At 56.3% G+C, this 115,343-nt stretch carries 100 protein-coding genes, 1 tRNA gene and 1 pseudogene (2 of these 102 cut by a window edge); 55 read left to right on the top strand and 47 right to left on the bottom strand.

Annotation, left to right across the window (positions count from 1 at the left end; all coding sequences use genetic code 11):
- On the top strand, positions 1-421 hold the 3' portion of the coding sequence (locus H9I52_RS13460; protein WP_187454290.1) for a gliding motility lipoprotein GldH. It extends 62 nt beyond the left edge of the window; the window shows 421 of its 483 coding nt (coding positions 63-483); the start codon falls outside the window, past its left edge; the stop codon is at positions 419-421.
- Between the two features lie 165 nt (positions 422-586).
- Here H9I52_RS13460 and H9I52_RS13455 read toward each other — a convergent pair whose 3' ends face one another.
- A complete protein-coding gene (locus H9I52_RS13455) occupies positions 587-778 on the bottom strand; it encodes a cold-shock protein (protein WP_139516071.1) in 192 nt (63 codons plus the stop codon).
- Positions 779-1,057: 279 nt separating this feature from the next.
- Between H9I52_RS13455 and H9I52_RS13450 the strand changes: the two genes are divergently transcribed.
- Together H9I52_RS13450 and H9I52_RS13445 are read left to right on the top strand one after the other, a co-directional pair.
- A complete protein-coding gene (locus tag H9I52_RS13450; RefSeq protein WP_187454289.1) occupies positions 1,058-1,270 on the top strand; it encodes a hypothetical protein in 213 nt (70 codons plus the stop codon).
- A gap of 129 nt (positions 1,271-1,399) precedes the next feature.
- Positions 1,400-2,602 (top strand): hypothetical protein, encoded by a 1,203-nt coding sequence (locus H9I52_RS13445; protein ID WP_187454288.1) that lies wholly within the window; start codon positions 1,400-1,402, stop codon positions 2,600-2,602.
- A gap of 110 nt (positions 2,603-2,712) precedes the next feature.
- Here H9I52_RS13445 and H9I52_RS13440 read toward each other — a convergent pair whose 3' ends face one another.
- Together H9I52_RS13440 and H9I52_RS13435 are read right to left on the bottom strand one after the other, a co-directional pair.
- Positions 2,713-3,594: an SDR family oxidoreductase gene (locus tag H9I52_RS13440; RefSeq protein WP_187454287.1), complete on the bottom strand. Its 882-nt coding sequence runs from the start codon at positions 3,592-3,594 to the stop codon at positions 2,713-2,715.
- Positions 3,595-3,725: 131 nt separating this feature from the next.
- Positions 3,726-4,592: a hypothetical protein gene (locus tag H9I52_RS13435; protein WP_187454286.1), complete on the bottom strand. Its 867-nt coding sequence runs from the start codon at positions 4,590-4,592 to the stop codon at positions 3,726-3,728.
- Positions 4,593-4,768: 176 nt separating this feature from the next.
- Here H9I52_RS13435 and H9I52_RS13430 point away from each other — a divergent pair, with 176 nt between their 5' ends.
- Positions 4,769-5,551, top strand: coding sequence for a phosphatase PAP2 family protein (locus tag H9I52_RS13430; RefSeq protein WP_187454285.1), 783 nt, complete (start codon positions 4,769-4,771; stop codon positions 5,549-5,551).
- Positions 5,552-5,600: 49 nt separating this feature from the next.
- Here the strand turns inward: H9I52_RS13430 and H9I52_RS13425 are convergent, their stop codons facing one another.
- Positions 5,601-6,614, bottom strand: coding sequence for a ComEA family DNA-binding protein (locus tag H9I52_RS13425; protein WP_187454284.1), 1,014 nt, complete (start codon positions 6,612-6,614; stop codon positions 5,601-5,603).
- A gap of 410 nt (positions 6,615-7,024) precedes the next feature.
- On the opposite strand from H9I52_RS13425, the gene H9I52_RS13420 reads away from it, so the two are divergent.
- A complete protein-coding gene (locus H9I52_RS13420) occupies positions 7,025-7,627 on the top strand; it encodes a DinB family protein (protein WP_187454283.1) in 603 nt (200 codons plus the stop codon).
- Positions 7,628-7,657: 30 nt separating this feature from the next.
- Here the strand turns inward: H9I52_RS13420 and H9I52_RS13415 are convergent, their stop codons facing one another.
- From H9I52_RS13415 to H9I52_RS13400, 4 genes are all read right to left on the bottom strand, one after another.
- Positions 7,658-8,422: a fatty acid desaturase family protein gene (locus H9I52_RS13415; RefSeq protein ID WP_139516079.1), complete on the bottom strand. Its 765-nt coding sequence runs from the start codon at positions 8,420-8,422 to the stop codon at positions 7,658-7,660.
- A 59-nt stretch (positions 8,423-8,481) separates the two neighbouring features.
- Entirely contained in the window at positions 8,482-9,162 is a 681-nt protein-coding gene (locus H9I52_RS13410; protein ID WP_187454282.1) for a DUF4166 domain-containing protein, read from the bottom strand.
- A 17-nt stretch (positions 9,163-9,179) separates the two neighbouring features.
- Positions 9,180-10,106 carry a DoxX-like family protein gene (locus tag H9I52_RS13405; RefSeq protein WP_187454281.1) on the bottom strand — a complete coding sequence of 309 codons (927 nt, stop codon included), beginning with the start codon at positions 10,104-10,106 and terminating at the stop codon, positions 9,180-9,182.
- 356 nt (positions 10,107-10,462) lie between these two features.
- Positions 10,463-11,008, bottom strand: coding sequence for a porin family protein (locus H9I52_RS13400; protein WP_262386073.1), 546 nt, complete (start codon positions 11,006-11,008; stop codon positions 10,463-10,465).
- Positions 11,009-11,235: 227 nt separating this feature from the next.
- On the opposite strand from H9I52_RS13400, the gene H9I52_RS13395 reads away from it, so the two are divergent.
- Both H9I52_RS13395 and H9I52_RS13390 read left to right on the top strand, forming a co-directional pair.
- A complete protein-coding gene (locus tag H9I52_RS13395) occupies positions 11,236-17,463 on the top strand; it encodes an alpha-2-macroglobulin family protein (protein ID WP_187454279.1) in 6,228 nt (2,075 codons plus the stop codon).
- A gap of 134 nt (positions 17,464-17,597) precedes the next feature.
- On the top strand, positions 17,598-18,110 hold the full coding sequence (locus tag H9I52_RS13390) for a hypothetical protein (RefSeq protein ID WP_187454278.1): 513 nt from the start codon (positions 17,598-17,600) through the stop codon (positions 18,108-18,110).
- A gap of 113 nt (positions 18,111-18,223) precedes the next feature.
- Here H9I52_RS13390 and H9I52_RS13385 read toward each other — a convergent pair whose 3' ends face one another.
- Both H9I52_RS13385 and H9I52_RS13380 read right to left on the bottom strand, forming a co-directional pair.
- Complete coding sequence (locus H9I52_RS13385) at positions 18,224-18,559, bottom strand: 2Fe-2S iron-sulfur cluster-binding protein (protein WP_187454277.1); 336 nt, start codon at positions 18,557-18,559, stop codon at positions 18,224-18,226.
- Between the two features lie 121 nt (positions 18,560-18,680).
- A complete protein-coding gene (locus H9I52_RS13380) occupies positions 18,681-19,694 on the bottom strand; it encodes an NAD(P)/FAD-dependent oxidoreductase (RefSeq protein WP_165699487.1) in 1,014 nt (337 codons plus the stop codon).
- Between the two features lie 536 nt (positions 19,695-20,230).
- Between H9I52_RS13380 and H9I52_RS13375 the strand changes: the two genes are divergently transcribed.
- Positions 20,231-21,946, top strand: coding sequence for an SBBP repeat-containing protein (locus H9I52_RS13375; protein WP_222940502.1), 1,716 nt, complete (start codon positions 20,231-20,233; stop codon positions 21,944-21,946).
- A 78-nt stretch (positions 21,947-22,024) separates the two neighbouring features.
- Here H9I52_RS13375 and H9I52_RS13370 read toward each other — a convergent pair.
- Together H9I52_RS13370 and H9I52_RS13365 are read right to left on the bottom strand one after the other, a co-directional pair.
- Positions 22,025-22,098: transfer RNA gene (locus H9I52_RS13370), tRNA-Arg, on the bottom strand.
- Between the two features lie 114 nt (positions 22,099-22,212).
- Entirely contained in the window at positions 22,213-22,932 is a 720-nt protein-coding gene (locus H9I52_RS13365) for a TVP38/TMEM64 family protein (protein WP_139516088.1), read from the bottom strand.
- A 232-nt stretch (positions 22,933-23,164) separates the two neighbouring features.
- On the opposite strand from H9I52_RS13365, the gene H9I52_RS13360 reads away from it, so the two are divergent.
- From H9I52_RS13360 to H9I52_RS13350, 3 genes are all read left to right on the top strand, one after another.
- On the top strand, positions 23,165-24,304 hold the full coding sequence (locus H9I52_RS13360) for a cystathionine gamma-synthase (RefSeq protein ID WP_187454275.1): 1,140 nt from the start codon (positions 23,165-23,167) through the stop codon (positions 24,302-24,304).
- A 306-nt stretch (positions 24,305-24,610) separates the two neighbouring features.
- A complete protein-coding gene (locus H9I52_RS13355; RefSeq protein WP_187454274.1) occupies positions 24,611-25,891 on the top strand; it encodes a hypothetical protein in 1,281 nt (426 codons plus the stop codon).
- Positions 25,892-26,162: 271 nt separating this feature from the next.
- Positions 26,163-29,006 (top strand): TonB-dependent receptor, encoded by a 2,844-nt coding sequence (locus H9I52_RS13350; protein ID WP_187454273.1) that lies wholly within the window; start codon positions 26,163-26,165, stop codon positions 29,004-29,006.
- Between the two features lie 92 nt (positions 29,007-29,098).
- Here H9I52_RS13350 and H9I52_RS13345 read toward each other — a convergent pair whose 3' ends face one another.
- Entirely contained in the window at positions 29,099-30,091 is a 993-nt protein-coding gene (locus H9I52_RS13345) for a flagellar motor protein MotB (protein ID WP_316248039.1), read from the bottom strand.
- Between the two features lie 173 nt (positions 30,092-30,264).
- On the opposite strand from H9I52_RS13345, the gene H9I52_RS13340 reads away from it, so the two are divergent.
- From H9I52_RS13340 to H9I52_RS13310, 7 genes are all read left to right on the top strand, one after another.
- Positions 30,265-31,317 (top strand): class I fructose-bisphosphate aldolase, encoded by a 1,053-nt coding sequence (locus H9I52_RS13340; protein ID WP_187454272.1) that lies wholly within the window; start codon positions 30,265-30,267, stop codon positions 31,315-31,317.
- A 141-nt stretch (positions 31,318-31,458) separates the two neighbouring features.
- The gene (accD, locus tag H9I52_RS13335) at positions 31,459-32,358 is read left to right on the top strand and encodes an acetyl-CoA carboxylase, carboxyltransferase subunit beta (protein WP_187454271.1); all 900 of its coding nucleotides are present in this window, start codon (positions 31,459-31,461) and stop codon (positions 32,356-32,358) included.
- A gap of 215 nt (positions 32,359-32,573) precedes the next feature.
- Positions 32,574-33,329: an OmpA family protein gene (locus tag H9I52_RS13330; protein WP_262386072.1), complete on the top strand. Its 756-nt coding sequence runs from the start codon at positions 32,574-32,576 to the stop codon at positions 33,327-33,329.
- 200 nt (positions 33,330-33,529) lie between these two features.
- Positions 33,530-33,814 (top strand): YMGG-like glycine zipper-containing protein, encoded by a 285-nt coding sequence (locus H9I52_RS13325; RefSeq protein WP_262386071.1) that lies wholly within the window; start codon positions 33,530-33,532, stop codon positions 33,812-33,814.
- A 307-nt stretch (positions 33,815-34,121) separates the two neighbouring features.
- Positions 34,122-34,832, top strand: a complete 711-nt coding sequence (locus H9I52_RS13320; RefSeq protein ID WP_139516094.1) for an OmpA family protein — start codon at positions 34,122-34,124, stop codon at positions 34,830-34,832.
- 188 nt (positions 34,833-35,020) lie between these two features.
- The gene (gene nth / locus H9I52_RS13315; protein WP_187454270.1) at positions 35,021-35,779 is read left to right on the top strand and encodes an endonuclease III domain-containing protein; all 759 of its coding nucleotides are present in this window, start codon (positions 35,021-35,023) and stop codon (positions 35,777-35,779) included.
- A 41-nt stretch (positions 35,780-35,820) separates the two neighbouring features.
- Positions 35,821-36,804, top strand: coding sequence for a radical SAM protein (locus H9I52_RS13310; protein WP_187454269.1), 984 nt, complete (start codon positions 35,821-35,823; stop codon positions 36,802-36,804).
- A 111-nt stretch (positions 36,805-36,915) separates the two neighbouring features.
- Here H9I52_RS13310 and H9I52_RS13305 read toward each other — a convergent pair whose 3' ends face one another.
- The gene (locus H9I52_RS13305; RefSeq protein WP_187454268.1) at positions 36,916-37,341 is read right to left on the bottom strand and encodes a nuclear transport factor 2 family protein; all 426 of its coding nucleotides are present in this window, start codon (positions 37,339-37,341) and stop codon (positions 36,916-36,918) included.
- Positions 37,342-37,506: 165 nt separating this feature from the next.
- Here H9I52_RS13305 and H9I52_RS13300 point away from each other — a divergent pair, with 165 nt between their 5' ends.
- Positions 37,507-38,046 (top strand): gamma carbonic anhydrase family protein, encoded by a 540-nt coding sequence (locus H9I52_RS13300; protein WP_187454267.1) that lies wholly within the window; start codon positions 37,507-37,509, stop codon positions 38,044-38,046.
- Positions 38,047-38,125: 79 nt separating this feature from the next.
- Here the strand turns inward: H9I52_RS13300 and H9I52_RS13295 are convergent, their stop codons facing one another.
- Positions 38,126-39,457, bottom strand: a complete 1,332-nt coding sequence (locus H9I52_RS13295; RefSeq protein WP_139516098.1) for a hemolysin family protein — start codon at positions 39,455-39,457, stop codon at positions 38,126-38,128.
- A 251-nt stretch (positions 39,458-39,708) separates the two neighbouring features.
- Here H9I52_RS13295 and H9I52_RS13290 point away from each other — a divergent pair, with 251 nt between their 5' ends.
- Entirely contained in the window at positions 39,709-41,910 is a 2,202-nt protein-coding gene (locus tag H9I52_RS13290; RefSeq protein ID WP_187454266.1) for a protein-disulfide reductase DsbD family protein, read from the top strand.
- Between the two features lie 630 nt (positions 41,911-42,540).
- Entirely contained in the window at positions 42,541-43,005 is a 465-nt protein-coding gene (locus tag H9I52_RS13285; RefSeq protein ID WP_139516100.1) for an Lrp/AsnC ligand binding domain-containing protein, read from the top strand.
- A gap of 101 nt (positions 43,006-43,106) precedes the next feature.
- Here H9I52_RS13285 and H9I52_RS13280 read toward each other — a convergent pair whose 3' ends face one another.
- Entirely contained in the window at positions 43,107-43,421 is a 315-nt protein-coding gene (locus tag H9I52_RS13280; RefSeq protein WP_187454265.1) for a hypothetical protein, read from the bottom strand.
- A 150-nt stretch (positions 43,422-43,571) separates the two neighbouring features.
- On the opposite strand from H9I52_RS13280, the gene H9I52_RS13275 reads away from it, so the two are divergent.
- Positions 43,572-44,534 (top strand): energy transducer TonB, encoded by a 963-nt coding sequence (locus H9I52_RS13275; protein WP_187454264.1) that lies wholly within the window; start codon positions 43,572-43,574, stop codon positions 44,532-44,534.
- A 228-nt stretch (positions 44,535-44,762) separates the two neighbouring features.
- Positions 44,763-45,107, top strand: coding sequence for a hypothetical protein (locus H9I52_RS13270; protein ID WP_187454263.1), 345 nt, complete (start codon positions 44,763-44,765; stop codon positions 45,105-45,107).
- Between the two features lie 79 nt (positions 45,108-45,186).
- Here the strand turns inward: H9I52_RS13270 and trxA are convergent, their stop codons facing one another.
- Positions 45,187-45,516: a thioredoxin gene (gene trxA / locus H9I52_RS13265; protein ID WP_139516104.1), complete on the bottom strand. Its 330-nt coding sequence runs from the start codon at positions 45,514-45,516 to the stop codon at positions 45,187-45,189.
- Between the two features lie 132 nt (positions 45,517-45,648).
- Entirely contained in the window at positions 45,649-49,335 is a 3,687-nt protein-coding gene (gene dnaE / locus H9I52_RS13260) for a DNA polymerase III subunit alpha (protein ID WP_139516105.1), read from the bottom strand.
- Between the two features lie 404 nt (positions 49,336-49,739).
- On the opposite strand from dnaE, the gene H9I52_RS13255 reads away from it, so the two are divergent.
- A complete protein-coding gene (locus H9I52_RS13255; RefSeq protein ID WP_187454262.1) occupies positions 49,740-50,801 on the top strand; it encodes a fatty acid desaturase family protein in 1,062 nt (353 codons plus the stop codon).
- 81 nt (positions 50,802-50,882) lie between these two features.
- Here H9I52_RS13255 and H9I52_RS13250 read toward each other — a convergent pair whose 3' ends face one another.
- The 6 genes from H9I52_RS13250 to H9I52_RS13225 form a co-directional block, all read right to left on the bottom strand.
- On the bottom strand, positions 50,883-53,126 hold the full coding sequence (locus H9I52_RS13250; RefSeq protein WP_187454261.1) for a LysM peptidoglycan-binding domain-containing protein: 2,244 nt from the start codon (positions 53,124-53,126) through the stop codon (positions 50,883-50,885).
- 124 nt (positions 53,127-53,250) lie between these two features.
- On the bottom strand, positions 53,251-56,217 hold the full coding sequence (locus H9I52_RS13245) for a TonB-dependent receptor (protein WP_187454260.1): 2,967 nt from the start codon (positions 56,215-56,217) through the stop codon (positions 53,251-53,253).
- A gap of 110 nt (positions 56,218-56,327) precedes the next feature.
- Entirely contained in the window at positions 56,328-56,972 is a 645-nt protein-coding gene (locus tag H9I52_RS13240; RefSeq protein WP_187454259.1) for an O-methyltransferase, read from the bottom strand.
- A complete protein-coding gene (locus H9I52_RS13235; protein ID WP_187454258.1) occupies positions 56,941-57,732 on the bottom strand; it encodes a DUF4184 family protein in 792 nt (263 codons plus the stop codon). The genes H9I52_RS13240 and H9I52_RS13235 overlap by 32 nt, the downstream gene beginning before the upstream one ends.
- A gap of 18 nt (positions 57,733-57,750) precedes the next feature.
- Positions 57,751-58,983, bottom strand: coding sequence for a M16 family metallopeptidase (locus tag H9I52_RS13230; RefSeq protein WP_187454257.1), 1,233 nt, complete (start codon positions 58,981-58,983; stop codon positions 57,751-57,753).
- 69 nt (positions 58,984-59,052) lie between these two features.
- Positions 59,053-60,084, bottom strand: coding sequence for a glycosyltransferase family 9 protein (locus H9I52_RS13225; RefSeq protein ID WP_187454256.1), 1,032 nt, complete (start codon positions 60,082-60,084; stop codon positions 59,053-59,055).
- Between the two features lie 167 nt (positions 60,085-60,251).
- On the opposite strand from H9I52_RS13225, the gene H9I52_RS13220 reads away from it, so the two are divergent.
- The 3 genes and pseudogenes from H9I52_RS13220 to H9I52_RS23320 form a co-directional block, all read left to right on the top strand.
- A complete protein-coding gene (locus H9I52_RS13220) occupies positions 60,252-61,550 on the top strand; it encodes an aminopeptidase P N-terminal domain-containing protein (protein ID WP_187454255.1) in 1,299 nt (432 codons plus the stop codon).
- Between the two features lie 337 nt (positions 61,551-61,887).
- Complete coding sequence (locus H9I52_RS23255; RefSeq protein WP_139516114.1) at positions 61,888-63,351, top strand: OmpA family protein; 1,464 nt, start codon at positions 61,888-61,890, stop codon at positions 63,349-63,351.
- 166 nt (positions 63,352-63,517) lie between these two features.
- Positions 63,518-63,976 (top strand): annotated as a pseudogene (locus H9I52_RS23320) (GAF domain-containing protein); the annotation flags it as partial.
- A 424-nt stretch (positions 63,977-64,400) separates the two neighbouring features.
- On the opposite strand, the gene H9I52_RS13205 reads toward H9I52_RS23320, so the two are convergent.
- The 4 genes from H9I52_RS13205 to H9I52_RS13190 form a co-directional block, all read right to left on the bottom strand.
- Positions 64,401-64,955, bottom strand: a complete 555-nt coding sequence (locus H9I52_RS13205) for a DUF4252 domain-containing protein (RefSeq protein ID WP_187454253.1) — start codon at positions 64,953-64,955, stop codon at positions 64,401-64,403.
- 76 nt (positions 64,956-65,031) lie between these two features.
- Positions 65,032-66,606: a hypothetical protein gene (locus H9I52_RS13200; protein ID WP_187454252.1), complete on the bottom strand. Its 1,575-nt coding sequence runs from the start codon at positions 66,604-66,606 to the stop codon at positions 65,032-65,034.
- Positions 66,607-66,814: 208 nt separating this feature from the next.
- Positions 66,815-67,222, bottom strand: coding sequence for an EVE domain-containing protein (locus tag H9I52_RS13195; protein ID WP_187454251.1), 408 nt, complete (start codon positions 67,220-67,222; stop codon positions 66,815-66,817).
- Between the two features lie 100 nt (positions 67,223-67,322).
- Positions 67,323-67,715 carry a lipocalin family protein gene (locus tag H9I52_RS13190; protein ID WP_139516119.1) on the bottom strand — a complete coding sequence of 131 codons (393 nt, stop codon included), beginning with the start codon at positions 67,713-67,715 and terminating at the stop codon, positions 67,323-67,325.
- 121 nt (positions 67,716-67,836) lie between these two features.
- On the opposite strand from H9I52_RS13190, the gene polX reads away from it, so the two are divergent.
- The 5 genes from polX (at position 67,837) to H9I52_RS13165 (ending at position 72,460) form a co-directional block, all read left to right on the top strand.
- A complete protein-coding gene (polX, locus tag H9I52_RS13185) occupies positions 67,837-69,600 on the top strand; it encodes a DNA polymerase/3'-5' exonuclease PolX (RefSeq protein ID WP_262386070.1) in 1,764 nt (587 codons plus the stop codon).
- An 11-nt stretch (positions 69,601-69,611) separates the two neighbouring features.
- A complete protein-coding gene (locus tag H9I52_RS13180) occupies positions 69,612-70,670 on the top strand; it encodes a glycosyltransferase family 9 protein (RefSeq protein WP_187454250.1) in 1,059 nt (352 codons plus the stop codon).
- Between the two features lie 136 nt (positions 70,671-70,806).
- Positions 70,807-71,460, top strand: coding sequence for a hypothetical protein (locus H9I52_RS13175; RefSeq protein WP_139516121.1), 654 nt, complete (start codon positions 70,807-70,809; stop codon positions 71,458-71,460).
- A 213-nt stretch (positions 71,461-71,673) separates the two neighbouring features.
- Positions 71,674-72,129: an OsmC family protein gene (locus H9I52_RS13170; protein WP_187454249.1), complete on the top strand. Its 456-nt coding sequence runs from the start codon at positions 71,674-71,676 to the stop codon at positions 72,127-72,129.
- Positions 72,130-72,193: 64 nt separating this feature from the next.
- Positions 72,194-72,460 (top strand): UBP-type zinc finger domain-containing protein, encoded by a 267-nt coding sequence (locus H9I52_RS13165; protein WP_139516123.1) that lies wholly within the window; start codon positions 72,194-72,196, stop codon positions 72,458-72,460.
- 172 nt (positions 72,461-72,632) lie between these two features.
- Here the strand turns inward: H9I52_RS13165 and serS are convergent, their stop codons facing one another.
- Complete coding sequence (gene serS, locus H9I52_RS13160) at positions 72,633-73,907, bottom strand: serine--tRNA ligase (RefSeq protein WP_187454248.1); 1,275 nt, start codon at positions 73,905-73,907, stop codon at positions 72,633-72,635.
- Between the two features lie 395 nt (positions 73,908-74,302).
- Here serS and rho point away from each other — a divergent pair, with 395 nt between their 5' ends.
- The gene (gene rho / locus H9I52_RS13155; protein WP_187454247.1) at positions 74,303-76,408 is read left to right on the top strand and encodes a transcription termination factor Rho; all 2,106 of its coding nucleotides are present in this window, start codon (positions 74,303-74,305) and stop codon (positions 76,406-76,408) included.
- 123 nt (positions 76,409-76,531) lie between these two features.
- Positions 76,532-77,203 (top strand): DsbA family protein, encoded by a 672-nt coding sequence (locus H9I52_RS13150; RefSeq protein ID WP_187454246.1) that lies wholly within the window; start codon positions 76,532-76,534, stop codon positions 77,201-77,203.
- A 49-nt stretch (positions 77,204-77,252) separates the two neighbouring features.
- Here the strand turns inward: H9I52_RS13150 and H9I52_RS13145 are convergent, their stop codons facing one another.
- The 3 genes from H9I52_RS13145 to H9I52_RS13135 form a co-directional block, all read right to left on the bottom strand.
- Positions 77,253-77,870: a hypothetical protein gene (locus H9I52_RS13145; RefSeq protein ID WP_187454245.1), complete on the bottom strand. Its 618-nt coding sequence runs from the start codon at positions 77,868-77,870 to the stop codon at positions 77,253-77,255.
- Positions 77,871-77,950: 80 nt separating this feature from the next.
- Positions 77,951-78,838 (bottom strand): UbiA family prenyltransferase, encoded by an 888-nt coding sequence (locus H9I52_RS13140; protein WP_187454244.1) that lies wholly within the window; start codon positions 78,836-78,838, stop codon positions 77,951-77,953.
- A 102-nt stretch (positions 78,839-78,940) separates the two neighbouring features.
- Entirely contained in the window at positions 78,941-79,852 is a 912-nt protein-coding gene (locus H9I52_RS13135) for a class I SAM-dependent methyltransferase (RefSeq protein ID WP_187454243.1), read from the bottom strand.
- 176 nt (positions 79,853-80,028) lie between these two features.
- On the opposite strand from H9I52_RS13135, the gene H9I52_RS13130 reads away from it, so the two are divergent.
- From H9I52_RS13130 to H9I52_RS13105, 6 genes are all read left to right on the top strand, one after another.
- Complete coding sequence (locus tag H9I52_RS13130) at positions 80,029-80,679, top strand: hypothetical protein (protein ID WP_187454242.1); 651 nt, start codon at positions 80,029-80,031, stop codon at positions 80,677-80,679.
- Positions 80,676-80,975, top strand: a complete 300-nt coding sequence (locus tag H9I52_RS13125; protein ID WP_187454241.1) for a winged helix-turn-helix domain-containing protein — start codon at positions 80,676-80,678, stop codon at positions 80,973-80,975. Before H9I52_RS13130 ends, H9I52_RS13125 begins: the two co-directional genes overlap by 4 nt.
- 101 nt (positions 80,976-81,076) lie before the next feature.
- Complete coding sequence (locus H9I52_RS13120) at positions 81,077-82,516, top strand: DUF4153 domain-containing protein (RefSeq protein ID WP_187454240.1); 1,440 nt, start codon at positions 81,077-81,079, stop codon at positions 82,514-82,516.
- A gap of 10 nt (positions 82,517-82,526) precedes the next feature.
- Positions 82,527-82,772, top strand: a complete 246-nt coding sequence (locus H9I52_RS13115) for a hypothetical protein (RefSeq protein ID WP_222940501.1) — start codon at positions 82,527-82,529, stop codon at positions 82,770-82,772.
- A gap of 180 nt (positions 82,773-82,952) precedes the next feature.
- Positions 82,953-83,303, top strand: coding sequence for a hypothetical protein (locus tag H9I52_RS13110; RefSeq protein WP_187454238.1), 351 nt, complete (start codon positions 82,953-82,955; stop codon positions 83,301-83,303).
- Between the two features lie 215 nt (positions 83,304-83,518).
- Entirely contained in the window at positions 83,519-85,888 is a 2,370-nt protein-coding gene (locus tag H9I52_RS13105) for a transglycosylase domain-containing protein (protein WP_262386069.1), read from the top strand.
- Between the two features lie 38 nt (positions 85,889-85,926).
- On the opposite strand, the gene H9I52_RS13100 is transcribed toward H9I52_RS13105, so the two are convergent.
- The 3 genes from H9I52_RS13100 to H9I52_RS13090 form a co-directional block, all read right to left on the bottom strand.
- The gene (locus tag H9I52_RS13100; RefSeq protein WP_187454237.1) at positions 85,927-86,847 is read right to left on the bottom strand and encodes a TIGR01777 family oxidoreductase; all 921 of its coding nucleotides are present in this window, start codon (positions 86,845-86,847) and stop codon (positions 85,927-85,929) included.
- Between the two features lie 95 nt (positions 86,848-86,942).
- Positions 86,943-87,617, bottom strand: coding sequence for a GTP cyclohydrolase I FolE (gene folE, locus H9I52_RS13095; RefSeq protein WP_139516136.1), 675 nt, complete (start codon positions 87,615-87,617; stop codon positions 86,943-86,945).
- The gene (locus tag H9I52_RS13090; protein WP_139516137.1) at positions 87,610-88,017 is read right to left on the bottom strand and encodes a 6-pyruvoyl trahydropterin synthase family protein; all 408 of its coding nucleotides are present in this window, start codon (positions 88,015-88,017) and stop codon (positions 87,610-87,612) included. The genes folE and H9I52_RS13090 overlap by 8 nt, the downstream gene beginning before the upstream one ends.
- Positions 88,018-88,292: 275 nt before the next feature.
- On the opposite strand from H9I52_RS13090, the gene H9I52_RS13085 reads away from it, so the two are divergent.
- Complete coding sequence (locus H9I52_RS13085) at positions 88,293-89,003, top strand: DNA repair ATPase (protein ID WP_139516138.1); 711 nt, start codon at positions 88,293-88,295, stop codon at positions 89,001-89,003.
- An 87-nt stretch (positions 89,004-89,090) separates the two neighbouring features.
- Here H9I52_RS13085 and H9I52_RS13080 read toward each other — a convergent pair whose 3' ends face one another.
- Complete coding sequence (locus tag H9I52_RS13080) at positions 89,091-89,690, bottom strand: inorganic diphosphatase (RefSeq protein ID WP_187454236.1); 600 nt, start codon at positions 89,688-89,690, stop codon at positions 89,091-89,093.
- A gap of 16 nt (positions 89,691-89,706) precedes the next feature.
- Complete coding sequence (locus H9I52_RS13075; RefSeq protein WP_187454235.1) at positions 89,707-92,697, bottom strand: M1 family metallopeptidase; 2,991 nt, start codon at positions 92,695-92,697, stop codon at positions 89,707-89,709.
- 139 nt (positions 92,698-92,836) lie between these two features.
- Between H9I52_RS13075 and H9I52_RS13070 the strand changes: the two genes are divergently transcribed.
- Positions 92,837-93,238 carry a hypothetical protein gene (locus tag H9I52_RS13070; RefSeq protein WP_139516141.1) on the top strand — a complete coding sequence of 134 codons (402 nt, stop codon included), beginning with the start codon at positions 92,837-92,839 and terminating at the stop codon, positions 93,236-93,238.
- Positions 93,239-93,324: 86 nt separating this feature from the next.
- Here the strand turns inward: H9I52_RS13070 and rplS are convergent, their stop codons facing one another.
- From rplS to H9I52_RS13030, 8 genes are all read right to left on the bottom strand, one after another.
- Entirely contained in the window at positions 93,325-93,678 is a 354-nt protein-coding gene (gene rplS, locus H9I52_RS13065; RefSeq protein ID WP_139516142.1) for a 50S ribosomal protein L19, read from the bottom strand.
- Positions 93,679-93,840: 162 nt separating this feature from the next.
- A complete protein-coding gene (gene trmD / locus H9I52_RS13060; RefSeq protein WP_187454234.1) occupies positions 93,841-94,518 on the bottom strand; it encodes a tRNA (guanosine(37)-N1)-methyltransferase TrmD in 678 nt (225 codons plus the stop codon).
- Between the two features lie 6 nt (positions 94,519-94,524).
- Positions 94,525-95,130, bottom strand: coding sequence for a ribosome maturation factor RimM (gene rimM / locus H9I52_RS13055; protein WP_187454233.1), 606 nt, complete (start codon positions 95,128-95,130; stop codon positions 94,525-94,527).
- A gap of 133 nt (positions 95,131-95,263) precedes the next feature.
- Positions 95,264-95,803: a 30S ribosomal protein S16 gene (locus H9I52_RS13050; protein WP_187454232.1), complete on the bottom strand. Its 540-nt coding sequence runs from the start codon at positions 95,801-95,803 to the stop codon at positions 95,264-95,266.
- Positions 95,804-95,973: 170 nt separating this feature from the next.
- Entirely contained in the window at positions 95,974-96,729 is a 756-nt protein-coding gene (locus H9I52_RS13045) for an acyl-CoA desaturase (protein WP_187454231.1), read from the bottom strand.
- Between the two features lie 267 nt (positions 96,730-96,996).
- The gene (locus H9I52_RS13040; protein ID WP_187454230.1) at positions 96,997-97,710 is read right to left on the bottom strand and encodes an RluA family pseudouridine synthase; all 714 of its coding nucleotides are present in this window, start codon (positions 97,708-97,710) and stop codon (positions 96,997-96,999) included.
- 58 nt (positions 97,711-97,768) lie between these two features.
- The gene (panB, locus tag H9I52_RS13035; protein ID WP_139516148.1) at positions 97,769-98,584 is read right to left on the bottom strand and encodes a 3-methyl-2-oxobutanoate hydroxymethyltransferase; all 816 of its coding nucleotides are present in this window, start codon (positions 98,582-98,584) and stop codon (positions 97,769-97,771) included.
- A 148-nt stretch (positions 98,585-98,732) separates the two neighbouring features.
- Positions 98,733-101,567: a putative LPS assembly protein LptD gene (locus tag H9I52_RS13030; protein WP_187454229.1), complete on the bottom strand. Its 2,835-nt coding sequence runs from the start codon at positions 101,565-101,567 to the stop codon at positions 98,733-98,735.
- 180 nt (positions 101,568-101,747) lie between these two features.
- Between H9I52_RS13030 and H9I52_RS13025 the strand changes: the two genes are divergently transcribed.
- The 6 genes from H9I52_RS13025 (at position 101,748) to H9I52_RS13000 (ending at position 108,660) form a co-directional block, all read left to right on the top strand.
- Positions 101,748-102,497, top strand: a complete 750-nt coding sequence (locus H9I52_RS13025; protein WP_230471373.1) for an N-acetylmuramoyl-L-alanine amidase — start codon at positions 101,748-101,750, stop codon at positions 102,495-102,497.
- 65 nt (positions 102,498-102,562) lie between these two features.
- Complete coding sequence (locus H9I52_RS13020; protein WP_139516151.1) at positions 102,563-103,606, top strand: MlaD family protein; 1,044 nt, start codon at positions 102,563-102,565, stop codon at positions 103,604-103,606.
- Positions 103,607-103,708: 102 nt separating this feature from the next.
- On the top strand, positions 103,709-105,337 hold the full coding sequence (locus H9I52_RS13015) for an acyl-CoA carboxylase subunit beta (RefSeq protein ID WP_187454228.1): 1,629 nt from the start codon (positions 103,709-103,711) through the stop codon (positions 105,335-105,337).
- 43 nt (positions 105,338-105,380) lie between these two features.
- Positions 105,381-105,833 (top strand): GNAT family N-acetyltransferase, encoded by a 453-nt coding sequence (locus H9I52_RS13010; protein ID WP_187454227.1) that lies wholly within the window; start codon positions 105,381-105,383, stop codon positions 105,831-105,833.
- A 75-nt stretch (positions 105,834-105,908) separates the two neighbouring features.
- A complete protein-coding gene (poxB, locus tag H9I52_RS13005; RefSeq protein WP_187454226.1) occupies positions 105,909-107,633 on the top strand; it encodes a ubiquinone-dependent pyruvate dehydrogenase in 1,725 nt (574 codons plus the stop codon).
- A gap of 148 nt (positions 107,634-107,781) precedes the next feature.
- On the top strand, positions 107,782-108,660 hold the full coding sequence (locus H9I52_RS13000; RefSeq protein WP_139517801.1) for a transglutaminase-like domain-containing protein: 879 nt from the start codon (positions 107,782-107,784) through the stop codon (positions 108,658-108,660).
- Positions 108,661-108,831: 171 nt separating this feature from the next.
- On the opposite strand, the gene H9I52_RS12995 is transcribed toward H9I52_RS13000, so the two are convergent.
- Both H9I52_RS12995 and H9I52_RS12990 read right to left on the bottom strand, forming a co-directional pair.
- Positions 108,832-109,440, bottom strand: coding sequence for a redoxin domain-containing protein (locus H9I52_RS12995; protein ID WP_139516156.1), 609 nt, complete (start codon positions 109,438-109,440; stop codon positions 108,832-108,834).
- A 12-nt stretch (positions 109,441-109,452) separates the two neighbouring features.
- A complete protein-coding gene (locus H9I52_RS12990; protein ID WP_187454225.1) occupies positions 109,453-110,118 on the bottom strand; it encodes a 4'-phosphopantetheinyl transferase superfamily protein in 666 nt (221 codons plus the stop codon).
- A 112-nt stretch (positions 110,119-110,230) separates the two neighbouring features.
- Here H9I52_RS12990 and H9I52_RS12985 point away from each other — a divergent pair, with 112 nt between their 5' ends.
- From H9I52_RS12985 to H9I52_RS12955, 7 genes are all read left to right on the top strand, one after another.
- Positions 110,231-111,175, top strand: a complete 945-nt coding sequence (locus H9I52_RS12985; RefSeq protein ID WP_187454224.1) for a WD40 repeat domain-containing protein — start codon at positions 110,231-110,233, stop codon at positions 111,173-111,175.
- Complete coding sequence (locus H9I52_RS12980; protein WP_187454223.1) at positions 111,172-112,176, top strand: DivIVA domain-containing protein; 1,005 nt, start codon at positions 111,172-111,174, stop codon at positions 112,174-112,176. The genes H9I52_RS12985 and H9I52_RS12980 overlap by 4 nt, the downstream gene beginning before the upstream one ends.
- 88 nt (positions 112,177-112,264) lie before the next feature.
- On the top strand, positions 112,265-112,630 hold the full coding sequence (folB, locus tag H9I52_RS12975; protein WP_139517802.1) for a dihydroneopterin aldolase: 366 nt from the start codon (positions 112,265-112,267) through the stop codon (positions 112,628-112,630).
- Between the two features lie 222 nt (positions 112,631-112,852).
- Complete coding sequence (locus H9I52_RS12970) at positions 112,853-113,392, top strand: RNA polymerase sigma factor (protein WP_139516160.1); 540 nt, start codon at positions 112,853-112,855, stop codon at positions 113,390-113,392.
- A gap of 6 nt (positions 113,393-113,398) precedes the next feature.
- Positions 113,399-114,238: a HEAT repeat domain-containing protein gene (locus H9I52_RS12965; RefSeq protein WP_187454222.1), complete on the top strand. Its 840-nt coding sequence runs from the start codon at positions 113,399-113,401 to the stop codon at positions 114,236-114,238.
- A 94-nt stretch (positions 114,239-114,332) separates the two neighbouring features.
- Positions 114,333-115,106, top strand: a complete 774-nt coding sequence (locus H9I52_RS12960) for a DUF4097 family beta strand repeat-containing protein (RefSeq protein WP_187454221.1) — start codon at positions 114,333-114,335, stop codon at positions 115,104-115,106.
- Positions 115,107-115,167: 61 nt separating this feature from the next.
- On the top strand, positions 115,168-115,343 hold the 5' end (the start) of the coding sequence (locus tag H9I52_RS12955) for a hypothetical protein (RefSeq protein ID WP_187454220.1). The gene runs 535 nt beyond the window's last position; only the first 176 of its 711 coding nucleotides appear in the window; it begins with the start codon at positions 115,168-115,170; the stop codon falls past the right edge of the window.

Genomic DNA, 115,343 nt, shown 5'->3' with positions numbered 1-115,343 from the left:
TCCTAACCAGATCTACGAGAAAAACACTGATTTCAAGGACTTTACGTGGGCCGTACAGGAAAAGCCCGCGTTTGAGTTCGAGATCAAGGACACCACGCAGCGCTACAACGTTTACTTCAATATCCGCAACGCCTCGGCGTACGGCTATTATAATCTCTACGTGAAGCACACGCTCTCCGACCCCAACGGCAAGCGCGTCTCGCAGCTCCTGCACCAAATGGTGCTCATGGACCCGCAAACCGGTGAGCCCCGGGGCCGTGGCACCGGGGATATTTTTGATCACCAGTTCTTGGCCCTGCCCAATCAGCGGTTTCACGTGGCCGGTACGTATAAGCTTTTGTTAGAGCAGTATATGCGTCAAGATCAGCTGCCTGGCATTATGGCCGCCGGAGTACGCGTGGCCAAAACGGAGGCCAAATAAAGTACGCGCCCTAGCGCTACCACAACCCCACACCGCCCGCCTGCTTACTCCCTAAGCAGGCGGGCGGTGTGCATTTGGGAGCAACTGGCCCAAAAAAATCCCGCTCCGGCATAGGCCGAAGCGGGAAGGCAATAAGTGTGTAGGATCGAGCTACTAATGTAGTAATTAAATACGCTCTACTTTCACTGCGTTCAGACCTTTTTTACCCTCAATAACTTCAAACGATACACGGTCGTTCTCGCGGATCTCGTGGATTAAGCCTGTCTGGTGTACGAAGATGTCTTGGTTAGTGTCATCCTGGATGATGAAGCCGAAGCCCTTGGACTCGTTGAAGAACTTCACTTTACCTGTTTTCATGGAAGCTGTACTGGTTGTATGGTTAGAATGTAAGATTAGGGTAAAAATATGGGTATTTCAAAACTTCGGTAAAGGAAAAGTGCATTGATGAGTTTGTTTCGCCCTATTTCCGGCCGCTAACGATCGGTGGGACAAGGTGAAAAGAGCAGCGTAGAAAGTTGTAGTCGCGTAGCCGGACGTGTTGCGTCGGGCCTCTCGGAGGCGGTGTGCACCAACTCTGCTTTGCCGGCCGCGTATGGAATAGCCAGGCATTCACTGACTTTTCTAACCTCCGATTTTATGGCCGACAATCAAGAAAAACAATCCGATAAAAAATCCGCATTGGCGGCTGCCGGCACTGAGCGTCCAGCGCCGCAGGATTCTGCCGCGCCCGTTGCCTCTGTATCCAGCGAAGCTTTGGCCAGTGCCGAAACAAGCGTCGGCAAAGGTGCCGTAGCCGGCGAAAACGATACGCAGGAAAACAAAGAAGCCGACCCCAATACGCTGCGCTAAGCGCCCGGCGGCTTTGAGCGTCCGCGCAGGTTTGGCTCCGCAGCTAGCAAAAAACTCTGCTTTCGGCGGCGCGTATGGTGTATCACTAGGAAGCGCCTTGCTGCTTCCTTTCTTCAGACTCGCAAGATTATGGAAAACGACAAGTCCACGGAAGGCAGCCAGCCTGCGCAGGCGCCTAAAAATGCCGAGCCGCAGGTCGGCGACGGCGCCACGGCCAGCGAAACGACGCAGGACGCCAAAATGGGCCCCGGTGCCAGCAATACCCTCGCCAACAGCCGCACGCAACCCGAAACGCCCGGTATGCAAAACGCCGGCGCTCATGGCGCCTTGGAAAGAGCAGACAATCCTTCGGGGCAAGTATCTGACAGCCAGCAGGATATAAAAACCAGTACGGGCGAGGGCGGACCCGATGCGCCGAAGAACACACCAACCAACTACGGCGGCAACTTCGGCAACAGCGTGCAGGATATTTTCGATGACCCCGACCGCCTCGAAAACCAGTTGAGTGGCCCAGCCCGCGGCGAATTTGGTAGCCACGGCTCCGGCACTACCCAAGGCGGCTACGGCAACCAATACCGGGCCGACGATACGTATGCTGGGCATTTGGGCACGCAACATGCTTCCAGCGGCGGGTACCAGGGCGGCCGGGCTGAGAACAACACCAGCTCGCTGGAACAGGAACCCGGCACGGGTTTCACGCTCCAACCCGACAACAGCACGTTTGGTACTCAGCCGGGCACACCGCTAACGGGCACCACCGTCGATCCGCAATTTCACAACGACAATGCCTCGCCCCACGGCGAAAGTGCCGGCTACAGCGCCGATTACGGGCACTCGTCACTGGGCGGTGCTCAGGCGCCGGCACAGCCAGCAGCAGCGGAAGTAGGCGATGGCCAGCGCAACCAACGCGAAGACTACATTCCATCGCAAACGGACTCCGACCGCGACGGTTTGGCTTTCGACGCGCAGCCGGTTGGTACGGCCCAACGCCAAGCCGCCGACAACGGCGGACGCGATGAGCCCGGCCCGGCCGGAGCTCCCGAAACGCCAGCACCCGGTCCTGATCCGGCATCGCGCACTGGATATACCGACACCAAAGGCCAGCAGAGCTACACCGGCAACAGCAGCCAAGGCGTAGGGTCGCGCGGAGGTTCTTACAACGACCCCAACGACAACCAAGCCGGTACCGACACCGACAAGCCGAGCCAAGAAAGCTACGGTCGTGCCGCCGACAACCAAGCTCCCGTACCCCCGAAACCCGCCGACGACTCCGACTACGGAACGGCTCCTCGCCGCAACGCTGGCCGTGACAACGACGAGGCTCGTTCTTAGAAGTTGTTGATAGTCAGAGTATTATAGTAGTAAAGCAGAAAGGCCTCCCGTAAGCGGAAGGCCTTTCTGCTTTACTACCGTTCGTCAAGACTTGGAGTAGATTCCGCGGCTTACTGCGCGGGAAGGAAATCGATGCGGTTGGCTTGGGCAAAATCCCGGATGGAAAACGGAGCCCGGCCGAGGATGTTCTGTACGTCCGGAGAGGTTTGCGAAGCGTAGCCAGCTTGGCTGATGTGGTTTAGCTCCATGAGCGCATCGGTCATCCAGGCCGGGGCTTGCGCCATGGCTTGGCGAGCGGCTTCTTCCGAAATAGCTACGTACTCTACGGGGCGGCCGGTCGCTTCTCCTAAAGCTTTCGCAACCTCTTGCATATCAATGGCTTCGGGGCCGGTAAGCATATACGCTTTGCCATTGTGCTGCTCCACGTCATTGGTCAGGATGGCCGCGGCTACTTCGGCAATGTCGCGTACGTCTACATAGGCCACCTTGCCTTCGCCCACGGCGGCGTACAACTTGCCTTCGTGGCGGATGGAGTCGGCGTTGTAGTTGATGAAGTTTTGCATGAAGCCGCCCGGCCGCAGAATGGTGTACGGTATGCCGCTCTGCTCCAGATACTTCTCAATTTCGCGGTGCCAGCGCCCCAACTGAATCCCAGGCTCACTTTCGGCACCGGCGGCCGACAAACGCACGATCTGTCGGACGCCAGCCTGCTTGGCTGCGTCGATAAACTGCTTGCTGATGGCCACCTGGTCTTCGGTGAAGGGCGTGATCATAAACACCCGCTCCGCACCCGTCAGGGCAACGTGCAGCGTTTCAGGCTTATGAAAATCGACCTCGACCAACTGAATATCCGGGTCGAGGTGCTTCAAACGATCGCCTTTGATAAGCGAATGCACCCCGGCCCGCACCGTCAGTCCTCGGTTGGCCAACGCAATCACCGCTTCCGAGCCGACTGTGCCCGTCGCGCCCGTAACAAGAATAGTGTGAGACATTCTTTTGATAATTAGAGAGTTATATAAGTCAAGAAACTAGGTGCCGCCAGCAGAAGTACGCGTAGAACAGGCGAGCGTTCGATTTGCTTTTCGGCCGTTTTGCTGCGCGGTTCCGTCGTGGTGGGTAGCGGTTAGGGTTTGTAAGTAGCGCGGTAAATGCGGCCTTTTTCGTTGCTGATAAGAAAGTCGTGATTGTTGACGAACACCAGCGCCTCGGCCTGTCCGCTTTCCGGAATTGGGAGGCAGCTTTTGGCGCCGTCGAACAGTTTGCGGCCGGGCTCCAGCCCGATCAGATATACGTGCCCGTAACCCAGCAGCGCCACCGTGTGCCCGTCCGGACTGATGTCGGCCGCCGTAATCCAGGTATTAATCTGCACGCTGTCGACCAGCCGTGCCGTGTAGCGGCCGGGCTTGGCGGGCAGCACGTATTGCTTTACCCAATGGCCCTCACCGCGATTTTTGGTGAACAAATACAGGCTGTCTTGGCGGTAAAAAAAGGCTTCGCAGTCGAAGTTGCGCTTGGACTTCTTGGGCGGAAAATCGTGCTGGTCGGGGTACAGGAAGTGCGTCGTGTCGATTTGGCGCAGGTCGGGGCCACTGAGGCGGTAGATGGCCAGGTTGCGGCGCTTGTTTTGGTTGTTGCCGAAGTCCCCGATATACAAGCGTTTCTCGTCGTCTTGGGCCAGGTCTTCCCAGTCGTTGTTCATTAGGGGCGCTAGGTCGAGCGTGCTTAGTAAGTCGCCCTGCGGCGTCACTTTGTAGAGGCGGGCTGTGTTGCCGCCGTCGCCGTGGGTCCAGAGGTCACCTTCGTCGTTGGCCAATTCAAACCCGGAGCTTTCGACTACCTCGCCCTTCCGCATCCGCCCGACCTGCTTTACTTCGTACGACTGGTTGACGTTGTCGAAACTGCCACGGCCCTTGTCTTTGGAGCAGCCACAGATGACGGATTGGAGAAAGACCAGCAGCGGAAAAAGCTTGTCGCGCAAAAGAAACAGCATAAAAAGTAAGTGAGATGAAACCGGCCGTCGCGGCCGCGTGCGTAGCCCCTGCATACGGAAGGCCGAATGGCAAGGGCACTTCTGCGCCAAAAATGTACGTTAAGCAACTAAGAGTCTGCGCTTTTGCCTGGCAGAAAGGCTATCTTGCTCTGTCGTTTTTCTCATTGTTTTCGCTGATGCGTTTCTTGTATTGCTTGTTGCTGGCCAGTAGCCTGCGGGCCGGGCCGGCGGTCGCTCAGGCCTTGCTGCCTACTGCCGCCGATACCCTCCAGCCCCAGTCTGCGTCTGTGCCTTTCCTGAAACGGCCAGGTGTATGGCGCACGGCTATTCCGCTGAGCCTCATTGGCTTGAGCTATGCTGGGCGCAACGAGAATTTCATTGACGAACTCAAAGAGGAAGTGCGCGAAGAAAGCCGCGAAAACTACCCGCGCTTTCGCACTCATGTCGACGATTACTCGCGCCATGCGCCCTTGGTGGCAGCCTATGCCTTGCAGGTAGTGGGCCTGAAAGGCGAGCGCGGCGTCATTCCGTTCACCATCACCTACGGGCTTTCGCACGCGCTGAGCACAGGCATCGTCAGCCATCTGAAGAAGTGGACCCGCGAGCCCCGCCCCGATGTGGCCACCGATTTTAGCTCTTTCCCCTCGGCTCACACCACCGAAGCTTTCCTGACCGCGACTTTGCTCCACGAGCAATACGGCCGCCAATACCCGTGGCTAAGCGTGGCCGGCTACTCGGTCGCCACGGCTACGGGCGCCATGCGCGTGCTCAACGACCGCCATTGGGTGACCGATGTAGTGGCCGGTGCGGGCATCGGGTTTTTGTCGGCCGAAGCCGTGTGGCGCTTGTACCCGTTGGTAGCACGTTGGGTGCCGGGGAAAGTAGGCAAGCTGCTGGTCGTCATGCCGACGTATGCACCGGGCGGGGCGATAGGCATGGTCCTGGCTGTGCGACAGTAAGTTGCTGCATAAGTATTTAATTGTCAAATACTTATGTAAAATACAATAATTAAAAGCGTAGGTAAGGCAGCAACTTTGCGAAAGCTGCGTCGTCGAGAATACGAATCTGGCGCAGGTCGCTGGCTTGCCGGAACGGGCCGTGCTGCTGCCGAAACGCCACAATCACGCGCCCAAAGCGCAGGCCCACGTACGGATGCTCTTTCAGCTCGGCCAGCGATGCATTGTTTACGTCGATAAACGCCGGGATAAAGCCTTGATTGACAAACGTATACTTGCGCAGACTGTCTACGAGGTCGGGCGCCAAGTTGTAGATTTCGCCCACCTGCTCTTCGCGGATGAAGCCGCCCAGCCGCTCGCGGTACGCCACCAGCCGCGCCGAAAGCCGGCTGCCAATGCCGCGAATCTGCTTAAACTGCGTGGTGTCGGCCGCGTTCAGGTCGAAGGGCGCGAGGTGCGTAGGCTTGCGCGCAAACTTGTTGGGCGGGTAACTTGCAAACGACTTGTTGGCGTTGCGATCAGGCCCGGCCGCGTAGTCCCGAAACTTGCTTTCACGCGCCGGTAACTGCTCCGGCAGCTGTATGTAAGGCGCCAAGCGCGCGTACACCGAATCGGGGAGGCCATACGTGCGCCGAATTTGCTCTTTGGCCTTAAAGCCCCCGATTACATCGCGAAAATGCACGATGCGCTGCGCCACAAAATGCGGCAAGCCGCGGGCCTCCCAGCCTTCTGGCGTCAGGGAGTTGGGGTCGAAAGGGGACAGCGCCACCCGCGGCACCGCCGTTCGGGCAGCATAGCTCCGGCGCGGGTACCGCGAATCGAAAGCTCGCGGCTGGCGTTGCGCTTCCAACTCGGCGGCCCAGCGGTTGAGCTGCTGTTGGTCGGCCTGAGGGTCGTAATGCGGCAGGGCGGGGCGCAGTAGCCATGGCAACACCAGCCACAGCAGCATCAGGAGAAATAACACGACGAAACCGGAGGTTTCGCGGCGCGAAAACCCAAAGTAACGCCGTATCCAACGTAGCAAAGCGTTGGGTCGGCCGGGCTTTCCAGCAGCAGGATCAGACACGGAAGATGACTCGGAATAAGAATAGAAGCTCTAAAATTACGGGCTGGCCTGCATTTGACAATAACCTGCAAAATGGGCTTGGCCTTCGATAGCAGTGGCTTATAAGTAAGATGTTATATATCAATAGTTTGCATGCAAAACGTTCCTTGCCGCCCGCGGATGTTGTTATTCTCATTCGGAGTGAGGGGTCAACGAGCAGCAACTTTGTTGTTTCAACGCAATACGCAAGGAATGAGAACGTTAGAATGTATGGTGCTGCAAACGCCCGTCGCAGGCCGTGCTAAAAAAGCCGGGAGTTGTGAAGAATATCGGGATTTGAAGGGAAAGGCGCCTTAACTTGCCAAAAACCAAATCCGAACCGTATCATTACTGTGCGTTCTGCACTTTTTGACTTTACCCTGTTGCCTGCTATGAGCCAACCTGTAACCCGTACTGCCGATTTCCTGGATCAGCTCACGGCCGATTTGCAGGCGATGCGTGACATCACGATGCGCCGCTTTCGTCCGCTTACCGACGAGCAACTCAATCGCCGTCCGGGCCCAGGGAAATGGAGTGTGGGCCAGTGCCTGGAGCACCTCAACATCATCGGCGGCCACTATTTGCCCGTCATGACGCGCAGGCTGAAGCAGGCGCAGGAGCGCGGCTCGCGGCCCTCCGAAACCGTCAAGCACGGCATCATCGGGCCGCGGCTAACGGCTGCCATGCGGATGCCTGCTTCGCAGAAAGCGCTCAAAGCGCCCCAGCAATACGCACCCAGCGGCAGCCGCCTGCCCCGCACTGTGGTCGAAGTGTTCAGCCGCCAGATCGACGAACTGCTGCAAATGGTGCAACAGGCGCGCGCCATCAATGCCAACGCCGTACGCATTCCTAACCCGCTGATTCCGCTGATTCGCCTGCGCCTTACCGACCAATTTGAATTTATGGTGGCTCACATCCAGCGCCACGTCGCGCAAGCCGAGCGCGTGTTGGATGGCGAAACCCGGCCTAGCCACTTGTCCGAAAGCTTGGTGTAGATTGTAAGCTGTTTATTAAAGGAGTTATCCTTAGTGATGGTGTTCCTCCGGCGGCGGGGGTAACTCAGCCGCGGCCCGGTGCAGCAGCGCCGTCGGGACGCGCGGGTAATGGTGATGCACGTGGTGAAAAGCAAAGGACGACACCACCGGCGTCCAAATTTGGGCCATCGCCGCCGCGACGCGGGCCGCCGGATTGCGAGAAGCTACGTGGTGCGGCACATATGAAGCCCAAATGGGCATCGTGGCGCTCATCAGAAAAGCTACTGCCCAGTATACCAAGCCAATAGCCGAATCGAGATAGTAATATAGACCCACAAAAACGGCCAATATAAATACCGTAGCGGCCGTTTCGAGCAGCTGCCTGTTGCGCGTTTTGGGCGCAATGCGCAACGACTCGCGGCGCAACATCAGGATGTGGTATGGGCCCTGCCAAAGCACCCGCGCAAAGCTCCACGTAGCTGGCGCACCTTCGGGGTCATCGTCGGTGAGGCAACGACCGTGGTGACGCAAGTGCGTGACCTGCATGGCTTGGCCGCTTTTCAGAATTAGCAAAGCGCTGAGCGTCAGCACGCGTTCGTTGTTCTTTTTCGACAAGCCCAGAGCGTTGTGCATGGCATCGTGCATTTGCACAAAGGCCGCTAGGCACACGGCCACGGCCAGCGGTACGGCCAGCCACCAAGCGCCCGCTACTGCTGTCCCAATATAGAGAGCCACCAGCACCCACGGGCGCGCCAACTCTACCACTCGCTGACGCGGCGTGAGTTGCAGATAAGCAGCAGCGGTATTAGGGTTCATGTGCTTATAAATACTTGACTATCAATATTTTGTAAATATGAATTCGGGGTAAATTTCGCTTACTCCCGTACTTCTTCGCGTTGTGGTAGGGCATAGGCCGGAATTTCGGGCTGCGTGACCGTGCGCCAAGTCGGGCGAAAGGAGCCATGATAGCCGAAAAGCTTACCAAAAGCGGGGTTAAGCACTTCCACCTTGATGCGGTAGCAGTCGGCATCGTCGTCATACCATTCTTCTACATCGGCCAGGCCCGACATGAGCATAGGAAACCGAAACTTGATGGGGCCTTCGTAGAAGCGCTGTTCGCCGGAACGCAGGCGCAAGCCGCCTCTTTCGGTCACGGCCAAATCGATATCCACGGCAAGGTGCTGGTGCGTGCCCAAGTAATCGACGATGCAATTGCGGGAAGCGCTGCGTATCATGGTGGCGTCGAAGCAGCGTGTGCAGTTGGGGAAGCTGAAGCGACGAATCCAGGTCACGGTTTCGCGGCCGAAGGAATCGCGGTACGCGTAGTTCTCGATGCGAAACGGCACGTTCTTGCCGGCATCCGGAAACATGATGTTGCGCAGCAGCCCGACGCGCAAAAAAGGCAGCGTGTAAAACGGTCCGTGCCACACGCGCTCCATGGTGCCCTCGCCGATGAAAGCCCGGTTGTCGGCGCTGGAAAAAGCCAGCCGCTCCTGAATGCGGGGGTGGAGCTTCTGAAAATCGGCCCCAAGTTGTTGCTGATAAATCGATTGCATAAGTAACAGATTAGTAATTAGTTATGGGGATATGCAGGAGGTTGGCGCAGGCAGCGAGTCGCGCTTGGTAAGTCATCGGACAAAGTCAGCAAGCCCGCACCGGCCAGCGCCACCATCGCCAGATTCAGCGTCAGGGGGTTGAAGGGCGCCGCAAAAACGGCCGGCTGACTAAACAACGCGCCTGCGCCCAAGACGACCAAGCCTACCATATTTAGCCAGTACACGAGCCGCAACAGGCGCACTGGCCGCAGCCAAAACAATAGGCCAAACAAAATCTCGCCGATGCCTACCACTGCGGCCACGCGGTGCGCTGCCGCGGGCGAAAAGCCCGCGCCTTGCAAAATGCGTAGTTCGCCGGTGTCTGGGTACAGCAACTTCGGCACCACGCCCTGGTACACCCAGATAAAGCCCAGCGACACCCGCACCAAAAGCTGAATGAGCGCCAGCCGCAGCGAAGCCGCGGGCGAAATGCCTTTTTCCAGCCACAACCGCAAGCAATCGAAGCTCCAAGCCGTGGCCCATCCAATGAGCGGCCGAAACGCCAGCCGGTCGAGCCAGCGGCCGGGTGCCCCGAAGCGCGTCTGGTAGTCGTAGCCGGTCAGAAAACGCAAGCCATCGGTGGTCGGGATGTATTTCCAGTAGCCCGAGCCGGTGCGGATCAGTGACACCCATTCATCAGACCAAAACTTCAGTACCGAAGTCCGTTCGCCGTTTTTCTCCTTCGTGCCCACGCTTTCGCCCCGGCCCGCAATGCCCAACCCAAAGCCAATGCGCGTGGCGTACAGAAACTGCTGCGGTGCGGTTTCGGAGGGACGAGGCAAGTATTCAATTTCCGTGAAGCGCAAATCCCATTGCTGGTGCAGCTCGGGCCGCTGCGTGTGCTCCCAAAGATCCTCCATCGGGCATTGGATGAAGGTTTCGACGTAGATTGGCGGATTTTTCAAAACGACAGCGCCGGCGGCGCGATTGTATGAAGAAAGGTAGTTCAGGTCCGTTGGTATCGCAAGGAAAAACAGGGAAGAAAACAGCGGAAATAAATATTTCTATAATGAGATGAGTGTGGGGGAGTTATGAGGCCGAAGTCAGCGCAAACCCAAGCACAAAAAAGCCTGCAATAGCGAAGATTGCAGGCTTTTGCAAACAGGAGATCAGGATTACTCACCGCCGAAGAAATACGGGAGCGTCAGCTGAACTGCCCAGTTTTTTGGCTTGTAGCTCTGGTCACCGACGTAAGTGTTGGCGCCTGGGGTGAAGGCGCAGCTGTAGCCCAGTTGCCCCTGCCAAGAGCCCCGTTGGTAACCTACGCCCCATTAAGGCCCGCGTTCGGCAGCGGTACAAGCAGTTGCAGCCCTCCAGGTGGTTTCTTCCGAGGTAGTAACCGCGATCGTCCGCCATCCTGAGCCGATAGCGGGCCAGTCAGGCTGCCAGCGTAATTGTAATTGTGATACCGCTGGCGGCCGCCCACGCATGCAGCCACGTAGGGCCCGGCAAAAAGTTGTAGCCCCATGGGCCCACTGAAGGGGTGCACAAAGTGGATCGGCAACTCCAAGTAGTTAAGTCGGGTGGTGGTCACTGACCGGGCGTGGTAGACCGGCTCATCGATGTTGTCAATAATGTAGGTGTTGTCTTCGTGGTAGCCGCGCTGCAAAAACACCAGTGCCGGCTGTAGGGCCAACTTCCCAAATTGAGCTTGAAAAACGACGCCAGCTTGCGCGCCCAGCACCGACGAGCGGCCAGGAATGCTGGTTTGGGTAGAATAGTTGCCTCCCACACGCACACCAACACGCACTGGGATAGGCGCCATTCGAATCTGAATTTGGGCTTGAGAAACAGTTGAGCCACTCAAAACGCGAGTGAAGCCTAATAAGCTGATAAGTAAGGATTTATGTATTTTTATAATGTAATTAAGGAAAGAATCCGCCTTAGAAAGCTAAAAAAGGGAGGCAATACAGTGGGGCTCATCACACGTTTTTAAGCATAACAATACAAATAGTCGGGAGGCGCGTGTGGAATTCAACTCGGCAAGGCATCTGATTTTTGACATCTTGCTTTCGCTTTCAAATTTCTGCTGCTATGCGCTCCCTGCCTTTGTTTTTGCTGCTATGCGTGTTGGTTTTCACGGTCGGCTCATCGGCGCCCGTGCCGCCAGGTGCGAACGCCAAAAAATGGAAACAGATTGATGCTTTCCTGAAGAAAAACCAGACTGCTTCGGCCGGCAAGCTCGTGGAGGAAATCTACCAGCAGGCGCGCCGGCAGCAACAGACGCCGGAGTATCTGCGGGCCTTGCTCTATAAGCTGCGACTGCTGGAAGCCAAAGAGGAAGATTCGGATGAAAAAGCTATCGATCTGATTCATAATGATTTGCAAACGGCGCAGTTTCCGGCTCGTCCTATTCTGCATTCGTTGCTGGCGCAGCTCTACGCCACGTACTACGATCAGCACCGCGGCCAGCTCTACGACCGCACGCCCGGCGCCACCGGCCCCGCCACCGACACCACGGCCACTTCCGGCCTGGCTACTTGGGATGCGGCTCGCCTTGGCGCTGCCGTAGTCGAGCACTACCACGCTTCCCTCAGCGACGAGCCCCAACGCCAGCAACAGCTGCTGCTCAAGGACTTAGGCGACGCCATCCGCGGCGGCGATGCCGAAGGCCGCCAACTGCGCCCCACGCTGTATGACCTGCTCGCGCACCGTGCCATCGATGGTTTGCAGAATGACGAATTCTATATCACGCGGCCTGCCGAGCAGTTTCGCCTGACCAATCCGGCTTTGCTGGCGCCCGCCGCCGAGTTTGCGCGCCTGCCGTTGGAATTCCCCAAAGCCGATTCGCTCAACGGCCAGTTTCACGCCCTGCGCGCGTTGCAGCAACTCACTGCGTTCCGTCTGAAAGACGCCCAAAACCTGCCTGCACTGGCCGACGTGGACCTGAAGCGGCTGCGCTTGGTGCAAGAGCACGCCGAATTTGCCAACAAAGATTCGCTGTTTCGGCAGGCCTTGGCCCGCGCCGCCGACACGTACAAAGCCTTGCCCATCAGTACGGAATTTCTCTTTGCCGAGGCCGACAATCTGGAGGAAAGCTCGCCGGCGCAGGCCCTGATCCTGTGCCGCGAAGCCGTGCGGCGTTTCCCCAAATCGCGCGGTGCCCAACAAAGCGAGGCTTTGCGCAAGCGTATCGAGGCGGTTGAGCTGCGTTTCGCGACGGACGAAGTGGTGCTGCCCAACCAGCCGTGGCTGCTACGCTTGGAGCAGCGTAACGTGAAGCGGCTATACGCCAAAGCATATCGAATCAGCACGGCTCAGACAATAAATACTTTTAATCAAAGTGGTGATAATCAGGAATTTGCCAAAAGATATGCCCGTGCTTTAGCTGCCAAGCCAGTTGCTGCCTGGTCCCTCGAAGTACCCGGTTCGCAGGATTACAAGTCGCATTCGGTGCAGCAGGCGGGGCCGGCGCTGCCACTGGGGCACTACCTCATCGTGATCAGCACGGCCGAAGAGAACCCGGTGAAAGCACGAGCCGGCGCGACGACGGTGTGTAACCAGTTGCAAGTAAGTGCTTTAAGCCAGGTAAAACGTGGTAGTGCCGACAGCGAAGGCCCCGAAGTTTTGGTGCTGCATCGCCAAAGCGGTGCGCCGCTCGCGGGAGCCCACGTGCTGCCGTTTTACGAATACTACGACCAAAAATCCCGCGAATACAAGCCCCGGCGCGGTACTGCCGTAACGACCAATGCGGAAGGCGTAGCGCAAATTCCGGTAGGTGTCAAGACGGGCGAGAACACGCAGCTTCGGGCTGTACTGCTCACGCAAGGCGCTGATTCTCTGTTTGAAACGGGCTACAGTTACTACCGCCCGCGGCGGCTGGAAGTGCAGGACGATCAAGCGCAGCGCCGCACGTTTCTCTATACCGACCGCGCCATTTATCGTCCCGGCCAGACGCTATACTTCAAAGGCATCCTGACCGAAAGCCGCGCCGGCAAAAGCCAGCTGCTTACGCAACGCGCTGTATCCCTGCGCTTTGTGGATGTGAACGGCCAAGTCGTGCAGACGCTGCCCTTTACGACCAACGACTTCGGCTCTTTCCACGGCTCCCTGGTGCTGCCGACTAGCTTACTGAACGGCGAGATGTCGCTGCAAACCGACGACGGCAGCGTGTCGTTTACGGTGGAAGACTACAAGCGGCCCACGTTTCAGGTTGCGTTTGAGCCGGTGAAGGGCGCGCCCCAGCTTGGCAAATCGGTGACGATGCAGGGCAAAGCCACCGCTTACGCCGGTCAGCCCATCGACGGCGCCACAGTGCGCTACCGCGTGGTGCGCCGCACTGTGTGGCCCTTCTTCCGGCCGTATGGCGACGCCCTGATTCGGTTTCCAGAGCCCGATGAGCGGCAGGATGTTGAGATCACCAACGGCACGGCCCAAACCGATTCGGCGGGCGGCTTCCGGGTCACGTTCACGGCTCTGGCCGACGAAGAGGCGCAAAAGCAGCGCGGCTGGCGTCCCGGCTACGTGTTTGAAGTGACCGCCGACGTGACCGACGCGGCCGGCGAAACCCGCACCGGGCAGCAAAGCGTGAGTCTGGGCACCAGCGCACTCACGCTGCGCCTGGAAGTGCCGGAGCTCCTAAATCGGGCGCAGGTTCCCGCGCTAAGCTTAATCACCCAGAATGCAGCAGGCGAAGCCGTGCCCGCGCAAGGCAAGCTGCGCCTCTACCGCCTGGCGCCGCCTGCGCGAGGCCTGCGCCCGCGTCTTTGGGAAAAGACTGATGTTGAGGCTTTAACGCGAGAATCGTTTGTGCAAAAATTCCCGCACGACGCCTACGCCGACGAAGCTGACGAAAGCAAATGGTCCCGCACATTGGTGTTGGAACAGGGTTTCGATACCGAAAAGTCGCCGTTGCTGCTGGCGCTGCCAGCGCCGCTGGCCCAGCAAGCGCCCGGCCGCTACGTGCTTGAAGCCACCGCTGAAGATGCTGCCAAGCAGCCCACAAAAGCCGAGCGTTACTTTACACTCTACGACCCCGCTGCCAAAGAGCTTCCGGTTCCGACGCCTGACTGGTTTGTGACTGTGCAGGACAGCGTGCGGCCCGGCCAAACGGCGCAATTTCTGGTGGGCAGCAGCGAGCTTGGCGCCCGCATTCTGGTAGAAGCTGAAGCCAAAGGTCAAACCATTATGCATCAATGGCTTACGCTTGCTGCTGGCGAACAGCGCCTTGTGGCCGTACCGGTGCCAGCAACGCTGGGCGAAACCCAGCTGTACTTCCACGCCACGCAGGTGCGCGACAACCGCCTGTATACGCACACGGCCACAGTACAAATCGCGACGCCGCCAGCACCGCTGCGCCTGAACATCGCCACCTTCCGCGATCGGCTCCAGCCCGGCGAGAAGGAAACCTGGCGCGTCACGATTCAAAACGCCGACGGCAAACCTGCTGCCGCCGAGCTGTTGGCGACTCTTTATGATCAGTCGCTAGACGTATTTCGGGTGCATGCATTTGAGAATCTGAACTTTATGAAGCCGTATTTCCCATCTCTGCTGGCTTGGAATGGACGGTTTGAGACTGAGGAATCGAACGAACTCTTCGGAGAAGGTGCTTCGACTGACGAAAATGAAATTCTATATCCTCATTTAAGCTGGTGGGGATATTCACTTGGCGATGACGAGAGCAGCAGCGATTATAAACTACTGCCTCCACCTCATAACGGAGCCATGAAATTCACGACTGTGAGGTTCAGGCCTCCAATCGTCAAACGCGATGAGGAAGTGAGAAGTACTGCGGGTGGAGTAGCCGCTTCAAATGTTGCGCCTCAAATGGCAATGAGGCGCATGGCTCCACCCCCGCCACCTAACGCCCCTCCCGCTCCAGATTCGAGCGACGAAATTCCAGACCAAGAAGAGTTGAAAGACAAATCGCGTCCGGTGGACCTTTCCCTCATCCAAGCTCGCAAAAACTTTCAGGAAACTGCCTTCTGGCAGCCCGACCTGCGCACCAACGACAAGGGCGAAATCGTGTTGGAATTTCAGATGCCCGAAGCCGTCACGCGCTGGCAGCTGCTGGCCCTGGCCCACGACCAACAGCTGCACAGCGGCCTGCTCCGCCGCGAGCTGGTGACGCAGAAGCAGCTGCAAGTCACGCCCAACGCGCCCCGCTTTTTCCGCGAAGGCGACCAGCTGACGCTCACAGCCAAGCTCAGCAACCTCACGGCCAAAGCGCTGAGTGGTAACGCACAACTGTTTCTGTTTGACGCCTGCACTCAGCAACCCATCGAGGCAAAGCTGTTGCAGGGCAAAGTCCGGCAAAAATTCAGGCTGAAAGCCAATCAAAGCCTGGCGCTCGGCTGGAATTTGCAAGTGCCTGAGGGCCAGGAAATTCCGTTGGAAGCGGTTACGTACCGCGTAGTTGCGCAGGCCGGCGAATTTTCTGACGGCGAGGAAAACACGTTGCCCGTGCTGCCCAATCGGTTGCTCGTCACGGAGTCGTTGCCGCTGTCGGTGCGGGGCGCGGGTGCGAAGGATTTCGAGCTGAAAAAGCTCACGAGCACCACGTCAGCTACGCGTCGCAACTACTCGCTCACACTGGAGATGACCCAGAACCCAGCGTGGTACGCGGTGCAGGCGCTGCCGTATCTGATGGAGTATCCATATGAATGTAGTGAACAGACATTCAGTAGGTTATATGCCAACTTGCTGGCCGCCCGTATTCTCACCCAAAACCCGCGCATCCGGCCGGTGCTGGAGGCGTGGAAGCGGGCTGCCGCCAGCGGCGACAAAAATGCCCTGCGCAGCAAGCTGGAGCAAAACCAGGAGTTGAAAAACCTGCTGCTTCAGGAAACGCCTTGGGTGCGCGACGGCCAAACCGATACCGACCGTATGCGCCGCCTCGGCGAGCTATTCGACGAAAACCACCTGCGTACCGAAACCGCCAAGGCCCTAACCAAACTAGCCCAGCTGCAACAGCCCAACGGCGCTTTTCCGTGGTTCGAAAAGATGCCCGATGACCGCTACATCACCCAACTCATTGTGGCGGGTTTTGGCAAGCTACAACGCCTCGGCGCCTTCGATGCCGCCCAGGACGAGCGCGCCCGGCCTATTCTCACCAAAGCCCTGCACTACCTCGACGCGCAGTTGCAAAAAGACTACGCCGAACTGCGTCGCCAGAAAGGTATTGATCTGAAACAGAACCATTTGGGTGATATACACATTCAAGCGCTGTACGCCCGCAGCTTCTGGTCGAAGCAGCCCGTTGCCAAAGCCGATCAGCCGGCTTTCGAATATTACCGCCAGCAAGCGGCCACATTTTGGCCGACCCAGAATCGTTGTTTGCAGGGATTTATCGCACTAACACTGCATCGGGCTTCTGCGCAATCGTCTGTCAGTCAAAATATTATGAAGGCATTGGCAGAGAATGCCTTGCACAACGACGAGCTGGGTATGTACTGGAAAGAAGTACGCAGCGGTTACTACTGGCGCGAGGCCCCAACCGAAACGCAAGCCACTCTGATTGAGGCCTTTGACGAAGTCGCCAACGATCAGAAATCGGTTGACGAAATGAAGCTGTGGCTGCTGCGCCAAAAGCAGACTCAAAACTGGGAAAGCACCCGCGCGACTGCGGATGCCTGCTACGCCCTCCTGCTACGCGGCTCCGACTGGCTCCAACCTGCTCAGCCGCTGGAAGTTGCAGTCGGTGGCGCGGTCGTGAAACCCAACGCCACGGAAGCGGGTACCGGCTATTTCAAAACGACTTTTCCCGCCGAGCAAATCAAGCCTACGCAGGGCCGCGTAAGCATCCGCAAGCCCGATGCGGGCGTGGCGTGGGGCGCATTGTACTGGCAGTATTTCGAGCAGCTCGATAAGATTACGCCTGCCGCTACGCCGTTGCAGGTAGAGCGGCAGCTTTTTCGGGAGCAGCGCACGGCGGGCGGTCCGGTGCTCGAGCGCCTCACGGCTACTACGCCGCTACGCGTTGGGGATGCGTTGGTAGTGCGCCTCATCTTGCGTACCGACCGTGACTTAGAATACGTGCACCTCAAAGACCAGCGCGCCGCCGGCCTGGAGCCCATCAGCCAGACGAGCGGCTACCGCTACCAAGGCGGGCTGGGCTACTACGAGAGCCCGCGCGATGCGGCCACCAACTTTTTTATGGGGCAGCTGCCCAAGGGTACACATGTATTTGAGTACCGATTGCGGGCGGCGCAAAGCGGCAATTTTTCGGGTGGCTTAAGTCAGATTCAGTGCCTTTACGCGCCCGAATTCACCAGTCATTCGGCCGGCGAGCGGCTTCGGATCGAGCCGGAAAAGGCTCGGTAAGGGCAATTGCATTTTTCAGGAGTGAATGTTGCCTGACGCTGCGGAAAGCCGCTTTCAGGGCGGCGCGGTAAGGGCCTGGGTTGTCAATATGCTCAGGCTGTGGTACTTTTGCTCTTTCCAATCCCTTTGCAACGATGCCGCTACGAAAGATATATGTGCTCGCCGGTCTGCTTTTGTGCAGTGCGCCGGTCTTCGCTCAAAGTGCGAAAAAGAATTCCGGTCCGTCCGTTCCCGAAGGCAAAGTAGCGTTACCCGTAACGCCAGCGCTACCCGGCGAAGAAAAGCTCACCGCCCGCGAGCGGGCCGAGCGAGACTTCCTGATGCCCGTGCGCCGCAAGCGCGCCGCGGCGCTCAAGCCTTCTGCTACCGACCAAGCCTCGGCTACCGACATAACCGCGCATGTCGCCGAGGAAGCCGAAGAAATTGCCCCAGCCGAAGAAGCTGCTGCGTCCAAAACGACTGCTACCCACACCTCGCACCGTCGTCGGTCTAGCTCGTCGCACCGCCGCAGCACGGCCGCGCACTCGTCCGCCAGAAAGAAAACGAGTGCCAAGAAGTCGAGCTCTAAAAAGTCTTCATCGAAGAAATCAACGGCCAAGAAGTCAACGACTCACCACAAAACTACCAGCTCCCATCGGCGGCGCTAAACGCCCTACCCATTGAAGAGTAGCTTACACACAGAAGGCGCGCCACAATGGCGCGCCTTCTGTGTGTAACAGCGATATGGTGAAACCAGAATCTGTTGCGTAAGGAGTTGGTTCTAAGCCATTTGTGGCATGAGTCGCACCACCAGCCCATCGAGGCGCGGGGTAATGCGGATCTGGCACGAGAGGCGGCTGCCTTCGTTGAGGATGGGCAGGCTCTCGAGCATATACATCTCGTCGTCGCTGGGCTCGTCGAGGGCGGGGCCGGCCAGCACTTCCACGTGGCAGGTGCCGCACAGGGCCATGCCGCCGCAGGTAGCCTGAATGTCGTAGCCGCTGGCTTTAAGCACTTCCATAAGGCTCAGGTTCATATCGGTAGGGGCCTGAATCTCAATGCGTTGACCCGGTGCCTCCTCAACGTAAATGCGTACTTCAGTAAGGTCTGAACTCATATCTTAGGGCTTGTCGGTAGGAAAAGGTTGGTTGCCAGTGGGTTGCTAGCTAAGCAGTCTGTTTGCGTAGCAAACTAACCACCTATTTTCAACTTCTGGCAACCACCCTCCCAAAACCGGCTTACAGCGTAGGTACGCCGTTGACGGTGGTGTACTTCAGCACGTATTTCTTGTCGGGGAAAATGTATTTGTAAGCGCCCTGGGCCATGAGCGCGGCTTCGTGGAAACCGCACAGAATGAGCTTGAGCTTGCCCGGATACGTGTTGATGTCGCCGATGGCGTACACGCCCGGCAACGAGGTAGAATAATCTACGGTATCGACTTTCACCGCGTCATCTTCCAGCTCCAAGCCCCATTCGCCAATCGGGCCGAGCTTAGGCGTCAGGCCAAACAGCGGAATAAAGGCATCGGTGGTGACGGTTTCGGTGGTGCCGTCGTTGGCCGTGATGGTCACGGCTTCCAGCGTTTCCTGGCCGTGCACATGGCTGACATTCGAAGACAGCACCAGCCGCACCTTGCCGGCTTCGTGCAGCGCCTTCACCTTCTCAGCCGAGTCGGCTGCGCCGCGGAACATGGTACCGCGGTGTACCAGCGTGACTTCCTTAGCCACATCGGCCAAGAAAATCGTCCAGTCAAGCGCCGAGTCGCCGCCTCCGGCAATCACCAGGCGCTGGTCGCGGAAATGCTCGGGGTCGCGCACCATATAATATACGCCGCGGCCGCCTTCGTACTTCTCCAGCTCATCGATGGCAGGCTTGCGGGGCTCAAACGAGCCGAGGCCGCCGGCAATGGCAATAGCCTTGCACAAAATCTCGGTACCGTCGGTGGTGAACAGCTGAAACGAACCGTCTTCGAGCTTGGCAAAACGCTCCACCCGTTCACCCAAAGTGAAGGTAGGGTGGAAGGGTTCGATCTGACGCATCAGGTTCTGCACCAGGTCGCCGGCCAGTACCTCGGGGTAGCCCGGGATGTCGTAGATGGGTTTTTTGGGGTAAATCTCGGAAAGCTGACCCCCTACTTGGGGCAGGGCATCGACTACGTGGCAACGCAACTTCAGCAATCCAGCTTCGAACACAGCAAACAGCCCCACTGGGCCGGCCCCGATAATGCAGATATCGGTGGAGATAGAATTCATCATGAATAGCAGGTACAAGAAAATGGCTTCATGCCAATCTAATAACAACGAAAACCGCAGAATCGTTGAGGATGTTGGCCGACCGACCAAAAATCAGTCCGCCAACGCATTAGGCGCGTTGCGCCGCGCGAAAGGGGTCCGCGCGGCCGTCGCCAAACTTCTGCGGCATACCGGCTCTGCCGGCCCGCAAAGATACGCACGAACCCGAGGGCAATAAATAATGCCAAATGTTTGTTTTGCTGGATATCGTAATTAATTGATTATAAGTTATTTACGATAGCGACGTCGGTTTGACACAGGACTTTAGCAAGAAAACGTAAGTGTCAACTAGCTTCTTGAGCGAGGGCAAAATGTGGCGAGTACAGGAATATTGCTTTGATATAGGATTATAGGAATAATAAATATAATATTTATTATTTAAAATTTTTGTCATTCATTAGAGAATCACTATTTTAGATAGCGTTCTGGAAGTAGCAGATGACGTTGTTTTTCGTCTGCAGTGGTTTGGCTATCAACCTTTTAATTCTTGCGGTGCCATGAACAATGCTACCCGTTTTTTGTGGCAGCCAGTACGGCTCATTCTATTACTAATTTTGTGCTGGTCGCTTGCGACTCCCGCTTGGGCGCAGACTCCAGCCTGGCAGTGGGCGCAGGCAATAAGCCCGGTTACGCTGGTTGAAAAACCCACCGCCGATGAGGGCAGCGTGGCTGGCCAGAAAGTAGCCGTCGATGCCCTCGGCAACGTGTACGTGGTGGGATCATTCATTGGCAACGCCCGTTTTGGCACTCTCACGCTCACTGCAAGCGAAAGTTCAGCCGACGTATTCGTAGCCAAGCTCGACCCCGCTGGGAAATGGCAATGGGCTGTGCGAGCGGGCGGCACCAGCATCGATGCCGCCACCGGCGTGGCCGTGGACGCAAGCGGTAGCGTGTACATCGTCGGCAATTTCCTGAGCCCTCGCGCCGACTTCGGTGCTACTACGCTCACTAATACGGGCGGCTCCGACGTGTTTGTGGCCAAGCTCAACCCGGCCGGCCAATGGCAATGGGCGGTCGGGGCTGGTGGGGTAGAGGTTGAAAGAGTAAACGAAATTGCCCTCGATAAAAGCGGTAACGTGCTGATAGCCGGCGACTTCTTTAGTCCCAGTGCGCGTTTTGGGCCTATGACCCTCACCAACAACACCCTAATGAGCCTGGATCTGTTCGTAGCCAAACTCGACCCCGCTGGGCAATGGCAATGGGCCATCAGGGCGGGCGGCACGGGCAATGAAAGCGCTGCTGGTGTAGCCCTCGACGGCAACAACAATGTGTTCCTGACCGGAGAATTCAACAGCCCCGACGTGCGCTTCGGCGCGACTTCCCTTGCTGCTGAAAACGGTTCCACGGACGTGTTCGTGGCCAAGCTAAATCCGGAAGGCGAATGGCAATGGGCCGCCAAAGCAGGCAGCAGCGCCGGCACCGATGTCGGCAATAGCGTCGCCGTGGACAAAAGCGGCAACGTGCTGGTAACGGGCTATTTCCTAAGCCCGCGCGCCGACTTCGGCACCACCACGCTTACCAGCAGTGGGTCTTCCGACGTATTCGTGGCCAAGCTCAACCCCAGCGGCCAGTGGCAATGGGCCGTAAAAGCAGGTGGCCTCGCCGACGACCGTAGCAATTGTATTGCCGTAGATGGCGCTGGGAATGCAGTCGTAACGGGTTATTTCTTGAGTCCTAGTAGCCTTTTCGGCCTGAGCAACTTGACCAATAGCGGTCCGTTGGGTGTTGATTTGTTCGTGGCCAAGCTAAATCCGGAAGGTGAATGGCAATGGGCCGCCAAAGCCGACGGCACCGCCGACGATACCGGCAGAGGTTTGGCCGTTGACGCTAGCGGCAACGTGCTGGTAACGGGCTATTTCCTGAGTCCCAGCGCCCTTTTTGGAACCACTGCTCTTACCAACAGCGGCTTGTATACGGGGTTTGTGGCCAAGCTATTGGGCGGCGTAACCACGGCCCAGACCCGTTCAACTACGCTGGAATGGCGGGTCTTCCCTAACCCCGCCGCCGAATCCGTGACAATACAGCTAGCCAACTGGAACGGCGCAAACCTGCTTAGCCTAGTCGACAGCCAAGGCCGCTGCGTTCGGAAAATGCAGCTGGTCAATCAGCGCGGCCCCCTGGACATTTCGCTCCGCGGGCTGGCACCTGGTTTTTACCTAGTGCAAGTGACTTCAACGGCCGGCATCGCGAGCCGCCGACTCGTTGTTCAATGAGCCTGAGAGGTTAGCGGCTGTAGAATGCTTATCCGGAAAATAATAAAGGCCCTCAACATGCTGTTGAGGGCCTTTTTGTGGTCGTGTAAGGAGTCGAACCTTAAACCTTCTGATTCGTAGTCAGATGCTCTATCCAATTGAGCTACACAACCATTTTTCCTTTGCGGAGCACAAAGATAGTAGGTAAAAGTTTAGTCGGGCAAGAGACAGGATACTTTTAAGCGAAAATTTCCACTCCTAGTCCCGCAACCCACTGAAAGTCAGTTTTAATTTTTTTTATGCTGCTCGGTAGCGCTCCGGCCAAGGGCGCGCTTCAGAGCTTGATTAAATACGTAGTAGAGCCCAAACAGCGAGACCACCACTAGCCCCAGCAGCAGCAGTTTGCCCGCCGTACCTGTATCAGGATTGCGCACCAGCGCGAATACATCCTGCGCTTTGGTACCCAGCCAGTAGAAAAACAAGCTGCGCGGCAGCATACCTACTACCGAAGCCAGCAAAAAGCGCCGCGGATTGACGCGCATCACGGCCAGCACGAACGTCATCAGGGCGAAGGGCAGCACGGGCGAGATGCGCGTCAGCAGGATGAGCTGCCAGCTTTCGTGCTTCAGTTCGCGCATGACGGCATCCGCCTTCGGGAAATGGCTGAGGAAAGCGAGCATTTTGCCGTGGTCGAGGGAAGTGGCAATGCGGTAGCCAACTGCTGCGGCTAGGGCATAAGCCGCTACCATGCCCGGAAGCCCCGACCAGCCGAAGTAAAAGCCGGTCACGAGCGCCACAAAGGTGGTGGGCGTGAAGGCAAACGCCATGGTGAAGGCAATCACGATGAAATAAAGTATTGATTGCCAATTGCTTAGATGTTGAAGTAGCGCTTGGTGCCGGTACAGCAGGATCGTGAGCGAAGAGCTGCCGAGCAAGGGCAGGGCTACCAGCAAAAACATAGAAAGCAGGGTGGAGGCGTTTTTCTGGAAAAGCTCTTTCAGGAACATAAGCAGCAACAAAAGGGGCCTGCCACAACCGCCGGCCCGAACTCGAAAGGTAAACGTAGGAATCAACTCGGCGGCTATGCTTCGGGTTCTATTCCTGACTTACGCGTGGGTGTTTCGAAGAATTACGGACGTGTTTGCGGTGGTAAAATAATGTCTCGTGGGCCTTCTTACCTTTGAGGCCGTAGTAACAAGTCGCGCAAAGTGCCCATGTGGCCTTTCTAACCACCTACTTATGAAATTCGGTACCAAAACCATTCATGCGGGCGTGCACCCGGACCCCACAACCGGCGCCATCATGACGCCTATTTACCAGACTTCGACCTACGTGCAGCGCTCGCCCGGCGACCACAAAGGCTACGAATATTCACGGACCCACAACCCCACCCGCACGCAGTTGCAAGATGCGCTGGCCGCGCTCGACAACGGCCAGCACGGCTTGGCGTTTGCCAGCGGCATGGCCGCTACCGACTGCATCGTGAAGTTGCTCAAGCCCGGCGACGAGGTAATCTCAACCAACGATTTGTACGGCGGCAGCTATCGCATTTTCACGAAAGTGTATGAGCCCTTGGGGATTAAGTTTCACTTCGTGCCGATGCACGATATGACCAGCGTGCGCGAAAAAGTAAACGAGCGCACCAAGCTGATTTGGGTAGAAACGCCCACCAACCCGCTGCTCAACGTGATCGACATTGCGGCTGCGGCGGCCGTGGCCAAAGAAGCCGGCGCGTTGCTGGTTGTCGACAACACATTTTCCACGCCGTATCTGCAAACCCCGCTCGACCTCGGCGCCGACTTGGTGGTGTATTCGCTGACCAAATACATGGGCGGCCACTCCGACGTGGTAATGGGAGCCATCGTGCTGAAAGACGACGAGTTGCACGAGCGCCTGCGCTTCCTGCAAAACGCTTGCGGCGGCACGCCCGGCCCCCAAGACTGCTTCCTGGTGTTGCGCGGCCTCAAAACCCTGCACATTCGGATGCAGCGGCACTGCGAAAACGGCCGGGCCATTGCAGAATATTTGCAGGCACATCCTAAAGTAGGGAAAGTGTATTGGCCTGGTTTTGAGCAACATCCCAACCACGAGGTGGCGGCTAAACAAATGCGCGACTTCGGGGGCATGATCTCGTTTGTGCTGGACGGCGACCGGAAAGAAGACGCCATCGCGGTGCTCGAAAAGCTCGAACTGTTTGCCTTGGCCGAAAGCCTGGGCGGCGTCGAGAGCCTGTGCGGACATCCTGCCACCATGACGCACGCCAGCATTCCGGCCGAAGAGCGCCTGAAGGCTGGTCTCAGCGACTCGCTCATCCGTTTGAGCGTGGGCATTGAAGATGTAGAAGATCTGATCGAAGACCTGAAACAAGCCATCGGGTAACCGAGCCGCCCGATAAGTCATTTCTAAAACGGGGTGCTGTAAATTGCTGTCGGTCAGTAGTTTACAGCACCCCGTTTTCTGTTTCGGGACTTTTCGTGACATTTAAATTTAATTAATTGATTATCAATATTTTATGGTTTAATAGATAGTCTGAAACGTCACTTGTAGCTTGCTGCTTATGCCTCCCGAGCACCCAAACGCCAGGGAAAATTTCCTCTATTTTTGTCCGGATGGCGAGGGTAGTATCGAGCACTAGTTGTTGTGCCGCACTCTCGCGTTGTTGTTACGTCTGTTGTTGCCCTTCTTATGAAGCTAAACTACCAGTACCCAGTGCTTTATCTGATGCTGTTCATCCTGTTGCTGCTGGCTGTGCCGCACGCAGGCTTCGAGTCAGACATGTTCTATTGGGTACACTGGAGCACCACCATCTTCGAGCGCGGACTTGGCAACGTGTATGGGCTCGGCAATAACGACTATAATCCGCTGTACCACTACATCTTATACCTATTTGGTAAGATGGCTGGCAGCGTCGAAAAAATTCACCATTATCCTCATTTGCTCAAAGGCTTTACCCTGCTCTTCGACTTTGCCGGGGCTATTTTGGCGGCTTCGCTGGTTTCGGATCGGGACCGGCGGTTTATGCTCTCGCTGTTGCTGCTTTTCAACATGGGGTACCTCTACAACACCCTGATCTGGATTCAGGTAGACAGTATTTTCACGTGCCTTGTTTTTGTGGCGGCGCTGTTGGCTGTGCGGGGGCAGCCGGTCGGGAGTGCCCTATTTTATGTGCTGGCCCTCAATGCCAAAGCGCAGGCCATTATTTTCCTGCCGCCGTTGCTGTTTCTGTGGTTTCCGCAGTGGGTGCAAGCCCCCACAAAACTCCTGCTGACGGTGGGCGCGGTCGTGGCGCTGCAAGTGCTTATTCTGGCACCTTTTATCTGGGGTGGCGACGCCAATTACCTAAGCCGGATCATCGAGATCAATACCACGGCCGTCGATCGCTACCCGTTCATCACCATGAACGCCGCGAACGTCTGGTATTTGCTGATACCCAATAGTCCGCTACGGGATACGCCTGATACTGGGACGTTTATGAACCTAACTTACAAGCACTGGGGCCTAATCATGTTCTTCCTCGCGGCGGGGCTGGCGCTGTTGCCGCTGTTTGTAGCGGCGGTGCGGAGTGTGCTTACGGGGCAGCGGCCGGGCAAAGAGCAGCTAGCGCTGGTGTTGCTGAGCTTCGGGTTGGTTCCGCTACTGTTTACGTACTTCAACACCCAGATGCACGAGCGGTATTGGCACGCCGCCGTTCTGTTTTTGGCGGCTTATGGATTCGTGACGCGCGAATACGTGCTTTACGCGATCACGTCCATCGCCTACTTTCTGAACCTGGAGTCGGTGATGCATTTTCTGGGGCTCAAAAAATACGGCATTCTGTTCTTCGATTACCGTTTTTTGGCGGGGCTGTTTACCCTGGTGATCGTGTTGGGTATCTGGAAAATTTACCGGCGTGCCCCGCTGAAAGAGCATTGGCTGGCGATGTGGCGCAGGCAGCCGCAGCCCGAATCGCTAACGGCAGCCTTTTAGGAGCTACAGAAAAGTAAGCTTATCCGGGTTTGAAGTCTGCACGGTCGCGCTTTTGCGACCAGGCTTCGCCGTGCCCAATAAAAATGGCCGACAGCAAACGATTGAATAGCTAAAAATTTCATTATTAGGATTTTAAGCTGTAATATTTCTCTACATTACGAAGCTGATAAGGCTGAGCTTCGATCAGTAGACCTGAAAGCAGTGTTGTTGTCTGCTACATTCTGAGCAGCTCGAACTCGTTCTTTTAACCCGTTAACTCTCCCTGACTTTTATGAAAAAACGGATACTATTTCCCTTGGTCCTGCTGCTAGTGCTCATATCGATGAGCCAGGCGTGGGCGCAGAACCTTACGGTGACGGGCCGCGTGACCGGCGCGAGCGGCGCGGCACTTCCCGGCGTGACCGTGTTGCAGCGGGGCACGACCAACGGCACCTCCACCGACGGCGAAGGCCGTTACAGCATCGCGGTGCCTGGCACGGCCACGCTGGTTTTTTCGGCTGTAGGGCAGGTTTCGCAGCAAATTGCCGTCAACGGCCGCACCAACCTCGACGTCCGGCTTTCGGAAAGCCAATCGGAGCTGAACGAGGTGGTAGTAACTGGGTCGCGGGCTACGGAAGGCCGTTCCAACATTCTGACTACCTCCCCAGTCGACGTAATTTCGGCTCGCGAAATAAAGGCGTTTGCGCAAACAGATGTTAGTCAGATACTTACCTATGTGGCGCCTTCGTTTCAGTCGTCGCGCCAAGCAGTATCGGACGGCACCGACCACGTAGACCCGGCTAGCTTGCGCGGCCTCGGTCCCGACCAGGTGTTGGTGTTGGTGAATGGCAAGCGCCGCCACACTTCGGCGCTGGTCAACATCAACGGTACAGTAGGCCGCGGATCGGTGGGCACCGACTTGAACGTGATCCCAAACGCTTCTATCAAGCGCATTGAGGTCCTGCGCGACGGTGCCGCTGCCCAGTATGGCTCCGACGCCATTGCGGGCGTCATCAACATTCAGCTCAAAGACGACAGCACCGGCGTGCAAGCCAGCAGCACCGTGGGGCAAACCTACGAGAGCGACGGCCGCCTTTACCAAGCCGATGCTAACGTGGGCCTTGGGCTCGGCGGCCGGGGCTATGTGGACGTCAGCGGCCAGTTTAGCAACCGCGGTTACACCAACCGTTCCGGCATCGACACCACACCGCTCATTTACTTAGGCAGCGGCGGCACGTACCCCAGCAGCGCCAACACCGAAGACAAACGCCGCGCCCTCAAAGCGGAAGACGATGCTTTGGTCGCTAAAAATGGCTTTGATCGGAAGGACATGCGTGTTGGCCAATCGGAATCCCGTAACTACGGTGGCTTCCTGAACTCGGCTTACCGACTGGCTCCTTCCATTGGCTTGGAGGCGTACCTTTCGGGGGGCATTACGCACCGTACGGGCAAAGCAGCCGGCTTTACGCGCTTGCCCAACCAACCCACCCAGATTGATCTGGGGCTTTATCCGAATGGGTTTCTGCCGTTCATCAACACCACCATCAACGATCAGTCGTTTATTGTGGGGCTGCGGGCGAAGGTGGCCGGCTTTGATGCCGACCTGAGCAACACCTTCGGCCGCAACGAAATCCAGTTCGACATCACCAACACCCTCAACGCTTCGCTGCCGCTGGGCACCAGCCCCACCGAGTTTTACGCCGGCCAAATCGCGTTTCGGCAAAATACTACCAACCTGAACTTTACGCGTCGCTTCACCGACGTAGCCTCCTTGAGCACGCTCAACGTCGCTTTTGGCGGTGAGTTTCGCAGCGACAACTACCAAATTGAAGCCGGCGAAGAAGGCTCATATGTAAACGGTGGCCGCGTGGTAGTGCCCGCTTCCGGCACTACACCCGCGACTTTTGCGGCGGCTGGCGCGCAGGTGTTTCCCGGTTATCAGCCTAGCGATGCGCTAAATAAGTCGCGCACCAACATTGCCGGGTATATCGACCTGGAAAGCGACCTGACCGAGAAACTGCTCGTAGGTGCCGCCGGCCGCGCGGAGCGCTACAGCGATTTTGGTGGTAACGTAAGTGGCAAGTTGTCAGCGCGTTACAGCATTTTGCCTGATGTTGCTATTCGGGGCACACTGGGCAACGGCTTCCGGGCGCCTTCGTTGCAGCAACGGTATTTCACCAACACCAGCACCCAGTTTGTGAGCGGCGTGCCGCAGCAGGTACTTACCGTCAGCAACGATAACCCCGTGGTGCGCAACCAGTTTACCGACACGCCCAAGGGCTTCGGCGTATCGTCCCTGAAGCAGGAGAAATCGACTAACTACAGCCTCGGCCTCACGGCGCGCCTCTTCAAAACGGGGACGTTGACCGTGGATGCCTACCGCATCAACATCCGCGACCGCATTGTGCTGTCGTCGCAGTTTGCGCGCAGCGGCGTGGCGACGGGCACCGTCGATCAGATTCTGGCTTCTTATCCGGAAATCGGTCGCGTTCAGTTCTTTGCCAATGCCATCGATACCCGTACCCACGGCGTCGATGTGGTGTTCAACGAGCGCCTGACGTTTGGCGAAAGCCGGGTGGGCTTCACGGCTGCGGCCAACTTCAACGAAACCAAAGTGCGGAAAGTCCGCAGCTCCTCGACCATCGACAACGCGCCAGTGACGGCCACGCAAAACCTGCAAAACACGCTCTTCGACCGTCAGCAGCGCAACCGCATCGAGTCGGCCCAGCCGCGCAACAAAATCAACCTGACCGCCAACTACGGCTACAAGATTTTCAACGTGGAAGTCCGGACCGTACGCTTTGGAGAAGTGCAGTATAAAGATGCCGACCCAGCCCGCTCGTTCATCGACCAAACCTTCTCGGCCAAGTGGGTTACCGACCTAACCGTAACCGCACAAGTGCTTAAGGAACTGGGAATTACCTTCGGCGTGAACAACATTTTCAACGTATATCCCGATAAGTTCATCGCCAACCCGCGCAACAACCCGTTGAACTTCTCCGTGGACCCAACCACTAGCTACAGCTCGTCGCTCGACAACACCAACCGCGGACGCATTGTCTACAACCCCAACCAGTTTGGGTACAACGGCGGCTTCTATTTCGTTCGGGTAGTGGTAGCGCTGCCCACCAACTAACGGCGCTTGACGTTCCGTTTCGTTGGCTCATATTAACAAAAAGGCCCGTTCTCAGCGAGAACGGGCCTTTTTGTTAAATGTTTGACAATCAATTACTTAGCGTCTGAGGTAGAATTGGTATCCAGAATCTTAAAGAGCTCATCCAGCTTGGGCGTCAGGATGATTTCGGTGCGGCGGTTCAGGGCTTTGTTGGCGGGCGTATCATTCTTAGAAACAGGTAGATACTGCGAGCGGCCCGAAGCCGTGATGCGTTCGGGTGCTACGCCGCCGGCGGTGAGCAGCCGCGAAATTTCGGTGGCGCGCAACACGCTTAGGTCCCAGTTGTCCTGCATGCCTTGGGTGCCTTTTACAATCGGCACGTTGTCGGTGTGGCCTTCCACTACCACATTCACGTCGCGTTGCTCTTGCAGCACAGCGGCCAGTTTTTTCAGGGCTTCCTGCCCTTTGGGGTCGACTTTGGTAGAGCCCGATTTAAACAAGAGTTGTTCGGAAAGCGACACGTACACTTTGCCGTCTTTCATTTTTACCTGCAGATCGCTGGCCTTGAAGCTGAGCAATGCGTTGCTGACCTTGGCTTTCAAGTCGTTAACGGCTTTGTCTTTAGCGGCCAAGGCCTGTTGCAACTCAGCCACTTTGGCTTCCCGGGCTTTCAGATCGGCGTTGGTCTTTTGCAAGCTGGCGTCGAGTTCGCCCAGTTCGGCTTCGCGGCGCGCTAGGTCTTTCGCCACTTTGTTGTAGTCAGCCGACTTATCGGCCATGGCGCGGTCGCTGTTTTTGAGCAGCTTATCGTAGCTGTCGGTTAGTTGATTATAAAGCGTGCGCGTACGGCGCAGGGCGTTGCCGGTCTGCGTCGAGTCGTCGACGAGGCGGCGATTGGTGAGGCGCAGCTCGGCCAGTTCATCGGAGGCCTTTTTCAGCTCGGCTACGGCTTGGCGTTGCTGGCGCTCTACGTCGGCTTTGGCTTCTTCGGTGGCCGTCTGGCGGGCCCGCAAATCGTCGTATTTCTTGGAGGCCACGCAGCTTGGCAGCAGCGTGGAGGCCGCTAACGCCAGCGAGGTCAGGAGCAGAGGGGAGGAGTACTTCACAGAGAAAACATCTGGTAAAACGAGGTTCGGGCCCGGTAATCGACCTGACTACACAGACCCGCGACAAGGTAGCCACTGGAGGCCGCATCTTCCAACCCACGGCCTCCGGCAAACCGATTTTCGGCCTATATTTGTCCACTGATCTCTGCCTCTTTTCCCCAACCCAACCCTGAATGGCTTCTGCAACTTTCACCCGCTCGGCCGAAGTGGAAGCACTACTGCAGCACGAGTGCAAAACCGTGGCGAAGGACCTGCTGCACCAGCCCGGCCCCGATTTTCTGGACCGTTGCTTTGTGCCTTCCAACCGTACGCCGCAAGTGCTGCGCGCACTGGGGCAGCTTTACCACCACGGCCGCTTGGCGGGCACGGGCTACATGTCAATTTTGCCGGTAGACCAAGGCATTGAGCACACGGCCGGCTCTTCGTTTGGCCCAAACCCCATCTATTTCGATCCGGAAAACATCATCCGGCTGGCCGTGGAAGGCGGTTGCAATGCCGTCGCGACTACGTTTGGCACCTTTGGCACCGTCGCCAGAAAGTACGCGCACAAAATCCCGTTCGTGGTGAAAATCAACCACAACGAATTGCTTACGTACCCCAATAAGTTCGACCAGATTCTGTTCGGATCGGTGGAAGAAGCTTGGAACTTGGGCGCAACGGCTGTGGGAGCGACGATTTATTTTGGCTCCGACGAGTCGAACCGGCAAATTCAGGAAGTATCGGCGGCTTTTGAGCGGGCGCACGAGTTGGGCATGGCCACCATTTTGTGGTGCTATACCCGCAACAACGCCTTCAAAACTGCCGACAAAGATTACCATGTCGCGGCCGATCTGACGGGCCAAGCCAACCACTTGGGCGTGACCATCGGGGCGGACATCATCAAACAAAAGCTGCCGGAAAACAACGGCGGCTTCACGACCCTCAAATTCGGCAAAACCCACCCGGCTATGTACGAGTCGCTGTCGTCGGATAACCCGATTGATCTGACTCGTTACCAAGTCGTTAACTGTTATATGGGCCGCATTGGCCTGATCAACTCCGGCGGCGAAAGCCTCGGCGCCGGCGACCGTGATCAGGCCATCAAAACGGCCATCATCAACAAGCGAGCGGGCGGTCAGGGCCTTATTTCGGGCCGGAAAGCATTTCAGCGGCCTTTTGCCGAGGGAGTGGAGTTGCTGAACGCGATTCAGGACATTTACCTCGACGAGTCCATCACACTAGCGTAACGAAAAGAGTTATCCTTTGTTTGTATAAGCATCAGTAAATCAGGTGGTTATGAATTAGGCTTTTGAATGCCGAATTCGTCTGACTTACTCGCAACTTTGCTACCAACTGTAGGGTAACGGATACACGATAATTTCAACAATATGTCTTGGTTTAAGCGCGTAGAAAAAGGCATTGTCACGCCGACGGAGGAAAAAAAGGAAACTCCCGATGGCCTGTGGTACAAATGTCCCGAGTGCAAAACGGTAGCCACCATGGCCGAGCACAAGCGGCTGCTCTATACCTGCGCCAAATGCAATCACCACGATCGGATCGACTCGGACGAGTACTTCGAGATTCTGTTCGATAACAACCAGTTTGTGGAGCTGGACGCTGAGCTGAGCTCGGCCGACCCGTTGCACTTCGTCGACACCAAAGCCTACCCGCAGCGCGTGGCCGCCACGCAGAAGCAAACAGGCTTGCGCGATGCCGTCCGCACGGCACACGGCCACCTAAACGGGCTGGGCCTGGTGGTGGCGTGCATGGATTTCAAATTCATCGGTGGCTCGATGGGCTCGGTGGTAGGCGAAAAGATTGCCCGCGCCATCGATTACGCGCGCCAAAACCGCCTACCGTTCCTGATGATCAGCAAATCGGGAGGAGCGCGCATGATGGAAGCTGGCTACTCACTGATGCAGATGGCTAAAACGTCGGCTAAGCTGGCGTTGCTCTCAGAAGCGGGCCTGCCCTACATTTCGATGCTCACCGACCCCACCACGGGCGGCGTAACGGCTTCGTTTGCCATGCTGGGTGACTTCAATATTGCCGAACCCGGCGCCCTCATCGGGTTTGCAGGGCCGCGCGTGATCAAAGAAACGATCGGCAAAGACTTACCGAAGGACTTCCAAAGTGCCGAGTTTGTGCTGGAGCACGGCTTCCTCGATTTTATCGTCGACCGCAAAGAGCTAAAGCAGCAACTCACCGACTTGCTGCTGTTGTTGCGCCCCGTGGAAGTGTCGGCGGCGGCCGAAGCCACTGCTCCGCGGACGAAACAGCGGGTATAGCGCCGCTGCGTTTTCGGCAAGCTTTTTGGAAAGCCTGACAATCGTGTTCTGAGCGCGAATGTTGGGCTTTTCTGGCTTTGTGGCTGGTTATTAGTTCACTCCCAATCAGTTGCAGGCATCACCTGCAGTGCTAAGAACATTTTTAGCCAAAGCGGAGTAAAGCACCAACGGAAGCGAACTCCACTGTTCTTTTTCTTTCCACCAATTTTAATCTGATGAAATCTCCCAAATCCATTCTCTCTTTCTTCATGGCACTCACGTTGCTGTTGGGCTCTTGTGCTACCTCCCAGAATGCGGGCAGTAACACGGGCAACACCAGCAACTTACCCGAAGGCAACGGCACTGGCGCTCGCAAAACGGGCATGAGCAAAACGGCCAAAGGTGGCTTACTAGGTGCTGGTGGCGGAGCGGTAGCAGGAGCTGTACTGGGCCGCGTGATCGGGGGCAAATCGGGTACGGCAGCCGGAGCCATCATCGGAGCCACTGTGGGTGGAGCCGGCGGTGCACTCATCGGACGCAAGATGGACAAGCAGGCCGAAGAACTGCAGAAGGACATGGCCAACGCCAAAGTTGAGCGCGTAGGCGAAGGCATCAAGATCACCTTTGATGCTGGCATCCTGTTCGACGTGAACAGCGCCACGCTGCGCCCTGCTTCGATGACGGAAATCGAGAAGATGGCCACCACGCTGCAGAAATATCCCGACACCAATATCCTCATCGAAGGCCATACCGACAACACCGGTAGCGACGCCATCAACCAGCCTCTGTCGGAGCGCCGCGCTGAATCGGTAGCTGCCTACACACGCCAGAAAGGCGTGGATGCTGCTCGTATTTCCACAAAAGGCTACGGCTCTACGCAGCCGATTGCTGACAATACTACTGCTGAAGGCCGTCAAGCCAACCGCCGGGTAGAGGTAGCAATCTATGCCAACGAAAAGATGAAAAAGGCAGCCGAAGAAGGTCGTCTGTAATCATTTGAAAATCAACAGTTTAGTGAAAAAGGCCGCGCAGATTGTGCGGCCTTTTTTGTGGAAATCATGGTGCTAGTACTGGGAGGTAACGTGGGATAATAGCGAGCAACTTGTGCTTCAGCTTTCGTGTAACCTTGGACCCGGCTACTTGCGTTGAAGATGCATAATCCCATTGTTCATTTTCATTAAACTAGGAAGTCATGAAAACCTTCAAGTTATATTTGGCCATGATCGTGGCCATGATTATGCTGAGCACCAACTTCGCCCACGCCCAAACCACCAAAAAAGGTTGGAGCAACAAAGGCAAAGGCGCTGCCATCGGGGCGGGTAGCGGTGCCGTAGCCGGCGCCGTGATTGCCGGTAAAGGCGATCGGGGCAAAGGCGCTTTGATCGGCGGCGCGGCAGGTGCTGTAGGCGGCGCCATTATTGGCCGCAAAAAAGACAAGAAGAAAGACCCCGTGCGGTACAGTGCTTATAAAAAATAAGGCTGTCAAGCCATCCAGGCACCGCTTTAAGGGCTTTGATTGCCAAGACCACATCAAAAAGATGTGGTCTTATTTTTTGTCGTAACCGCGTTGTTTTTCAGGGTTTTTGCAGGAATTTCGAAGGACAAAAAACCTTGTTATTCTCTTGATAATGGGTTTTTATGCAATTTTGGGGCGCGCTTCCCGTTTTTGGCAAGGTGGTTGCAATTCAAGTGACCGCAGCTGGTAGCCACCGCAAAATCTCTTTAGGTGGCCAAGCGCATTCCCCAACTGCTTCCCAAATCATACCAAAACAAACCCCAAGATTATGACAACGTTCCGCTCATATTTCGTAGCTCTGCTCGCCTTGCTGTTGCTCGGTAGCAACTTTGCGGAAGCTCAAACCACGACCACTACAGCCAAGAAGCCGTGGAGCAAAACGGCCAAAGGCGGCCTGATCGGGGCCGGTGGCGGTGCCGTAATTGGTGGCGTACTCGGCCGCGTGATTGGCGGCAAGAACAGCACCGCTGGTGGTGCCATCATCGGAGCCGCAGTAGGCGGTGGTGCCGGTGCCCTGATCGGCCGTCGGATGGACAAGCAAGCTGCTGAGCTGAAGAAAGACATGGCCGGCGCCACTGTAGAGCGCGTTGGCGAAGGCATCAAGATCACCTTTGATTCGGGTATCCTGTTTGCCAAAAACTCTTCTAACCTGACTTCGACTGCGCAGGCCAACATTGCTAAGCTGGCTGCTACGCTGATCAAATACAAAGACACCAACGTGCTGATTGAAGGCCACACCGACAACACCGGTAGCGATGCCATCAACGATCCGCTGTCGGTACGCCGCGCGCAGGCCGTTGCTAATTATGCCCAAGGCCAAGGCGTGGAGTCTTCGCGTTTTGAGGTGAAAGGCTACGGTTCGCACCAGCCCATCGCCGACAACTCGACCGAAGCTGGTCGGGATGCCAACCGTCGCGTGGAGGTTGCCATCTATGCCAACGAAAAGCTGAAGAAAGCTGCCGAAAAAGGCCAGATCTAAGCTTCGACAATTTCGCACTACACCTATTGCCAACCCGGCGGCGTCCTTGTGATGCCGCCGGTTTTTTTGTGTAAGTCGAAAGGATGCGATGTTTTATAAATATCTGATAATCAATATATTAAGTTAATAAGTCGCGTAGACTTGAATTGCTCTGTAACCCCGGCAATAACCCGGCGGTACAACCGAGCATGACCGATGCCTACACACTCACTCCCGCCCAAAAAGCCTGGCAAGACCACGAGATTCTGAATCAGTTCTTCGGCCCTTTGCCTTTGGAACCACGCCGCATCCCCATGCGCGAGCTGATTTCGACGCTGCTTTCGCACCGCACAACGCACGTTGATGAAGAACTGGCGTACGATCGCATGCTCGAAACCTTTGGCGATTGGGAAGGTGTGCTGGCCGCGCCGGTGAAAGAATTGGCGCACGCCATACGGACCACGCGCTGGCCCGATACGCAGGCGCCCCGCATCCAGGAAATTCTGCGACGCATCAAAGCCGAGCGCGGCGAGTTTACCCTCGACTTTCTGGCCGAATGGCCCGTGGAGCAAGGCTTGCAATGGCTCACCGACATGCCCGGCATTGGGCTGAAAACGGCTTCGCTGGTGCTGCTTTTCAACTTCCAGAAACCGGTATTGCCCGTCGATACGCACGTGCACCGCGTGGCTCAGCGCGTCGGGATGATCGGCCCGAAAGTATCAACCGACAAAGCGCATCAGGTTCTGCTCGCGCTGCTGCCTAAAGATTCGGTGGTGCTGCTCAATTTTCACAAACACAATTATTGGCTCGGGCAGCACATCTGCTTCTTTACAAAGCCCGATTGCCCGCGGTGCCCCTTAAAAGGCTTCTGCAACTATTATTTGGAGCATTATGGGCCGGCGGATGCCGCTGCGCTGGCTGCCACTCCGGCGCGGTGGGAGCGAAGCTGGGGTGAGCTTCAGCATTAAGCTGAGCCGGCGCTTCCCCGCATTGCCCTACCTTTGCGAACATGCGCCTCGTTCGTCATCCGGTACTCTGCAACTATTACGTTACTTACCGCTGCAACGCGCGCTGTTCCTTCTGCGATATCTGGGAGAAACCGTCGCCCTACATTCAGCTTGCCGACGTCGAGCAGAACCTGCGCGACCTCAAGCGCTTGGGCGTAAACGTTGTCGATTTCACGGGTGGCGAGCCGCTCTTGCATCGCCAGATTCATGAGTTTGTGGGCCTGGCCCACGACATGGGCTTCATTACGACGCTCACCACCAACTGCTTGCTGTACCCCAAGTACGCCGAACGGCTGCGCGGCAAAGTGGACATGCTGCACTTCTCCTTGGATGCCTCCGAAAAGGAAGTACACGACCGCGGCCGCGGCGTGGCATGCTTCGATTTTGTGCTGGAAAGCATTCGCGTCGCCAAAGAACTGGGCGAGCGGCCCGACATCCTGTTTACGGTCTTCCGCGAGAACCTCGCCGATCTGGAAGTCGTCTACCGCGAAATAACGCAACCCAATGATCTAGTGCTGATTATAAATCCGGCATTTGAGTACAACAGCGTCGAAACCGGCGAGCAGCTGACGGCCGCGGAACTGGATTATCTATCGGCTTTCGGCAAAAAGAAAGGCGTGTACCTCAACGAAGCGTTTATTCAGTTGCGCAAAGATGGTGGTAACCACATAGCCGCGCCCGTATGCCGCGCCGCAAGCACCACGCTGGTGATATCGCCAAGCAATGAATTGGTGCTGCCCTGCTACCACTTGGGCGAGCAAAAATTTCCCATCAACGGCGAGCTGCATACACTCTATACCTCGGGGGAAGTGCAGCGGCTGGCCGCGCTGGAAGGCCGTTTGCCGCAATGCGAAGGCTGCACCATTAACTGCTACATGCAGCCCAGCTTTGCCGTAGAAGTAAACAAATACTTCTGGCAAGCTTTACCCAGCACCCTGAAATACAACTTCACCAAAGGCACTTGGAAACGCATGCTGGCGCGTTAGCAGGCGGATTTTTAGCAGGCGGATAAGCGCCGGTGTTGAGCCCAGCAGCTACTGATGCAGAAATAGCTCGCCGGGCTCGGTCCGATGGGTTAGGTGTAGGGTGAGTGATATCTAGAATTCTGCCATGTCTCGGTTGCTCCGAAAGGCTTTCATGCTGGCTTCAGTATCCAGATACGCTTGAAAACGCGCTACTTTGCCATCCTGCATGATGAAGGAGTGCGCCCATTCTTCCTCATTAGTTCGCCCGGTAGCGCGCACTTTGCCCTTAGAAAACCCCAGCACAACTAAGCGGTCGCCCTGAGCGATATAATTTTGGGGCTCAAATCGTTCGTAATCCATGGCATCGTGGAGCTTGGCAAAAAACGCCGCTACTTGTTCCTTGCCCCGATACACGCCCGCAAAAGGAACAGTTTCGGCTGAGCCCGGAATGATAAACTCAACGTCGTCTGTGTAGAGGTTCAGCAGGTTCGGAATGTCGCCTTTGCCGAAAAGCGCGTATCCTTCCTGCACCGTTTGGGTGTTTTGCTGTTCGTTCATGATTGTAGCAGCTTTTTGATTGAGGAAGGGCTGCAAACCAAAGCCATCTCTCACCGCAGCCCGATAGGCAACAGACGCTCATCCCGGCTAAGGGAATGTCTTAACAAGCTGATGCACAGCACCCATCAGCTTCTATTTAATTTAACGAATATTTACCTGACTTCCATGCCTGCTCTCATTCTTGCCGTCAAAGGAGTATCTCCCCAAATTGGTCCCGATTGCTTCCTGGCCGATAATGCCACCATCGTCGGCGACGTGGTGCTGGGTGCCCACTGCACCGTCTGGTTTACGGCCGTAGTGCGCGGCGACGTAAACGCCATTCGCGTCGGCGACCACACCAATATTCAGGACGGCGCGGTCATTCATTGCACCTACCTGAAGGCGGCCACGACCATCGGAGCCCGCGTGAGCATCGGCCACCGCGCCATCGTACACGGCTGCACCGTAGAAGACGACGTGCTGATCGGGATGGGCGCCATTGTGATGGACGGCGCCGTGATCGGGCAGGGCTGCATCGTGGCCGCGGGTGCCGTGGTGCTGGAAAATACGCAGTGCGAGCCGGGCTACCTCTACGCAGGCGTTCCGGCTCGTAAAATCAAACCGGTAAGCGCCGAGCAATTGGCCAACCTGCGCCGCACCGCCGATAATTATGTGCTGTATGCCAGTTGGTTTGAGCCAGCGGCAGAAGTGCCGGCAAAAGTTTAGGCCCAACGGGGACATACAAAGAGAGCCGACTACACGTAGTCGGCTCTCTTTATATATGTTTGATTGTCAAGTGTTTACGTTATAAAGACAATCCATCGTCCGAAACCTCTTCGCGTTCTTGCGGAACGGTTACGCGAAGCTGCACCAGCTCCACCGACCGCCGTGAGCGTTTCAGCACCCGAAACTCGTAGTTGTCAAGGACAGCCACGTCGCCGACTTCGGGAATGTTGCCGTAAATCACGTTGAGCAAGCCGCCAACGGTTTCGTAGTCTTCACCTTCCGGCAGCGGATAGGGAAGGTATTCGTTGGCGTCGGGGATGGGCGTGGAGGTATTGACGCGGTATTCGGTTTCGGAGACTTTCTCCACCACCGGCACCTCGTTATCGTACTCATCCTGAATTTCGCCAACCAGCTCTTCGATGATGTCTTCGATGGTAACGATGCCCGACACGCCACCAAACTCGTCCGACACGATGGCGATGTGCATGTGTTTGCGCTGAAACTGGCGAAGCAGCCGGTTGATCTTTTTGGTTTCGGGCACAAAGTAGGCCGGCCGCATGATCTTGGGCAGCACGATGGTCTCGTTGCGCCGGATCAGTTGCAGCAAGTCCTTCACGTACAGGATGCCCACAATGTTGTCGATGTTGCCTTCGTAGACCGGCATCCGCGAATAGCCCTCGGTGTACACGGCTTCGAGCACTTGTTCCTGCGGAGCATTCACGTCGATGGCGGCCAGCTTGGTGCGTGGCACCATAATCTGCTTCACCATCCGATCGTTGAACTCGAACACGTTCTCAATCATCTCGTGTTCCGACTCGTGGATCTCGCCGCTCTGCTTACTCTGGTCGAGCAGCAGCCGGATTTCTTCGGCTGAGTGCACATCGGCAGCGTGCGTGGCCTGTCCGCCGAAAAGGCCGGCTACCAGGTTAGAAAGCTTATCGAGGAGCCAGATGAGCGGAAACGTAACTTTCGCAAATGCCCACAGCGGCACGGCAATGGCAATGCTGGTAGTTTCGGGTTTCTGAATGGCCAGTACCTTAGGCGCCTGCTCGCCCAGCACAATGTGCATAATGGTAATGAGCGAAAAAGAAGTAGCCAGCGCTACGTTGTGCACCGTACCCGGCTCAAGCTTGAGCCCAAGCTGATGAATAATGGCCAGCACAACCTCGGCCACTACGCTTTCGCCAACCCAGCCCAGTGCCAGCGAGGCCAGCGTAATGCCGAGCTGCGTAGCCGATAAGTAGTAGTTGAGGTCGTGCAGCATGCTCTGCACAAGGCGCGCCAAGCGATTGCCGCTCTGTGCTTTAACCTCAATCTGCGAGAGGCGAACTTTGACGAACGCAAACTCCGCCGCCACAAAAAATCCGTTCAGCAACACCAGCAGAACGGTGAAAAAAATGTTTAAGCCCATAGATGCGGAAGCTTCGACTCGATCGGTCCGGCTCCCTTTGCTTCACAAAAGTACGAGAATATGCCCAAGCGGTTCCCGCTCCCGTAAACTAAGCCACTTTGCAAGACGTTAGGCATTCCAAAATAGTAGTAACTCCAAGGACGCGCGCAGGGTTCATTGCGGCTTTGTGACACTTCCTGCCGTTCTTTGTTTGTTGACCTGGTTCCCCGCAGGGAAAAATCAGACTTATTCCGCTGAACAAATTATTTTCCATGTTCGCCCCCCGCAAACTTCTTCTGTTGCCGCTGCTGCTCTGGCTTAGCCTATTGTCGGCTGCCGCTCAGATCCTTACGCCCACCAAGCTCGCTACGGCGGTCAGCAACCCCACGGCGAAAGTGGGGGAAGAGCTGGACCTGATCGTTAATGCCCGCATGAACGATACGTGGCACCTCTACGCCACCGACTTCGACCCGGATCTGGGACCGGTAGTCTTTACCTTCACTTTCGCCAAAAGCCCGGCCTACACGCTTGTGGGTGCCGCCAAGTCCATCGGCGCCAAAAAGAAATTTGACAAAGTCTTCGGCGGCGACGTTACGTACTTCGAAAAAACCGGCCAGATCAAGCAGCGTATCAAAGTGTTGCAGCCCGGCGCCTTCAGCATCAAAGCCGACGTCGAATACCAAACCTGCTCCGATACCGACGGCCGTTGCGTTCCCGGCAACGAAACGCTCACCTTTGGCCCCATCGAGGTAAGTGGAAAGGCTACAGGTGCAATGCCTGCTCCGGCTTCCCCTGCTACTGGCGCTGTTCCGGCACCTGCCGCCCCCGCTGCGACCGCCGCAACAAATGTTGCTTCTGATCAACCAGCGCCAGCCCCCGCTTCCGACACGGTAGCTACTGCGGCTACGGTAGCTTCCGTTGCGCAGCAGCCCACTACGCCCATCACTACCGTAGGTCCTGGCGCGCCTATTACGGCTGGGGTTGCCGCCTCGGCCAGCAACACGAGCGGCGGCTTATGGAGTTTTGCCGTGCTGGCCTTCATCTCCGGCCTAGCAGCCCTCCTTACGCCCTGTGTCTTTCCGATGGTACCCATGACGGTTTCGTTCTTCACCGGCGGCTCCGATACGCGGGCGCGCGGTATTCTGAAGGCGCTGGTGTACGGTCTCTCTATTATCTTGATTTACACCATTATAGGCGTTGTTGTGGCTCGGCTGCTGGGCGAAGATGGGCCAAACTTTATGGCTACGCACTGGCTGCCTAATCTGCTGTTCTTTGTGGTGTTTGTGGTGTTTGGCCTGTCTTTTCTGGGACTGTTTGAAATCACGTTGCCGCACGCATTAGTCAACAAGGCCGATGCCCAAGCTGATAAAGGCGGTTGGCTCGGCGTATTCTTCATGGCCTTCACGCTGGTGCTGGTCTCGTTTTCGTGCACGGGCCCTATTGTGGCAACGGTGCTCGGCTTGGCCGCACGCGGCGAAACCATGATGCCAATTGTGGGCATGTTCGGCTTTTCGTTGGCGTTTGCGCTGCCATTTACCTTATTCGCCATTTTCCCCTCGTGGTTGAAAGGCTTGCCTCGCTCGGGCGGCTGGCTCAACACGGTAAAAGTGGTGCTAGGCTTTGTCGAGCTGATGCTGGCGCTTAAGTTCTTGAGTATGGCGGACTTAGCTTACCACTGGAACCTGCTCAGCCGCGACTTGTACATCGTTCTTTGGATCGTGCTTTCGGCGCTGCTGGGCTTTTACCTGCTGGGCAAGTTCCGCCTGTCCCACGACAGCGAGCTGACGCACCTGAGTGTGCCTCGCCTGCTGATGGCGGTGCTCTCGTTTAGCTTTATGGTCTATTTGGTGCCGGGCTTGGTAGGGGCGCCGCTGCCCTTGCTGGCGGGCTACTTGCCGCCGCAGTCAAATCACGATTTCTCTTTGGCTACTGCCAGTCCGGCCGTACCAGCCGTTAATAGTTTATGCGAAACACCACGTTTCGCCAACTTCCTCGAGTTGCCACACGGCTTGCAAGGGTACTTCGATCTGGAGCAGGCCAAACGTTGCGCCCGCCAGCAGAAAAAACCCATTTTCATCGATTTTACTGGCCATGCCTGCGTCAACTGCCGCAAGATGGAAGCTACGGTGTGGAGCGATCCGCAAGTGCTGCAGCGCCTACGCAATGACTATGTAGTGGTCGCACTCTACGTAGATGACAAAGCTGAACTGCCCAAAAACGAGTGGTATACCTCCAAGCGCGACGGCCAGCAGAAAACTACATTAGGCAAGCAAAATGCTGATTTTCAAATAGATGCCTACGGTGTGAATGCACAGCCCTATTACGTGCTGCTAAACCCCGATGATGCAGGCAATAAGCCTTTGGTAACGCCTGTTGCCTATGAGCCTGATATTGAGACCTTTGTGAAATTTCTGGATGCTGGTCTGCAACAGTACCGCCAACAAACCCAACCAGTAGCTGTGCAGCAGCACTAACGAAGGGGGCGGTTAATCTCAAATCCCGAAATCAACTGCCGAAACAACGTGATACTTGGCTTAACGCAACGGTTTTGGTAGACAGTCGCCGTAAAAAAAGCAGAGCCCCTCGTGCAACTTTTGTTGCGCAAGGGGCTCTTGATCTTTTGGAAGAAGTATGTTTTACAACTGGAAAAAGCGAGCTTTGCCCGATTTTTCACAAGATTCTCACGCTAGTGAACCAGCTTTGCGGCCTGATTATGCCTGATGCCGCGCCAAAAAGAAAGGCTGCACCCACCCAGATGCAGCCTTCTGAAAAGAGACGCACCCACCCAGATACGTCCCGGTTTTTCCCCTCTTCGGTATTCCCAATTTTCAGCTGTAGAAGAAGGGTTCGAACCTCCACGAAGCAGTTAGCCGGCCGCCGGACCAGTTTATCCCAAATCTTCACCCCCGAGAGAGGAGGGCTTGTCTGCCAATTCCAACATTCTACAAGTTGTTTATCTTTCCCCCGCCGTTCGCGTTGGATTATGACAAATGTAGTAGATGATTCTTTATTATAAAACTTTGGCAAACTTATGATTGAAAATTTACATACTTTTTAATATTCGTTCTGAATCATTGCCAAATCGATAATCAACCTGTTGCAAAATGGCCCGTAATTACGAACTTGACGACACCGACCGCAAAATCTTAGCGCTCTTGATTGACGACGCGAAAATGCCCTATACCGAAATCGCCCGCAAGGTGCATGTTTCGGGGGGCACCGTGCACGTGCGCATGGCCCGAATGGAAGAGCTCGGCATTGTGCAAGGTGCTACGTTACGCATTGATTATCAGAAGCTTGGGTACGGTGTTATTGCCTTTCTGGGCATTTATCTGCTGAAAAGCTCGATGTATAACAACGTGGCCGAGCAACTGCACAAGATCCCGGAAGTCGTGAACATCAACTACACAACCGGCAACTACAGCATCTTCGCTCGGCTGGTATGCCGCGATACCCAGCACCTGCGCGACGTTCTGCATGACCAGATTCAGCTCATCGACGGAATCGAACGCACTGAAACCCTCATTTCTTTGGAAGAAAGCCTGAACCGACCGATTCAGTTGCAGTAGTTTCATAAAAAGGGCTCCCAGAATTGGGAGCCCTTTTTTGTGGAATTGACAATTAGTAGTGTTAATCGTTGCGACTTTCTCAATCGGAAATTTCTATGACGCTACAAGTCGTTTTTGGTAGTAGTTGTGGTAGTCGTAGTGGTTTTTTTGCCAGGAGTAGGTTTGGCAGGCGGGCTTGTCCGCTTGACGGTAGTGGTGCGCTGCGCGGTTGTGCTCGGCGCCGGCACACCTACTTTGGAAGTTGTCGTCGTTCGAGTCGTTTTTTTGGCTACGGCGGGCTTCGTTACCTTTTTGGTAATAACTGCTGAGGTGCTGTGTTGCACGGCCGTTTGCTTATTCACGGCGGTAGTGTCTTGGGCTTGAGCGGCTAGGCTCGCAAAAGCCAAGGGAAAAAGGAGCGTGAGAACGCGGTTCATAGGGAATAGGGTGGGAAAAAAGAGTGAATGAAACTGACTACTACTTATGAAATATAGCATTTTTTTAAGTAACCGATAGGCTTTTTTGGCTGCTGTCGAGCCTGTTCCTATCTTTCGTAAGGCCCTGATTACCTTGAATTGCCTGCGCGTATGAAATCCCGTCTCGTCGCATTATTTGTCTGCCTAGTTGCTCCGTGGGCCGCGGCAGCGCAGAACATGCCCGCTGTTTACCTCAACGATCGTGACGAGGCCACGGTGCCCGACAGCGCTACTCATTACCGACTTATCGAGCGCAAAAACGAGAGCGCGGGCACGTACGCCATTCAGGAATATTCGTTGGCGGGGCAGTTGCTGTTGCGTGGCACCTTTTCCACCATCGAGCCTCCGGTCCGCAGTGGGCAGTTTACGTGGTATTACGCCAACGGCGCTCGCGCCAGTCAAGTGCATTACCGCGACGACGAAGCCGATGGCGTGTACGTCGCGTGGTACGAAGATGGCAAAGTGAGCAACCGCGGCGAATACGACAACGGCCAGCGTGTGGGCCGTTGGGTATCGGTGCACCGCAATGGCCAAAAGCGCTCCGAAGGGCACTACGTGGCCGGCCGGCCGCACGGCGAATGGCGCTACTATTACAACACGGGCCAACTCAGCGCCATTGAGCAGCTCGACAAAGGCAGGTCGATGGGCACTGTATTCTACAACGCCGACGGCACGCACGCGGCCGCTACCGTGGAGCGCCGGCAGGTGCCGCAGTTTCCGGGTGGCGAGGCAGGGCTGTTGCAGTATCTGGCCCGCAACGCAGTATATCCGAAGGCCGCGCGCCGCAAGAACATCACGGGCAAAGTCTACGTGTCTTACACAGTGGGCGAAGATGGCCGGGTGAGCCACGTGCAGGTTGTCCGCGGCCTAGCTCCCGACGTCGACAACGAGGCGCGTCGTGTGGTGGCAAACATGCCCGCTTTCCTGCCCGGCCGCGAATACAACGTGCCCACGGCCATGACGTTTACACTGCCCATTTACTTTGCCCCCAACTTTACCATCTTCGGCGGCACCCGGCCACGGCAAGTCCCGCCCACGGAAGCCTTGGCGGGCATTCCCGAAGAAATTTTCTAACCCTATTCTATCGGTCAATTCGCGCTATATGTCGATTGCTTTTGATATGGTTTTGTGCAAATATTTGATAGTCAAATGGTTATATATATAGCCCGATTTAGGGTTTCGGGGAGCTGGCATTAGGCTTGCCTAAGGGATATCAGCAGCGTATTGTACGCTGCCTCAGCAGTAAGGCTTTGATAGCCAACCTGTTTTGTTATTCTGGCAATCTTTCCTAACCGCTTTCCCATGAAAACTTCCTTGCTTTCGTTTGTTGCTGCTGTGGGCCTGTTGGCCACCACCAATTCTTTTGCTGCCACCACCATTCCGGATCACGAGCGTGACGGCCGCCGTACCGAAGAGTATAGAAACAACGACCGTCATACGTCGGCTGGTGAGCGTGCCCGCTACGAAGCTTCGCAACGCAAGAACCAGCGCGAACAAGAACGCCGTGTGGCTCAGGAGCGCGCCCGTTATGAGGCACAACGCCGCGCCGACCAGCAACGCGCTGCCGAACGTGCCCGCTACGAGGCCCAACGCCGCCACAACGACCACGGCCGCGACCGCGACCGTGAGTATGGCTATCAGCGCTAACCTCTGAGTGGGTCAAATGCAAAAAGCCCCGCTGCCAAATCTGGCAGCGGGGCTTTTTGTCTGACTATGCAACTGGTAATTAGGCAGTAACCTGAGCGTCTAGTTTTTGGGCCAGAACGTGCTTCGGTACGGCGCCTACTTGCTTATCTACGATTTGACCGTTCTTAAACACCAACAGCGTCGGGATGCTGCGGATGCCGAACTTAGCGGAAGTCTGAGGATTGGAGTCGACATCGACCTTGCCCACCACAACGCGGCCTTCGTATTCGCCGGCCAGCTCTTCTACTACTGGGCCTACCATGCGGCAAGGTCCGCACCATTCGGCCCAGAAGTCTACGAGCACGGGCTGATCGGAATTGATAATTTGATCGAAGTTAGCATCGGTGATTTCGATGGCTTTGTGTCCCATAACAGTAGGGGTTTTGTGAATTACGTTAAACTGCTTCTTACGAGCAATGGGGATGCAAGGTAGCAGATTGCGTGTTCAACAAGATGCGAGCCGGAAAGTTCAACCGGCCAGAGTGGCAGAGTTTCGAAAAGTTTAAATCAGTTGGCAAGCGTCAATTTCCATCTCGCGCATCTTCCGGATAAATTCTTTCGGCTCGATGCGGTAGCGCCGCGAATACGTGTCCACTGTCAGGTGTTCGTGCGGCTCTGCAAACTTGATTTCCAGCTTCTTAGAGCCCGGCGCTTCTTCCACAGCCGCCATAAACCGGTCCATAAACGGCTCGGTAATCGTGCGCAGATCGAGCTGCACGCGCACGCCATTCGATAGCTTTTCGGCTACGTTGAAAAGTGGCTCCATGGTAAGAACCTTAAATTCAAACTGATCCGAATCGCGGAATCGCTGCTGGTATTTGCCCCGGATATACATGGGCGGCACCTGTTCTTTGTCGTAGTTGCGGGGGTTAATCAGGCCCGAGAATTTCGAATAATCGTCGCGGAACAAGGCCAAGTTCAGCGACGAATCGTAGTCTTCGATGTTGAACGACACAAACGGCTGCCCTGTCTTCGTCGTCTTGAATAGCACGTTTGAGATCAGCCCGGCCACCGTGATATCGCGGTTTTTATATGTCTCAATTTTGTCGAGGCCGCAGGTGCAATACGAGTCGATTTCGAGCTTGAAGTCATCGAGCGGGTGGCCCGAAAGGTAGAAGCCCACTACTTCCTTTTCGCGGCGCAGCTTCTCGGTGGGGCTCCACGGCTCCATATCCACAACTTTGGGCAGCGGCGCGGCCACAGCTCCGAAAGCCCCAGCGCCGAATAAGCTGTGCTGCGCCGATTCTTTAGCCGCTTGGTGCTGCTGGCCCATGCGCATCGACTTCTCGATGAGGTTCTGGTCGCCGGCAGGCGCTTCGATGAACTGTCGGCGGTGGTAGCGCTCAAACGAATCGAACGCGCCAGCCTGAGCCATGCTTTCGAAGGTTTTCTTATTGACAGCCCGCAGGTTCACGCGCTTGGCGAAGTCGAAAATGTCGGAGTACGGCCCCGCGTTTTCACGCTCCCGCACGATTTCTTCCACGGCCGCTTCGCCGGCGCCTTTCACGGCGGCCATGCCGAAGCGAATCTGACCTTTGTCGTTCACGTTGAACTTCAGGATAGATTCGTTCACGTCGGGCCCTAATACCGCAACTCCTTGTTTACGAGCCTCTTCGATGAAGAACGTTACCTTCTTGATGTCGCCCATGTTGTTCGTGAGTACGGCGGCCATGTACTCGGCGGGGTAGTGGGCCTTGAGGTAGCCGGTCTGGTAGGCGACCACCGAGTAGGCGGCCGAGTGCGAGCGGTTGAAGCCGTAGGCCGCAAACTTCTCCATCACGTCGAACACCTCGGAGGCTTTCTTCGCGGGAATGCTATGCAGCTTTTTGGCGCCTTCCACGAATTTCTCGCGCTCCAGAGCCATCTTTTTCATGTCCTTCTTACCCATCGCGCGGCGCAGCAAGTCGGCGCCGCCGAGCGAGTAGCCGGCCAAGATCTGGGCCGTCTGCATGATCTGCTCCTGGTACACCATGATGCCCTGGGAGTAGTTCAGGATGGGTTCCAGCAGCTCGTGCGGGTACTCGACGGGCTCGCGGCCGTGCTTGCGGTTGATGAAGTTTGGGATAAACTGCATCGGGCCCGGCCGGTAGAGCGCGTTCATCGCGATCAGGTCCTCGATGTTGGTCGGCTTGAGGTCCTTGAGGTACATGCGCATGCCCTCGGATTCAAACTGGAACGTGCCAATCGTGTCGCCGCGCTGGTAGAGCTGGTAGGTTTTCTCGTCGTCGATCGGAATATCGTCGATGTCGATCTTGACGCCGTGGTTCCGTTCGATCAGGTTGATGGCGTCGACAATGATGGTCAGGGTTTTGAGGCCCAGGAAGTCCATCTTCAGCATGCCCGCCGACTCGATTACCTTGCCATCAAACTGTGTAACAAGCAGATCCGAGTCCTTCGACGTCGAAACCGGAATGTACTTCGTGATGTCGTCCGGCGCGATGATAACGCCGGCGGCGTGAATGCCGGTATTGCGCACCGAACCTTCGAGACGCTCGGCCAAGCGCAGGATCTGTCCGCGCAGGTTGTCGGGCGCCTCGTCGCGGCGAATCATGTCCAGCTCCTGGTTTTCGGCAAAGGCCTTGGCTAGCGTCGTGCCTACTTGCTCGGGCACCATCTTGGCTAGGTCGTTGGTCTGGGGCAGCGGCAGCTCCATGGCCCGCGCCACGTCCTTGATCGACGACTTGGCCGCCATCGTACCGAACGTGATGATCTGGGCGACCTGCGTTTTGCCGTATTTGCCTACTACATAGTCGATTACCTTTTGGCGGTTCACGTCGTCAAAGTCGATATCGATATCGGGCATCGACACACGTTCCGGATTCAGGAAGCGCTCGAACAGCAGCGAATACTTGATCGGGTCGATGTTGGTGATGCCGATGCAGTAGGCCACCGCCGAGCCCGCCGCCGAACCCCGGCCCGGTCCTACAGCCACGCCGATGTTACGACCGTGGTTGATAAAGTCCTGAGTAATAAGAAAATAGCCTGCAAAGCCCATCGTCTCGATCACGCGCAACTCGTAGTCGAGGCGCTCTTCGATTTCGGGTGTGCGCTCCGAATACCGGGGGCGCGGACCTTCGAAAGCGCCCTTGTAGGTAAGGAAGCGCAAGAAGGCGTCGGCGGTAGGGTGCTCGGGCGGCAGCGGAAAGTTGGGCAGCAGAATATCGCGCTGCAGCTTGGGCGGCGTGATTTTGTCGACGATGTGGTTGGTATTGTCAATCGCCTCGGGCACGTCGGCAAAGAGATGGATCATCTCCGCCTGGCTCTTGAAATAAAACTGGTCGTTGGGGAAACCGAAGCGGGAGCGAGGCTTGGGCATCTGCTGCTGCTCGTCGATGCGCATGAGCTGGCGCCGCATGATCTCGTCCTTGTTGCCGAGGTGACGCAACTTGTCGAGGTGGTCGTAGTGCACCTCGTTGTTGGCCGACACCAAGCGGAAATACTGGGTCTGGAAGTCGCCCACCGGAATGCTGTGCTCTTCACCCGTATTCACGCACAAGAGCAAGTCGTGGGGCGCAAAGTCTTGCTGCTCAACGTAATGCGAATCGTTGGTGGCAATGGTTCTGACGTTGTACTTCTTGGCCCACTTCAGCAACACTTGGTTGATGTCTTCCTGGCTTTTGCCGGTGTTGTCGATGTTCATCAGGCCGTGGCGTTGCAGCTCGATGTAATAATCGTCGCCAAACACGTCGATCCACCACTTCAGAATTTCTTCGGCTTCGTCTTCGCTTTTCCACAAAATCGCCTGCGGTACCTGCGCACCGATGCAGCAGGAAGTCGCGATCAGGCCTTCGTGGTATTGCAGCAGCAGCTCCTTGTCGATGCGCGGATACTTCGAGTACACGCCCTCGATAAAGCTCATCGAGCAGAGCTTGGCGAGGTTGTGGTAACCGGCTTGGTCCTTGGCCAGCAGCAGTTGGTGGTAGCGAATGTCGCGCTCGCCTTTCTCGCGGCTGAAGCTCTTCTTGTGCCGGTCTTCGACCAAATAAAACTCGCAGCCCACGATAGGCTTCACGTTGTACTTGTTTGCCTCCGCCACAAAGTTGAACGCCCCGAACATGTTGCCGTGATCGGTGAGGGCCACGGCGGGCATGCCGTCGGCTTGGGCCTTTTTCATCAGCGAAGCGATGCTGGCTTGACCGTCGAGAAGCGAATATTGCGTGTGGCAGTGAAGGTGCGAGAATACAGGCATGGGAGCAAAGGTTAAACAGACCGGCGCGAAGCGTTCTGTAAAGTTACCGCCGAAGCGCGGGAAAGGAAAGTTGCGAAAGCCGAGCTTTTTGTGTAGTCAAGTAAGCCACTGCCGCCGCCAGTGTGGCCAGAGAAAAGGTTGCTTTTGGGTTGGCCGATCGGTCGCGGCCCGCAGTTGCAGGGCTAGGGTAAGCGACGCAAGCTCAGACGTACCAGTTATTAAAGCGCTACCTTAGCCGACGACACGGCTCAGATGTACAAAATAAGCTCCACCATACGGAACTAAACTGGACAGTATTGCTGTCGTCGAGTTATATAAGTTATTATTATCCAGATAGTTATATAAACTAAAGAATGTCCTGGACGCTCTCGAAGAGGGTCTTATCCTGTTTGTTGCATTTGCCCATGAAAACATTGTTGCCCTCCACGGACCCCGTCTACCAGAAGGTAGAACACCCCTCGTGGCTTGATGAAAAACTGCTCACCTTGTGCCAAGACCCTCGGGACTTGCCTTTTTTGCATCTTATTATTGCTCTGAGTGTTACGTTGCTCCCGCTGGCTATTTTGCTGTTTGTGCCCGGCGTTACGGACTGGCAATGGTGGGTGGTAGCCATTGCTTATCAGGGCTTGAACAACTTTTATTTCAAAGGACCTTTCGGGTTGATGTTGCATTGCACATCGCACCGAATCCTGTTCAAAAAGCAATACAAGTTTCTCAACAATTACATTCCGTGGGTGCTGGGGCCCATGTTTGGCCAGACGCCGGAAACCTATTTTAGCCACCACATGGGCATGCACCATCCGGAAAACAACCTGCCGGACGACCGCAGCTCCACCATGTTCTACCAGCGCGATTCGCTGGCTGGTTTTCTGCACTACCTCAGCGATTTTATCGTGCTGGGGCTGCCGCGGCTCTTTCATTACTTCATCATCATGAAGAAGAAAAAGCTGCTCATGCGCTCGGCCCGGGGCGAGTTTGTGTTCATCGCGCTGTGCGTAGCGCTGTGTTTCGTCAATTGGCAGGCCACGGTCACGGTTTTTATTCTGCCTTTGGTGATTTCGCGGATTGTAATGATGCTCGGCAACTGGGCCCAGCACGCTTTTATCCGCTCCGAAACGCCCGGCAACTGCTACACCAACAGCATCACTTGCATCAATACCAAGTACAACCATAAGTGCTGGAATGACGGCTACCACATCAGCCACCACCTCAAGCCCGCCATGCACTGGACTGAGCACCCGACCAGCTTTCGTAAGAATATAGCGCAATATGCTGATAATGAAGCAATTGTGTTTGATGGCATTCACTTCCTGCACGTCTTCTTTTACTTGATGACCAAGCGCTACGACTTGCTCGCCCGCAACTTTGTCAACCTAGGCGATCGCTATGCCAGCGATGCGGAAGTAATCGAACTGCTTGAGTCGCGCACCCGCAAAATTTCCCGGCAGGACTACGCTTTTGCGTAACCCAATTGTTTGAATTACGGACAGCAAAAAGGGCAGCCACATGGCTGCCCTTTTTGCTGTCCGTAACAGGTGTTGTAGAAGCTATTTAGCTACCTGAATTGTCAGGACTTCGCCGGGGTGTACGTTGAAGTCGGGCTTGCCATTCCACTCCATGATCTGCTTAATGGTGACGCCGTACTTGCGCGAGATGCCATACATCGACTCGCCGGCCGCCACGGTGTGCCGAACGGTAGAAACTGCCATCGGAGCAGCAGTTGAAGCTGGCTTTGGAGACGACGCTGGAGTGGCTGGAGTAGCTGGTTTTGGCGCTGGCGAAACCGGTGCAGCAGCCGGAGCAGCTGCCACAGGCGGCGTCACCCGGAGCGTCTGGCCAAGCCGGAGCGAAGGGTTAGCTGGCAAGTCGTTCCAAGCAGCAAGGTCGGCGGGACGAATGCCATAGCGCCGCGCCACGCTGTAAAGCGATTCGCTTTTTTGCACAATATGGATGCCGTTCGCAGGCAGAGGCTCTACAGCAGCGGCAGGCACAACTGCCGAACTCGGCTGGGGAGAAGCTGATGCAGGCGCAGCGGCAGGTTTGGGCGTGGCTACCGGGGCCTTGGCCGGAGCAGGATCGCGCAACACAATTTTTGGGTTGTCCTTTACAACGGGTTCCACTTTTGCCGTTGTGTCAACGACTGCTGGTACAGCTGCTGCCGTAGTATCCATGGATATTTCGGTTGCTGGCTCAGCAGCTACAGGGGCAGGCTTCGAAGCGGGCTGACCCGAATACACCCGCGCGTTGGCCTGTTGAGGAGCTGGCTGCGTTTGGGCAGGGGCTGCGGCGGGCAGATCGTTGAGGTTTTCCATCCCCGCATCGCTCACGCTATCCGTGGGCGCCGCCACCGATTCTGTCGCTAAGCTATCCGAATAGGATGCTTCTTCCAGCGCACGACTTTGCGAGGAAACGCGGCCTTTATACGGCTCTGCCTCTGCGGTACGGGGTTTGGCAGGCTTGGCCGGCGAAGTCGGGATAGGCGTCTGGGCGGCTGCCGGGCGCTCGAAAGCAGCCATTGCTACTTCATTTTTTCCTTCGGCGTATTCCACGGCCACATCGCGCGGACGCGTATGCTGAAGCCACAACACGCGCCCCACTCGTAGATCCTCGTTGCGGGCCATGCGGTTTTTGTTGAAAATGGCTTTTGCGCGCACCCCGTACTTCTGCGATACCGTCGCGACGCTCTCGCCGGATTGGGCAACGTGGTACTCTACAGCAGCCTTATCGCGTTTTTTCTGCACGAAATAAGGTTGGCCTACCACGATGTTGTCGAATGCGAATAAGTCATTGAATTGCATGAACTTACGCATCTTCAGCTTAGCACGCTTGGCAAGAGTTTCCTTGGTGTCGCCGGGGAGAGCCACAATGGCACGCAGCCCGTTGATGCGGACGAATTCGGCATTTTCGGGGTCAATCTGGGGTTGGTTCAGAAGCTGGCCCGCCGTAGCCGTGCGCTGCTGGGCAGCAATGGCGGTCAGCTGAATTTCGTCGGTGATGGGCACCAGTACCGTGTAGGCGCGGTCGCTAGGAATGGCCGCGCCGTTGAGTAGCCACCGATTGTGCTTGGCGAGTTCGTTGGGGTCAGTTTGCAAGGATTGGGCAATGACGGGCAACTGCTGCCCGGCCAACGCCGGAAATTCCTGCAAGATCATCGGGGGTTTCGGATTCTGACCCACCGCCGATTCAAAGGCGATTTTGTGCGCCAGAAACGTAAGTATGTAAGGATGAGTCTGTTCCGAAATCTCCATTTCCGAAGCGTTTGCGTCGGTGGGCAGGGTGTAGGGCTTGGTGCCGCTTAGCCCGAGGTTGTAGCTCAGCAGCGTATTGGCCCAATTGTGCAGCGCCGCGTTGTTGCGCAGCAGATATTTCGCCGCCGCGTGCGAGGAGGCCACAATGTGCTTGCGCTCGTCCACCACATCGTTCATGACCAGCCCAAAATCTAGGGCTGCTTCGCGCTTGAACTGCCAGTAGCCAATGGCATCGTGAATGGATTGCGCTTCGCCCTGCAAGCCGCTCTCTTGAAGCGCGAGGTAATGAAAATCCTGCGGCAGTCCTTCGGCCTGAAATACCCGGTCGATAATTGGGAAATACGCATCGGCCAGATCCACGCGAGCCTGAAAAGACGGCTGATAGCGGCGTAGGGCGTCTACTTTCTGCTGCACGGCCGTCCGGCCGCCGGGCGTGAAGCGCAGGTGCAAACCCGCAAAATCAAGGGTATTGGGAACCGTAACGCTCTGAGCAACTGCCAGAAAGGGCAGCAGGCAAAGCCACGTAAGCAAGAGTTTTTTCATGGATGCGCAAGACCTGACAGCGGCCGCGTACACCATGTTCACGGCCGCTGTCAGTTTACAAAATAGCGGAAAAATCCTGGGGTGGCGAGGCGCTCACCCGCAAATTCCCGTGCGCAGCCCGGTTTTAGCCACCGCCGGGCGGTGGGCCACCCGGGCCACCGCCGCCTGGGCGCCCGCCCGGAAAGCCGCCGGGGAACCCGCCGCGCTGGCCGTCGCGGCCCTCCGGACTGGCCGGGGCGGCGTTGCCGTTGCGCAGGTTGTAGGTAAACATCACCATGAAGTATTGCTGCAAAATGTTGGTGGTCACGGTTTCGTTGTACGCCGCCGAGATATTGTTCTGGATGCTGCGGTTCTGCTTCAGGATATCGAAGGCGTAGAGTTTGAATTCACCGCGCTGATTCTCAAATACTTTCTTGCCCAGGCTGGCATTCCAGAGTACGTATTGCTGCGTGCCACTGCCGGAGAGGCCCTTGTTGTACTGGTGCGTCACGTCGGATTGCAGCGTGAAGCCCGGCCCCACAATCCAGCTCAGGCGCAGGGCGCTGTTCTGCACGTAGTAGTTGGTGTTGAGGCGAGTATTAACCGTGTTGCGGGCGTAGGTCAGGTTGCCGTTCGACGAAAGCGTAAAGTCTACTTTGGGGCTAATGTTGCTGCTGAGCGTGGCGCCCAAGCCCCCGGAAGGCGACTGCGAGTAGTTGACCACGTTGTTGTTAAGACCGGGCGTGCGCGAATACCCCACCGAACCGTTCAGGTTCAGGTTGGATTTGATGGCGCTTATGGGCCGCCCGTACACCGCAAACGCCCGTACCGAATACTGCTGCCCCAGGTTGATGGGGCGGGTCAACTGGCCGCCTACGGGCAAAAGCACCCGTCCACCGTTGATGTTGATTACGGTGTCCTGGGGCGCTACAAAAGTGCTGTTAGTGATGTAATTGTTTGTAAATGAGCCAAATATACCGGCAAAGAAAGACGTCGAGCTTTCGGGTTTAGCGGCCGAATAGCGCAGCGTGGCCGTGTGCTGAAACTGCTGGTTCAGGTTGGGGTTGCCGGTAGTCAGTTGCAGCGGGTTGGCGTTGTTCACGACTTCTTGCAACTGGCTGATGCTGGGGGCCGCCGTGCGGCCGTTGTAGTTGAACCGCAGGTTCTTCTGCCGCGAAAAGTTGTAGCGCAGCATGGCGTTCGGCAGGAAATTGTAGTAGGTGCGGTCGAGGTTGCCGGCGGCGGGGAACTGCTGCCGGTTGTTCAAATCTGCCCGTTGGCCCGTGACACCAATCATCGCCTGAAAATCACGCGTTTGCCGCCGGATACTCGCCCCGATGCCTTGGGTTAAGTAGCTGCTGGTGAATACGTTACTGAGGCCTTGGTTCAGGCTGGTATAGTCGCCCGTGTCATTGGCGAAGTCGTAGGTTTTTTTATCCGAATCATTCGGGGCGTACGACACATTGTAGGTCAGCTGGAGGATGTCCGTTTTGCTCAGCGGCTCGGTGTACGAAACCCCCGAACTCAGCTGCCAACCCGTCTGCAACAGCCGCGAATACTGGTCGAGGCGCGTTTCGATGGTGGTATCGCGCAGGGTGCCAGCGATGCGCGACACGCTGCGGGAGTTAGAAAAGAGGTTGTTGTTGCCGTCTTTGTCGTTGTAGTTGGCGTTCAAATCCAGCGAGATGGTACGGCCGGCTTTGGCGAAGCGGTGCCGATATAAGAGTTGGTTCGACGAGGTAACGCCCGTCAGATGCGAGCGGTAGTTGCTGACCACGTTGCCGCGCTGCTGATCGCCGAGCAGCGTAATGCCGTCGAGGTTGCTGGTGCCGTTGTTTTGTTGCACCGACAGGCGCGGAATAAACAAAATGGAGTTGGCCGTGTCAATTTTGTGCTCCAGGCGCAGGCTAAACCGGTGGTTGATGTTGCGGCTGCCTTCCAGCGAATTTTCCTGATAGGTCTGGCCCTGGTTGGTGCCCGCGTACCGCCGGAAGGTGTTGCTGTTGTTGGTGTTATTACTCAGATTGAAGAAATAGCTGGCGGTTACCTGCGTTTTCTTGCCCCACAAATCCGAGTAGTTGACGCCGATGGCGTTGGTGCGCGTGATGCCCCCATTCTGGTTGACGAGGAAGTTGCTGGCGCCCGCGTTGCCCCCTCCGCCACGGTTGCCCCCGCCGCCCGGTCCGCCACCTCCACCGCGGTTGCCGCGTCCGCCGCCCCCGCTGTTGCCTACCACGCCCAGCAAGTCCTCAGTGCCAAAGTTCTGCTCGTTCACGTTGTTGGACTGCGCCACAATGGAAATCCGCTGGTTGTTGCGAAACATGTTGTAGCTGCCGCTCACGCGGTAGCGCTCGGCCCAACTGCTGCTGCCCGTCTGGGAGCCGCCGCCCACGCCGGCCACAAAGCGTCCAAACTGTCCGTTTCGGAACTGAGGCTTGGTTACTATGTTGATGGTTTTCTGCGTGTTACCGTCGTTGAAGCCCGAAAATTGCGATTGGTCGCTCTGGCGGTCGAATACTTCGATCTTGTCGATGATCTCGGCGGGCACGTTCTTCAGAACCGCGTCGGGGTCGTTGCCAAAAAACTCCTTGCCGTCTACTAGCACGCGCTGCACGTCCTCGCCTTGGGCCTGCACCTTGCCGTTTTGGGTCGTGACGCCCGGCATCTTCGTGATCAGGTCCTGCGCGTTGGCGTCGGGGTTGGTTTTGAAGGCGTTGGCGTTGTACTGGGCCGTGTCGCCTTTCTGGACGGCAGCGGGCGTTTTGCCCACCACTTCTACGCCTTTCAGCGTCACGCCGCCCGTTTGCAGAGTTATATTGCCTAATGCAAGTGGCTGTGCCCCAACCTCTACAGGTCGGCGCAGCGTCTGATATCCCAGGAAGGAAACGGTGAGCACGTAGCGGCCCTGCTCCAGCCCGGTGATCTCGAAAGCGCCGGTGGGATCGGCGGCGGCTCCCTGCTTCGTCGAATCGGGCAGGTGAATTAAGACCACGTTGGCCCCGATCAGCGGCGACTGGTCAGCCGCATCCAGTACCCGGCCGGCCGCGGTGGTTTGCGCTTGGGCCGACCAAACAGCGCCCAGAAAAAATAGAATTGATAACGCTGTTCTCATAACATCACAGGCAAATACATGGTCGCTTAGACGCCCTATTGCCCGAAATGTTTAACACCCGCAGAAGCTCGACTTCTGCTTTACGATGTCTTTATCTGTAAGTAATTGATTTACAATAACTTGCGAATCAATAAAATTCCATCTCGAATTGGTAGAAGTACGTTCTCTACGCGACTGTCCTGCTGAATTTTGTCGTTGAAAGCACGCACGGCGTGGGTGTCTTTGTCGGCAGGCTTGGCTTGGTGCGAGTCGAGGGCTTTGCCGCTCCACAATACGTTGTCAACCAGCACGAAACCACCCGGCCGCACCTGGTTAATGACCAGCTCGAAGTAGGCGTCGTTGTTGATTTTGTCGGCGTCGACGAACACCAGATCCCAGGTTTCGGCGAGCGTGGGCAGAACGTGCAGCGCTTCGCCGATGTGGACGTGAATACGGTCGGCGAGGCCCGCTTCGGTAATGTAACGACGGATGCGGCTCTCCAATTCGGGGTTTTGCTCTATGGTATGGAGTTCACCCTCCGGTGCCAGGCCTTCGGCCAAACACAGCGCCGAATAGCCCGTGTACGTGCCGATTTCGAGGATGCGGCGCGGCCGGATCATGTGGCTGAGCATGCTGAGCACGCGCCCTTGCAGGTGGCCCGAAAGCATACGCGGCGCCAGTACCTGCACATGCGTTTCGCGGTTAAGACGCTGTAATACCGCCGATTCGGGCGAAGTATGCGCCTCAGCGTAGGCGTGATTTTCGTCCTGGATCACGGAGTGAGTCGGATGGCTTAGTGGAAGAATGGGCGCTGCGCCAGGGATTGCGCAAAACAGCCGAAGACAAAACCAGCGCCGCGGCACTGGCACTGATGCCGGACACGATAATGGGCACGATCAATCGGTGGCCTTCAATTTGGTTGATGAGCAGAAACACCACCCAGATCACCAGCATCAAAAAAAAATTGACCCGCCAGAAAGCTTGTCGATGAATGTGATCCAGCCGCTTGGGGCCCGTCACTTTGGGCAGCCGCCAAATGGCCCACCCCACCACCAGCAGGCCCAGCACCGAAGAGATGAGCTGGAGCCAGCCTAAAAGTTGTCGGCCGGCCACGATTTTTTTCAGGAAAGGCAGCAGATCCGCGATGTAGCCTATGTGCGTGAAGCCGTCCCAGAGCAAGTGCGACAAACTGCCGATCACAATTGCCAGCAGCACCCGCGCGCTCCAAAGATTGGTGAGGGGCCAGGGCTTTTCGGCCATCCAGCCGAGCCGATCGTGGAGCACGGTGGGCAAGCAGCGCACCAAAGGCTTGCGCACAACGCCGTGCACCAGCGCAATCACCAGCAAACTCAGCGGCAGATCAAACCACACCAGCGCCAGCAGGTTGTGCGCGTGCCCGCGGTTGGAGCGCAGCCGAAAAAAATACTCGAAGTCGGGCGCCATCGAACCCACCACCAAACCGGTGGCCGACAACCACCGGCGCAGCGGCCGAATCAGGGGCAGGACTAAGGCAGGGTGAGCAAGGGTAAACGGCACGCTACGAAAGCTTGGTACTTATTCGGGGACGTACTGCAGTACGCTCAAATTGTCTTCGCGTAGCACGTCATTGGCCAATTCGCATAATTCGGAGGCCGTAATGCGCTTGATTCGGTCGAAAATCTCGGTCAACGGCTCTACGCGCCCGATGTCGAGGGTGCTTTTGGCGAGTAACTGCATCAGGCCGCCGTTGCTTTCCTCGGCCATTGCCAGCTGGCCCATGAGCTGCTCTTTGGCCGTGTGCAGTTGGAGCGAGCCCAACGGCTTTTCGCGTAAAATCCTTAACTCTCTGTTAATCAAAGAGATAGTACGCTTGACTTGGTTTTTCTCGGTGCCGAAGTAAATGCCGAATAAGCCCGTATCGGTGTAGGGGCTGTAGGTGGCGTCGATGGTGTACACGAGGCCGTATTTTTCGCGCACGCCCAGGTTGAGGCGCGAGTTCATGCCAGGGCCGCCCAGAATGTTGGACAACATGAAAAACGGAATCCGGCGCTCGTCCTGAATGGCGTAGGCCGGGCCACCGATCAGGCAGTGAGCCTGCGTGATGGGCCGGCGCTCCAATTGCTCCAGGCGTTGGTAATGGTTGAAGGGCGTACGCGGCCGCTCGCCCAGGCGAGAGGGCAGCGGAGCCAGGTATTTTTCGGCCAGGCGCAGCACCTCTTTAAACGGTAGATTGCTCACCGAGCTGAACACCAACCGATCGGTGCGCACGTTTTCGGCCAGAAACTGTCGGAAATCGGGCTGCTGGAAGCTGGATACGCTCTGGCGCGTACCCAGAATGTTGTGGCCCAAGGCGTGATCACCGAAAATCACGCCGTCGAAATCATCGACGATGGCATCTTCGGGCGCATCCTGGTACATCGACATTTCTTCCAGAATCACGGTGCGCTCCTTCTCAATTTCGCGCTCCGGGAATATGGAGTTGAACGTCAAGTCGGTCAGCAGCTCAAAAGCGCGCTCGAAATGCGTGCTGAGCAACGACGCGTAGAAGCAGATTTTCTCCTTGGTCGTGTACGCGTTCAGCTCGCCGCCCACCGTTTCGAGGCGGTTGAGGATGTGAAACGAGCGGCGCTTTTCAGTGCCTTTGAAGGCCATGTGCTCCCAGAAGTGAGCCAGACCAAGCTGATGGGTTTTTTCATCGCGCGAGCCAATGTCGAGCATGAAGCCGCAGTGCGCGATTTTGGTGTGTAGAACTTGCTTATGGAGAACACGAATGCCGTTGGGCAACTCATGCAGGTCGTAATCAGGCATCGGATCGGAGCGAAGAATAGAATCTGCAAAGGTAGCTAAAACCGGCCCCAAAGCAGAAGGTTTAGGAGGTTACACTTGGCCCGCGGCCCAAGCTTCGGCTTCGGCTAGCGCTTCGGTAAGCTGCTCAAGGCGAATGCCGTGGGCACAATGGAAGTGGCCGAGCGGGCATTGGCGGTAGCCGTGCAGGCCACAGGGCTTGCAGGCCAACGGTTCCTTGAGTTCCACAATGCGAGAGAACGGGCTGAGCGGGCCAAAACCGAAGTACGGTACTGTAGAACAATATACGGCGCACGTAGGTGCCCCCACCGCCGAACACAAGTGCATGGGCGCCGAATCGTTGACGTAATTAAGCACCGCGCTGCGCATCAGGGCCGCCGAAGCCAGCAACGACAGTTTGCCGGCCAGATTCACGACGTTGGCGCGGCCGCTGGTGAGCCGCAGTCGCTCGCAGGCCTCCACATCGGGTGGGCCCCCGATCAGATACACCGTGTATTGGGACGGCAAGATGTGCAGCAGTTGCACCCATTTCTCCTCCGGAAACTGCTTGGTAAACCACACCGACGTGGGCGCGATGCAGATATAGCCGCCTACCGCCGCGTACGGCGCGGCCGCGGCCTCGTCGGCGGGGGTAGGGTAGAGGCGCGGCGGCGTCAGCGGAACCTCGTCGGCGGGGTCGAGCAGGTTCAGGTTGCGCGTTACCTCGTGCACGCCCGCATCAAAAACGTGCGGAATGGCCATCGTAAACAGAAACGACAGCGGGTTTTTGTCGAACCCGATGCGTTCCTTTGCTCCCGAAAAAGCCGTCAGGAAACCCGTGGAGGCAAAGCGCTGCAACGTAATAACGCGCTCGTAGCGCATTTTTCGTATTTGCAGGAGCAACCGCAAAAGGCCCAAGTACTTAGCCTTCTTCTTGTCCCACACCAGCACGTTGCGCACATACGGGTGGCTTTTCACCAAACCTTCATTGCCTTTGCGCACCAGTATATCGACGGGCGTATGCGGTTCGGTGGCGTGCAGGCGCTCCAGCAGGGCCGTGGCCAGAATGACGTCACCGATAAAGGCGGTCTGAATGAGCAGGACGGCGCGGTCGGTGGCTGGCATAGCAAGCGAAGCTAAACGGAAGGGCGGCAAAAATACAGAACCTGCCGTCAGGCGGGGCAGCTTTTTTCGGGTGCCGATGCGGTCCCGCCGTCGCCGGCTCGATTGTTAAAGTAGCGGATGCCAAGCGAGTTTTTAACTTGCGTCCGTCAACCCAACCATTATCGCCCATGCGTTACGGCTCCATCGCCCCAACTTTGTTTACTCACAACCGGCGCAACTTCACCCAGCAGCTGTTGCCGGCGTCGTTGGCAATTTTCCATTCCAACGACATCATGCCCACCAACGCCGATGGGACGATGGCCTTCCGGCAGAATAACGACCTTTTCTACCTTTCTGGGGTCGATCAGGAGGAAAGCATCTTGTTGCTTTTCCCCGATGCCAAGCTGCTCCAGCACCGCGAAATACTCTTTCTGCGCGAAACCAGCGACCTGATTCTGGTTTGGGAAGGCTACAAGCTCACCAAAGACGAGGCGTGCCAACTGTCTGGTATTAAGACGATTATGTGGCTCGATAGTTTCAAGCAGGTGCTGACTGCCCTCATGAACGAAGCCGAACACGTGTACCTCAACTCCAACGAGCACATCCGGTCGGTGGTCGAGGTCGAAACCCGCGATGCGCGCTTTATCAAGGAGATAAAGGCCCAGTACCCGCTGCACGACTACCGCCGCGCGGCGCCCATTCTGCACCATCTGCGGGCCATCAAGTCGGAAGAAGAGATCCGGTTGATGCGCGAGGCCATGAACATCACCGAAAAGGCCTTCCGGCGTGTGCTGGGCTTTGTGCAGCCCGGGGTGTGGGAATACGAGATCGAGGCAGAGATCGTACATGAGTTTGTGCGCAACCGCTCGCGCGGGCCGGCGTACGGCAGCATCATTGCCTCGGGCGCCAACGCCTGCATTCTGCACTACGTTTCCAACGACCGCGAATGCAAAGACGGCGACGTGCTGCTAATGGACTTCGGCGCCGAATACGCCAATTACGCCGCCGATCTGTCGCGCTCCATCCCCGTTAACGGCACGTTTACCAAGCGCCAGCGCGACGTGTACGAGGCCGTGCTGCGGGTCATGAAATTTGCTACTTCCAACCTGCTGGCCGGCAACAACATCGAAGACTACCACGCCGCCGTGGGGCGCACCATGGAGCAGGAGCTGATCAAGCTGGATTTGCTCACCGAATCGGACGTGAAAAATCAGGATCCGAGCGCGCCGCTCTACAAAAAATATTTTATGCACGGCACTTCGCATTATCTGGGCCTTGATGTGCACGACGTCGGCGCCAAGTACCGGGTATTTGAGCCTGGTATGGTATATACTTGTGAGCCAGGTATTTATATTCGGGAAGAAGGACTGGGTATTCGGCTTGAAAACGATATCCTGATCACGCGCAGCCAGCCCGAAGACTTGATGAAGAATATCCCGCTGGAAGCCGACGACATCGAGCGGCTGATGCGTGAAGCTCGAGCGTAACTGCCTGATTCGCTGAGGCAACTGAAAAGTCCTGGGGCAGCAAAGCGAGCTTTGCTGCCCCAGGACTTTGTATTTTACAAGGATACATCAGCCCATATTTATAAATATCTGGGTAATTAGATATAGGTTTGCTACCGCAGAATAAGGCATATAAACAGGGCGAAACTCGGCAGAAACCAAGTCCGCGCTTCCGCCGTAGGTTGGTGTAATCTGGATAGAAGATTGACATAGCTACAACTTTATTGCACTACAGGAAGTATAGGCCCTTAGTCGTGCTTTACTGCCGGAGTTGTTAGCCGAAGTAATGCGTACCAAAGATTCCCAAAACGTTCTAACTATGAAACACCTCTTAACAACAGCAGCGGCCTTCGGGCTGGCGCTCCTGTCGGCCGTGCCAGAAGCTCAGGCGCAGAGCGCTGACAAGAAGACCGGCATTAGCCTTTACGGCAGCGGCCTGCAGTACATCGGAGACCTCGGTACTGGCGCCTACAAGTACAACCGGATCGGTTACGGTGGCGGCGTCACCATTAGCCGGTACATCACGCCGGGCATCGATATTGGCTTGGCGGGTAACTATGGCATTCTGAAATATACCGGCAAAAACGGTACGGCCCACGACGGCGTCGGATTCGAAGCCGATGCAACTACCATCAACATTCCGATCAAGCTGAAGCTGAACAACGGCTGGGCTCTGAAGGAAGACGCGGTGATTGCTCCTTACCTGCTGATTGCACCAGGTGTTTTGATTGCTAGCTCCGACCATTACCAGCCGGAGCGCCGGTTGGTTGACAACGTAAACTATAAGGCGTTCGATCTGCACGGTGCAGCAGGTGTCGCCTTCCAGTTTTCGCCAGGCTTTGCGGTGTTTGTCCAGACTGGCATTCACCAGCAGTTTGGTACTGATATGATTGACGGCGTTAGCGGCGGCCACAAAGACCGCTATCTGCAACACTCGGCCGGTATCACCATCAACCTCGGCAAAGCCAAGGATACCGACATGGACGGCGTTCCGGACCGGAAAGACAAATGCCCCGATACCCCTGCTGGCGTAGCGGTTGACGAAGCCGGCTGCCCACTTGACGGCGACAAAGACGGTGTTCCGGATTACCAAGACAAGTGCCCAACTGAAGCTGGTACGGCCGCTCTCGAAGGCTGCCCAGACCGTGACAACGACGGCGTGCGCGATTCGGAAGACGAATGCCCAGACCAAGCTGGAACGGCTGCCCTCAAAGGTTGCCCCGACGCCGACGGTGACGGTGTAGCTGACAAGAACGATACCTGCCCGAACACGCCGGCCGGTACTCAGGTTGACGCCACGGGTTGCCCAATCGTACTCGATAAAGACGGTGACGGTGTCCTCGACAACGTAGACAAGTGCCCCGGCACCCCAACTGGTGTTCCAGTTGACTCGACGGGTTGCCCCATCATCGATCCGGCCATCCGCAGCCTCGAGAAGCCAATCACGTTCGAAACCAACAGCACCGTGATTCGGAAGAGCTCGTACCCAACGCTGAACAAGATGGTTCAGGCGCTGAAAGATCACCCAGAGCTAAGCATCCGCATCTCGGGTCATGCTGACAGCCGCGGTACCGACGAGTACAACCAAGGCCTGTCGGAGCGTCGTGCTGAGTCTGGCAAGAAGTTCTTCGTAGGTCGCCAGATTGATCCGGCTCGGATCACGACGGAAGGCTTCGGCGAATCGCAGCCAGCTGCTCCGAACACGACCAAGGCAGGTATGGCGAAAAACCGCCGTGCAGAATTCAAATTCGAATTCTACATCCCAAGCCAGCCCCAGCCCTAATCGGCACTGAGGCAAACTAAAAAAGGGCGAACCGCAATGGTTCGCCCTTTTTTTGTGCCTACAAAAGACAGCAGTGAAGAGTATGGGCTGCGAAAAGTGTATGTGCCGAGCCCAACCCGCCGAGCCTCGAACCAAGAGTATCAGCAGCAGGCCATACTTTTGATCTATGTCATTACCCGATTCTTTGATTCCTGCCAACGATATCCAGCGCCTGCACGCGTTAGCGCCCTATCAAGTGCTGGGAACTGCCCCCGACGCGGTGTTCGACGAGGTTGTTCGGCTCACAGCTAAGTTGTTCGGGGTACCCATTGCCTTGGTTTCTTTGATTGAAGAGGACAGCGTATGGTTCAAGGCCAACTTTGGCTTGGCTAGCGCCGAGCGGGTCGCCCGTAACGAAAGCATCTGTTCCGTGGCCATTTTGCAGGAGGAAACGACGATCTACGAAGACTTGCGTGCGCAGCCCTGCCACCTCACCAATCCTGGCGTAGCCGAAGCATTGGACCTGCGCTTTTACGCGGGGTACCCATTGCGTACTACCGAAGGCCATTCGATTGGTGCCCTGTGCATCATCGACCGGCAGCCCCGGACTCTTTCTCCGATGGAACAAGAGCGCTTGCAAAAGTTGGCGGCCGTGGTCATGAAAATGATGGACCTGCGGCTGGCTCTTAAGCAACAACCTACACAAGCGGTTGTAACCTGGTTGCAACTGTATCACCATCTGGATCAGTCGCTTACGCGGCTGGATACACTGGGGAAGCTAATTCAGTGGGAAACTTCGCCCACCACTGCGGCAGCCCTCGATTACCAGCAGTCTATCCAAGAAGAGGCTACGTTGGTGACCCGCGTGCTTGACGAACAAACCACAGCCGCACTGTCGGCTTTGCAGCGCAGCTAATTCGCCGCTTAGGCGAAGAACAGCTTACAGGTTTTCTGGAACCGACCGCTAAGAGTGGCAATAGATAAAGACTTGATAGTCAGATATTTATGAAAAAGGCCCTGTCATGCAAACGACAGGGCCTTTTTACTTTTATGGTGGTTAAGCGTACGCGCTACTTAGTAGTCTCGCTGATGACGCCCGGCAAAAACTTAGTTAACGCAGTTACCTGCTCGCGGGTGAAGTTGCCGGAAATAGAAGCCAGCACGAACGAATCCGGAGCGCCATCGACGTGGCCGGATGCCGCAATCTCCTGCACCTTATCGCCCGACTGGCGCGTGGCGTAGCGCATGGTAGTCGAGCCACCCGATTCGGCTAGGGCCGTATAGCGCTCATTTTGCAGCAAGCCATCAACCTCCTTGGTCAGGCCTTCGGCAACCAACTTCTGCGAGCTGGCCGAAGTAGGCGTAAACGTGATGATGCGAAAGCTGCGAATGGACGTCAGGGCTTGGCTAAGGTCGTTGTCGCCCCCAAACTTGCCCAGCTTGCTGAGCAGCAGGCGCGTGGTCAGTCCCGCCGACCAGTCGGTGGTTTTGAAGCCGGGGCGGCCCTCGTATTTACTGAAAAAGGCAGCAACCGTGCGGGCAGGTGTACCGGGGCCGGCAGTGCGGCAGCTGCCCAGCGCGAGAAGCGCCAGCACAGTGCAGATGGTGATCAGGCGAAGTTTCATGGCGGTAAAATGAGCGAAAAAATTATGATTCGCTCACCCATACGCAGCAACTCCCGCCTAGTTGGCTGCCGCAGTGCTAGTCGAAGGCAACAGAATTGAGGAAAAACACGTCGCGGTCGCTGCCGCGGTCGGCGTGCACGTGCTGGTAACCAAAGGCCAGAAACCGGCTTCCGTACCACGGCAACAGCCCTTCCTGGCTGGCATTGTTGGCTTTCTCTTTCGTGCCCGTCGAGGAAGTCTGAACCGGAACCTCCAAGTCGTTGGGCGAAGAAGCCGTGTGATCGACGATTTTGTAATGGATCTTGTTGTCTTCCATATAAGCCAGCACCAGCCGCTTGCCGTCGGGCATGGGGCGCAGGCGCACGGTTTCTTCCAAGTCGCCGTGAGAGTTGTCTTTCAGCACGAAAGTGTTGTCCCACAGTAAGTTGCCTTTCTTGTCGAAGCCGCACACGATGGCATGGCTGGAGTAGTAGCCATCGAAGCGGCGCAACGACGAGCCCATGCTTGAGTAAGGATAGGTGTACCCGTAGCTGTAGCTATTGCTATAGCCGTAGCCATCGTAGCGGTAGCGTGGGTAATACACCTCGGCCACCATTACGTAGCCATTCTGAAACGGCACCAAGTCATGAATCATGAGGCGGAAGTGCAGGCGCAACTGACGCTCGGTGGCCCGCAGGCGCTCGCCGCGCTGTCGCAAGCGGGCTTCGCGGGCGGGCTTCATGTAATCGAAAAAGTGCTTCAGGTTGAGGAAATCGTAGAAGCGCAGCGAGGGACGCCCACCAGTGGGCGAAGTTCCGGCCGCCAAATCAGCGGCAAACAGGCCCTGCGAATACCGCGAGTCGCGCAGGGTGTAGGTGCCCGTCAGCAGGCGCTGGTCGTCTTCGCCGGGGCTGATTTGCGCGGTGAGCAAGCCGCGTTCGCTTTCGGCCTGCACATATTCCGAGTGCAGCAAGGTGCCTTTATCGGAAAGCTGCTTGACCAGCAGGCGCGATTTGAGTCCATTCGATTGGCTCATCACGAACTTGGCGCGCTTGCTGGTAGAATCGGCCAGGAAGGTGAAATTGGTCGGAATTTCTTCGTAGACCGACGGCAAAAACCGGTACTCGTTGTGCTGCAAATCGAGCAGGAGCACGGTCATGTGGCGTTCCAACAAAACAGTCACAAACAGGTTGCCGTCGAGGGCCTTTACGTCGTAGAGGTCGCGGGTATCGGTCATGCCGCGCGAGTTTTTCATGTCGAAGGTGGTGGTGTGCACCATGCCCGTCCGGCCGTTGAGCGTCGCGACCAGAAGCCGCCGCGCCGAGTACTCCGACTGAAACAGCGCGTACACGCTGGTGCCCTCGAAGGTGGTGCGCACGAGCCGAAACTCCTGGGGTACTTCCAAAGGCGTTTCCCAACGCTGCCGCAGCTGAGAATCAAACTTTTGGAAAAAATAATGATTGCGGCTAGAGCTGTACGGGTCGCGGTCGACGAGCAAGACCACGCTGCTGTCTTCCAGCAGGGGGTGCACCTGCACATCGCTGTTGTAGGTTTGCAAAGCCAGCTCGGCGCGGGCGGGCTGAGTAGGGGCCGGGTGGTTCTGGGCGACGCTCCATCTCACCGACCCTGTGCTGAGCGTCAGGAGCAGGACAAGGAATAGAATTTGTTTCATAGCAGTGCGAGAAAACGGTTCCCAGTGACGTACAGTAAGATACGATAAACCCTAGGCAATTGCACAGGGTTTTCAGCCCACCAAATGCTTTTTCAGCATTCCTGACCAAAAAACCAGCGAAATCCAAGTACCACTTGCCTAGAACATGAAAAACCTGCCTTGCTTACGCAAAACAGGTTCTGAAATGACTAAAACCGGAGTTGCAGAATCAGCTGCCCAGTTCCAGAACCGTATCGAAGTCTTCGGGGCGCAACGGCATCACCGACAGCCGCGATTGCCGCAACAGGCCGATCTGGTGCAGGCGGGCATCTTGCTTGATTCGCGTTAGGGTTACGGGGTGCGCGAGAGCCTCTTGCGGCTGCAATTCTACGGCTACCCAGCCGCTGCCGGGCTCAGCGGTAGCATCAGGTGCGGCCGCCTTGCTGACTGCAGCGACGCCAACTACCGTTTTGTCGGATACGCTGTGGTAGAACAGCACCAGGTCGCCGGGTTGCATTTGTTGTAAGTAATTGCGAGCCTGATAGTTACGGACGCCTGTCCAATCGGTGTAACCATCACGCAGAAAATCGGTCCAGGAGTATTTTTCGGGTTCGGATTTGACGAGCCAGTAGTTCATGGCCGCAAACCTACACAGGAATGCCTGGAGATCGGAAACAACAAATCGCCCCTGCTTTTGACCGGCGATTTGCTTGGCCCGGCAGGAATGAGGCTGGGCGTTATTCGATACGCCTCACTTTCAGGACGTTATTTTCTAGAGACAGAATCTCAAGCTTATAATCCGGGTCGCGCTTGTCGTCGAGGGAAATCCGGATAATGCGGTCGCCTTCGGCCGTCCAAGTGCCTTTGCGGCCTTCTAAGCCGTCGGTAGGAGCGATGTCGTATTGGGTAAACAAGCCGTTGTGCGTGAAGCTGAAGCCCGTACGGCCCCGCGAAGGCGGGAAACTGTAGGTATTGGGCCGGTACACGCGCACATCGCCTTGGTCTTCTTCGTGGGCGTGCAGCCAAGTGCCTTCCAATTCCTTAAACTCGGCCATTTTGTGTGTATCGGGTTTGCAGGTCCCGGCCAGCAGCACAACGCTTAGGCAAACCAAGAGGGTGAACAGGCGCATACGGCGGCACGAACAAAGATGGAAGGAAGCACGAACAAGGCGCGTAACGCGCCGTAAAGCGAATGTACGACATTGCCCCGTACCTTTACCTGCCCGCTCCGACCCACCTTCCGGCTTTTATTTGTCTACTCTCTTGGATAACCGCGCCCTCATTCGTGCCTTCCGGCTAGCTGCTTCGTTGCTGGAACTGCACGACGAAAATCAGTTTAAAATCCGGGCGTACGAAGGCACCGCCGCTGCCCTCGAACGCCTCGAATTCCCGGTGGCCGACCTCGACCGCACCGGCTTGCCCGACCGCACCGGCCTGAGCAAAACGGCGGCCGCCCGTGTCGCTGAGCTGCTCGATACCGGGACCTTCGACGAGCTTACGCGCCTGCTTAGCATCACGCCCGCCGGCGTGGTAGAAATGCTCAATATCAAGGGCATCGGCCCCAAAAAGATCCGGGCGTTGTGGCGCGAGCTGGGCATCGAAAGCCCAGAAGCCCTGCGTGAAGCCGCCGAGCAAGACCGCGTGAGCAAGCTAAAGGGCTTTGGCAAGAAAACGCAAGATGCTATCCTGCAAGCACTTGAGTTTACGCAGCAAAGCCGGGGCAAGCTACTCTTCCCGCAAGCCGAAGCCTTGGGCGAAGACTTAGTGGCTCGCCTTCGCGAAACCCTCCACACCGACAAAGTAGCTGTAGCAGGAGAGATCCGTCGCCGCTTGGAAGTAATTGAGACAGTGGCTGTTGTGGCCGCTACCGCGCAGCCTTGGCAAGCGCACGCCATGCTGAATGCCCTCGATGGCCTGACGCATGATGCAGCGCGCTCCGGACCTTTTGCGTGGCGCGGCACCGCCACCGAATCCGGCGTGAAAATCGATGTGCGCCTCGTTTCCAAGGAGGATTTTACCAATCAGCTTTTCTTGCTCACGGGCACCGAAGCCCACCTGTGCGAACCTTTGGCTGAGGCGGGCCCCGGCCAGCCCGCCACGTTGCGCCAACTCGTGAAGCGCGAGCGGTTTTATCAGGAATCGGCTATCTATCAGAAAGTTGGCTTACAGTATGTGGAACCTGAACTGCGGGAAGGACTCGGTGAGTTGGCCTTGGCCAAAGACCAAAAACTGCCGCAGTTACTGGAAGAAAGCGATCTGAAAGGTTCGCTGCATAACCACAGCACTTACTCCGACGGGTCGCACTCGCTGCGGCAGATGGCCGAATGGCTGCGCGACCACGGCTTCGAGTACCTCGGTATCTGCGATCACTCGCAGGCAGCGCATTACGCCAACGGCCTCAGCGTCGAGCGTGTGCGTCAGCAGCACCGTGAAATCGACCAGCTAAACCAGGAATTAGCGCCTTTTCGCATTTTCAAAGGCATTGAAAGCGATATTCTGGGCGACGGCTCACTCGACTATTCGCCCGATGTGCTGGCCTCCTTCGACTTTATTGTGGCCTCCATCCACAGCAATCTCAAAATGGATCAGCACCGCGCGACCGAGCGCCTGCTGCGCGCCATCGACAATCCGTACACAACCATGCTAGGCCACCCCACCGGGCGGCTGTTACTGCGTCGTGAGGGGTATCCTATCGATTACAAAGCGGTTATAGATGCCTGCGCAAAACGCGACGTCATGATCGAAATCAACGCCAATCCCTGGCGCCTCGACCTCGATTGGCGATGGGTGCATTACGCGCTGGAGCAGGGCGTGCGCTTGAGCATCAATCCTGATGCGCACCACACCGATGGCTACGCCGACATGCGCTACGGCGTGCTGATGGGGCGTAAGGGCATGCTTACTAAAGAAATGACTTTCAATGCCTTATCTGGGGAGGAAGTAGCAGCCTACTTTGCCGAGCGCAAGGCGAAAATCAAGCCGCCGGAAGAATTTAAAGCAACCTTGTTCGGCTAGCGAAGGCGCTTATGAAAATTCTCGTCCTGCGCTTTTCTTCCATCGGCGACATCGTGCTGACTACGCCCGTCGTGCGGGCGTTGAAGCAGCAAGTGCCTGGGGCACAGGTGCATTTCTGCACCAAGCCTGCTTACCGCAGCATCGTCGAACCGAACCCCTACATCGACAAAGCGCACTACTTGACGGGTTCGCTGAACGAGTTGGTGGCCGAACTGCGCGAAGAGCGTTTTGACTTCATAATCGACCTGCATCGCAACCTGCGGACGCTGCTTCTGAAGGTGCAGCTTGGCGTGCCCAGCCGCAGCTTCGACAAGCTGAATTTTCAGAAATGGCTGCTCGTCAACTTCAAAATCGACCAGTTGCCGCGGCTCCATATTGTAGATCGTTACTTGGCGGCGGCCAAATCGTTGGGCGTGCGCAACGATGGGCAGGGGCTCGATTATTTTATTCCGGAGGCGGAAGAAGTAGACATAAACACATTGCCTTCTGGTTTTCAGCGCGGGTACGTAGCTTTTGCCATCGGGGCCCAGCACGCGACCAAGCGCCTGCCCGTTGAGCGCATCATCGAGCTGTGCGCGTTGCTGCGGCGGCCCATTGTGCTGCTTGGCGGTCCCGAAGATGAAAGCACCGGCCACGTCATCGAGCTGCATTTCGACCATACCCCAGCCGTGGCGGAGGCCCCGCGTACCGTTCCGGTCAGCCCGTATTATTTCCCCAAAACGTCGGGTATACAAGTTCCCAAGACCATAATCTATAATGCTTGCGGGCATTTTTCACTTAACCAATCGGCTTCGTTGGTGCGGCAGGCGCAGTTTGTTGTGAGCCACGATACCGGACTGATGCACATTGCGGCCGCGTTTCAGAAGGAAATCTTTAGCGTGTGGGGCAACACGGTGCCGGAGTTTGGGATGTACCCGTATCGTACGGAGTTTAAAATCTTGGAAGTAAGGGGGTTATCGTGCCGGCCGTGCTCTAAAATCGGCTACGCGAAGTGTCCGCAGGGGCATTTCAAGTGCATGCGCGACATTTCCTTTGATTTGGAACTGCCCCCTCCGCACGACGGGCGATAAACTCAAGGGGGCATTTGCGGCAGGAGAGTGAGAATATGATTTTTGGAATATTGGCATAAGACTTGTGTTATTGCCGGCTTATTATTGCTGCTGCGGTCAGGCAGAGCCTTTATTCCTCACTTCCTTTTCTTACTCTATGCAGTTTTCTACCCTTCGAATGCTGGCCGTAGCGCTGGTGTGCACTCTTCTTACGGCTTGTGGCCCCAATATTTATTTAGCTAACGATTTTCGGTCTTATGCGCCTAAGCATAAAACGGTAGCCATTTTGCCCGCTACCGTAACCATGCAATTGCGCCCCAATCAGGCTCGTAATACAACAGCCGAGCAGCAGCGCGACCTAGAAGCAAAAAGCGGCATTGACTTTCAAGAGAAAATTTACGCTTGGCTGCTGCGTCGCAGTCAGCAACGAGGCTACACTGTGCAGTTTCAGGATGTAATGCGAACGAACTCCTTGCTGCGCGAAAGCAACATTCCGTATGGCGAGTTGCGCACGCATTCGCCCCAGGAACTAGCCAAGCTCCTCGGGGTAGATGCTGTCCTGACTACCAGTGTGCGCACCAGCAAACCGATGAGCGATGGCGCCGCTGTTGCCGTAGGTCTGTTGGTAGGGGCCTGGGGTGCCACTAACCAAGCCAACATCACCGTGGACATCCACGAGGCCGACGCCGGCAAGTTGCTGTGGAAGTACGACTATGTGGCTTCCGGCTCGGTGGGTAGCTCTACCGAAGGCATGGTAGGCGCACTGATGCGCAATGCGTCCAAGAAATTCCCTTACACACCTAAATCATAAGTAGCAACGCCTGACTGCTCCTTATCGAAAAGGCTGTTTCTCCTGCAGGAGGAACAGCCTTTTTGTTGAAAAAAGGCTAATATTTAGCCCGCAAGCATCAGCTTAAATGCACTGATGCTTAAGCCCTGTGCTACTCGGCAGCAGGCCATACTGCGCAGTAACTTTTGCAGAATATTAGTGTTGAGCTAGTTACACCATCCAAAGCTTACGGTTATGGCTGCGAATAAAGATGTAGTGGTTCGGGTTGCGCAAGGCGCTTTACTGGCCGACGTACAGGCTGGTCGCCACACTTTCCGGGTAGATGAGCCCATCGAAGTAGGAGGGCAGGACACCGGCCCTACGCCTTACGACTTGCTTCTTAGTGCGTTGGGCGCGTGCACGGCCATCACATTGCGCCTGTACGCCGACCAGAAGAAGTGGCCGCTGGAATTGATTGAAGTGCGCCTGCGTCACCAACGAGTGCACCGCGACGACTGCGTGCAGTGTGAGATGGCGAGTGCCATGCTGGAGGAAGTGCAAAAGGAACTGCGGCTGATTGGCCCCCTTACGCCGGAGCAGCGACAGCGGCTGGAGGCGGTTTCGCAAAAATGTCCTGTGCAGAAAACCTTGGCGGCGGGCATTCGCATTGTGTCGCGCCTAGTACCCGAAGGCGCCGAATTTGCGGCTTAACTTGTTGCCGACAGCGAAATCTTCTTTATTTATTAAATGATTGATAATCAAATATATAATATATATGGAACCGGTCTGTACGCATCTCGCCAGCCTAGATCATTTGTATGTTGCCACTGAGCACATCTGCCCTGAGTGCGTAGCACTAGGCGATAATTGGGTACACCTACGCGTGTGCCAAACCTGCGGCCACGTCGGGTGCTGCGACAACTCCAAAAACAAACACGCTACCAAGCATTTCCACGCCACACAGCACCCCGTTATCACCTCAGCCGAACCCGGCGAGCGCTGGGCCTGGTGCTACGTGGATAGTGAGATTATGGAATATTGACCGTAGTCGCCTGCACTCCAAATTTGCCCTGCTCCTTGCTCTGTACAGAGCGTCGTGCAACGACCTTTCTGAATACACAAAGCCCTGTTTCAAGGTGCCGTTGAGCAGCCGAAACAGGGCTTTGTAACAAGCGGTAGCGGCAAGAATAGCGTTACTTGATCAATCTTACTCTCTACCCAATCTTGCTGAAGCCGCAGTAGCTGTGCAGGACTTCGGGTAGTCGGATGCCGTCTTCTGACTGGTTGTTTTCCAGCAGGGCCGCCACGATGCGGGGCAGGGCCAGGGCCGAGCCATTGAGTGTGTGCAGAAGTTGCGTTTTGCCGCCTTCGGTGCGATACCGCAGCTTGAGGCGGTTGGCTTGGAAGGTCTCGAAGTTGCTGGCCGAACTTACTTCCAGCCAACGACCTTGCGCGGCGCTCCACACTTCTAGGTCGTAAGTGAGAGCTGAGGTAAAGCTCATGTCGCCTCCGCACAGGCGTAGCACCCGATAAGGCAGCTCTAGCTTTTGCAGCAACCCTTCGATGTGCGCTACCATGCTGTCTAAGGCGGCGTAGCTCTGCTCAGGATGCGTTATCTGCACGATTTCAACCTTATCAAACTGGTGTAGGCGGTTGAGGCCGCGCACGTCGGCACCCCATGAGCCGGCTTCGCGGCGGAAGCAGGGCGTGTAGCCAGCATTGCGAATGGGCAGCTTTTCGGCCGGAATAATTTCGTCGCGGTACAGGTTTGTGATGGGTACTTCCGCGGTCGGAATCAGGTAGAGATTGTCTTGCGCGTCGTGGTACATCTGGCCGTCTTTGTCCGGCAACTGGCCCGTGCCGTAGCCCGAAGCTTCGTTAACCAGAATAGGCGGCTGCATTTCGGTGTAGCCAGCGTTGCGCGCTTCGTCGAGGAAGAAGTTGATCATGGCCCGCTGCAACCGCGCGCCTTGCCCTTTATACACCGGAAAGCCCGCGCCCGTAATCTTGTTGCCGAGGTCAAAATCAATGATGTCGTACTTCTTGATTAACTCCCAGTGAGGCAAGGCGTTAGCAGGAAGTTCGGGTTTTTGACCTTTTTCCGAAACAACTTCGTTCTCTTGGGGCGTGCGGCCCTCAGGCACACTGCTGTGCGGCAGATTGGGTAGCTTTACCAAGGTTTGCTGCAACGCGGATTCTACCTGCGCCAGCTCATCGGCGTGCGCCTTGATTTCTTGCTTTAGTACGGCAGTACGGGCTTTCAGCGCTTCTGCCCCCGATTTGTCGCCGCTTTTCATCAGGCCCCCGATCTGGCGGGCCAGTTCGTTGGCTTCGGCCTGGGCTTGGTCGTGCTCGGTTTGGAGTTGCCGCCGCCGCTGGTCGAGATCCAAAATCGACTGCACATCGGCTTCGGCGTTGGCATAATGCTTTTTGGCCAGCCCGGCCAGCACCATTTCGCGGTGCTCTTTCAGAACAGAAACTTGCAGCATACAACTAAAAAACGCGGATTTGAACTAGGGCAAAAGTAGAGAGAAGTAGCGTAAGCTGCCGATCTTTCGATGCGCGTGGCCTCACCGAAGCCAAAAGGGCTCTGTGACACCGAAATGTTGAAATTTTGGTTGCAGAAAAAAGATGAATCCCATTTGGCTATTCGGGCGTATTAGCTTAACATTGCGTTAGCAAGCCGGCGTCTGATGCCGGGCCCGCAGTTGGTTTTTGCTCGCGTTTGGCCCGTTATTATTTCCAGCGCCATCCCCCTGTCGTACCATTCCGTTTTAGTTAGAATCTGTGCTCAGCGCCGTTTAGCGGCAGCCTCCATTGCTCGGCTTGGCTTTTGTTACGCCGCCTCCGGCCCCTTACCCCGATTTCTCTTCCCACTCCCTATATGTACACTATTGATGAATTGAAGGACCGTCTGCTTTCTGAGTTAAAGGAAATTGCAGAAGTACTTAACGTCGGTAACTTCAAGAAACTAAGCAAGCAAGATCTGATTTATAAGATCCTTGATCAGCAAGCAATTACCCCGGCCGATAAACTGCCGAAGAAAACACTTAAGCCCGGCGCTGCCAAAGGCGAAGACGAGCCTGCAACGGACGAAGCCGTAGCAGCTCCAGCCGTTGTGCGGGCGGCCCCTGCACCCCGAGCCAATGGCCGCCAGAGTGCCGCACCGCGCGAAAACCGCCGCGCTGCCGCTCCTGCCTCCCAGGCTGCGTCCGCGCCAGAAGCCGCCGTTGCGGAAGCGACGCCCGCTCCAACGCCAGAACCTGCCCCCGTCATCGCTGAAGCGCCGGCCGAAGCCGTTGCCTCGGCACCTACCGAAAACGGCGCTGCTACCGATCGTCCGGTAAGATTATATCAGCGCCCTGAACGCCGCAGCCGCAATGGGGAACGCCCGCGCAATGCCCCTGATGGACAGCCAATTGCTGTCAACGGCCATGAAAATGGCGCTGCAAGTACTCCAGCCGTCGCTGCTGCCGTGGTAGAAGCGCCAGTTCTGGCGGCTCCCGCAGAAGCCGTTGTTGCAATGCCAGCGCCCCGCGAAGCTCGCCCCGAAACTGCGCCTACCGCTTTTGTGCGTGAACCGCGTGAAAGCCGCGAACCCCGCGAAAACCGGGGCGACCAGCCGCGGGAATTCCGCGAAAACCGTGAACAGCGCGCCGAGGGCGTACGCGAAGGCCGTGAGTACCGCAACGATCAACCACGGGAGGCGCGTCCGTTGCGCGATCAGCCTCGTGACCGCGACCAGCGCCGCGACGACCGCTTTGCAGCCCGCGAACAGCAGCGTCAGCAGCGCCAAGGCGAACCCCGGGAGCCACGGCAAGGCGCTGAGCCTCGTCAGAACGATCAGCAGGCCCAACGCCCGCGCAACGATTTCGAAATCAGCATTCAGAGCGAAGGTACCCTGGAATTAATGCCAGATGGTGGCTACGGTTTCCTGCGTTCGCCTTTCTATAATTATCTCTCGTCGCCCGACGACATCTACGTAGCGCCGCAGCAAGTAAAGCAGTATGCTTTAAAAGCTGGTGACACCGTAAAATGCACGATTCGGCCACCGCGTGAGGGCGAAAAATACTTCGCGCTGATCAGCGTAGAAGGCATCAACGGCCGCACGGTGGAAGAAGCCCGCGATCGCATCCCGTTCAACAATCTTACGCCGCTGTTTGCGGAAGAGCGCCTCAAGCTGACTACCAAGCCTAACTTGCTCAGTACCCGCATCTTAGACTTGTTTGCTCCGATTGGCAAGGGCCAGCGTGGCCTGATCGTGGCCCAGCCTAAAACGGGTAAGACGGTGCTGTTGCAGGAAATTGCCAACGCCATTTCTGAAAACCACCCGGAAGTTTACCTGATCATCTTGTTGATCGACGAACGCCCGGAAGAAGTAACGGACATGGCGCGTTCGGTGAAAGCCGAGGTGCTAAGCTCGACTTTCGACGAAACGGCCGACCGCCATGTCAAAATCGCCAGCATTGCGTTGGACAAAGCCAAGCGTTTGGTAGAATGCGGCCACGACGTGGTCATTCTGCTCGACTCCATTACGCGCTTGGCGCGGGCTTACAACACGGTACAACCCGCTTCCGGCAAAATTCTGTCGGGTGGTGTGGATGCCAACGCGCTGCACAAGCCGAAGCGCTTCTTCGGAGCCGCACGTAACGTAGAAAACGGTGGTTCTCTGACCATTATCGCTACGGCGCTGATCGAAACCGGTTCTAAGATGGATGAAGTGATCTTTGAAGAATTCAAAGGCACTGGCAACATGGAATTGCAGCTCGATCGCAAGCTGGCCAACAAGCGCGTGTTCCCGGCCATCGACGTACCGGCTTCCGGTACTCGCCGCGAAGACTTGCTCATGGGCAAAGACGAGCTCAATCGTATCTGGGTGTTGCGCAAGTTTATGTCCGACATGACGGCTACTGAGGCCATGGAATTCCTCAAAGACCGCATGAAAGGCACGCAGAGCAACAGCGAGTTCTTGGTGTCGATGAACGGCTAATCGTTTGTAATTCGTTAAAAAGGCCACTTGGGAATATCCAAGTGGCCTTTTTAATGTTCAGCTGTTCTTGAAACAGTACAGTTAAAATTCAAACCATCCTGCCAGCTTCTGGTTTTTGCGTCTATGCAACCTGCCTCTTCCGATCGACCCGAAATCCTTTACATCTACGATCCGCTCTGCGGCTGGTGCTACGGCATGACACCCGTAATCCAACGCATTCGCGACGAATACCACGATCGGCTCGACGTGTCGGTGCTGAATGGCGGCATGGTTGTGGGGGAGCAAGTAGGGCCTCTTCGGGAAATGTGGGACTACATCGGCGGTGCTCTGCAAAATGTGGAAGCGGTTACCGGCGCCACGTTTGGCGATCCGTATCGTGCGCTGGGCGAGGAGGGAATCTATGTGCAGAACTCGGAGCCCCCTTGCCGCGCGCTTACCGTTTTTCGCCAGCTCGATACCGAGGGCCGCACCGTTGATTTTGCGCACGCTATTCAACAGGCGCTGTTTCGGGATGGGAAAGACCTCAACCAGCGTGCTACGTACGAAACGCTATTGAAACCGTATGGCTTGGACGTAGCCGAGTTTGGCCGTCGCTTTGAGGCCCCCGAAGCGGCCGCAGCCACCCGCCAGGAATTTGCTGCCGTCGCCCGGATTGGCGTGCAGGGTTTCCCGACTGCCGTTTTGCGTGTGGGCGAACAAGGCTATGTGCTGGCGCGCGGCTTTCAGCCCTACGATACTTTTGCCAGCGGTTTGCGAGCCGCATTACGCCAATCTTACTCGGAAAACGGGTTTTAGGCCTTGTTTATAAATGATTGATAGTCAATTATTTATAAATATACAGATTTTAGCCGCCCGAACTAGGGAGCTTGATGACCTGCTTCTTAAGCGGCGACCAAGCAATGCGGCGGCGATCTTCCTTGCCCACCAAATAGTCGAAGCCAATGGCGTCGGGACGACGTTGCAGATCATCCCAAGTGGTGCGGTCGAGCGAGCCGCCGGGGTAGGTATCCTTGGCAGTGAGAGCCGGTCGATGGAAATTTTTATCCGCAAAAAACTCGTCCATGCGCCGCCGGACAAAGGCTTCGCGCTCGGCTTGGCTGGCGGTGTTGCCTTTCATTTCATAGACCAAGGCGGCTTCTAAATCGGCGGCGGTCAGCACTTCGCGAAAAATGACTTGGCCGCCGGCGTCGGTAATCGTGAAGGTAGCTTCGCCACTGAGCAGGTTGGGCCCGCGCAACGCCAACATAAACAAATCGGGCACGGACGGAGACGAAAACGGATGCCGACGCCGCACCACCTTCAGCGTGTCCGATTGGGCCGTGACTTTGGCGGCGCGCGCCGTATCGAGGGGCTCGGCTGCAGCCGTGTCGCTGGCCAAGGCGGGTTCCTGCGTCCGGGTTGCTTTAGGATTAGAGCAAGCAATTGGCAGAAGTAACAGCGGAAAAAACCGAAGAAAGCGCATACGCTAACAAGTTGGGTACGACCTGTTTCCTACGTAAGTACCTTGGTTGTCGTTGGGAAAGCGAACGGTGACAGTCCCGCTTACAAATATCCGTGCTGCCACACCAGCATGGCAATAAAAGCGGCGCTTAGGCACAGCGACGATACTTGATTCATGCGCATGGTATGGTCAAAATCAGCGGCGGCCGGGTCGTGCCACGCCTGCATGGCCCACCGCCCAAACAGCAGCGTGATCGGCCCGGTAGCGACCAGAAAGATCAGCAGGTTGCGTAGCTCGTTTCGGAAAGTGTACACTATTGCCAGCAACGCCGCCCCAAACAATAGTCCTACGGCCGCAAATACAAACGTGCCACGAATGCCCAATACCAGGCTCAGAGTACGATCGCCGCGTTTTCTATCTTCTTGATGCTGATATACTTGCGTAAGTGGGTAGGAGCCGCATAGAAACAGCGTGCTCACCAAAGCCAAGAGCAGATTATCGGTGGCCAGCACTTCGGTGAGCCGCACGCCGGCCCCAATCTGCGTCATGACAAATGTGAAAGCGCCCTGAAATATCACCACAACCACGGTGCTCAAGAGCGGGTATTTCTTCAACCGGATGCCTTCGTAGCTGTAGGCTTTCGAAACCAGCAAATACACCGCCACCATCGCCGCGAAAAGCGGCGAAAGCCACCACGCCCCCACGATTGCCAGCGCATCGAACACCCACACCAGGTGCAGCAATTCTTGCGACACCTTGGGCGGTCGGCGCAGACCGCCGATGCTGCCTTCGTCGCGGTCGTAATAGGAGTTATAGCCGTTGGAAGCGGGGTACGCCAGCAGGTGCAACACCACAAATACGCCCACCACCCGGCCCACATGCAGCGGCTCGCGCACAGCACTCAGGCCAAACCAGAAGATCGGCATCAGGTACACCGAAAAAGGAATGCGCAACAGGGGCAGCGCGCGACGATAGCCGGAAAGGGTCATAAGCAAGCAGGAAGGCGCGGCGCCCGCGCCCGGCATTGGCGGGCAAGGTACGGAACGAATTGGCCTAACGGCACGCGCGCAAAGCGAGTTACGCAGACCTTGCTATTTCGGCCAGCCCACCAGATAAGTTACCTGCGAGCCCGTCCAATGCCGCACTTTGCCGGTCTGCCACTGAAACGTCTGCTCCGGATCGGCCCGGCGAGCCAAGGCCAGCAACTGATCCGGCGAATACATCCGCAGAATGGATACGGTGCCATCCCAGATTGTGCACAGCGGAATGAGCGGGATGATGTAGGTAAAGAACAGTCGACTCAGCCGAAAGGGCTTCATAAATGGCGTCGCCAGCAATTGCAGCACCGGCAGCACCGTCCAGGCCAGCAGGATTTCGTGCCAGTGCTTGCCGGCACCTTCAAACGCCCCAAAACCGGCCCGTTTGCGCACCGCATCGGAGAGCATGGCTTCGGCTGCTGCGGGCTCAAAATGGTGAAAGGCCGAAAAGATGGTTCGAAAGCCGGTAAGCGACTCTGGCACCGCCAGCGCATTAACGGGCGTCGGCTCGTAGCCGATGATGCCCCAAGTGCGATGACGAATGTCCTGCCAGGCAGCGGGCTGCGGATACAGGTCGGTTAGGGTCACGCGCACCTTCGCCATGCCCGGCAGCCTGCGAAGGTCTTTTACCACTTCCTCGGTGCCGCCCCCCGCGCCGGCGCCTAACTCGATAATGCGTTGTTGATCAGTCTGTTGTAGGGCATTGTGCAGCAGCGGCACAACGGGCTCGTAAATGTCCAGGTTACTGATCATGAAGCGCAGGTAGTCCATCATGCCCGCGCGGATGACAGTTGGAAACCACGGCAAATCTTCGAATTCGAATAGTTGGGCACGGAAGCGCATAGGCATAAGTCGATTTCGAGAGGGCGGAACAGCGAGCGCATCTACTACGGCCCGGCTGGCTATTCGGATGGCCGTAGTGCGCTCCAGACACCCAAAATCAGCGATATCTGGGAAGCCAGGCACTGAAATTCAACAAGTGTATCTGTTGAATATGAAGTATCAGTGAATCAAGTGATTACCCCATGTTTTGCGAACTTTAAAGAAGTAAAATTCTGGGCACTAATGAAAATAGAGGAAGCAAATGCTTGTACGCGCTGCAAAACTTTTACAGCTTTGCAGCACAAAGTGCTTTTAAGCAGATGAAGCCAGCCACCGATCCTTTAGCTCAACTCACCGAGATCCGCGCCATCATGGAGCGGTCTTCCCGTTTCATCTCGCTCAGCGGCCTGTCAGGAGTAGGAGCGGGGATAGTGGCTTTGGCCGGTGACGCAGTGGGGTATTGGCGTTTGCGCACGCAGTACGGCGAAGGCGGCTACGTGCGCCTGTTGGAAGGCTCGCAGCAAGACCGTATCGCGACGTTGCCGTTTCTGCTGGGATTGGCCGCTGCGGTCATCGTAGTAGCTTTGGGAGTGGCAATTTATTTTACGCGCCGCCGGGCCAAGCAAGAAGGCGCGCCTTTGTGGAGCGCCTTGGGGCGGCGTTTGGCACTTAGCTTAGCCATTCCGCTGGTGGCGGGGGGGCTGTTTTGCCTTCAACTGTATATGCACGGCGCGGCGGGCTTGGTGGTTCCCGCTATGCTGCTGTTTTATGGCTTGGCGCTTCTCAACGGCAGCAAATACACACTCGACGAAATCCGGTTGCTGGGCCTGACGGAAATAGCCTTGGGCTTGGTGGCAAGCTTGCTGCCCGGCTTAGGATTACTGTTCTTTGCGCTCGGTTTCGGCTTGGGCCACATTGGCTACGGGCTTCTCATGTACAATCGCTACGAGCGCGCCCCTCAATCGCTGTGAAGCACGTAATTCATACCCTCAACAAAGCTTTTGACAACCGCGTCCGACTCGGCGTGATGGCGGTGCTTATGGCCAACGATGCGGTAAGCTTCAACGAGCTCAAAGAAGCCCTCGACCTCACCGACGGCAACTTGGCCAGCCACGTTTCGGCCCTCGAAAAAGTTGGTTATGTAGACGTTAGCAAGCAGTTTGTTGGCAAGAAACCGAACACAACTTATACCGCCTCCAAAGAAGGCAAACAGGCTTTTCAGGAGCATCTGAACGCGCTCGAAAAATTGCTGAAAGGGAACAGCTAAAATTTTTTGTGTTTGCGCTTTGAAATACAAAGTTCTTTTAAAATCTGAAAGTGATGTTGGTTCAATGCGATCTTCCATAAATGACACTAAATCAATAAGATATGAACACTGATATTCGGCTGCCCATTACGCTTGAAAGAACTACACAGCGCGCCGTGACCCCGCGCATTTCGCTCACAAAGCTGCAAAAACTCCTGCTCCCAATCGGGGCGATAGCGTTTGACGTGTTGTTCTGGGAACATGCGGCGGGCCTCAATTTGGCGTTGTACACGTTGTTTGTGGTGGGGGGCGTGTTAGCGGGGCAGCCGCTGCACGCCGCGGTGTGGCGCTCTGGCTACTTCTGGTTTGCGCTGAGCGGCACGGTACTGAGCGCCGTGATGGTGGTATTGTATGCCTCCGGTGCGGCCCAACTAGCGTGCGTAGCTTCGCTAGTTATTCTGTTGGGCTACGTCAACCAGCCGCATTTGAAGCTGGTCGTGTATGCCTTGTTCACGGCCATTGCCAATTTAGGGCATGCGGTGCCGGGGGTGCTGTCGTACCTGCGTCCGCCGCAGAATGTAGGCTCCAAGGCAGCGCGGACGTGGTTTTATGGGCGGCTACTGGTGCTGCCGATGTTGGTGCTGGGGCTGTTCCATGTGTTGTTTTCGCTCGCCAATCCCAAATACAACGCCTTGTCAGCGAGGGCGTTGCAAATGCTCTCGGATTGGCTAAGCGAGATTTTTGTGCACATCTCGGTGCCGGAGCTGCTGTTCTGCCTACTGGGCTTGGTGCTTACGGCGGGGGCGCTGGTCGTAGTGCCCGTTCACCTCTTCGCCGACCACGAATCGCGCTTCGGAGAGTTTGTGCGGCGGCAGCGCAACCGGGTGGCTTCCTTCGCCGTGCGCCAGCCCGATTTTCGCACTTGTTCGTTTCGCGCCCTCGACCTGCGCAAAGAATACCTGATGGCGCTGGCCGTGTTGGCTTTGGTCAATGGGTTGCTGCTCGTGGTCAACGCCATCGACATCAACTGGATCTGGTTTGGCTTTCAACCCGCCCCCGGCTTCGACCTGACGCAGTTTGTGCACGAGGGCACGTACGTGCTCATTCTGAGCATCTTGGTAGCCATGGCCATTGTGCTGTGGTTTTTCCGCCGCAACCTCAATTTCTACCAGCCGGGCTTGCGCACGTTGCGCATCGGGGCCACTATTTGGGTGGTGCAGAATGCGGTACTGGCCATCTCGGTGGGGCTGCGAAACTACTATTACATTCTCCATACGGGGCTGGCTTACAAGCGCATCGGCGTGTACGGCTTCCTGCTCGACATGCCCGGCCGCGTATTGCCCGAAGTGGTGGAGCGCCGCGCTGTGCTCAACGAAGTGCCCAAACTCACCTTCGAAGACGGCTACAATGGCTTCATCCCCTTAGGGCCCCAGCAGGCCCAGACTCGGCTCGACGCCACCGTTGCCGAATGGGTTCGCCATTACGAAGCCCACCGCCTGCACGATTGGCAAAGCTGGAATTACGCTGATTATCAGGCTTATCAACAACTCAAACGTCGCTAAAACTATGCTCATGTTAGTAAAAGTCAGCGCCACGGTATTGCTGATTGTGCTCACGGTAGGCGTGTTGCTCGCGTTGGGTGCGCTACTCGGTTGGCAGCAACACGCCGCCACTTCCTCCGAACGAATCCAGCGGCTGTTGAGTGGCGTTTTGCCCACAGCCGGAGTGTTGCTGAGCTTATTGCTCGCGGCTTTTGTGTGGGTGGCGTTGCTGTGGAGCGCCCAAGGGCCGGAATATGTGCCAAGCAGTTGGCAGTAGAATTGGGCTATGTATCATGCTTGTAAACTATTGATAATCAATTAATTATTTATGGAGATCATATTCGTGTATAATCCTTCAGGTGCGGTGCCTTGATTACCGTTCGGTTGAGGCACCGCGTCTGTTATCCATTACTTCACTAAGCGAATACGCACTCCACTGAGATCTATCTCACAGAAAATGAGACGTTTCCTTTTCAAGTTGCTGCTGCCTTTGCCCGTCATTCCGCCCATGTTTCTCTGGACGGTGGCCGCGCTGTTGTTCGTAAGCCTGAACCTGCTGTGGAGGCAGGAAATCTGGCCGCATACGCCCGGCGCCTCGCCCGTGCTCGAGGCGCTGTTGATAACTACACTCGGCTGCCTCATCCCGCAAGGCATGTCCATCGCGTGGAGATGGCTGTCGGGGCATCCAGGGCCCAGATGGATGAAGGCGCTGTTGCAAATCGGCCTATTGCCACTGCTAATGGGTGCGGCGTTGCTGGCGCTGGTCTGCTTGATTATGGCAGTAATAGCGTGGTTGCAAGTGCTGTAAAAGGGCTTTGCCATACGGTTGAGCTATCGTGGTTCCAGCAGAGCCAAGTGGACGTTGGCAGGCGATTTTGAGCATCCTTTTAGGCCCTGATAGCAGGAGATTGTAGCTGAATACAAGCGTATTAAGTGGTTATAGCCGCCGGGCCGCGCCTAACTGGTATATTTGCGGCTCCGTAGCCAGCACCGCTGGCCGGGTTTGGTCCCAACGCGCTCCGAATGTCCGCTCCCAAAACGCCTCAACCAAACGACGCGCCCCGTCCACGGCGCCGCTGGCCCAACATTCTGACGCGTGCCATGTGGGGCGTCTTTGCCATTGGTGTGGGGATATTTTTGCTGTACCCCATTCTGGTAGGCACCAACTTTTTGTTCCTGTTCGGCAAGTCGCCGGGCCTCGACGAGCTGGAAAATCCCAAAGTGGAGCAGGCTTCCGAAGTGTATACTTCCGACGGCGTCCTGATCGGCAAGTATTTCCGCGAGAACCGCTCGCCGGTGGCGCTCAGCAAAATGTCGCCGCTGCTGATCAAAGCGCTCATCGCTACCGAGGACGTGCGCTATTATAAGCACGCTGGTATCGATCCAACTGCCTTATTAGCAACATTTTACTACACGGCTCGCGGTGAGAAGCGCGGGGGCAGCACCATCACGCAGCAGCTGGCCAAAAACCTCTACAAAACCCGCCGCGGCGACCGCGGCGTACTGGGCCACATTCCGCTGGTAAATGTGATCGTGAGCAAAACCAAAGAGTGGCTCACGGCCGTGGAACTAGAGCGTCGCTACACCAAGGAGGAAATTCTGCGGATGTATCTCAACACCGTTGAGTACGGCTCCAACGCGTTCGGCATTAAGGTAGCGGCCAAGACGTTTTTCAGCACCTCGCCCGATAGCCTCAAGCCCGAAGAAGCTGCCATGCTCATTGGCGTGCTCAACAATCCTACGGCTTTCAATCCGCGCTTTCATCCGGAAGCGGCCCTGAAACGCCGGAATGTGGTACTCGAACGGATGGGGCAAGCTAACGTTCTGAAAGCGAAGGCAGTAGATTCTTTGCAGAAAATGCCCATCGCGCTTCGTTACCAAGTCGAGAAGCACGTCGATGGACCGGATACGTATTTCCGCGGGGCCATTAGTTCTTTCGTAAACGACTGGTGTGAGCGCAACGGCTACGACATGTACCGCGACGGCTTGAAAATCTACACCAGCATCGACTCGCGGATGCAGCAGTACGCCGAAGAATCGGTGCAGCAGCGCATGAAACGGCTACAGCAAGAGTTTGATGCGTCGGTGCGTAACCGCGGCACCAAACCTTGGATTGATGAAGACGGCAAGGAAATTCCCGACTTTATCGAAACTCAAATCAAGCGTACCGAGCAGTATAAAGAACTGGCGGAGCGCTACAAGGGCCAGCCCGCCCGCCTCGATTCGGCCCTGCACGCCAAGCACCCCATGAAGGTGTTTACGTGGAAGGGCGACGGCGATACGACTTTGGTTCTGTCGCCCCTCGATTCGCTGGCGTACTACAAGCGTTTCCTGCACGCGGGCATGATGACCATGGACCCGTACACGGGCTACATAAAAGCCTGGGTAGGAGGGCTTAATCACCGCTTCTTCCAGTACGACCATGTGCGGCAGGGCAAGCGCCAGGCGGGCTCTACCTTCAAACCCTTTGTCTACCTGACGGCCCTCGACAACGGCTACTCGCCCTGCGATCGCATCCGCGACGAGCGCGTGACCATTAAATACGTCGAAAATGGCCAGCCCATGGAATGGAAGCCCGACAACGTAACGCGCGAATACACCGGCATCAACATGACGTTGCGCCACGCCATGGCCCGCTCCGTCAACTCCGTGACGGCGCAGCTTACCGAGCTTGTGGGCTGGGACAAAGTGGCTGACTACGCGCATAAAGTAGGCATCCGCAGCAAGCTTTTGCCCGTGCCCAGCATCGGGTTGGGCTCGGCCGGCGACGTGAGCGTATACGAAATGGTGGACGCCTACAGCACGTTTGCCAACAATGGTTTCCGGACGGAGCCCTTGCTCGTAACGCGCATAGAAGATCGTAATGGCAACGTAATCAAGCAGTTCGATCCGAAGCAAAAGCGCGTCATCTCACCCGAAACGGCTTGGCTAATGACCTACATGCTGCGCGGCGGTATGGAAGAACCCGGCGGTACGTCGCAGGCACTTTGGGATTACAAACTTTGGAAGAATAACAACCAGATTGGTGGCAAAACGGGTACCACTTCCAACTACTCCGATGGTTGGTACATGGGCGTCACCAAGGACCTTGTAACCGGGGTGTGGGTAGGAGGGGAAGACCGCTCGATTCACTTTTTCCGCTCGCAGCAAGGCGAAGGCGGGCGCATGGCGCTGCCGGTGTTTGGGCTCTACATGGAAAAGCTGTACGCCGACGAAACGCTCGGCATTACAATGGGGCCTTTTCCCAAATCGCCCGTCAAAATCACCAAAAAGTACGTTTGCTACACCGAAGTACCCCGTCCGCGTCGCGCCGAAGTCGTCGATTCAATCGTGACGGATAACCTGCTGGAGCGGATCAACAGCGGCGCTGTAGCAGTCCCGGATAGCTTGTGAGCTAGAAAGATAATTATTTGGTTACCAGGAAGTTACGGCTATTCGGGTTCCTCTTTATACAGCGCCTCAAGGGCCGGCTTCAAGTGAGGGTATTCGAATGTAAAGCCTTGGCGAAGCACCTTTTCGGCGCTTACCCGCTGCGAAGCCAGCACAATCTCACTCATTTCGCCCATCATCAGCTTGAGGCCAAACGCCGGCACTTTTGGCAGAACCAATGGCCGGTGTAGCACTTCGGCTAATGTTTCAGTGAACTCCTTATTAGTGATAGGGTTAGGCGCGACGGCGTTGTAAACGCCGTGCCACTGAGGTTCTTCCAGCATCTGGATCAGCAAACGGCAGAGGTCGTCGCGGTGAATCCACGACATGTATTGCTTACCCGAACCTAGGGGCGCGCCGGCACCTAATTTGGTAGGCCGGGCAATTTGGGGGAGGGCGCCGCCCTCGGTGCTGAGCACAATGCCAATACGGGTAATGACGGTGCGGATGCCCAACTGCTCAATTTGTTGCGCTGCTAACTCCCATTGGTGCGCCACGTCGGCCAAGAAGTCGTCGGCGGGCGCTGGTGCCGTTTCTTCATTTACCAGCCTGTCATCCATGTCTCCGTAAATGCCTATGGCTGAGGCAGATATGAAAGCGGTTACGTGGTGATCGGCTTTAGCTAGCTCCTGGGCCAGTAAGTTTGTGCCGCCCAAGCGGCTGGCCATAATATCGCGTTTGCGCTCGTCGGTCCATTTGCCTTCCGACACGCTGGACCCGGCTAGGTTGATGATGCAATCGGCGTAGCGCACCGCGGCTTCATCGAGCGTGCCTTTGTTAAGATCCCAACGGAAGCTGCGGTAGCGGCCGGTGCTGGGCTGGCGGCTGAGCAAGGCCACTTCGTAGCCCGCATCGATGAGCATGTCGGCAAGGCGGGAGCCAATCAGGCCCGTGCCGCCGGTGATGAGAACTTTTCGAGACATGGTGTGTAGGCCAGTAGCGCTAACTACTGGGCTGGTAGCTGCTTAGGTGGGATAGGAAGTGCAAGCTAACAGCAATCGGCAAATTCCGATGAGCGTTACTTCCCAATTAATCGCAGAAACTCGCTGCGCAGCGTTTGGTCGGAGGCGAAAGCGCCCCCGTATTCGGCGGTGAGCGTACCGCTGCTGGTGTCATTTACGCCGCGGCTCATCACGCACAGGTGGTCGGCTTCGATCAGCACGGCTACGTCTTCGGTGCGCAACGCATTCTTCAGTTCCTCGGCAATCTGGCGCGTAAGCCGTTCTTGCACCTGTGGACGTCGGGCATAATACTGCACCACTCGGTTTAGTTTGGAAAGACCAACTACGTGTTCACCCGGCAGATACGCAACGTGCGCCTTGCCAATGATCGGCACAAAGTGGTGTTCGCAGCACGAAAACAGCGTGATGTCGCGCTCCACAAGCATTTGTTGGTAAGAATACCGGTTGTCGAACAGTTTTACATCGGGCCGGTGCTCGGGATTGAGCCCGCGAAACCACTCCTGCACGTACATTTTGGCCACGCGCCGGGGCGTACCGTTTAGGCTGTCGTCGTTGAGGTCAAGGCCGAGCAGGTCCATGATCTGCCGGAAGTGACCCGCAATGGCGTCGATCTTGGCCTCATCGGGCATATGAAAAGCATCGGAGCGAAGCGGGGTGCGCAAGTCGGCCGACAGGTGGGCATCGGCGACGAGGCCGTCCGCAGCAGAGGCTGCTGGTACGGGGTTATCCATGGTATTCTACAAAATTGCGGTCGGTCTCGTGCAGCGTGACCGACAGCTCCAGGTGAGGCTCTACATGAGCCCGTAGCCGGTTCCAGATCACGACGGCAATGTTTTCGGCCGTGGGGTTGAGATGGCGAAATTCTTCGGTATCCAGATTAAGGTTCCGATGATCAAAGGTATCCAGAATCTCGCGTTTGATGAGGTTACTCAGGCGTTTGAGGTCGTACACGTAGCCTGTCTCCGGGTCGATGGGGCCGCGTAGCCGGACCGTCAACTCGTAGTTATGTCCGTGGTAATGAGGGTTATTGCACTTGCCAAAAACCTGTTGGTTTCGTTCCTCACTCCAGGCGGGGTTGTGCAGACGGTGGGCGGCGTTGAAGTGTTCTTTGCGGCAAACGGTGATTAGCATAGTCGTGTTTTAACAGGCAACCCAGGCTTTTGTTTGAGCAGGCCAACCTCGATAATAGGCTGATATAAAGAACATTTTGGAAGCGTTTCCGGAGAATTTAGTAGTTAAATTATATAGCTTATGAATTATTAAATAAAAGCATATAATCTTAAAAAAAAACAATCCTGCGAGGTCGGAGATGCGCTGAGTGTCGTTAAATTTGGTGAGTCGGATACAAAAAACGACCCCCACTTTTGAACCTGTAACCACTTTCTTACCAACACATTTCATTGCTTATGAAACGAAGCATACTCCTCTCCCTCCTGTTGATGTTCGTGCTGACGGTGACTGGCTATGCGCAGAAGTCTCCGGTTGATGAAACGGACATGGCTGTTAAAGGCATCCCGCGCAAAGGGCAACGCGTTACCATCCAGCTGGACAGCAAGCGCGTCGACGACTCCTGGTTGAAGCACCTCAACGAAAAGTTTGGCAACAAAGTAAAGGCCGACAAAGGCGTTTACAGCATGGATGGAGTCATCATCGAAGAGATCTCCAAAACGCCGGTGCGCGTGATCAGCAAAGTGGATGCTACGCCGACCGGTACGACCGTTTGGTGGTCGCTCGACCTTGGCAACGCCTACCTGAGCAAAGACGCTACGCCCGTACAGTGGAAATCGGCCGAGGGCTTCCTGAAGGATTTCGCTCGTAAGCTCTACCGCGAAGACTTGGCCATCCAGGTAGCGGAAGCTGAAAAAGCGCTGGTTTCTTCGCAAAACAACCACATGGCCGTAATTGCCAAGTCGGATGCTATCAAGAAGGACATCGAGAAGAACAAAGCAAAGAAGCAGGAGATCCAGCAGCAGTTGGCCCAGAACGCAGCCGAATTGCTTCAGTACAACAACCAGATCGACATGAATCTGAAAGAGCAGGAAGCTGCCCGCGCCGACATTGTGAACATGCGCGTGGCTTTGGAAGCTGTGAAAGATCGCATGAACAAGATCGAGTAGTAGATAACTTATTGATTAATTGATATTTATAGAAAAGCCCCGCCAGTATTGGCGGGGCTTTTTGCTTTTGGGCTTCGGGTAGTAAAATTACTGCATAGCGGCTTTGATGCGCCGTTCGGCTTCTTTCTCGTCTTTCCAGCCCATGATATGCACCTCGCCGGAGCGGCCGCGGTGCTGAAACCATAGCCGCAGCACTTCTTTGGCGGCTGGGTAACGGTGCGTAAGATCGGCCCACGTAGTGATATCGGGCAGAATGCGCTGGCTGGGTCGGGCGGGCACGGCCAATACGATTTGTTCCATCACGCCTACGTTGTCGAGCAGCACTAGACCCACTGGCTGTACATCCATGACCGTACCGCTGGGTTGGCTTTCGGCCAGTACCAAAATAGGAAGCGGCCTAGCTGCAACTCCCGGAGCAGGTTCGAGGCGTGTTCCCGGAATAAAGCCATAATTGCCAGGGAAGGGGAGGAATTCTACCATTCGATCGGTGCCAGCGCGCTGTACGGGCTTAAACTCTTTGGTTTTGGGGTCGTAAGCTTGCTCCTTGTTGGTGCCGGCCGGCACTTCGATTACGGCCTGCAACAGCTTCTTCTCCGGCGAGAACGTGGGTAGCTCGGCGTAATCGGTCCGGCAACCGATTACACCGAGGCTACTGAGCACGACAAACACGAATCCACGAAAGTGCATACGTTCAGATAAGCTCCTATTTGCCTAGTTGTTCGTCCAGAATGCGCAACGGATTCAGCTGATCGAATCGCACGGTAAAGCGAATGCGGTCGGTGAAATCTTTGCGGCTGCTGGGCAGGCCGTTTTCGTATTGCGAGCCCGCCACCGGGAAATAGAATTGCAGGATGTTTTTGAACACCGGAAACACGAAGCCAGCGTCGTAAAACAGGCGTTGCGAGCGGTCGCGGCCATTTGCCACTACGAAGCGCTCCTTGGCAGCGCCAAAATCCGCAAACACCGATAGGGGCGTCACGGGCAGATCGGCCTGTACATTCAACGTGCTGAGCCAGCGTGAGCTACCCACAGGTAGATAAGCCTTGAAGGCGCCGTCGCGGTCGTCGGTCTGGTGTGTTTGGGCCGTGAAGGCATCCGAAATCTGCTGTCGGTCTAGGAAGAACGTCTGACGCCGGTAATCAGGGCTACCGCTTAGGCCAATGATAAAGGGTTGATCATCAGATTTTTGTAGAAAACGTCCGCCAAACAGGCGCACTTGCACGCGTTTCTTGGGCGAGTAGAACCGCTGATACGTAGCCGAAGCCCGCAGCAAACTAGCCTCGCGCGATGCGATGTCTTCGGAGAGGCTGGGTGTCAGGTGGTTAAACTCTACGCTCGCATTCCAGGTTTGCAAGGCATTGCCGCCCCGCACCTGGTACTCCACTGTCTGAATGCTGGTGGTGGTGCCGGCTTGCTGGAGCTCGTTGGCATCTTGGCTATAAATGGAGGTATTAGCCAGCTTAAGCATATGCTGCGGCGCGTTATAAGCCGATTTGGGCAGCGAAAACGTGATGCTGGGCTCTATCTTCCGGTAGCGCTCGAAGCGCTGTACCAGCACCCCAGTTACGATCTGGCGGGCAAGGCTGGCCGGCAACACGTTGATGTTCAACATGCCAATGCCGTTCAGCTCGTTGCGGTTGAAGCTATACATTGGCATAGCCAAGTAGCTGATACGCTTGATGTTAAGCGGGCTGTTGTAAAATGCAGCCCCCAACATAAACTTGTCAGAGGTATTGGCTCCCAGTACCGGCACCCAGTTAATGGTGGCACGGTCCCAGCGCTCCACGCTGCTCAAGGGCTTCAGGCGCAGCGGCCGGGTGCCTCGGAATGTGCCGGTCAGGGCGCGGCGGTCGTCGCCACGGTTAAGTTGGGGCGTCAGATACATGGGGTCGATGACGACGGCTGCTACGCCTTCCCGCCGGAAGTCAAGCTGGGTTTCTTCGTCGGTCTCGGAGCGGCCAAGCAGCGGCGTCCACTGCGTTTCCAGCACCTTGCCCTGCGCATCGAGCGTGGCAACCGGCACGGCAAACGGCGCCGGCGAGTCGTTGCGGATCAGTACTTTGACCTGCGAATTGGTAACGAGCAAATCGGATACGGCTGCGTTGTAGCGGTTGGTGGTTGCCAGCATGTCTTTGAAAAACCAATCCAGCTGCTGGCCGGTGCTCTGTTCAAATACCGCCTGCATATCCTCGGGATAGGGATGGCGGAACTGCCACTGCTCGTAGTAGGCGTGCATCGCGTTGTCGAACTTTTCCTGCCCCAGAAAGCCCGCCAAGTACTTCAGCAGCGTGGCCGTTTTGGTATACACGATGTCGGCGTAATTGAACGTGCCATACTCAGCCGACGCGACGCCCGCAACTGGTTGGTCGAGACCGCGGCTGGCGGATGCTTGGTACAGCACCTGATTCAAGGCATTGGCTTCCAGCCCGTCGATACCCAAGGCCGCAGAGGCTTTTGGCGAGCGAAGCAAGCCTTCGTACTGACCGGCCAAAGGGTTGTCGCGTTCCGCGACGCGGGCTTCTACGTAGGAGTTTACGCCTTCGTCCATCCACGGATTATCGCGCTCGTTGCTGCCCAAAATGCCATAAAACCAGTTGTGGCCCACTTCGTGCACAATGGCATCGGGCTGGGTCACGGTGATCATGGGGTATTCCATCCCCGAACCTGCACTCAAAGCGCCATCCACGGCCGTGGCCGATGAGTAAGGATATTCGCCGACCCATTGCGAGTAGTAGGTGAGGGCGTCGTTGACGTCTTGCAGGCCTTTAATCCAGCGCTGAGCGCCACTGTTGGTGAAAAGCACCCAAGAGGTCACCTGCTTGCCCGAAGGCAGCGTGACGCCGCTCTTTAGCACGTTGAAGCGCTTATCGGCAAACCAGGCGAAGTCGTGCACCCGATCCTGCACGTAATGCAGGGTTTTGGTTTCGCTGGCCGAAGCCGGAAAAGACAGGTCGGTGCCGAAATCCTGCTGCGTTTTTTTCAGCGCAGTAGCAGCGGCAAGCTGGTCAAGCCGTTGTTGCTCGTCGGGGTTTTGCAGCTCACCCGTAGCGCCAACCGTATAATTACTTGGTAATGTGATTCTTACGTCAAAAGAGCCATATTCGGAGAAAAATTCGCCTTGGTCGAGGTAAGGCATCTGGTGCCATCCTTTGCGATCGAATACCGCGGGCTTCGGATACCACTGCGTAACCTGATACGACTGCCCTACGTGCCCCATCCGTGAAAATGAGTCCGGCAGCTTCACCCGAAATGGCGTCGTGATGGTGGCTTTTTCGCCGGCAGCCAAAGGCTTGGGCAATATCAGCTTGGCAATATCCGGATTGTTGGGGTCAAACTCCAGTTTCGCCGTTTGGCCATCTACTTGAAAATCAAGCTGATCGATGAAGCCGCGCTGATCGGGTTTGGCAAACTGAAAATCGAGTTTGCCGTTGCGGAGCTGTTGCTTGGCAAAAGCAGTAGTGTTGTCACGGTAGGCGTTGGGCCACAGGTGAAACCAGATGAAGGTCAGCTTGCTGGGCGAGTTGTTAGTGTATTGAAGCTCCTCTTTGCCCGTCAACACATGTTGTTGGTCGTCCAGGGATACATCAATGGAATAATTGACTTGTTGTTGCCAGGGCGTGGCAGCGCTGCGGGTTTGAGCGAGGGTTGCGAGGGGCAAAACCGCTAGCCAGTAGCCAGCAAGTAGTTTTTTCATAAAGGCCAAATAGAGTAAAAGAAAGATCGTGCGGCGAAAGTACGTTTTCGGGCCCGAAAAGCTGCCTGTTCACAACCCCTGTCCGGCGGCACTCGTTACCTCAAGCTCATCACACCCCGAACACTAACCGCATATTCCCATGGAAAAGACAGATGTTCAGCACCAAGTGCACCTCGACTCAACGGCCAGCCTACTTGCCGGCGATTTGCAGGAGGAAAGCACCAAAGCCGGTCTCGATAATATTTTGCAACGTTGGATCGAAGACGTAAAAGAGGCCGATAACCCCGAGCTGCACCAGATTGTAATCGACCTGCAGCAGCTGAAAGCGCACCTTGGCTCGGGCACCTACGATAACCGCCTGATTGGGCAACTGCTTGGTCGCTTAGGGGAAAACACCATCAAATCGGCTGTCTTCGCGACTGGCAACACACAGCCCCGTGTCGAAAGCCTAGGCGAAGCGCTGTTGAAAGCAGCTAAAGCGATACAAAGCCCCGGTTCTGCACCCGAGGATGATCTGAAAAATTCAAACCAGGCCAGCTAACTGCCTGATAGAGTTGAACTTATTAGACAACAAAAAGCCGACCTTCTTGCGAAGGCCGGCTTTTTGTTGTTCGGAGAGAGTGCAGCTTAGCGCTTCTCTTTGATACGAGCCGCTTTACCCGACAGACCGCGCAGGTAAAACAAACGAGCACGACGTACTTTGCCGCGACGAATTACCTCAATCTTGTCGATGTTTGGCGACAGCATGGGGAAAATCCGCTCAGTACCGATCTGGTTCGATACTTTACGCACGGTGAAAGTTTCGCCGTTTGAATTAGAATTTTTGCGCTGGATCACCACGCCTTGGAACTGCTGAATGCGTTCCTTGTTGCCCTCGCGGATTTTTACGTGGACGTTGATGGTGTCGCCGGCGGCGAATGCTGGGAAGCTGGCGCGGCGCTCCTGGGATTCCTGCTGGATAAAATCGAGTAATACGCTCATGGCTGGAAGAACTAAAAAGGACGGCGCCGCCGCCCGAGGGGTTTCTGGGTAAAAGAGGCGCAAATATAGCGGTCTGTTTTTTACATTGCAAGCGCCGCCGCTTAAATGAGTCGTAAAGCAAAGGCGCTTCGCTCAATTACTTTGCAACGCGAGGGCGCTTACTTACTCGTCGAGCAGGTCGGGGCGGCGCAACCGGGTACGCTCTAGGGCCTGCTCGTGTCGCCAGACTTCAATTTGCGGAGTATTGCCTGATAGAAGAATGTCGGGTACTTTTTCGCCTCGCCACTCGGCCGGCCTGGTATAGACGGGAGGCGCAAGCAAATTGTCCTGAAAGGAATCACTTAAAGCCGACTCTTCATTGCCAAGTACGCCCGGCAGCAGTCGCACCACCGCATCTACGAGCACGGCAGCACCAAGTTCGCCGCCACTTAGTACGTAATCGCCGATGCTGATTTCGTGTGTGATGTAGGCCTTGCGAATTCGCTCGTCGATGCCTTTGTAATGACCACAGAGGATTAGTAGATTCTGCGCCAATGACCACCGATTGATCAGCGGCTGACGCAGCGTTTCGCCATCTGGCGTCATGTAGATTACGGCCTCGTATGCGCGTTCGGCCAGTAGCTCATCGAGGCAAGCGGCAATAGGCTCGACGCGCAATACCATGCCGGCGCCGCCACCAAAGACGTAATCATCAATCTGCCCGTGCTTGTTGATGGCGAAACGCCGAAGATCATGTAAATGAATCTCGGCCAAGCCTTTGTCCTGAGCACGTTTTACAATAGAATGCGCGAACGGACTTATCAATAAATCGGGCTGGCACGTTACGATGTCGATGCGCATGAAAGCTTATGCTTGAGCCGGAGATTCGTCGTCGGGGCCAACGAACTCGTCGGGTTCGTCGCGCTCGCGGGAAGCAGGGCTGAGGTAGACGTCGAGTAAGCCTTCCGGCAAGTTCACGTAGATCTTCTTCTCGTCCTCATCAGCGTGCGAAATCAGTTCGTCCACCACCGGAATCAGTACTTCCTTGCCCTTGTAACGCATGGCCATCAAATCTTGCTGCGGCAACTCGTAGAAGGCCTCGACAATACCCAGCTCGCCAAGTTGTTCATCTACAACTACATAGCCAATCACGTCGTGGAAGTAGAACTGATCTTCGTCCAAAGCCGGCAGTTCTTCCAAGGCCCGATACAGGTTCGCATTGCGTAACGGCTCAGCGGCCTCAATCGTGTCGATGCCCTGAAGCTTAAGCAAGGCCCTGTCGTCCGTCTGAGGCTGCACGCGCTCCACCCCAAACGAAGTTAGCTTGCCTGGAGCAGTAGGCAGTTCCAAGAACACAGACTTCATCTTGCGGTAAGTGTCCAGCTCATCCACGTCCAGAAACGCGACCATAAGGCCTTTCAGGCCGTGTGGCTTCACAATGGAGCCGAGCAGATAGCAGTCGTCGAGCGTCATGACAAGAGAATGATTTAGGAAATGAAGGAGAGGATACAGGAAAAAACGAGAAAGAGTTTAGTAGATGTTTCGCTCAGAAAAAATCTGAGCGAAACATCTACTAAACTCTTTACCTCAAACCTTCGAAGCGGAATTAAGCGCCGGCTTCTTCGGTCGTAGCGTCGGCTGTAGCAGCGTCGGCAGTTTCGCCTTCTTCGGCAGCAGGGGCTGCAGCCGGAGTGTTCTTCAAGCGGATGGCTTCAGCGCGAGCTTCCCGAACTTTAGTTTCGGCAGCCAGCTGTTGCTTACGCGTTTCCTCTTTGGCAGTGCCCAACGAGCTGCGCTTGGTTTCGATTTTGGCGTCTTTTTGCTCCTTCCAATCGGTAAAGCGCTGATCAGCAACATCTTGCGAAATAGCGCCTTTGATTACACCCAGTTGGAGGTGCTTGCGATACAGTACGCCTCGGTAAGAGAGCATGGCCCGTACCGTGTCGGTAGGCTGGGCACCCTTCATGATCCAATCGAAAGCCTTTTCGCTATCGAAGTTGATCGAGGCAGGGTTGGTGTTGGGGTTGTAGGTACCGATTTTCTCGATGAAACGGCCGTCGCGAGGCGAGCGGGAGTCAGCTACAACGATGTCGAATTGAGCGGCCTTTTTGCGGCCGCGGCGGGCGAGGCGGATTTTAACTGCCATGAACCTGAGGGGTTAGCGACGGAACCCGTCCGTCTGGTTGAAAGTGAGGCGCAAAGGTACGCAATTCCCGCAAAGAAAAAGATGTATACACCTAATAATTAGTCCGACTAGTCAAGCAACAAAAAAGGCTGCCCCAGGATGGGACAGCCTTTCTTAACGTATCGACGCGCTTACGCCGCCATGCGGGCTGCGGCTTTCTGCTTTCGCTTGATTTTGATGACACCTACTTTATCCAAGCTCCAGATGAACACATAGGTAGGGTCAAACTCCCACCATTTCACGCCAAAATTGACGCGCATGGGCAATTTGTGGTGGTTGTTTTGAAATAATTCGCCGAAAGCCAGGAAATCTAGGGCCAATGTATTCTTCGATTTGTCGTGGTTGTCGAAGTTCTGGTAGCCGTATTTATGACCGCCCCAATTGACGATAGCACCGTGCAGAGGCCCCATCAAAAAGTGAATTGGGAGGAGCAAGTATTGCCACCAGGCGGTAGCGAAGTTGATGTAAAACAGCACATAAGCCGTGCCCCAGCCAATGCGCGAATACCACTTGTCGCCGAAACTCTCTACCGCATTCCACACCGGATAATCGCCTTCAAAACGCTCTGCCGCGGCGTAATTATGGTTCAGCACATCGTTGTAGATATTCTTGGTTTTCCACATCATCGAAAAAGCATTCGACGAGAAGTGCGGCGAGTGCGGGTCCATCTCGGTGTCGGAATAAGCGTGGTGCATGCGGTGCAGCAACGCATAGGCCCGTGGCGAAAGAAAGGAGGAACCCTGGCAGATGTACGTGAACAGGAAGAAAAACTTCTCCCAGAACTTGTTCATGGTGAACATCTTATGGGCTGCATAACGATGCAGGTAAAACGTCTGGGTGAACAGCGACAGGTAATAGTGGGCAATGAAGAAAACGAGAATGGCCATATACCAAAAAGGGTTGGAAGCGATGTCGGGAAGCCGCATGCAGCTGCCCGCAGAAGCGTAATGGAGCAGCTTTAGTTCAGATTACTTTTACAAACCTACGGCCAGACTCGCGGGGCGTCAATAAATGGCCAGAAAAGGCCAAAATCTTATTCAGCTTACCCTTGCTGGCTATTCTTACTGAGCTGTTCATCCAAGATTATCCTTAAACGAAAAGCCTCCGGATAGGGAGGCTTTTGGTAGTATAAAGTTGAGGCTTAGCGATATACACTATTGCGCATAAAACGCTTTGGCAGCTTCCCAGTGTGCTACTTCAGGCACCGGAGCTTCAATGCAGAGCTTCTCTTTCGTAACGGGATGTTCCAATTCCAGCCGCCGGGCATGCAGGGCGATGCTTACATCCGGGAGGGGAGCCAGAAAACCATATTTCACATCGCCTACGATGGGCGTGCCCAGCCCCGTGGCGAGCTGCACCCGAATCTGGTGGGGACGACCTGTAACAGGGTTTACCTGAAGGAGTTGGCGGTTGCCAGCTTGCCCTAAAAGTTCATAGCTCAACTCGGAACGTAAGCCTTGTGGGTGCAGCTTTGGGTAAGCTTTCGTGACGTTGCGGATGGGGTCTTTCACCAACCAGTGCACCAGTTGGCCGCTTTCCGGCTCGGGCCGCTTCCCTACCAAGGCCCAGTAGGTTTTGTGCACCTTGTTGTCGCGGAACATCTCGTTGAGCCGGCTCAAGGCTTTGCTGGTTTTGGCCAGCACCACAATACCGCTTACCGGTCGATCGATGCGGTGGACAACGCCCACGAACGCCGCGCCGGGCTTCTTGTACTTGAAACGCAGATACTCGGCCGCTTTGGTCGAAAGGGGCTCATCGCCCGTCGAATCGCCCTGCACGAGCAAGCCGGCTGGCTTGTTGATGATGAGTAAGTGATTGTCTTCGAACAGAATCTCTTTCTGATCTGACCACAGATTTGGACGATTCACGCAGTAAAACTAAAATCCCAATTGATTATCAAATACTTGATAATCAATTGTTTATATACTAATAAGCTTCTTCTCTGCTGGGGAAGTCGCGGTCTTTTACATCCTTGATGTAGCTGCGAACAGCTTCGCTCATGGTTTCGTGCAGTTCGGCGTAACGACGCAGGAAACGTGGCTTGAATTCCTTCGTGATGCCCAGCATGTCGTGCACCACCAGCACTTGGCCATCCACATCCGGGCCGGCTCCGATGCCAATTACGGGAATCGTCAGCTGTTCAGCTACTTGTTTGGCCAATGCCGACGGAATCTTTTCCAGTACAATCGCAAAGCAACCCAGTTCCTGCAACAGTTGCGCGTCTTCCAGCAGCTTTTGCGCTTCGGCCTCTTCTTTGGCCCGCACGGTATACGTGCCGAATTTGTAAATGCTTTGGGGCGTCAGGCCCAGGTGGCCCATCACCGGAATGCCCGCCGTGAGGATGCGGGTAATGGACTCCTTAATTTCGGCGCCGCCTTCGAGCTTGATGCCGTGCCCACCCGATTCCTTCATGATACGGATGGCCGAGCGCAGGGCTTCAGAAGAATTGCCCTGATAAGAGCCAAACGGCATATCGACTACCACAAACGCCCGCTTGACGGCACGCACCACCGATTGGGCGTGGTAAATCATCTGGTCGAGCGTGATGGGCAGCGTAGTTTCGTGGCCGGCCATCACGTTGGAAGCGGAATCGCCGACCAGCAGCACGTCGATGCCGGCGCCGTCGAGAATGGAAGCCATCGAGAAGTCGTAGGCCGTGAGCATCGAGATTTTTTCGCCGCGCTGCTTCATGGCGAGCAGCTGGTGGGTGGTCACGAGCTTGACTTCTTTGTGCTGCGACATAATGTTGAGGAGCTTATAATTCTGGGGAGGAGAAAAGACAGGGCGTTCTTAAACTTAAAACGGAGGCCAAAGCTGGCAATTTTCTGGCAAAACGTCCCGGCGGTACTTCCCAACGTGCCCTTTCTAGAAGTGAAAAACGCCCGCCAGCCTAGCGATTCAGGAAAGAGCGGTTGCGGTTCAGCTTCAGGTCTTGCAGCAACGACGACTTGGCCGCGATGGTAATGTTATAGCCCTGGGTATAGCCAAACGGCCGCCAGTTGCCGCTGATCTGCCAGCAATGGAGGTCTTGGTAAAAGTCTAAGGACGTGATCGTTACTTGGCTATTCTTGAAGTCGTAGCCGCTGCTGTAGCCTAGGCGCAGGCGCTCCGTAAGCTTTACCGAGCCGCTCAGGTTGAGCGAGGCCGAGCTGAAAGGCGTGGGCCGCAACTGCCCTACCCGCGATACCTTAGGGCCGGGATCGGTGTAACTGGCTGCAAAAGAAGCGCTTAGCTCCCAGGGGAGTTCAAAGTCTATGTAGTCCTCGTAAGGATTGACAGGATTGGGATTGCCCAAGGCCGGATCGTTGGTAGGTGCCACTGCCCGCGGAATGCTGCTTTTCTTGCCGCCCTGCGCCGAATTGAACTGGTAGCTGAGCGAAAAGTTGGCGTTGGCCAGCCGCGCCAGCCGGCGTTTCGACTGATCGAACAGGTACTTGTTGATCACGCGGCCCGTAGAGTCACGCTGGTAGAAGTCGAAGGTTGCGTTGAGCAACACGTTAAGCTTACGAGCTATCTGGGTGCGGAAGTTGGCCGACAAGGGTTGCAGGTTGAGCGAGTCAGCCGCAAAGTTATAACCCGTACTAAAGTCGAGTCCGTCAATAAGGCTGCGCTTCTCAAAAGGCGTGGTGCCGGTCGTATCGTTTTTGGTCCGAACCTTCATTTCTACCTGGTTTTGCAGGCTAAAGCTCACCTGACTAACCTTCGTGCCGCTGGGGGCGCCGTACGGGAAGTTATTGTAGTAAGAAAAGCTACGCGGGTTCAGGATTCGGCCGCTGGCAATGTCGAGTTGATTATACAAGTTGCCGTTGGCGTCACGGATATTGCCAAGATTAAACTCCTGAGTATAGAAGTTCTTGTTTTTCAAGAAGTTAGGGGCAAACTGGTAGCTCACGCTCGGCGTGATCTTGTGCCGGATGGCTTCGATCTTTTTGCCTTTCACCTGCACAATGCCGTAAATATTGGTGCCCAGGTTCAGGCCGCCCGAGTAGCTGTACACGCGGTTGAAGCCCCGGATTGTGTCAATCTGGATTGCGTTGGCTGTGGGCACATACTTATAATCCAGCCGTTTGAAGTACCACGTTTCCCCATAGTTGATGGAGGGTTGCAGGTTGAAGTGCTTCAGGAACGTGTAGCTGCCAATCGAAATCTGAAACTGATGCTGAATGCCGGTTTGCGAGTTGCGCAACAGCGGGGCTAAGTTGTTGAGCTTCACGGGAATGCGAGTGGCTTCGCGTGAGCCGCCGATTACCGGAATGGCACCCCCGTCCAGCACCCGGGCGGGCAAGGAGTTTGAGAGCCGGTTCTGGGCCGTAAGTGTGTACGAAACCGCAAGCTGATCGTAAAGCGGATTCGCTTTCAACCCTACCAGCTCGTATAGGTATTGCCGGGCCACGCCCACCGTCACGTCGGGCAGGGTAAAGTCCATGGTGCCCGTAGACGTGTTCTGGCTCTGGCTAGCCTGCACCGAATAGTTGATGGGCAGGTTGCGCAGCTGCTTCTGGTAGCTGACCGTGGAGCTAAACGCGGGCGTCAGGTAGGTCTTGAGGTTGGCGTTGTTCTGGATATTAAAGTCTGAGCTACCGGCTTGCACGCTGGCCGAGAAGCGTCCGCCACCGGGCCGGGGAGTGGGGGAGTGGCTCCAGGTAAGCCAGAACGTTTTGGGGTTCACCGGCTTCCGATAAGCCGGATTAGTATTCTCGGTGTTGGTGGCTAAAATCTGGTTGGCGGGGCGTTGACTGTAGCTCAGATTGAACCGGCCGTTGTAGGTGTAGCGCTTGATGTACTGCACCTCCCCGGTTAGGGCAAAACCCCCAAACGACTCGGCGTTGCCGGAGTAGATGTCGCCGGTCAGGCGTACGCCAATGTATTCATTAGCAGCCCAATAGTAGCCACCGTTGCGCAAGAAGAAGCCGCGGTCAGAAGTCTGGCCAAAAGTTGGGATGATCAGGCCGGAAGAGCGGTTTTTACCCGGGGTGGGGAAGTAGCCAAACAGAAAACCCAGCGGCAACGGAATATCACCAATCACCAAATTGAAAGGCCCACTGGCCACCAACTTCTTGGGAATCACCTTCATCCGACTCATGTTGATGTAGAAGTGCGGATGTTCCAGGTTACACGTGGTGTAGCGACCGTGCAAGCCGTAAATTTCGTTTAGCTGGTTTTTCTTCACGACTTCGGCGTGCACGTAGCCTTCGCCCTGCTGCGTTACGGCATCCTGAAGCTTGCCTTTTTTGGTTTTGAAGTTGTAGCGCAACGGACCGGTGGCGAAGGTTTCGCCGCCGTTCTTAAACACCGGCTTATCGCGGATTTTGCCCGTTGAGTCCGGGGCTCCTTCGGCGCTGAGCACGTTGGTTTTATAATCGACCGTAATCTGGGCTGCTTTTAGCGAGATGTCGCCGTAGTCGATGTTTGACTTGCTGTAGAGCTTCGCAATGCGGTTTTGTACGTCGAACTGAATAGAGTCCTTAGCGGCATATTTTACCGTAGTTTCGATGTCGCCCTTGCGGCGCGCTGAAATTTGCAGCGAGTCGTTGGTGCGAGCTGTATCGGACAAAACTGCCAAGCGGGAAGTGCGCGACGAATCGGGGTTGGCAGGCAACGCGGGGTGCCCATCCACGTTCAGCCGCGGCGTGGGAATGGTCTTGGCCTTGGGCTGTTGCTGGCCCATGACGGCGTTGCCGGCTGTAAGCCAAAGCAATAGCAACGTCAGGAGCGGGAGGCGCAACGGACCGGCGAAAAGACGAAAAATAGCAAAGCTTGACAGCGCGGGCAGGGCCACGTAGTTTTATTCGTTTATTTTGTGGCGGTTTGCAAAGGTAGCGGGTCGCTGCCCCAACTAACGAACTCCGTGCGGAATATTGTCACTCTTTGTGTGGCGGGCCTGTTATTTATTTCCGGTCCGTCGGTGGCTGTGGCGCCGGGCGCTCCGGTTCTGCCCCCTACCAAATTTCATTTGCGTACCGTTGTGCTTGATGCCGGGCACGGCGGGAAGGACCGTGGGTGCGCCGGCGTAAGCGCCCGCGAAGCCAACGTGTCGCTCAAAATTATTCTCGAACTGGGCCACCTGATCGAGGAGAATATGCCCGATGTGCGCGTGGTGTATACCCGCAAAACCGATGTGTTTGTGGAACTGGCCGACCGCTCGGGCATTGCCAATCGCCACAACGCCGACCTGTTTATTAGTGTGCACTGCAATGCTGGGCCTTCGGCGGCCTATGGCACGGAGGTCTGGACGATGGGCTTGCACAAGACGGAGGCCAACCTGGCCGTGGCCAAACGTGAAAACGCAGTTATTCTGCAGGAAGACAACTATAAAGAACGCTACAACGGCTTCGACCCCAATTCTCCCCAAAGCCAGATCCTGTTTTCGCTCTATCAGAGCGCGCACGTAACCAACAGCCTGCGCTTCGCCCAAAAAGTAGAGCGCCAGTTCCGGACCAACGTGGGCCGACACTCGCGCGGCGTGAAACAGGCCGGTTTTCTGGTCCTCTGGAAATCCACGATGCCCTCCGTTCTCATCGAAGCGGGCTTCTTAACCAACCGCAACGAAGAGCGTTACCTCAACGATAAGTCGGGCCAGTCGTATATGGCATCAGGTATCTACCGGGCCTTCCGGGATTATAAAAGTGAACTCGAAGCCATGAACGAGGAATAACCCTGGTTCAGCTTGATTTCGGCCCGTATCTGATTCTACTCTACTCACTCATTCGCTGACCCAACGTGTCGAAAGAAGTCAAAGTGGCCCTACTGGGCATCGCGGCAATCGCTGCCTTATTTATCGGATTTAACTTTCTGAAAGGCAGCAACATACTATCTTCCAACCATACGTACTACGCCAAGTACGACAACGTGGACGGACTCACCGTCGGAAACCCAGTCATCCTAAACGGCATCAAAGTCGGGCAGGTGAAAAACATGGAATTGCTTCCTGCCGAGCGCAACCGCGTACGCGTGGCTGTGGAATTGGACAAAAACGTGGTAGTGGGCGACTCAACTGTCGCCAGCTTGTCGGGCTCGTTGCTGGGCAGCAAGACCATCACGCTGTTTCTGGGCAAAAACTCTAAAGTATTTGACGGCGGTCAAGAATTGAAGTCCTACACAGTAGCCAGCATCACGGATGCGTTTCAAGCGCGGGCTTTGCCGGTGCTGGGTACGGTCGATTCAACTCTGATTAAGGTTAATGGTTTCCTGAACAAGGATGCCAAAGTAAGTCTGCAAGCCACGTTGCAGAATGCGCAAGGTTCTACAGAAGCCCTTAAGAATCTGTTGCTTATGAACCAGCGCAACATTAACCAGATCACGACCAACATGGCCGAGCTCACCCATACGCTGGCCGTAACCTCACGCAAGCTCGACCGCATCACGGTGAACTTTAGCCAGCTTAGCGATTCGCTGAAAGCGGCGCCCGTTGGTCCGGCTTTGCGCAAGCTCAACTCCACTATGGGAGAGGCACAGTCGGCCATGAAATCGCTCAACCAGACCCTTACTAGCCCCAAAGGCTCGCTCGGCAAGCTTATCAACGACGACTCGCTCTATACCAATCTCAACGCGACTGCTTCCAGCTCCAACGCGTTGCTGGTCGATTTGAAGGCCAACCCAAAGCGCTACGTACACTTCTCGGTATTCGGGGGCGGCGGCAAGGATAAGACGAAGAAGGAGACCACGCAGAAACCGAACGGCGAAATCGAGACCGAAACCAAAAAGGTAGAAGCCGCGCCCAAAGTCACGATTCAGGTCGACAGTACGGCCAAGCCCGAGAAATAAGCTGTGTACCAATTTTAAGTACCTTTGAAATCCGCCTTCGGGCGGATTTTTTTGTGCCTGCCCCACCCAGTTTTTTGTTCTCAAATCACCCTTCCCACCCGCATGGACCTCGAATTCAACAAAAACGAAGACCAACTAAAACAGCTCACCTACCAGCTTAGCCAACGCTACAAAAAAGTAGCCCTGGGCGGTGGGGAGAAGCGCATCGAAGCGCACAAAGCCAAAGGCAAACTCACAGCGCGCGAACGTATTGATTACCTGGTAGATAAAGATTCTCAAACGCTTGAGATCGGCGCTTTTGCCGGCGAAGGTATGTACAAAGAACACGGCGGCTGCCCATCCGGGGGCGTGGTGGTAGTGATGGGCTATGTAAAAGGCCGTCAGTGCATTATCGTGGCCAACGATGCCACCGTAAAAGCCGGCGCCTGGTTTCCGATTACGGCCAAGAAAAACCTGCGAGCCCAGGAAATCAGCATCGAGAACCGCCTGCCAATCATTTACTTAGTCGACTCGGCGGGCGTGTACTTGCCGATGCAGGACGAGATTTTTCCGGACAAAGAGCACTTCGGCCGCATCTTCCGCAACAACGCCGTGATGAGCAGTATGGGCATCGTGCAGCTGGCCGCCATCATGGGCCCGTGCGTGGCCGGTGGCGCGTATTTGCCCATCATGTCCGACGAGGCGATGATTGTGGACCAAACGGGCTCGGTATTTCTGGCGGGCTCGTACCTCGTAAAATCGGCTATTGGGGAAACTATTGATAATGAGACACTTGGTGGAGCCTCTACGCATTCCGAAATTTCGGGCGTAACGGACTACAAATTCCAGAACGACGAAGAGTGCCTCGACCATATTCGTAACATCTTCGACAAGATGGGCGAAGGCCCGAAAGCCGGATTCAACCGCGCCTCGCCTGTATTGCCTGCCTCAACGCCCGAAGAAATCTATGGTTTGCTGCCTTCCGACCGCGCCAAGCCCTACGACATGATGGACCTCATCAAGCGCTTGGTCGACAACTCGGAGTTTGAGCCCTACAAAGACCTTTATGGTCAAACACTTATCTGCGGTCTGGCGCGCATTGATGGCTGGGCTGTGGGCATTGTCGCCAACCAGCGCAAAATCGTGAAATCGAAGAAAACGGGCATGCAGATGGGCGGCGTAATCTACTCCGACTCCGCCGACAAGGCCGCTCGTTTCATCATGAATTGCAACCAAAAGCGCATTCCGTTGGTGTTTCTGCACGACGTATCGGGCTTCATGGTGGGTTCGCAGAGCGAGCAGGGCGGCATCATCAAGGACGGCGCCAAGATGGTGAATGCCATGGCTAACTCCGTGGTGCCGAAGTTTTCGGTGATCATCGGCAATAGCTACGGCGCCGGCAACTACGCCATGTGCGGCAAAGCCTACGACCCGCGCCTGATCGTGGCGTGGCCCACCGCTCAACTCGCCGTCATGAGTGGCGCAGCGGCCGCCAACACGCTGCTACAGATTCAGGTGGCCAGCCTCAAAGCGAAAGGCGAAGTCATCACACCGGAAGCCGAAAAGGAATTGCTCGACAAGATCAAAGCGAGTTACGAAGAGCAATTGTCGCCGTATTATGCAGCCGCTCGCCTATGGGTGGACGCTATCATTGACCCGTTGGAAACGCGAAAAGTTATTTCAATGGGTATTGAAGCCGCTAACCATGCGCCGATTGAGAAAGCGTACAATGTAGGCGTGATTCAAGTATAATGCCATCGGTTTCGAAGTTGAGTTTGACGTTACTGTTCTTCAGATGATAACCCTTACCCGCACTACTTCCGACAACCCCGATTTTCGGCAACTAGTAACACTGCTAGACCAAGACTTAAGCATTCGCGACGGCGCTGACCACACTTTCTACGCCCAGTTCAATAAGATCGACAAGCTCAACCACGTCATAGTCGCGTACAGCAATGACGAGCCCGTGGCCTGTGGCGCTTTCAAGGAGTTTAGCCCAGAGTTGGTCGAGATTAAGCGAATGTTTGTGCAGCCTGCGCAACGCGGGCAGGGAGTAGCGCAAGCCGTGCTGACGGAGTTAGAGCAGTGGGCCAAGGAGCTACAATACGCCGGTTGCGTCCTCGAAACCGGTAAGAAACAGCCCGAAGCCATTCGCCTCTACCAGAAAAGCGGATATGCCCTGATCTCGAACTACGGCCAGTACATCGGCGTGGAGAACAGCGTGTGCATGCAGAAAGAGCTGGCATAACGGCGCGGGCGGCCTACCCTGACCGCCTGCGCCTTGCTTTCCGCCGTATAGGCTTCAGATAGCAACCTGAAGACAATGGCGAAAAAAACTGTATCCGAAATTATAGTAGATACCCTGATTGCCGCCGGCGTGAAGCGCGTGTACGGCGTCGTGGGCGACTCCCTCAACGGCATCACCGACGTGATCCGGGCGCGGGAAGGCATTGAGTGGATTCATGTACGCAACGAGGAAGCCGGCGCATTTGCCGCCGGAGCCGAAGCGCACATAACGGGTTCGCTGGCAGTTTGTGCCGGTAGTTGCGGTCCTGGTAACACCCACTTGCTCAATGGGTTATATGATTGTCATCGGAGTAAGGTGCCGGTGCTGGCAATCGCCGCCCAGATTCCGAGCGTGGAAATCGGGAGTCAGTATTTTCAGGAAACGCATCCCGAACTGACTTTTAAAGAGTGCAGCGATTATTGCGAACTGATTGGGCACCCCGACCAAGCCGTGCGCACTACCGAAATCGCCATTCGAACGGCTTTGGGCAAGCGTGGGGTAGCGGTGCTGGTGGTACCGGGTGATATCAGCCATCAGTCGGCGGAAGCACCGGAGCCGCAATTGCCCTCGTGGCGCAGTGCCACGCTGCACCCCGCGGCAGAGGACGTGCAAGCGGCCGCCGACTTGCTCAATAGCTGCGAAAAAATAACCATCATGGCCGGTGCCGGCTGTGCTGCCGCCCACGCGGAACTACTGCAAGTAGCCGAGGCGTTGGGTGCGCCCATTGTGCACGCGTTGCGGGGCAAAGAGTCTGTTGAAGGCAATAATCCGTACGACGTCGGGCTGAGTGGGCTGCTGGGTTTTACTTCCGGCTACGATGCCCTCATGGACTGCGACGCGATGTTGATGCTGGGCACCGATTTTCCGTATCGGCAATTTTTGCCGCAGGAAACCCGCACAGTACAAGTTGATATTCGCGCCGAGCACATTGGCCGTCGCACCCGCGTAGAAGTGGGTTTGGTAGGCGATGTTGCGGCTACGCTACGAGCGCTTCTGCCGCAGCTTCAGCCCAAAATCGACCGCGCTCACCTCGAAAATGCGCTGGAAAACTACCGCGAAACCCGCAAAAGCCTCGATGAGTTAGCCACCGGCGAACCCGGCGATACGAGCATGCACCCGCAGTACGTCGCCCGCCTGCTCAACGAGCAAGCCGCCGAAGACGCTATTTTTACCTGCGACGTCGGTACGCCTACCATCTGGACGGCCCGTTACCTGCGCATGAACGGCAAGCGGCGACTGATCGGCTCGTTTAACCACGGCAGCATGGCCAACGCCATGCCGCAAGCGCTGGGCGCGCAGCTAGCTGCCCCCGGACGCCAGGTTATTGCGTTGGCCGGTGATGGCGGCTTCGCCATGCTCATGGGCGAGCTGCTCACACTGCGTCAGCTGAAAGTGCCCGTCAAGATTGTGATCTTCAACAACGGCAGCCTCGCCTTCGTGGAGCTGGAAATGAAGGCGTCCGGCATTATTCAGTACGGTACTGAACTGGACAACCCCAACTTCGCGGCCTTGGCCGAAGCCGCGGGCGTGCGGGGCATTCGCGTAACCGATCCGGCCGACTTGCCCGCCGCCTTGGCCGAAATGCTGGCCCACCCCGGCCCCGTGGTGTTGGATGCCGTGGTGAAGCGCACCGAGCTTTCGATGCCGCCGAGCATCCAGAAAGAACAAGTGCTGGGCTTCAGCCTGTACACGCTCAAAGCCATCATGAGCGGGCGGGGCGACGAAGTACTGGAGCTGGCGAAGACCAATTTGTTCCGCTGAACAGATTCGTCGGCAAACCCTTCCGATTGAACATTCTCTCGTGCCACACGTGTTAAATAAAGGCAACCGACGGTGGTGATCCCGCGTCGGTTGCTTTTATTTGCCCCTTCCGCTTGCTGCGCACCGCGCGGAGCCGCTTACCCACTACATGACCAACAAAGAAATCAAAGCCCTCATCTCACTGCTCGACGATCCGGAAATCGCGCCGCAGATTCATGAGCGTATCCAGACGCTGGGGGAAAGTATTATACCGTTTCTGGAAGAGTCGTGGGAGGAAAGCCTCGATCCGCAGCAGCAGCAGCGCCTCGAAGACCTGATTCACCATTTGCAATTTGAAGGCCTTCAGCAGCGCCTGCGCGTATGGCGCGATTCGGGCGGCGAAAACCTGCTGGAAGGCATGTGGCTGCTCAACTCCTTTCAGTATCCCGACGCCGATTTGCAGGCCCTGAACCGCGCCGTCGAGCAGTTGCGCTTCGAGGCCTGGACGCTGCTGCGCCCCGATATGCACCCCGCCGACCAAGTGCAGGCGCTCAACCACGTCATGTTTAAGGTGCACAAGTTCTCGGCCAACACGCAGAACTTTCATTCGCCGGCCAATTCTATGCTCCATCTGGTGTTGGAAACGCGGCGCGGTAACCCATTGACACTCTGCGTGATATATTTATTGGTTGCGCAGCGCCTAAACCTGCCGATTTACGGCGTGAACTTGCCCAACCTGTTTGTGCTGATGTATCAATCGCCGATTCCGAAAGTCGAGCCTTTTTACATCAACTGCTACAACCGTGGCCTAGTACTATCGCGCACCGACATCGAACACTACGTAGCGCAGCTCAACCTCACCTCCAACGACATCTTTTTCGAGCCGTGTTCGCACCTCGACATTGTGCGTCGGGCCCTGCGCAACCTGATGCTGAGCTTCGAGAAAATGCAAGAGCCCAGCAAAGCCATCGAGGTCGGCAAGCTGTTGGCTATTCTGACGGACGAAGCCGGCCCAACTACCGACACGGAGGAATCGGGTGAAGAATAAGGTTCGCATCGCCTATTGGGTCCTGCAAACGCCATATCAACAGAAACAAGAGCAGCACAAAAAAGCCAGCCCCGCGGGGCTGGCTTTTTTGCGAACGGGTATGGCTATTGACGCTTGGCTGCTGGAGCTGGGTTGTGGAGAGGTGAAAGGCCACTGCCCGGTGCGGCGTTTTTAATTTCGTTTGATAAGGCAGCCGGCAGCACGCTTGTCGGTGACGCCTACTGGGCGGCCTGCCAGCACATTATCCAGCGCCTGAGCTAAATAACGCTCTTTTACATAGCTTTCTACCTGCGCGTTGTCGTCGATGGCGCCTTTGTAGCGCACGGCAAACCCATCGCCGGCGGGCTGGAGCAGCACCACTTCGGGCGTTTTGGTGGCGCCCAACAGCGTGCTTACTTTCTGGCCCTCGTCGGTGAAATAACCCAGATTGTCTCCCGAGGTCTTTATCGTAATCGCCTTTGAATCAGTGGGTTCACTAGAGGATTCTAAGTTGATAGGCGTGTCGATAAACAAAAACTGCACGCCTTGTCCGCCGTATTCGGAGGCGAGCGTATTTAGCCGGCCTTGATAAAGCTTGGTGAAAGCGCAGTTTTGGTTGATAAACACCACCACCACTGCTTTTTTGGAAGCGTAGCTGCGCAGCGCCACCTCGGCGTTCGTGACGCTTTTCAGGGAGAAATCGCTTACGGTGCGGCTACCCTGCGCCCGCGCCGTGCCGATGGCAACAGTGCAAAAAAGCAAGGCAATGGCAGCCACTACTGAGATTCGGCGAAAGGACATGGAAGAGCAGGATTAAGCAGGAGGAAAGGAGTCGGTTTCGACGCAATACGTAAGCACGTATTGTTCGGTCAGGCGCTGGTAGTAGATCTGGTGTTGGCTGCGGAAGTTTTCGAGGAGCAGGTGCCCCGTCAATACACCTGCCTCCCGCAGCCCAAACGGGTCGAGCCGAATTTGCTCTTTGAACACCAGGCCCCGGCGACTGTGCAGCTTATAAAGCGTCTCTTTGGCACTCCAATAGAGACTGTATTTCGTTGCGTCGTCGCCAGCATCGGCTCGCTCGGTTTCCGATAGAAACCTGGGAGCCAACTGTTGCGCTTTGGTTCTAACTAATTCAATATCTGTGCCAACCCGCCCGCGCGGAGCTACTACTGCGGCCACCCACTCGCCCGAATGCGACAGCGACACGGCAAAATCCGGCTGGCCGTCGAAATGAGGGCGGCCGTTGGCGTCGTTGCGCAGGAGCGCCGGGGGCAGATTAAGTTCTTGCGAGAGCGTGTGTGCCAGCGCCCGGCCGGCCCACCATTGCGTGGCCCGCGTTTCGTCGCGGCCTCCGGGTTGCAACTCGGCGTAGCGCTCGGGGTAGGGCAAAAGGGCCGCCAATTCGGTTGAGGGCTCCGTCAGCTGCCAAAGGCCTAATACGGCTTGGTTGGGAAGCGGCGTGGCGGAGTGAAAGGGCATGAGGCAAAAAATAAATCAAGAAGCAGCGTGCCCGGTTGTAGTCGGGGCAAAGCACAAAACGGCTTGCTCGTCAAAACTGCCGTAATTTCGGCCCAAATCCTAACCCTACGGCATGCCTTCGCTTTTTCGTTTGCAGGTGCAAAAACTAGCCGCGCTCACCGGGCACCGCGACTGCGTGTACACCCTGGCCGGCGACCCCGATAAGGCCGCATTTTACTCGGCCGGCGCCGACGGCATGGTGGCCGTATGGGACATCGACAAGCCCGAACGCGACGGGGAATTGGTAGCCAAAGTCGAAAACTCGGTGTACGCCCTGCAGTATTTGCCCACGCGGAATCTGCTGCTGATCGGGCATAATTACCAGGGAATTCAGGCGATTGACTTGGCCGAAAAGAAGCTGGTTTTTGCCACTCCGCTGCCGCCCGTCGCCATCTTCGATCTGGCATACTCCGAGGCTCGGCAGCGCCTGTACGTGGCGCTCGGCGATGGCACGCTGGCCGTGCTGCGGGCCGCTGATTTCAAAGTCGAGAAATTGCTGCGCCTGTCGGATAAAAGCCTGCGTTGCTTGGCGTTGCACGAAGAGCGCAACGAGCTGGCCGTGGGCGGTAGCGACACGCTGGTACGCATCCTCGATGCCGATTCTTTGGCGCTGAAACACACTTTGGAAGGTGCCACCAACTCCGTTTTCACCGCCGCTTACTCACCCGATGGCCGCTACCTGCTCACAGCCGGCCGCGACGCACACTTACGAGTATGGGAAGTGGAAAGTCAATATGCTGAATATCAGTATATTGTGGCGCACATGTTTACCATCAATCACATCGCCTTCAGCCCCGATGGCACCTACTTTGCCACCTGCAGCATGGACAAGTCCATTAAGCTTTGGGATGCCGAAACGTTCCGGCTGCTACGCGTGATCGACCGGGCGCGGCACGCCGGACACGGTACCTCCGTCAACAAGTTATTTTGGTCAGGACGCCAGAATCGGCTAGTTTCGTGTAGCGACGACCGCAGCCTTGCCGTGTGGGAGCTCCTGGTCGCACCCCCCGCCTTATGAAGATTACCGCCCTCGATATCCGGCAGAAGACCTTTGAAAAAGCTTTTCGCGGCCTCGACAAAGACGAAGTACAAGCCTTCCTGTTGACGCTCTCGCAACAGTGGGAGCGCATGGGCGACGAAAACCGCGAGCTGCGCCTCAAGCTCGACCACGCTACCCACGAAGTGCAAAAAATGCGCGAGGTAGAAACGTCGCTCTACCGCACGCTTAAGACCGCCGAAGACACCGGCAACAGCATCACCGAGCAGGCCCAGCGCGAAGCCGAGCTGCGCATCCGCGAAGCCCAACTCAAGGCCGAGCAGCTGCTTTCGGATGCCCGCCAGAAGGCCCGCGCCGTGGTGGAAGATGCCTACAAACAGGCCGAAAAGACCATTGCCGAAATGCAGGCCGAAGTCAATGGCTTAGGTCAGGAATGCCAACGCCTTGAAAATCAGATGGAAGGCCTTGTGCGCGATTTGCAGCGTCTGGCTTCCGATACCCTCGATAAAGTAGAAAAAGCGAAAGCTCGACCAAAAGCTTCGGTTGCGTCTATCCTTTCCCGTGCGGCCAGCGTAAAGGTGAATAAACCCGATTCTTCACCCGAAACTGATTCCGCCATGTACGTAGGTTCTGCTTCCACATCCTCGGCCGCAGCCGTAGCCGGGGCTTCCGGCGCTGCTGTTAACGGCGGCGTGGCCCAACCCGAAGCCCGGCCCATCGGCCCGCAGCCGGGCCGCAATCCGCAGCCGGGGCAGGAGCCCAATCCGGGGGCACCCTCGCAAGTGCCCGGCCCCGAAATTCGGCCGAGTTCACCCGACGAAAACCCCGGCAAATCCGATCCTTCCCGCATTTACCAGCCCGAGCCTTCGCGCATTCCTGACCCGACGGGGCCCAGCATCGAGCCCACGGCGCCTGATATTCAGCCCATTGGCCCCGGTCAACCCGAAATAGCCCCGCCCGCACCGAGCCCTGGTTTTGCGGCCGCTGTGGCTACCGAAAAGTCGTTCTTCGACGAGATCTAATTGTACTTACCAGAAACCAACCGGCTGTCCTTCGTGCCTTAGAAGGACAGCCGGTTTTGTTTTGCAGAACCTTTGATACACTATGGAAATCGGCCAGATTGCGCTGGAGGGAATGGAGTTTTTTGCCTTCCACGGCTACTACGACGAAGAGCAGAAAATCGGCAATAAATACGGCGTCGATCTCTACATCGAAACCGACCTGCACGCCGCCGGTGCTTCCGATAAGCTGCAAGCCACCGTGAACTACGAAGTGCTTTATAAAGTAGTGGCCGAAGAAATGCAGGCCAAAGCGCGCTTGCTCGAGCACCTTGGCCACCGCGTCATCGACCGCATTTTTAAAGAGTTTCCGCACGTGCACTCGGTGAGAGTGAGCGTATCGAAATTCAACCCGCCGCTGGGCGGCATTTGCCACCGGGCCCGCGTGACGCTGGAGCGGGCACAACGTAAGTTTTAGTTTTGTAAAATATTGATAATAAAATATTTATGTTTTAAATAAATATGTTTTAAACCGCTTTGTTTTCAATTGCTGCAAAAAGCCAGGCTAGTCGAGTAGCCTGGCTTTTTGTGTTTTATAGTTGGGTTGGGCAGCGTCGAAAAAATATTTAGAAGTCGTTGTAACGAATGGTGAAATTGGCGGTACTCCCAGCAAAACCAACCCAAACGCCCCTTCTGACCCGTGCATAGCGTAAGCGACGAAACTCTAATGGCCCAGGTGCGCAGCGATGAGCTACGCTGCCTGACGCCGCTCTTCGAGCGCTACCACGGCCCGATTTTCAACTTTCTCTACCGCCTCACCAACGACCGCGATACCAGCGAAGACCTCGCCCAAAACGTGTTCTACCGCATTCTGAAATACCGCAACAGCTACCAACCACCGCAGCCGTTTCGGGCCTGGATCTACCAGCTGGCCCGCAACGTGCACGCCGATCACTGGCAGCGCCAACAACAGATGCGCACCTCCGACATTGACGTGGTGGAGCGAACCGGCGCTTTCGGCAACGCGGCGTACGCTCAAATGGCTACCGTCGATCGGCAACAAGGCTTGCAGGAGGCGCTAGCGCTGTTACCACCGGCCCAGCGCGAAATCTTGGTGCTACACCGCTACCAGGGCTTCGATTACGAGGAAATAGGAGAAATGCTCGGGTGCTCGGCGGGCGCGGCCAAGGTAAAAGCGCACCGGGCACTCCAGGCGTTGCGCAAAATATATTTCGCTTAACTCATTATGGACCAGTCCTTTCTTATAGATCCCTGTGCTGAGATTGCCGACCAGTTGGTCGACTATGCCGAGCACAACCTGCCCGAAAAGGAGGCAGCGCGCATCGCCGCTCACGTGGCCCAGTGCGCAGCGTGCCAGCAGGAAGTGGCCGAAATTCGGGCCCTAACGGCCGAATTTGAGGCCGTGGTGCCCGAAGTGCCCAGCACGAAGCTGCGCACCAATTTCCTGGCGATGCTGGCCGAAGAAGAAGCCACGTTGCAATCGGCGGCGGCTCCAGCCCCAAAAGCCGAAGGCAAGCAGCGCTGGCTGACTTTCGACGCCCCGGTTGCGTGGATGCGCATTGCAGCCAGCATTGCGCTGGTGGCGGCCGGTGTGCTGCTGGGCTTGTTGCTCGGGCCGGCTAAGAATAGCGCGCAGTTGGTCGCCTCCGATTCGCCGGTTGATAAGTCGGAGCAGTTGGCGCAGGCCCTGAAGATTGTGCCGACGCCCGCCGTATCGGCCAGCGACCGGATTCAGCTGGTGAGCCAGTCGCCGGGCAACGTCGAGCCGGGCTCGCCGGCCGTGCAGGTGCTCATCAATACGCTCAACTTCGACCCCAACCCCAATGTGCGCTTGGCCGCCTGCGAGGCGCTGTTTCGCCTGCGTGCCGACCCGCGGGTCGGCGAGGCCTTCGTCCAGTCGTTGCCCATCCAGACTGATCCGAACGTGCAAATCACGCTCATCGAAATGTTGGTGGAGCTGAATGAGCGGCGGGCAGTGCCGCAACTCGAACGGCTGGCTAAGCGCCGCGATGCCCTGCCCGTAGTGCGCAAGCAAGCCGAAGCAGGAATTGGGATATTGATCTGATAATCAAACATATATAAATAATAAGGTTTGCATTAGCCAGAAGCCGCGGTTCTGGCGCCGACCCTCTTTTGCTCAAAAATAACCTCTCCCTCATATGAAAAAGTCCCTCATTCTGGCTGCGCTCGCGTTTCTGGCCGCCAGCACTTCCTTGCAAGCGCAGGAATACAAGACCAAGCTTAGCGGCAAAGACCGCAAAATCGTGATTGACATGCAGGGCGGCGACGTGACCGTGGAAGGCTACAACGGCGACGAAGTAGTGATCAGCAGCAAGGGCGACAACGCCTACGAAGAGCCCAACAAGCGCGCCGACGGGCTGCGGCCGGTGTATAACACGGCCATTGACAACACCAAGCTAGGCCTCGCGGTGACTAAAACCGAGAACACCCTGCACATTGCCAAAGCTTCGCGCGCCGATGCCGATTACGTTATTCGGGTGCCGCGCCAATCGAATTTGGTATTTAAACAAAACGGCTGGAACGGCGGCGACCTGACGGTGCAGAACCTCGACGGCAGCCTGGAAATAGCCATGACCGGCGACAATGCCAAACTGCTGAACGTAAGTGGCCCCGTGGTGGCCAACAGCGTGAGCGGCGACATCACGGTGCGCTATTCCTCGATGCAGTCGCAGCCCAGCTCCATCTCCGTGGTCAGCGGTGACCTCGACGTAACCATGCCTGCCAACGCCAAGGCCAACCTGAGCCTGCGTTCGGTTTCGGGCGAGATTTATACCGACTTCGACTTGGCGCCCAACAAAGGCGATCTGCACCGGATAGGCGGGCAAACCATCACGGGCAACATCAACGGGGGCGGAAGCGCGGTATCGCTCAAAACGGTCAGCGGCGACATTTTCGTGCGGAAGGCGAAGTAGCCAGTATTTCTGCTGAAAAGGTTGTATCATCCAATAAGTCAATACTTTAGCCTTTTACGTTATGTCGCGTTTCCTCTCTCTTGTTTTCCTGGGGCTGCTGTTGAGCGTTGCCCAATTGGCCACGGCCCAAAAAGTGATTGAAAAGCAGGCGCCCGTGAAGGCCGGCCAGCGGGTGTTCCTCAATCTGAAGCAGGCGACTAACATCCGGGTGCGGTCTGGCTCGGGCTCGGAGGTGAC

The organism is Hymenobacter sp. BT491 (assembly GCF_014349165.1).
GTDB lineage: Bacteria > Bacteroidota > Bacteroidia > Cytophagales > Hymenobacteraceae > Hymenobacter > Hymenobacter jejuensis.
This window is presented reverse-complemented; position numbering and strand designations above follow the sequence as displayed.

Excerpts from the sequence above, each read along its gene's own strand:
- H9I52_RS13455 (WP_139516071.1), bottom strand. The coding sequence starts at position 778 with ATGAAAACAGGTAAAGTGAAGTTCTTCAACGAGTCCAAGGGCTTCGGC.
- H9I52_RS13450 (WP_187454289.1), top strand. The coding sequence starts at position 1,058 with ATGGCCGACAATCAAGAAAAACAATCCGATAAAAAATCCGCATTGGCG.
- H9I52_RS13445 (WP_187454288.1), top strand. The coding sequence starts at position 1,400 with ATGGAAAACGACAAGTCCACGGAAGGCAGCCAGCCTGCGCAGGCGCCT.
- H9I52_RS13440 (WP_187454287.1), bottom strand. The coding sequence starts at position 3,594 with ATGTCTCACACTATTCTTGTTACGGGCGCGACGGGCACAGTCGGCTCG.
- H9I52_RS13435 (WP_187454286.1), bottom strand. The coding sequence starts at position 4,592 with ATGCTGTTTCTTTTGCGCGACAAGCTTTTTCCGCTGCTGGTCTTTCTC.
- H9I52_RS13430 (WP_187454285.1), top strand. The coding sequence starts at position 4,769 with ATGCGTTTCTTGTATTGCTTGTTGCTGGCCAGTAGCCTGCGGGCCGGG.
- H9I52_RS13420 (WP_187454283.1), top strand. The coding sequence starts at position 7,025 with ATGAGCCAACCTGTAACCCGTACTGCCGATTTCCTGGATCAGCTCACG.
- H9I52_RS13415 (WP_139516079.1), bottom strand. The coding sequence starts at position 8,422 with ATGAACCCTAATACCGCTGCTGCTTATCTGCAACTCACGCCGCGTCAG.
- H9I52_RS13410 (WP_187454282.1), bottom strand. The coding sequence starts at position 9,162 with ATGCAATCGATTTATCAGCAACAACTTGGGGCCGATTTTCAGAAGCTC.
- H9I52_RS13395 (WP_187454279.1), top strand. The coding sequence starts at position 11,236 with ATGCGCTCCCTGCCTTTGTTTTTGCTGCTATGCGTGTTGGTTTTCACG.
- H9I52_RS13390 (WP_187454278.1), top strand. The coding sequence starts at position 17,598 with ATGCCGCTACGAAAGATATATGTGCTCGCCGGTCTGCTTTTGTGCAGT.
- H9I52_RS13385 (WP_187454277.1), bottom strand. The coding sequence starts at position 18,559 with ATGAGTTCAGACCTTACTGAAGTACGCATTTACGTTGAGGAGGCACCG.
- H9I52_RS13380 (WP_165699487.1), bottom strand. The coding sequence starts at position 19,694 with ATGAATTCTATCTCCACCGATATCTGCATTATCGGGGCCGGCCCAGTG.
- H9I52_RS13375 (WP_222940502.1), top strand. The coding sequence starts at position 20,231 with ATGAACAATGCTACCCGTTTTTTGTGGCAGCCAGTACGGCTCATTCTA.
- H9I52_RS13365 (WP_139516088.1), bottom strand. The coding sequence starts at position 22,932 with ATGTTCCTGAAAGAGCTTTTCCAGAAAAACGCCTCCACCCTGCTTTCT.
- H9I52_RS13360 (WP_187454275.1), top strand. The coding sequence starts at position 23,165 with ATGAAATTCGGTACCAAAACCATTCATGCGGGCGTGCACCCGGACCCC.
- H9I52_RS13355 (WP_187454274.1), top strand. The coding sequence starts at position 24,611 with ATGAAGCTAAACTACCAGTACCCAGTGCTTTATCTGATGCTGTTCATC.
- H9I52_RS13350 (WP_187454273.1), top strand. The coding sequence starts at position 26,163 with ATGAAAAAACGGATACTATTTCCCTTGGTCCTGCTGCTAGTGCTCATA.
- H9I52_RS13340 (WP_187454272.1), top strand. The coding sequence starts at position 30,265 with ATGGCTTCTGCAACTTTCACCCGCTCGGCCGAAGTGGAAGCACTACTG.
- accD (WP_187454271.1), top strand. The coding sequence starts at position 31,459 with ATGTCTTGGTTTAAGCGCGTAGAAAAAGGCATTGTCACGCCGACGGAG.
- H9I52_RS13330 (WP_262386072.1), top strand. The coding sequence starts at position 32,574 with ATGAAATCTCCCAAATCCATTCTCTCTTTCTTCATGGCACTCACGTTG.
- H9I52_RS13325 (WP_262386071.1), top strand. The coding sequence starts at position 33,530 with ATGAAAACCTTCAAGTTATATTTGGCCATGATCGTGGCCATGATTATG.
- H9I52_RS13320 (WP_139516094.1), top strand. The coding sequence starts at position 34,122 with ATGACAACGTTCCGCTCATATTTCGTAGCTCTGCTCGCCTTGCTGTTG.
- nth (WP_187454270.1), top strand. The coding sequence starts at position 35,021 with ATGACCGATGCCTACACACTCACTCCCGCCCAAAAAGCCTGGCAAGAC.
- H9I52_RS13310 (WP_187454269.1), top strand. The coding sequence starts at position 35,821 with ATGCGCCTCGTTCGTCATCCGGTACTCTGCAACTATTACGTTACTTAC.
- H9I52_RS13305 (WP_187454268.1), bottom strand. The coding sequence starts at position 37,341 with ATGAACGAACAGCAAAACACCCAAACGGTGCAGGAAGGATACGCGCTT.
- H9I52_RS13300 (WP_187454267.1), top strand. The coding sequence starts at position 37,507 with ATGCCTGCTCTCATTCTTGCCGTCAAAGGAGTATCTCCCCAAATTGGT.
- H9I52_RS13295 (WP_139516098.1), bottom strand. The coding sequence starts at position 39,457 with ATGGGCTTAAACATTTTTTTCACCGTTCTGCTGGTGTTGCTGAACGGA.
- H9I52_RS13290 (WP_187454266.1), top strand. The coding sequence starts at position 39,709 with ATGTTCGCCCCCCGCAAACTTCTTCTGTTGCCGCTGCTGCTCTGGCTT.
- H9I52_RS13285 (WP_139516100.1), top strand. The coding sequence starts at position 42,541 with ATGGCCCGTAATTACGAACTTGACGACACCGACCGCAAAATCTTAGCG.
- H9I52_RS13280 (WP_187454265.1), bottom strand. The coding sequence starts at position 43,421 with ATGAACCGCGTTCTCACGCTCCTTTTTCCCTTGGCTTTTGCGAGCCTA.
- H9I52_RS13275 (WP_187454264.1), top strand. The coding sequence starts at position 43,572 with ATGAAATCCCGTCTCGTCGCATTATTTGTCTGCCTAGTTGCTCCGTGG.
- H9I52_RS13270 (WP_187454263.1), top strand. The coding sequence starts at position 44,763 with ATGAAAACTTCCTTGCTTTCGTTTGTTGCTGCTGTGGGCCTGTTGGCC.
- trxA (WP_139516104.1), bottom strand. The coding sequence starts at position 45,516 with ATGGGACACAAAGCCATCGAAATCACCGATGCTAACTTCGATCAAATT.
- dnaE (WP_139516105.1), bottom strand. The coding sequence starts at position 49,335 with ATGCCTGTATTCTCGCACCTTCACTGCCACACGCAATATTCGCTTCTC.
- H9I52_RS13255 (WP_187454262.1), top strand. The coding sequence starts at position 49,740 with ATGAAAACATTGTTGCCCTCCACGGACCCCGTCTACCAGAAGGTAGAA.
- H9I52_RS13250 (WP_187454261.1), bottom strand. The coding sequence starts at position 53,126 with ATGAAAAAACTCTTGCTTACGTGGCTTTGCCTGCTGCCCTTTCTGGCA.
- H9I52_RS13245 (WP_187454260.1), bottom strand. The coding sequence starts at position 56,217 with ATGAGAACAGCGTTATCAATTCTATTTTTTCTGGGCGCTGTTTGGTCG.
- H9I52_RS13230 (WP_187454257.1), bottom strand. The coding sequence starts at position 58,983 with ATGCCTGATTACGACCTGCATGAGTTGCCCAACGGCATTCGTGTTCTC.
- H9I52_RS13225 (WP_187454256.1), bottom strand. The coding sequence starts at position 60,084 with ATGCCAGCCACCGACCGCGCCGTCCTGCTCATTCAGACCGCCTTTATC.
- H9I52_RS13220 (WP_187454255.1), top strand. The coding sequence starts at position 60,252 with ATGCGTTACGGCTCCATCGCCCCAACTTTGTTTACTCACAACCGGCGC.
- H9I52_RS23255 (WP_139516114.1), top strand. The coding sequence starts at position 61,888 with ATGAAACACCTCTTAACAACAGCAGCGGCCTTCGGGCTGGCGCTCCTG.
- H9I52_RS13205 (WP_187454253.1), bottom strand. The coding sequence starts at position 64,955 with ATGAAACTTCGCCTGATCACCATCTGCACTGTGCTGGCGCTTCTCGCG.
- H9I52_RS13200 (WP_187454252.1), bottom strand. The coding sequence starts at position 66,606 with ATGAAACAAATTCTATTCCTTGTCCTGCTCCTGACGCTCAGCACAGGG.
- H9I52_RS13195 (WP_187454251.1), bottom strand. The coding sequence starts at position 67,222 with ATGAACTACTGGCTCGTCAAATCCGAACCCGAAAAATACTCCTGGACC.
- H9I52_RS13190 (WP_139516119.1), bottom strand. The coding sequence starts at position 67,715 with ATGCGCCTGTTCACCCTCTTGGTTTGCCTAAGCGTTGTGCTGCTGGCC.
- H9I52_RS13180 (WP_187454250.1), top strand. The coding sequence starts at position 69,612 with ATGAAAATTCTCGTCCTGCGCTTTTCTTCCATCGGCGACATCGTGCTG.
- H9I52_RS13175 (WP_139516121.1), top strand. The coding sequence starts at position 70,807 with ATGCAGTTTTCTACCCTTCGAATGCTGGCCGTAGCGCTGGTGTGCACT.
- H9I52_RS13170 (WP_187454249.1), top strand. The coding sequence starts at position 71,674 with ATGGCTGCGAATAAAGATGTAGTGGTTCGGGTTGCGCAAGGCGCTTTA.
- H9I52_RS13165 (WP_139516123.1), top strand. The coding sequence starts at position 72,194 with ATGGAACCGGTCTGTACGCATCTCGCCAGCCTAGATCATTTGTATGTT.
- serS (WP_187454248.1), bottom strand. The coding sequence starts at position 73,907 with ATGCTGCAAGTTTCTGTTCTGAAAGAGCACCGCGAAATGGTGCTGGCC.
- rho (WP_187454247.1), top strand. The coding sequence starts at position 74,303 with ATGTACACTATTGATGAATTGAAGGACCGTCTGCTTTCTGAGTTAAAG.
- H9I52_RS13150 (WP_187454246.1), top strand. The coding sequence starts at position 76,532 with ATGCAACCTGCCTCTTCCGATCGACCCGAAATCCTTTACATCTACGAT.
- H9I52_RS13145 (WP_187454245.1), bottom strand. The coding sequence starts at position 77,870 with ATGCGCTTTCTTCGGTTTTTTCCGCTGTTACTTCTGCCAATTGCTTGC.
- H9I52_RS13140 (WP_187454244.1), bottom strand. The coding sequence starts at position 78,838 with ATGACCCTTTCCGGCTATCGTCGCGCGCTGCCCCTGTTGCGCATTCCT.
- H9I52_RS13130 (WP_187454242.1), top strand. The coding sequence starts at position 80,029 with ATGAAGCCAGCCACCGATCCTTTAGCTCAACTCACCGAGATCCGCGCC.
- H9I52_RS13120 (WP_187454240.1), top strand. The coding sequence starts at position 81,077 with ATGAACACTGATATTCGGCTGCCCATTACGCTTGAAAGAACTACACAG.
- H9I52_RS13115 (WP_222940501.1), top strand. The coding sequence starts at position 82,527 with ATGTTAGTAAAAGTCAGCGCCACGGTATTGCTGATTGTGCTCACGGTA.
- H9I52_RS13110 (WP_187454238.1), top strand. The coding sequence starts at position 82,953 with ATGAGACGTTTCCTTTTCAAGTTGCTGCTGCCTTTGCCCGTCATTCCG.
- H9I52_RS13105 (WP_262386069.1), top strand. The coding sequence starts at position 83,519 with ATGTCCGCTCCCAAAACGCCTCAACCAAACGACGCGCCCCGTCCACGG.
- H9I52_RS13100 (WP_187454237.1), bottom strand. The coding sequence starts at position 86,847 with ATGTCTCGAAAAGTTCTCATCACCGGCGGCACGGGCCTGATTGGCTCC.
- folE (WP_139516136.1), bottom strand. The coding sequence starts at position 87,617 with ATGGATAACCCCGTACCAGCAGCCTCTGCTGCGGACGGCCTCGTCGCC.
- H9I52_RS13090 (WP_139516137.1), bottom strand. The coding sequence starts at position 88,017 with ATGCTAATCACCGTTTGCCGCAAAGAACACTTCAACGCCGCCCACCGT.
- H9I52_RS13085 (WP_139516138.1), top strand. The coding sequence starts at position 88,293 with ATGAAACGAAGCATACTCCTCTCCCTCCTGTTGATGTTCGTGCTGACG.
- H9I52_RS13080 (WP_187454236.1), bottom strand. The coding sequence starts at position 89,690 with ATGCACTTTCGTGGATTCGTGTTTGTCGTGCTCAGTAGCCTCGGTGTA.
- H9I52_RS13075 (WP_187454235.1), bottom strand. The coding sequence starts at position 92,697 with ATGAAAAAACTACTTGCTGGCTACTGGCTAGCGGTTTTGCCCCTCGCA.
- H9I52_RS13070 (WP_139516141.1), top strand. The coding sequence starts at position 92,837 with ATGGAAAAGACAGATGTTCAGCACCAAGTGCACCTCGACTCAACGGCC.
- rplS (WP_139516142.1), bottom strand. The coding sequence starts at position 93,678 with ATGAGCGTATTACTCGATTTTATCCAGCAGGAATCCCAGGAGCGCCGC.
- trmD (WP_187454234.1), bottom strand. The coding sequence starts at position 94,518 with ATGCGCATCGACATCGTAACGTGCCAGCCCGATTTATTGATAAGTCCG.
- rimM (WP_187454233.1), bottom strand. The coding sequence starts at position 95,130 with ATGACGCTCGACGACTGCTATCTGCTCGGCTCCATTGTGAAGCCACAC.
- H9I52_RS13050 (WP_187454232.1), bottom strand. The coding sequence starts at position 95,803 with ATGGCAGTTAAAATCCGCCTCGCCCGCCGCGGCCGCAAAAAGGCCGCT.
- H9I52_RS13045 (WP_187454231.1), bottom strand. The coding sequence starts at position 96,729 with ATGGCCATTCTCGTTTTCTTCATTGCCCACTATTACCTGTCGCTGTTC.
- panB (WP_139516148.1), bottom strand. The coding sequence starts at position 98,584 with ATGTCGCAGCACAAAGAAGTCAAGCTCGTGACCACCCACCAGCTGCTC.
- H9I52_RS13015 (WP_187454228.1), top strand. The coding sequence starts at position 103,709 with ATGGACCTCGAATTCAACAAAAACGAAGACCAACTAAAACAGCTCACC.
- H9I52_RS13010 (WP_187454227.1), top strand. The coding sequence starts at position 105,381 with ATGATAACCCTTACCCGCACTACTTCCGACAACCCCGATTTTCGGCAA.
- poxB (WP_187454226.1), top strand. The coding sequence starts at position 105,909 with ATGGCGAAAAAAACTGTATCCGAAATTATAGTAGATACCCTGATTGCC.
- H9I52_RS13000 (WP_139517801.1), top strand. The coding sequence starts at position 107,782 with ATGACCAACAAAGAAATCAAAGCCCTCATCTCACTGCTCGACGATCCG.
- H9I52_RS12995 (WP_139516156.1), bottom strand. The coding sequence starts at position 109,440 with ATGTCCTTTCGCCGAATCTCAGTAGTGGCTGCCATTGCCTTGCTTTTT.
- H9I52_RS12990 (WP_187454225.1), bottom strand. The coding sequence starts at position 110,118 with ATGCCCTTTCACTCCGCCACGCCGCTTCCCAACCAAGCCGTATTAGGC.
- H9I52_RS12985 (WP_187454224.1), top strand. The coding sequence starts at position 110,231 with ATGCCTTCGCTTTTTCGTTTGCAGGTGCAAAAACTAGCCGCGCTCACC.
- H9I52_RS12980 (WP_187454223.1), top strand. The coding sequence starts at position 111,172 with ATGAAGATTACCGCCCTCGATATCCGGCAGAAGACCTTTGAAAAAGCT.
- H9I52_RS12965 (WP_187454222.1), top strand. The coding sequence starts at position 113,399 with ATGGACCAGTCCTTTCTTATAGATCCCTGTGCTGAGATTGCCGACCAG.
- H9I52_RS12960 (WP_187454221.1), top strand. The coding sequence starts at position 114,333 with ATGAAAAAGTCCCTCATTCTGGCTGCGCTCGCGTTTCTGGCCGCCAGC.